Below are 114,623 nucleotides of genomic sequence, written 5' to 3'. Positions count from 1 at the left end.
TTCGCGATCATGCTGCTCCGGCCGTTCGCGCTGGCCATCCCCAACGCGCTCTACGAGGCGGCGGAGCTCGACGGCGCCGGACGCTGGCGCACCTTCCGCTCGCTCACGGTGCCGCTGCTCAGCAACGGCATCCTGACCGTCGTGTGCATCGTCTTCATCTCCGCCTGGGGCGAGTTCGTCTACGCGATCAACTTCCTGCCGCAGGGCGTCGTGCTGCCCGTCAGCGGACTGCTCGCGCAGCAGAACTCGACATATTCGGCGGAGTGGAACAGTCTGATGGCGCTGGCCGTGATCACCTCGCTGCCGCTGCTCCTGCTCTTCGTCGTGTCGCAGCGACGTCTGATCGCCGGGCTGTCGCTCGGTGCTGTGAAATGACAGCGTGAAATGAGAGACCATGCCTGACCTTTCCTCTGAACTCCTCCAGCGTCTGCGCGACGGTGCCGCCGAGCGCGACCGCAACCGCGAGCTTCCCCGCGCCGAGGTGAGGGAGCTGCTGGATGCCGGTTTCGGCAGTGCCCGCGTCCCGACCGAGCACGGCGGAGAGGGCGTCGACCTCGCGACCCTGTTCGCGCGGCTGATCGATCTCGCCGCGGCCGACTCCAACGTGGCGCACGTCTTCCGGGGGCACCTCGCGGTGATCGAGATGCAGAACTTCGAGCCGGATGCCGCGCGGCGCGACGCCTGGTACGCCCGGGCGCTCGCGGGCGACCTGGTGGGCAACGCCCAGTCCGAGCAGTCCGCGACGAGCGACCTGGCGACGACGCTGACAGAGGTGGACGGGGTGCTCCGCCTGAACGGTCGCAAGTACTACACGACCGGCAGCATCTACGCCGACTGGATCGACCTGTCGGCGCGCTACCGCGGCGAGGACCACCAGATCATCGTGTCGACGGCCACGGCGGGAGTCGAGTCGATCGACGACTGGGCCGGCTTCGGCCAGCGGCTCACGGGCAGCGGCACGACGACCTTCACCGACGTGGTCGTCGACCCGGAGCTCGTGCGACCGTACGCCCTCGATGACGACGGTTTCCGGCATCCGTACCTGATGGGGTTCTTCCAGCTCGTGCTGCTCGGCGTCGTCGCCGGCATCGGGCGGGCCGCGGTCGACGATGCGGTCGCGTTCGTGCAGCCGCGGCGACGGATCTTCGGATACGGGGGAGAGGCGTTCCCGCGGGAGGATCCGCTCGTGCAGACCGTCGTCGGCAAGCTGTCGTCAGCGGCGTTCTCGGCGCGCGCGGCCGTGCTCGAGGCGGCGCGTTCGCTGGATGCGGCGCTCGACGGCTACCGCAACGGCACCCCTGACGCCGAGGCGTTCACGCGGGCGCAGCTCGACGTCTACCGTGCGCAGCAGATCGTGCTGCCCACCGTGATCGAGGCGACGGCCGAGCTGTTCGAAGTCGGCGGTGCCTCTTCCGTCGACACGGGGCGAGGGCTCGACCGGCACTGGCGCAATGCGCGTACGATCGCCACGCACAACCCGTCCGTGCAGCGACAGCGCGCGATCGGCGACTGGGAGCTGAACGGAGTGCTCCCCCTGTTCAACCAGCCGCAGCCGAAGGCTTCGCCGGCGGACAACCAGGCGTCCGGGGAGGCCGCGAAGTGACCAAGCAGCTCATCGTCAACCTGTTCGAGATGGCGACACCCGGGCACATCACGCACGGGCTGTGGCGGCAGCCCGACAACCAGCGCGAGCGGTACGCCGACATCTCCTATTGGACCGAGCTCGCGCAGGTCGCCGAGGCTGCCGGGTTCGACGCGATCTTCCTCGCCGATGTCGTGGGTGCCTACGACGTGTACGACGACAGCTTCGAGCCGGCGCTCGAGCGCGGGCTGCAGATCCCGAACATCGACCCGCTGCTGCTCGTGGCCGCGATGGCGGCCGTCACGGAGCACGTCGGATTCGGCGTGACGTTCTCGACGACCTACGAGCCGCCGTTCGCGTTCGCGCGGCGCATGGCGACGCTCGACCACCTGACGAACGGTCGCGTGGGCTGGAACATCGTCACCTCGTACCTGCCCAACGCCGCCCGGAACTTCGGTCTCGCCGACCAGATCCCGCACGACACCCGCTACGAGATGGCCGCCGAGTACATCGAGGTGCTCTACAAGCTGTGGGAGGGCTCGTGGGATGACGACGCGGTCGTCGCCGACAAGGACGGCGGCACCTACAGCCGGCCCGGCGCCGTGCGCGCGATCGATCATGTCGGCACGCACTTCCGTGTCGCGGGTCCGCACCTGTCCGAGCCGTCGCGCCAGCGCGTGCCGCTGCTGTTCCAGGCATCCGCCTCGAAGGCCGGCATCGCGTTCGCCGCGCAGCACGCCGAGGTGCTCTTCACGGCCGACCGTCCGCCGGGAGCGCTGGAGCGCAACATCGCCGCGATCCGCGACGAGAGCGTGCACCACGGCCGGCGACCGGAAGACACCCGCTATGTCGTGATGGCCACCGTGATCGTCGCTCCGACCGAGGAGGAGGCGCGGGCGAAGTACGAGAACTACCGCACGTTCCGCGACCCCGAGGGGGCGTTCATCCACATGAGCGTGCCGTTCCATCCGCTGCAGCATCCATCCGACATCACGGTGCGCGAGGCGCTCGAACACGAAGGACGGCAGGACGTCATCGACGCCGGAGGACTCCCGCTGCACCTGACCGTCAGCCAGTTCGCGAGCGCCGTGGACGAGGCGTGGGATTCGCGCTTCCTCGCGGTCGGCGATCCGTCCCAGGTGGCGGACGTCATCGAGCGCTGGCTCGACGTCGACGGCATCGACGGCATCAACCTACGCCAGTACCACTCGTTCGACACGGCCAAGGACTTCGGCGAGTTCGTGGTGCCGGAGTTGCGTCGGCGCGGTCGGATGCGCGAAGCGTACGTGCCGGGGGAGACCCTGCGGGAGCGGATCTTCGGCGAGGGGCCGCGCCTGCCCGAGCGGCATCCGGCAGCGCGGTACCGCGGGGGCAAGAACCTTTAGCCCGCCGACCGGATGCTGTCGCTCACTATACTCGGCCGCATGCGGCTCCGCGCCATCGACCTGGTCGACGTCTTCGTGTACCTGGTCGTGCTGGCCACGTTCAGTCAGCTGTTCCCGGCGGTGATCTCGGAGTCTTTCCTCCTGAGCCTGCTGACGGCGATCCTGCTGAAGGTCGTGCTCGAGATCGTGGCCTGGGTGAAGAAGAAGGCGATCGTGCGCATCCGTTCGGATGCCGGAACGGCGCGGCGAGCGGTCGGAGTCGTGGTGCTGCTGCTCATCATGCCGGGCAGCAAGTTCCTGGTTCTCGAGCTGGTCGACCTGCTCTTCGGTGACGCCGTGTACCTCGGCGGGTTCTTCCTCGTGACCCTGCTCATCGTCGTGCTGATGCTCGCGCGCGGTGCTGTGCGGCGGGTGCTCGAGCCCGCAGCGCAGGCGTCTGCTCCGGGGTAACGTCGTCGGGTGGACGAAGAGGTTCTGGCGGGCGGGAACGCGAGCGGCACCGTGGTGCGCGTCGGCGACACGGTGCGAAAGCCGTGGACGGATGCGACGGCGAGCGTCGCGGGCTTCGTCAGCGCTCTTCGGGATCGGGGGATCGACGCGCCGGAACCGCGTGGACGCGACGAGCACGGGCGACAGGTCATCGAGTTCGTACCCGGGACACTCGCCATCGCGGGCGATCGACTCACCGGGGACGATCTTCGCCGTGTCGGACGGATGATCCGCGACATCCACGATGCGAGTGCCACGTATACGCCGCCGTCCGACGCGATATGGCGCACGGCGATTCCGGCGCCCGCAGCGGAAGTCGTGTGCCACAACGATCTGGCGCCCTGGAACCTCATCACCGGGGAGCGGTGGGTGTTCATCGACTGGGATGCTGCCGCGCCGAGCACCCGCCTCTGGGATCTGTCGTACGCGGCGCAGGCGTTCACTCTCTCCGACGGCGAGCGCGACCCCGCGCTCGCGGCTGCGGATCTCGCGGCGCTCGTCGACGGGTACGGCGCGGATGAGCGGATGCGCAGTGAGCTCCCTCGCGCGATGGAGGAGCGGACCGCGGCGATGCTGTCTCTTCTGGAGGGCGCTCGATCGACGGGGGTCGAGCCCTGGGCGACGATGCATGCGGACGGTCATGGGGCGCACTGGACGAGGGCGCTGCAATACGTGAGGGCGCATCGATCGCTGTGGGCTCGGGCGCTCGGGGGTGACTGACGCGGCCGCTCCCGTGCGGGTCTCAGAGCCGGCGGCACGGTATTCCGGTGTATCGCTTTTCGGCTTCTGATCTGGGGTTTGAATGTCGGTGGCCCGTGGTTGAGTAAGGGTATGACGGGGTTGGCGAACGCGACGATCGAGCAGGTGGGTGCACTGGGTGCGGTCACCGAGATGCTCGTCGAGGTCGAGCGCACGATCAGCAGCATGCAGGCGGTGCGCGATGGGTTCCTCGCGGTCGGGTCGCGGCTGGCGGTCGAGGTCGCAGGGCAGGCCGATTCGGTCGATGAGGCGGATCTGGCGTTGCGGACGGTGGCGGCGGAATTCGCGGCCGCGTTGCGCGTGTCGGATCGGACGCTGCAGCGACGCATGACCGAAGCTTCCTGGCGGGTGGAGCGTTTCCCGTTGGTGTGGCAGGCGCAGGGCGCCGGGCGGATCAGTGCCGGTCATGCCCGAGTGATCTGCGACGCCGCGGAGCATCTCGAGGATGCGGTGGATCGAGATGCGTATTCGGCGGAGATGGTCGGGTTCGCAGAGACGGAGTCCGCGAACCGGGTCGCACGGCGGGCCCGTCGGGTCGCAGAGCGTTTCCAGGCTCGTCCGATCGAGGAACGTCACAAGGATGCCCGCAAGAAGCGCGGTGTGTGGGTGAAAGACCTCGCCGACGGGATGGCAGAGCTCGGAATGCGCGGCCCGGCCGCGCTGGTCCACGGAGCCTTCGACCGGCTGACTCAGATGGCGGAATCTGTGCAGGAACAGTCGCCTCCGGCTGGGTCCGACACGGATGCTGCAGCTTCGGCACGCGAGAGCGCGTTCGGGCCGGGCGCGGATGCCGCGTGGACCGCAGGAGATGACGCAAGTGGGGCCGGTCCCGCCGAGGGCGGGGACGCCGGGCGCGCCGCTGCCGACGCCGGTGCCACCGCCGCGAAGGACCCTCGCGCCCTCGGTCAGATCCGGGCTGACCTCGCCCTCGACCTCCTTCTCACCGGGGCCCCGGCCGGACATGACACCGCGGGCGGGATGCTCGCCGCGATCACCGCGAACGTCTCGATCACCGTCCCCGCTACCACTCTCATGGGTCGGGGCACGACCCCGGCGGAGCTGAACGGGTGCATCCCGATCGACCCTGATACGGCCCGCCGCCTGGCGGGCGCGGCTTCCGGATGGGATCGCCTCCTCACCCACCCCTTCACCGGGGCACTCCTCGCCGTCGACCGCTACCGGCCGACCGCAGACCTCAGAAGACACCTCAGGGCACGAGACCAACGATGCCGGTTCCCCACCTGCGGGTATCCACCGCAGGACTGCGACATCGACCACCACCACGACGCGGCTCTCGGCGGCGGGACCACCGTCGAGAACCTCGGCCACCTCTGCCGCCGACACCACGTCCTCAAACACCACACCCCCTGGCATGTCGAGCCCCTCGCCGACGGGCTCTACGCCTGGACCAGCCCCACCGGCCAGACCTACATCGACAGACCCCCGCCCCCGAACACCGTCACCTTCACCGAGGACGACACCCCCGCTCCCTTCTGAGCAAACCCGCTTCTGAGGTCGGCGCGCGGCTGAACCGTCCGCGGAATGCGACCGCGTCACTCCTCCGGAGCTTCGACGGCGATGACGTTCTTCGACAGCACCTCCTGCGCGACAGGGCCGACCGGCTCTCCCTCGCATGTCACGATCACCCACACCGAATAGTCGGCCTGGACGAAGGCCCGAGCCGCCATGAAGTATCCGAACTCGTTGACCGTGTAGCTGAACTGACGGTGCTCCACGCTTGAGTCGCTGGATCCGTACCGCACGAACACGCCGTCCGAGAGAAAGTCCGCCCCGAGGAAGTCGTCGCCGGACTGATACGCGATGAGGGCGTCGGTCGCTTCCCGGTCATCCATCCCGTTCGCCTCGCCGAGGACCCCTCCGCGGAACGACGCCGTGCATGTTCCCGCGGTGTTCACATACGACCAGCGACCCGGATGCTGCGAGAGCTGGGCGCGCCACCCCTCGTCGGCGACGAGCCCGTCACCCCAGCTGATGTCCGTGCGCGGATCCAGCGTCGCCCCCTCGGCGAACGTGACGTCGCTCAGGAGGGACCCGGCCTGCGAGGTCGACGTCGGATCCGCTGACGGACGCGCGGCCGCGCTCCCTGCCTCGCGGGCGACCGGCGGGGACGAGCATCCGCTCGAGAAGGTGAGCACGAGAGCGAGCACGGCGGGCATGGTGGCCGATCGGCGGGTACGTGAAGTCATGGTCAGGGAGCCTAGGCATGCGCAGCATCCGCCTGATCCGCCCTGTGGATAACTCTCCGTCGACAAAGTTGAGCCGATTCATATCAACTTTGTTTTGACACCGATGGACCCTCGGGGTACAGTTGAGTCATCGCGACTCAGGTTTCCTGATCGCCGCAGATTTCCCCACCAGAACGAACTTCCAACAAAGGAGAAAACACATGGCACGTGCTGTCGGTATCGACCTCGGAACCACCAACTCCGTCGTCAGCGTCCTCGAGGGCGGCGAGCCCAAGGTCATCGCCAACGCCGAGGGCTTCCGCACCACCCCGTCGGTGGTCGCCTTCACCAAAGACGGCGAGGTGCTGGTCGGCGAGACCGCCAAGCGCCAGGCCGTCACCAACGTCGACCGGACGATCTCTTCCGTCAAGCGCCACATGGGCACCGACTGGAGCTTCGACGTCGACGGCAAGAAGTGGACGCCGCAGGAGATCTCCGCGCGCATCCTCATGAAGCTCAAGCGCGACGCCGAGTCGTACCTCGGCGACACGGTGACCGACGCGGTCATCACGGTCCCCGCGTACTTCAACGACGCCGAGCGCCAGGCCACGAAGGAGGCCGGCGAGATCGCGGGCCTCAACGTCCTGCGCATCATCAACGAGCCGACCGCCGCGGCCCTCGCCTACGGTCTCGACCGTGGCAAGGAAGACGAGCTCATCCTGGTCTTCGACCTCGGTGGCGGAACGTTCGACGTCTCCCTCCTCGAGGTGGGTAAGGACGACGACTTCTCGACCATCCAGGTGCGCTCGACCGCCGGTGACAACCGCCTCGGCGGCGACGACTGGGACCAGCGTCTCGTCGACTTCCTGATCAAGCAGTTCAAGGAGACCACGGGTGTCGACGTCTCGGGCGACAAGATCGCCCTGCAGCGTCTGAAGGAGGCTGCGGAGCAGGCGAAGAAGGAGCTCTCCTCCTCGACGTCGACCAGCATCAACCTGCCGTACCTGTCGCTGACCGACTCGGGCCCGGTGTCGCTGAGCGAGACCATCACGCGCGCGAAGTTCGAGGACCTCACGAAGGACCTCCTCGACCGCACCAAGAAGCCGTTCGAAGACGTCATCCGCGAAGCCGGCATCAAGGTCGCCGACATCGCGCACGTCGTGCTCGTCGGTGGATCGACGCGTATGCCCGCCGTCGCCGAACTCGTCAAGCGCGAGGCCGGCAAGGAAGCCAACAAGGGCGTCAACCCGGATGAGGTCGTCGCCGTCGGCGCCGCCCTGCAGGCCGGTGTCCTCAAGGGTGAGCGCAAGGACGTGCTGCTCATCGACGTCACCCCGCTGAGCCTCGGAATCGAGACCAAGGGCGGCATGATGACCAAGCTCATCGAGCGCAACACGGCCATCCCGACCAAGCGCAGCGAGACCTTCACCACGGCAGACGACAACCAGCCGTCCGTCGCGATCCAGGTCTTCCAGGGCGAGCGCGACTTCACCCGCGACAACAAGCCGCTCGGCACGTTCGAGCTGACCGGCATCGCCCCGGCCCCCCGCGGCATCCCGCAGGTCGAGGTCACCTTCGACATCGACGCCAACGGCATCGTGCACGTCTCCGCCAAGGACAAGGGCACCGGCAAGGAGCAGTCGATGACGATCACGGGCGGCTCGTCGCTGTCCAAGGAAGACATCGACCGCATGGTGCGCGAGGCCGAGGAGAACGCGGCCGAAGACAAGAAGCGCCGTGAGGCCGCCGAGGTCCGCAACCAGGCCGAGACCCTCGCCTACTCGATCGACAAGCTGATCAAGGACAACGAGGACAAGCTGCCGGCCGACGTCAAGGAGTCGGTCCAGGCCGACGTCGACGCCCTCAAGACGGCTCTCGCCGGCGAGGACGACGACGCCGTGAAGACCGCGTTCGACAAGCTGAACGAGTCGCAGGGCAAGCTCGGCGAGGCGATCTACGCGACGTCCCAGGCGGATGCCGCAGCCGGCGCCCCCACCGACGGCGAGGCCCCGACGGCCGATGACACCTCCTCCGACGAGGATGTCATCGACGCCGAGGTCGTCGACGACGAGGAAGACAAGAAGTAATCATGACGGACAAGAACTTCGACGACAACGCCGGGGTTCCGGAAGAGGGGTCGGACGCGAACGCGTCCGGCCCCCAGCCGCAGAACCCCGACTCCACCGAGGCCGCCGCAGCCGAGGGCTCTGACGACGACCTCACGGTCGACGACATCCTCGGTGCCACGCAGACCGGTGAGGCCGCGGCGGAAGACGCCGTGCTCGCCGACCTCGAGTCCACCCTGCTGAACGACCTCAAGCGTCTGCAGGCCGAGTACGCCAACTACCGCCGCCGCACCGAAGAGCAGCGTCAGATCGAGGCCGACCGTGCGAAGGGCGAGGCCGCCAAGGGCCTCATCCCGGTGCTCGACGACCTCGACCGCGCCGCCCAGCACGGCGACCTCGTCGAAGGCACGCCCTTCGCCGTGATCGCCGACAAGGTGCGCGTGGCCGTGGAGCGTCTCGGTGTCGTCTCCTACGGCGAGAAGGGCGAGGAATTCGACCCTCAGCGCCACGAGGCGATCTTCCAGCAGCCCACGCCGGGCGTCACCAAGACCACGGTGCTCGAAGTCGTCGAGGTGGGCTACCGCCTCGGTGACATCGAGCTGCGTCCCGCGAAGGTCGTCGTCGCTGTCCCTGCCGAGTAGGTGATCGATGGCCAGCCAGGATTGGTTCGATAAGGACTTCTACAAGACCCTCGGGGTCTCGAAAGACGTCAGCGACGCCGATCTCAAGAAGACCTATCGCAAGCTGGCACGCAAGTATCACCCGGATTCCAATCAGGGAGATGCTGCGGCCGAGGCGAAGTTCAAGGAGATCAGCGAGGCGTACTCGGTGCTCTCCGACGCCGAGCAGCGCAAGGAATACGACGAGATCCGTGCGATGGGGTCTGGCGCCCGCTTCACTGCGGGCGGCGCGGGCGCCGGCGGTTTCGAAGACGTGTTCAGCCGGTTCGGCCAGCAGGGGCGCGGGCAGTCCGCCGACTTCGAAGACATCTTCGCGATGTTCAATCAAGGTCAGGGCGGCTCGTTCGGCAACGGACGCTTCGGGCAGCCGAGCGGTGGGTACCGCGGCTTCGGCGGCCCACAGCGCGGTGCCGACGTCACGGCGCGAACGACGCTCGACTTCATCACAGCGGTGCAGGGCGAGACGATCTCCCTGCAGGGCGAAGACGGCAAGCCGTTCAAGGTGAAGATCCCCGCGGGAGTCGCCGACGGTCAGAAGATCCGTCTGCGCGGGCGGGGTCGCCCTTCGCCGGACGGCGGCGAGACCGGCGACATCGTCGTGCAGATCGCGGTGCGTCCGCATCCGGTCTTCACCCGCGATGGACTCAACCTGCGCGTCGTCGTGCCGGTGACGTTCACCGAGGCGACCCTCGGCGCGACCATCGAGGTGCCGACACTCGGCGGCGACGTGGTCAAGCTCCGTGTCGCACCCGGCACCCCCTCCGGGCGGGTGCTGCGGGTGAAGGGGCGGGGCGTCGCGACCTCGAAGGGCACCGGCGATCTGCTCGCCGAGCTCCAGGTCGCCGTGCCGACGCACCTCGACGACGCCGCGCGAGAAGCGCTGCTGAAGTTCCAGGAGCTCGAGCCCAAGGAGAACCCGCGGGCCGAGCTGATGGCGAAGGCCCGTCGCTGATCATGATCGCGATGACGAACGCGAACACCGGGGAGGTGGGCATCCGTGGCTGAACGAGGCATCGACGCCGACACCCCGGTGTTCGCGATCGCTGTGGCCGCCGAACTCGCGGGCATGCACCCGCAGACTCTGCGGCAGTACGACCGCATCGGCCTCGTCGTGCCCGGCCGCACCTCCGGTGGCTCACGGCGCTATTCCACCCGTAACATCGAGCAGCTCCGCGAGGTCGCCCAACTCTCGTCCGAAGGTGTGAGCCTCCCGGCGATCGCACGCGTCCTCGACCTCGAAGATGAGAATCGGATGCTGCGCGGCACAGTCGCCCAGCTCGAAGCCGCCCTGCGCGCCGAGCGCGAGAACCGCCCCGGCGTGCGCGTGTTCGCCGCCGGTTCCACGGGCGTCGTTCCGATGCCGTCGGGCCGTCGCATCCGCCGAGCGACCGAGGTCGTGCTGTGGGACCCGCGCGGTAGCGACTGACCTGAGCTCCGGTCTCAGGGGCGCTGGTCAGACCTCCTCGACCGAGAACCGGAACGCCGCACCCTGGCGGAACGGCTCGATGATCTCGAAGTTCTCGTAGGCGGGGCCGCCGGGGATCGGCGACGCGCTCGCCCAGTACGACCAGCGGGCGTTGACCACCGCCTCGAGCTCGGGATGCGGGTCGTCGACGCGCCACGTCTGCACGGCACGACGACCGAGGAAGCGCCAGTGCTCCGCCGTGTCGGCGGCGTACTCGACCGACCACGGATCCTCCTCGTCGCCGGTCGCGCTCACGACTGCCGCATCCCCGTCGCGGGAGAGCTCGGACAGCGGGAAGCGCGCATGCTCGGCGAACGCGGTGCCGGAGAAGTCCGGCCAGAGCTCGCCGGCGGTCACGACGCGATCGGCGAGGTGCAGCCGGCGCAGCCGCGCCCAGTTGCCCATCGTCGCCGTGAGGATCAGGTGCGACAGCGGGGCTGACGTAGCGTTCGCGAACCCGGCAACCTCCACCTCGTGCGGGCGATCGGCGAAGAACCGCACACGCACGCGGACGTCCGCCGCGTTGTCGAAGCGCTCGACGCCGATCCACACGGTCAGGGTCTCCACCCCGTCGACGACCTCCGTCGTGCCGCGGGCCGGGGCATCGCCCGCTCCTCGCTCGGCGGCATCCGCGTCGTCCGCGGACCAGAAGCGCTTGCCGCGCTCACCCGGATCGAGGGTGCTCGGCTCGAGCTCGGAGAATCCGCGCAGGGTCTCGCCCCGCGGGATCGGCTCGACGGCGATGAAGTTGACCAGCCGCTCGCGGGGATGATCGAGATAGGGCGTGAAGACACGGAGCAGGCCGCGAGGGCCGGGGATCGGCGGGATGCCGATCTGGATGCCGTCGACGTGTCCCGAGCGGGGCTCGTCGTTGGGAGCGCCGGATGGCTGAAGCCACCGGTGATCGGAGGAGAGAGGCATGCCGAAGACACTAGTGCTCTGAAATCGATTTCGCTAGATTCGGGATCATGCACCGTCGCAGAGGTCCCCGTCGAGCCCCGTTCCGTCACGCCGCCCTCGCGGCATCCGTCATCCTGGCCGGAGGTCTCGCCGGCTGTGCGGGAGGGGGAGGGGTGAGCGTCGACACGAACCCCGACAAGCCGTTCGTGCTGGAGGGTGTGACCGACCTCACCGAGATCGCGCAGCTCACCGGTCCCGATGCCATGAACGACACGGCATCCGTCTCGGTGGCCGGCACGGACCTCGGGTCGATGGTGAATGTCGGGGACAAGACGTTCTTCCTCTTCGGAGACACCTTCGGCGAGCGGGATCCCGAGTCGATCGGCGGCCAGGGCGGCTTCTGGAGGTCGAACGTCGCCGCCTGGACCACCGACGACGACCCGACCGACGGCATCGACTTCGAGGGGTGGGTGGAGGATGACATCGGTCTCGCCGCCGCGCTCGTCGAGGGCGATCACGACGCGAACGGGGCCGGTGGCGAGGTCACGAAGATCCCGACATACGGCTTCGCGATCGGCGAGACGATCTACGTCTCGTACATGTCCGTGAAGTTCTGGGGCGAGCCCGGCGCCTGGGATGCGAACCGCTCGGCGCTCATCGTCTCGCGGGACGGCGGAAAGACCTGGGATCCCGTCGACGGCGTCGAGTGGCCCGGAGACTCGAACTTCATCCAGTTCGCGACGGCACAGGTCACCGACGGCGGCGAGGACTGGATCTACTTCTGGTCCATCCCCTCGGGCCGGTTCGGCAGCGTGCAGCTGATGCGCGTGCGCGCCACCGAGGCCGCGGTGGAGGACCAGTCGTCGTACTCGTATTTCGCCGGACTGGACGGCCAGGAGCCGCGCTGGAGCGACGACATGGCCGATGCGGAGACGATCGTCGAGGGCACCATCGGGGAGCTCTCGGTGATGTGGTCGACCTACCTCGAGCGCTGGATCATGACGTATTCGGATGCCGGGAGCGCCTACATCCGCGAGGGCATCACGCCCTGGGGGCCGTGGGGAGATCCGCTCGAACTCGTGCCCGGATCGGAGTACCCGGGACTGTACTCGCCGTACCTGAATCCGCGGTACGTCACAGAGGACGGGAGTCGCATCCACTTCACCCTTTCGCTCTGGGATCCGTACAACGTGTTCTGGTTCTCGGCCGACCTGGAACGCGCCGACTGAAATATCGGAGGGCCGATCTCCCTTGCGCATGAAATCGATTTCGCCTACTCTGGCGCATACCCGGTCACTGAGGATCGATCGGCCTGCACAGCAGCGACTCGATGTGGAGTCTGTTCCCTGAGGAGGAACCATGAGAATCACCACCCGCACCCGACGGACAGCGATCGCCGCTCTCGGCGCGCTGACGGTCGGCACCCTGCTCGCCGCGTGCGGCGCAGGCACCCCCGGCGGCACGGCCGGAGGAGACGGCGGCGAAGACGGCGTCACGACCATCCAGTTCTGGCACCGCAGCTTCACGCCGGTGGAGAACGAGTGGTACGCCAACATCGTCAAGGAGTTCAACAAGTCGCAGGACGAGATCAAGGTCGTCGACACCGAGGTCCCTGCCGACGCGTGGGACCAGAAGATGAAGGCCGCGCAGGCCGCGGGCAAGGCGCCCGACGTCTACACGAGCTCCGCCAACCTGCTCGACCTGGTCAACGCCGGTTCGGTGCACGAGCTCGACTCGATCGTCTCGAAAGAGGCCATCGGCGAGATCCTCGACAACGCGACGTCGATCTCCGAGGTCGACGGCACGCACTACGCGTACCCGCTGCTGCTCGAGCCGCAGACCGTGCTGTTCTGGAACACCGACATGCTCGACGCCGCGGGCGTCGACTCCTCCGCCGCTCCCGAGACCTGGGACGACCTCCTCGCCGCCTGCGCGAAGATCCAGCCGACGCTCGCCGACGGCCAGTACTGCATCTCGCCGGCACAGGATGCCGTGACCATGGCCTGGTCCACCGTCGGCCAGCAGTGGAACTTCAGCGGTCACCTCGCCCTCAGCGACGACTGGGCCAAGCCCGACATCGACAACGACGGCTACCGCGCGCTGATGGAGCAGTACAAGGAGCTGTGGGACAAGGGCTACATGCCGAAGCAGCCTCTCGCCGCGTACGTCGGAGGCGAGGACTTCGGCCAGCAGAAGGTCGCCTTCAAGGTCTCCGGCTCGTGGATGATGTCCGAGATCGGCTCCGACTACGCCGACCTGCTGCCCAAGACCGGAGTCGGCGCGTTCCCGAACTCGCCGGATGCCGATGGCCGCACCGCCACCACGATGGGCAACTTCACCTGGGTGGTCGACGCCAAGAGCAAGAACGCGGAGGCCGCCGGAAAGTTCCTCGAGTGGTCGATCGCCGGCGACCCGGAGAACCTCGTGCCGTTCTTCGTCGACACCCAGTTCACCAAGGTTCCCGTGCGCCAGTCGGTGCAGGATGCCGTCGCCGCGAGCCAGGAGGCCGCAGACGCCCCGTGGTCGAGCATCATCGTCGACGACATCGCCCCCGAGGCCATCGCGGGCTCCCTCTACCCGTGGGATGTCAACCTCGCCGTCGGCACCGCGATGGAGTCCGTGATGAAGGGCTCCGCATCGGTGGACGACGCGATCAACACGGCCAACGCCGCGATCCAGACGGTCATCGACCGTGACGGGCTGCCCGACAAGGCGCCCAAGAACTGACATCGCTCGCTGTTCGGGGGCCGGGGCTCCCGGTCCCCGAACAGCGTCGCCCTGAGATCGCGACGAGGTGGATATGGCCAGTCAGGCTGTGCAGGAACGCCGGGAGGCCCGGCAAAGGCAGAACCGGTACAAGTACCGCGACAACAAGACCGCCTACTGGTTCCTGGTGCCGCTGGTGGTGCTGCTGGGGATCTTCGTGATCTGGCCGGCCATCTACGCCGGATTCCTGTCCTTCCAGGACTGGAGCTTCTATAAGGATCCGGAGTTCGTCGGCATCCGCAACTACGCCAACGTGCTGAAGGATCCGCTGTTCATCGCGACCATCGGACGCGGTTTCCTCTTCGTCGTGATGACCGTGCCGCCGATGCTGATCCTGGCCTTCCTGTTCGCCAGCCTCGTGGTCGCGGTGTCGCGCCGGGCCGCGAGCGTGCTCAAGGTCAGCATCTACATCCCGACGATCATCTCCGCCGTCATCACGTCGATCATCTTCGTGCTGATCTACAACTACTCCGGAGGCCTGCTGAACGCCTTCCTCGGCATCTTCGGCATCGACCCGATCGCGTGGATCGGCGATCCCAAGTGGGCGCTGCTCGCGGTCGCCGTCCCCGCCATCTGGCTGGGCATGGGACTCACGTCGCTGATCATGGTCGCGGCCATGGTCGACATCCCCACCGAGTACTACGAGGCCGCCGCGATGGAGGGCGCGAACTGGGGGCAGAAGACGGCGTACATCACGATCCCGCAGATGAAGAACGTGATGCTGTACCTGCTCATCACCGGTTTCGTCGCCGCGATCCAGCAGTTCGAGCTGCCCCTCGTGATGACGCAGGGCGGGCCGCTCGACTCGACGACCCTGCCGAACCTCTTCATCTTCAACCACTTCCGCAACGACGTGAACGTCGGCTACTCGATCGCGGCCGCGCTGCTGCTGTTCGTGGTGCTGGGAACCATCTCGGCTCTCGTGTTCAAGTTCGTCAACTCCGAGAGGCTGGTGGACTGAGATGGCCGTCATGCAGGAGACCACCCGTATCGTCCTCGCCGGCAAGGAGCCCCGCGCACAGCGGAAGGCACCGCGCACCGCGGGCGGCTGGCTCGTTGTCCTCGGCAAGGTGATCCTCGGTGCGATCTTCGTGATCGCCTCGCTGTTCCCCCTCGCCTGGATGGTGATCGCCGGCTTCAAGTCGAAGACCGAGGTCGTCGAGACGCCGTTCCAGTTCTTCCCCGAAGTGTGGCTGTGGCAGAACTACGCGCAGATCCTCGCCGACCCGACGTTCCTGCAGACGCTGGTGTGGACCTTCATGGGCGCCGTGCTGTTCACCGTGGGGAGCCTCGCGGTCAACTCGCTGGCCGCCTACGCCTTCGCGCGTCTCGACTTCCGCTTCAAGGGCACGATCTGGGCGATCGTGATCACGACGATGTTCATCCCGGGCATGACCATCCTGCTCACGAGCTTCATCGTCGTGACGCGCCTGTCCATGCTCGACACCCTCGCCGTGCTGGTGATCCCCGGGCTCGCCAGCGCCGGCATGGTGTTCTTCATCCGGCAGTTCTATCTGAACATCCCGAAGAGCCTCGAAGAGGCGGCGATGCTCGACGGCTGCGGCCGGTTCGGCATCTTCGTGCGCATCTTCCTGCCTCTGTCGAAGCCGCCCTTCGTCGTCATGGGCATCACGGCGTTCCTCGCGTACTGGAACTCGTACGTCTGGCCGATCCTGACGATCACGTCGCCCGAGCGCTTCGTGCTGCAGCAGTACCTGGCGACCTTCCGATCCGAGCGCAGCACCGAGCTCGGGCTGCTGATGGCCGGATCCGTGCTGGCCGCGGCGCCCGTGATCATCCTGTTCCTGATCTTCCAGCGCCAAATCATCGGCAACATCAAGATGGCGGGACTCAAGTAGAGGAGAGGTCGATGGAGACCCAGAACACGCACGGTGGCGGAATCAGTCGTCGAGGAGTGCTGCAAGGAGCCGCCGTGCTCGGCGCCGCGTTCGTCGCGGCGACGGTACCGGCGCCATCGGCATCAGCCGCCGGACTCACCGTCACGAGGATCAAGGTGCTCGCCGGCACCCAGAGCCCGCTGCAGTACGGCGTGGGCGCGACCGATCTCGGCATCCCTGCTCGCACGCCGGACGGGCGGATGCTCTTCCTGTTCGGCGACACCTGGGCCGACCACGTCGGCGGCGCGAACTGGCGCTCGCCGGTGGCGCTGTACTCGTCGACGACGAATCTCAACGCCGGCGTGACTTTCAACGGATGCGGCGGGGCGGGCGCGAACACGCAGGGCGTGGCGCCGCAGCTCTGGTACTACCCGCATGACGCGTACTTCACGACCGTCATCCCGTCCGACGTCATCACGATCGGATCGCGGATGTACCTGCACGCGATCGTGAACGGGCCGGCGTTCGGTGCCGTGCGATGGACCGAGCTGTGGAAGTCGGACGACAACGGCGCGACCTGGCAGCACACCGGGCTGCAGTTCCCCGCCGACATGGCCGGCGGCAAGTTCCAGTGCATCACGTGGGGACTCGGCAGCGACGGCTACGTGTACATCTACGGCACGGGGTTCCAGCGAGACAAGGGCATCGTGCTCTACCGGGTGCCGTCGAACAACATGACCACGCTCTCGGCCTATCAGCCGTGGGGGTTCGCGAACGGGTCCTGGGGCTGGGGCAAGCCGGTGACCGAGGTGCTGTCCGGTGGCTTCGGCGAGATGTGCCTGCGGCCCCTCGGCGGCAAATGGATCCTGACGTGGTTCAACGCCCCGGCGTACCGGATCGACGCGATGGTGCTCAACACGCCGACCGACAACCTCTACACGGCGACGAAGACCACGCTGTTGTACGGCAGCGAGTGGAACGCGGAGGACGCTTCGCACGTCGCACAGCTGTACGGCGGCTACATCATCCCCGGATCGACCCTGTCGGACCTGCATCTCAGCGTCAGCCAGTGGAACACCGGCAACAACAGCGTCTACCACTCCGAGCAGTTCCGGGTGCAAGGCCTGGTCTGACGGCAGCGGTCAGAGTTTCACGAGCCCCGAGATGATCACGTCGGAGCGGCCGCCGACCCAGACGTGATCGGCATCCTGCGTGATGTGGACCCGTCCACGCCGTCCGATCGCGGTGCCCTGCGCCGCCACGTACGGCGCGTGGGCGCGTCCGGTCGCGAGCAGCCACTCCGCCGCGGCCGCGTTCAGGCTTCCCGTCACGGGGTCCTCGCGCAGGGGCCCGTCACCGTCGGTGAAGAAGGCGCGCAGTTCGAACGCGGTCTCCGCGCCGTCGTGGTGCATGCCGATCACGCCGATGTCCCAGCGGCCCGGATGCGCCGACGCGTCGGGACGGAGGCCGAGCACCGTCTCGGCGCCGTCGAGCAGCAGCCCGACCCAGCCGGGGCCGTTGTCGAGCCACTCGGCATCCACGACCTGGTCGCGGTCGATCCCGAGGATCTCGACCAGCTCCGCGACGAGCTCGGGGTCGACGGCCCCCGCCCGGGTCCGGGGCGGCGAGGCGAAGGCGAGGCGGTCGCCCTCGACCCGCACGGGGATCAGGCCGGCAGCGCACTGCTGGATCACCGTGTCAGGATCGGCCGGCACGCCGCCGGCATCCAACCACGCCCTCGCGGTGCCCAACGTCGGATGCCCCGCGAACGGGAGCTCGGTGCTCAGGCTGAAGATGCGGACGCGGTAGTCCGCGGCGGGGTCGGTCGGCGGCAGGACGAACGTGCACTCGGAGAGGTTCGTCCACACCGAGAAGCGGCGCAGCTCGTCGTCGCTCAGCCCCTCCGCATCGAGCACCACGGCGACGGGGTTGCCCGTCCCCGGGGTGTCGCCGAACACATCCACCTGCCGGAATCCACGCTGCATCTCTGGAGGATATCGGGCGGCCGACACTCAGGAGACGGAAAGCTCGTCTTCGTAGCGTCGAAGAAGGGAATGCCCCTGCTCCGCGCCTGGCGCGCGCGTGTCCTGCCACGAAGGAAGAACTCCTCATGACGAACACCACCCGCCCCTCTGCCTCCGCTTCGCTGGGACTCCTCGTCCTTCGCATCGTCGTCGGCGCCGTCTTCGCCGCGCACGGTGGCCAGAAGATCTTCGAGTACACGATCCCCGGCACCATCGGCAGCTTCGCCGGCATGGGAGTGCCGCTCCCCGAGATCGCCGCCCCGGTCGTCGCCTTCATCGAGCTCGTCGGCGGCATCCTGCTGATCGTCGGGTTCTTCACGCGCCCGGTGGGCATCCTGCTCGCCGCCGACATGGTCGTCGCCCTCGTGGCGGTGCACCTTCCGGCAGGACTCTGGGTCGGCGACGGCGGCTACGAGTTCGTCGCCGTTCTCGGAGTCGCGGCGCTCGCGCTCGCCTTCACCGGCGCAGGCAGGTTCTCCCTCGACGGCGCTCTGCTGCGCGGGAGGGTCCCCGCCTGGTTGAGCTGATCCGGGCCCGCGGCCGAGATCAGTCCTGAGGTGCTCTCGGAGGGGTCGCGCCGATGTCAGGAACCGGAGCGGTTCCTAGGTGGACCTCCAGGTCGTCTGCCGTCGGCGTCTTCGGGCGTCGAGCCGTCGGGCGGTCGAGGTAGAACATCGCAGTCGACGCGATGTCGTCGCGCAGCGGCAGGTAGCGCCATCCGCTGCGCCAGCCGAGCGCCTGGATGTCGACCTTCGGGATGCCGGTGGCGAAGTGGATCGGGTCGAGCAGGTGCCACCGGTACATGCCGAAGCGCTGCTGGGAGACGTAGAGCCCGTCGGGACGGATGACCTGCGGCATCCCGAGATACGGGGTGGAGAATGCCGTGTATCCCTGGCCGGGGATGTCGAAGTTCCAGGCGCCGCCGAAGTAGTCCTCGGTGCCGGTGCCCGCGATCGTGGGGTAGTCGGTGTCGTCGTCGAGGTAGAACTTGATCTCGCCCTCGCCCCACCAGCCGTTGGAGTTCACGCCCCAGGCGATGTACGTGCCGACGTACTGCCCCTGGCCTTCGATGCCCTCCAGGATCACATGCGGGGTGCGGTCCTCGAGCGGGTTCGACCGACGCCACTGGGTGTGGAAGTACGCATCGTTCGAGTAGTCGCCGCCGATCTCGTAGGTGACCTGATAGTAGACACGGACGTCGACGACGGAGGTGTTCTCGACCGTGAGGCGAGCGCCGTCCTTGAACGGCATCGGCCAGTACGAGTTGAACCCGCCGTGCGGGTTCGCGGCGATCGTCTGCGAGTTCACCTGAGCGAACACGCCCCATCCGTTGCAGAAGAAGTCCCCGTACGGCACCTCGACCGCCGGCTCCTCGGATCCGTCCCAGTAGGCGCGCAGCAGCAGCGTGCGCCAGTTGTCGGTGTGCGTCGTGATCCAGATGTGCGTGATCTTGCCTGCACCCGGGATGTTCGCGAGCTCGAAGGTCTCGCCGGCCTTGATGTCGATGCTCGGGGAGATCTTCCAGCCGGGCCCGAGGTCACGCGCGTTCGCCGCGCCCGTGCCCTCGGTGGCCCGGCCTCCGCCCCCAGCGGATCCATCGAAGTTCTCCGGCGAGATCGAGCGCGTCTGCACTGAGCGCAACGCCGCGAGAGAGGAAAGGTCAGATGTCGCAGAAGTCATGGGCGCCAATGTAATCGATTTCAGCACAGAACGCCATAGAACGCGGATGTGCGCGATACTGTTGCTTCACGTCCGGCGCGACCGGGCAGGCAGTGAGGGTTCATGTCCACGATCTACGACGTCGCAGAGCTCGCGGGAGTCTCTCCTGCGACGGTTTCACGCGTCTTCAACGGCACGAGCGTGTCGGACGAGAAGGTCGCCGCCGTCCGCGATGCCGCCGAGAAGCTGAGCTTCACACCGAACCGCACCGCGCGGACGCTCCGGCGGCAGAGCTCCGAGGTCATCGCCCTCGTCATCCCCGACATCGAGAACCCGTATTTCACCGAGATGGCCCGCGGTGTCGAGGACGTCGCCTCGGAGGCGGGCTACTCGGTCGTGCTCTGCAACTCCGATGCGCAGGTCGACAAAGAGGCCACGTATCTCCGGATCGCGATCGCCGAGCACATGTCGGGGATCATCATCGCGACGGCCGACGAGAGCACCAATCTCGACACCATCCTCGCCACCGGGCGCCCCGTCGTCGCCGTCGACCGCAGCACGACCTACGACATCGACGGGGTCGTCATGGCCAACCGTGCAGCCGGGACGTCGGCCACGAAAGACCTCATCGACGCGGGTTACCGGCGCATCGCCTACATCGGCGGCCCCGAGCACATCGACACCGCGGCAGAGCGTGCTGCGGGCTGGCGAACCGTGCTCACCGCCGCTCATCCGGATCTCGACCTCGACGGTCTGCAGCGGTTCGAGACCTTCCGCGTCGACGGCGGCCGCGCGGCGATGGAGGAGCTCCTCGCCCTGCCCGAGCCGCCTGACGCGGTGGTCGCCGGAAACAACCTCATCGGCGTCGGCGCGATCCAGGTGCTCACCGAGCACGGGCTCACTCCGCCCGAAGTCGGCGTGGCCGTCATCGGCTCTCTGCCGTTCACCACCCTGTCGCCCAGTGCGGTGACCGTCGTGAGGCTGCCCGCCCGGCACATGGGAGTGACGGCGGCGCGGATGCTGCTCGAGCGCATCAAGGGCGACAAGCAGCCGGCGCGCACGGTGGTGCTGCGCAACGAGGTGCAGCCGGCCAGCAAGCGCAGCTGAAGCCGCCCTCCGTCAGGAGGACTTCCAGAAGCGCGTCGCGAGATTCGCCACCTCTTTGTCGAGATCTTCGAGTCGGCGGTCGATCGAACCCAGTCGGGTGTCGATCTTGTTCTCGAGGGTCTCGAACTTCGTGTCGAACTTGTTCTCGAGGGTCTCGAACTTGGCCTCGAAGTGCATCTGGAAGCCGTCGAAGCGGGCGTTCATCTCATTGCGGAGCGCGGTGATGGCGTTCTCGTTCTGGCGGGAGAGCGAGGTGAGCATGTTCTCGTTCTGCCGGGAGAGCATAGTGAGCGTGTTCTGGTTCTGACCGGAGAGTGCTGTCAGGGTCTTGTCGTTCTGCCGCAGCAGCAGCGAGATCGCGCCGATCATCACGGCAGCGAACACGCCGATCAGAGTCCACACCTGCGGCTCGGTCATCTCCATGGCTCCATTCTGCGAACGAAAGGCCAGATTGTCACGGTATTCCGGTCGAGCAGGCCCGGAATCACGCGAACCGAGGACAACTCTTCTCTCGCCCAAACTGTGCAGCGACAGTCACTCCCGCTTGCTACTTGAAATCGATTTCGCGTACAGTGACGATCAGGTTTCAGATTCCGCAGTTCAGGTTTCAAGGAGGACGCCATGCGCTGCACCCTCGGGGTGGACATCGGCACGTCCAGCAGCAAAGGCGTGCTGGTCGGTGGCGGCGGCGTGATCCTCGCGACCGCGACCAGGGCGCACGACGTCAGCCGCCCGCGCACGGGCTGGGTCGAGATGGACGCAGGCGTCTGGTGGGACGAGTTCGTGGCGATCGCCCGAGAGCTGCTCGCCGCCGCGCCGGATGCCGAGGTCGCCGGGATCGGCGTCAGCGGCATGGGGCCGTGCATCCTCCTCGCCGACGAGGCGGACGAACCGGTGCGTCCCGCGATCCTCTACGGCGTCGACACGCGTTCGACCGCGCAGATCGAGCGGCTGACGGCAGAACTCGGCGTCGACGAGATCGCCCGCGTCGGCGGATCGACGCTCACCTCTCAGGCCGGCGGTCCGAAGATCGTCTGGATCGCCGACGAAGACCCCACGGCCCGCGCCCGGGCCCGTCGGCTCTTCATGCCGGCATCCTGGCTCGTACGCAAGCTCACCGGGGTGTACGTGTTCGACCACCAGTCGGCGAGTCAGGTCTCGCCGCTCTACGACATCGAGAGCGAGTGCTGGTACGAACCGTGGTGGGAGCGGTACGCCGACGGCATCGAGCAGCCCGCGCTCGCGTGGGCGGGCGACGTGGCCGGAGTGGTGACAGCGGAAGCGGCATCCGCCACCGGCATCCCCGCGGGGACCCCCGTCATCACCGGCACGATCGACGCCTGGACCGAGGCGGTGAGCGTCGGCGCGCACGAGGTCGGCGACCTGATGCTGATGTACGGAACGACGATGTTCCTCGTGGCGACCGGCGAGGAGACGCTGCGCACGCCCTCGATGTGGACGACGGCCGGCGCGTTCGCGGGCACCCGCAATCTCGCCGGAGGGCTCTCCACGTCGGGCGCGCTCACCGCCTGGCTGAAGGACCTGACCGGCACCGACTATCCGGAGCTGCTGGCGGATGCCGAGACGTCGGGGCCCGGCGCCCGCGGTCTGCTCGTGCTGCCCTACTTCGCGGGCGAGCGCACGCCGATCCAGGATCCGGATGCCCGCGGTGTCATCGCCGGGCTCACCCTCGAGCACACGCGCGGCGATCTCTACCGCGCCGCCCTCGAGGCGACGGCGCTCGGCGTGCGGCACAACGTCGAGACCATGCGCGCGGCGGGAGCCGACATCCGCCGGATCGTCGCGGTCGGCGGCGGCACGCAGGGGCGCCTCTGGTTGCAGGTGGTCTCCGACATCACGGGACTCGTCCAGGAGGTTCCGGCGACCACGATCGGCGCGAGCTACGGTGCGGCCTTCCTGGCCGCGACGGCGACCGCCGGCACCGGTGCGGCCCCCGTCATCACCGACTGGAACCCCATCGCCGAGACGATCACCCCGGACGCATCCCTCCAGCCCCTCTACGACACGCTGTTCGACCGATACGTCCGGCTGTACGAGGGCTCGAAGGACGTCGTGCACGAGCTCGCCGCGACCCAGCGGGGAGTATCCGCATGAGCCGGCGCGCGCGCGGCATCCCGCACACCTCCGAGGCGACGGCCTTCCCGCTCGGCGGCATCGGCACCGGCAACGTCTCGGTCGGCGCTCGCGGCGAGCTGCGCGACTGGGAGTTCGAGAACCTGCCGGACAAGGGGCGGCGCAATCCGCACTCGTTCTTCGCGATCCACGCGAGGCCCGAGGGCGGCGATCCCGTGACCCGGGTGCTCGAGGCGAAGGTCACCGGGCGGCACGACGCCGACGCCGGCTATGCCTTCGACCAGCTGGCCGGGCTCCCGCGCCTCGACGGCGCGACTCTGCACGGCGAGTATCCCGTGGTCGACGTCGACTTCACCGACGCGGTGCTCCCGGTCGATGTCTCCCTGCACGCGTTCACCCCGCTGGTGCCGCTCGACGCCGATGCGTCCGGGATCCCGGCGGCGGTGCTGCGCTACCGGGTGACCAACCCCGGCGCGGTGCCAGTCGCGGTCACCGTGGTGGGCAGCGTCTCGCACACCGCCGGCCGCGGCACGCCGGGACCCGACGCTCCCTGGGGCATGCGCGCGACGCAGAGCGTGCGATGGCGCGAGGACGGGGACATCCGCGGCCTCGACTTCGGCATCGATCTCCCCGAGGCCGATCCGGGCTACGGCACGCTGAGCCTCACGACGACGGATGCCGAGACCACGGTGAAACCGCAGTGGGTCACGAGCTACTGGCCCGACGGGGCGCGCCTGTTCTGGAACGACCTGACCGACGACGGACTCCTCGCCGCCGAGCCGCGGCTGACGCTCGAGGACCGCCCGCGCGGTCTGTTCGCCGAGCTCGACGTCGACCCGGATGCTGCTCCGCTCACCGAGGAGCAGATGCTGGCGAAGCTGCCGCGCCTGCGCACCGGCTCCCTCGGCATCGTGCACACGCTCGCTCCGGGGGAGTCCCGCGACTTCGAGTTCGTGCTCTCGTGGAGCTTCCCGAACCGGCGCCGCGGCTGGCACGGCCACATCGTGTTCGCGGATCCGCCGGAGGACGGCCCGCTGTCGCCCACGGTCCGCAACCACTACGCGACCATCTGGGCCGACGCCTGGGCGGCCGCGAGCCACCTGCACCGCGAACTGCCCGCGCTCGAGGGGGCGACGGATGCCTTCGTCGAGGCCCTCTACGGCAGCAGCCTCGACCCGGTGCTCGTCGACGCGATCGGCGCGAACGTCGCCGCAGCGCGCTCGACAACCGGCTTCGTGCTGGAGTCTCCGAACCCCGAGCTGGGGGAGGGGCCGGTGTTCGCGGCCTGGGAGGGATCCTTCGACCACGGCGGCTCCTGCGAGGGCACCTGCACGCATGTCTGGTCGTACGCGCAGACCCTCGCCTGGCTCTTCCCCTCGCTGGAGCGCAGCGCCCGACGCGTCGAGTACCTGCTCGAGACCGATGACGAGGGAGCCCAGAAGTTCCGCGGCAACCGCATCTTCGGAGGACCGTCGTGGTTCATGGCCCCGGCCGTCGACGGGCAGCTAGGCACGCTGCTGCGCCTGCACCGGGAGTGGCGCTTCAGCGGCGACGACGGGTTCCTGCGCGAGCTGTGGCCCGCGGCATCCCGCACTCTCGATTACGCGATCCGGGAATGGGATCGAGACGGCGACGGACTGCTCGACGGCGAGATGCACAACACCTACGACATCGAGTTCCACGGTGCGGAGCCGCTCGCGAACGGCGTGTACCTGGCGGCGCTCCGCGCGGGAGCCCGGATGGCAGGGCACCTCGGCGAGACCGAGCGGGCGCGATCCTGGTCGACCCGTGCCGACCATGTCGCCGCCGCGATGGACGCGACCCTCTGGAACGGCGAGTACTACCGCCAGGTGATCGACGACCCCGACGCGCACCGCTATCAGTACGGCGAGGGTGTCCTCAGCGATCAGTTGCTCGGTCAGTTCCACGCCTACGTCAACGGGCTCGGGCACATCCTGCCCGCCGAGCGCGTCGACTCCGCCCTGGCCGCGATCGTCGCGCACAACCACCGCGACGACCTGTCCGCGCACGAGAGCACGCAGCGCGTCTACGCGCTGAACGATGAGGGTGGGCTGCTGCTCGCCTCCTGGCCCCGCGGCGGACGACCCGCCATCCCCTTCGTGTACTCCGATGAGGTGTGGACGGGGATCGAGCATCAGGTCGCGGCATCCCTGCTCTTCGCCGGCCGCTACGACGACGCCCTGCTCGTCGAGCGCACGCTGCGGGCCCGTTACGACGGCGGTCACCGCAGCCCCTGGAACGAGATCGAATGCGGCAACCACTACGCCCGTTCGCTCGCGTCGTGGGCGCTGCTGCTGGGTGCCACCGGCGCGCAGTGGGACGCGCCGACGGGAGTGCTGTCGTTCGCGCCCATCGGTGCGAGCGGGCGGTTCCTGTTCACCACGGGCACGGGCTGGGGGCGCGTCGAGATCGACGACGACGCCCTCACCCTCCACCTCGACGGCGGCGAGCTCGACGTCGCCGACCTGCAGCTGCACGGCCGGAGCATCGGCCGCGGCATCCGACTCCGAGCGGACGAGACCCATCGCGCCCCGCTCACCACGACCCCAACACCGGAGGCATCATGACCACCTACACCCTGCCGACCCCGGCATCCCGTCCGGACTCGGCGCCGAAGACGGCGTACCTCATCGCTTCCGGCGATCTGCGCGAATCCGCCAACACCGGCGGCTGGCCCGTGCAGGTCGAGCTCGAGGCCGGCGTCACCGGGGTGTTCAACGACCTCGGCTGGACCGTCATCCGGGCCAACGAGGTCGACCCCGCGACCGGTCACGGCTTCATCTCGAGCCAGCGCATGGGCCTCGAGGTCTTCAAGAACATCCCGACGGATGCTCCGCTCATCGTCGCCGAGGCCGTGTGGCAGTACTCGCACCACGTGCTCGCCGGCCTCCGCTCCCACGAGGGGCCGATCCTCACCGTCGCGAACTTCGCCGGGGACTGGCCGGGGCTCGTCGGCCTGCTCGGCCTGAACGCAGGCCTCACCAAGATGGACAAGCCCTACGCCTCGATCTGGTCGGTCGACTTCAGCGACGACTGGTTCAAGGCCGGCATCAAGGAGTGGACCGAGACGGGCTCCATCACTCACGACGCCTCGCACGTGCGCGCCCTGCCCGAGCTTCCGGACAGCCCGGAGAAGCAGCTGGGCGAGGCGCTCGCCGCCGAGCTGCTCGCCGAGAAGGCCATCATCGGCGTCTTCGACGAGGGATGCATGGGCATGTACAACGCCATCTTCGACGACGAGCTGCTGAACAAGACCGGCATCTACAAGGAGCGCCTGTCGCAGTCGGCCCTGTACGCCGAGATGCTCAAGGTCTCGGAGGACGAGGCCAACGCCGCCTACGACTGGCTGATCGATGCCGGCATGACCTTCCAGTACGGCGAGGATGCTGCCACCGAACTCACCCGCGAGCAGGTGCAGTGGCAGATGAAGATGTACATCGCCGCCCTGCGCATCGCGGATGACTTCGGCCTCGACGCGGTCGGCATCCAGTACCAGCAGGGTCTGAAGGATCTCGTGCCGGCATCCGACCTGGCGGAAGGCATCCTGAACTCCACCGAGCGTCCGCCGGTCACGTCGCGCGACGGTTCGCGCGTGCTGCACGAGGGTCGCGCGTTCCCGCACTTCAACGAGGCCGACGAAGGCGTCGCGGTCGACGCGCTCGTGACCGACCGGGTCTGGCGCGCGATGGGGCTGGTGCCCGACAACACCCTCCACGACGTGCGCTGGGGCGAGGACTTCGACGGGCAGTTCGTCTGGGTGTACGAGATCTCGGGCTCGGTCCCGGCCTCGCACCTCGGTGGATGGCAGAACGCGGAGGGCTGGCGTCAGGGGCACGTGTTCTTCCCGGCGGGAGGCGCGACGATCAACGGCGTCTCGAAGCCCGGCGAGATCGTGCTGTCGCGGGTATTCATCGCCGACGGCATCCTGCAGGCCGACATCTTCCGCGCGTCGGTCGTCGAGCTGCCGGAAGAGGAGACCCAGCGCCGCAAGGACGCCACGAACCCGGAGTGGCCGATCGCGCACGTCGTGCTGCACGGCATCTCGCGCGACCAGTTCATGGCCCGCCACAAGGCCAACCACGCGCAGCTCGTCTACGCGCCCGACGCCGAGACGGCCGACAAGGCGCTGATCGCCAAGGCGGCGATGTTCGCGGGCATGGGCATCAAGGTCAACCTGGTGGGAGACGTGAGCATCTGACCCGAAGATGCGATCGGGGCTGCTCCGGTCGCACTTTCTGCCGCCTCGCTCGTCGCCGGGCGGCATCAACTGCGACCGGAGGATCCTCCAGCGACGTCAATCGCGACCGGAATCGGACGAAGATGAAGCCGTCGGGCTCTGGCGCCCAAGCGCGGGAAGGGCGACGATGGCCTCATGGCCACCGTCGACGATCTGCGCGAGATCGCGCTCGCGCTTCCCGGCGTGCTCGAGGTGACCGACGGGCACACCGGTACGGTCGCCTGGCGGGTCAAGAGCGGGATGTTCACCGGACTCCGCGGTCCGAGGGCGACCGACCTGCGTCAGCTCGACGAGCTCGGGCGCTCGTGGCCGGACGGCGTGGTGATCGGCGTGCGCACGGCCGGCCTCGAGGAGAAGGAGGCTCTGCTCGCCGCCGAGCCCGACGTGCTCTTCACCATCCCGCACTATGACGGGTATCCGGGGCTGCTCGTGCGACTCGACGTGATCGACCGGGAGCGGCTTGCCGAGCTCGTCACAGACTCCTGGCTGACGCGTGCGCCCGTACGTGTCGGCAAGGAGTGGCTCGCGGAGCACGGACTGGAGTGAACGGGGTCTAGGCGCCGGTCTTCAGCGCCCGGGTGATCTCGTCGACCATCTGCAGCTGCTCGTCGTCGAGACGCTGCACGAACAGCTCGTGGATCGCGCGCAGGTGCGGCACGTTCGAGCGGCGGAAGGCGGTCGACCCCTCCTCGGTGAGGACGATGACCGCACCGCGGTTGTCGGTCGCGCAGTCGTCGCGACGGATCAGGCCGCGGCGTTCCATGCGACCGAGGTGGTGTGACAGCCGGCTGCGCTCCCAGCCGATCGCCAGAGCGAGTTCGCTCGATCGCAGTTCGTGGCCGCTCTCGTCGCTGAGGGCGAGCAGCACCGAGTAGTCCGCGGCGGAGAGCCCGGACTCGTCCTGCAGCCGTCGCCCGAGCTCGCCCTGGATGTCGGCGACGGTCTCGATGAAGTCGCGCCAGATGCGCAGCTGCGGCGCGGTGGGCATGCGGCGTTCAGCCATCGGATCCTCCTTTAGTTGACATGTCCATCATATCGGAGTAGAACGGAACCGCAAGTGATTGACGTATCAACAAATCTGAGAGAGCAGGGCGACACCGTGGACCCGCAGGTATTCGAGATCGGCCTCAACTCGTTCGGCGACACCGCGTCGTCGGGCGGACAGGACCTGAGCGGCGCAGAGACGCTGCGCCTGCTCGTGGACGAGGCCCGCCGCGCCGAGGACGCCGGGATCGATGTGTTCAGCGTCGGCGAGCACTACCGCCCCGGGCACAACGACTCCGCGACGCCCGTGCTGCTCGCCGCCATGGCCACCGCCACGGAGCGCATCGCGCTGGGCACCAGCGTCACCGTGCTCAGCACCAACGACCCGGTCCGGCTCTACCACGAGTTCTCCACGCTGGATGCCGTCTCGAACGGCCGTGCGCAGCTCGTGCTCGGCCGAGCGTCGGCGACGGAGTCGTTCCCGCTCTTCGGCTACGACCTCGCCGACTACGAGGAGCTGTTCGAGGAGAAGCTCGACCTGTTCATGCGACTCCAGCGCGAGGAGGCGGTCACCTGGTCGGGCACCACCCGCGCCCCACTCCGTGAGCATGTGGCCCAGCCGCGGATGCGTGCCGGGGGCATCCCGACCTGGATCGGCGTCGGCGGCAGCCCGAACTCCGTCATCCGCGCCGCGAACTACGGCCTCCCGCTCATGCTCGCGATCATCGGCGGGGTTCCGCAGCGGTTCGCCGGTCACGTCGAGCTGTATCACCGGGCGCTCGCGCAGGCCGGGCACGCGCCGCAGCCCATCGGCATGCACTCGCTCGGTCTCGTCGCCGACACCGACGACGAGGCGAAGGAGACCTGGTGGCGGTACTGGGAACCGGTCGTCACCGACCTCGCGAACGAGCGCGGCTTCTACGCGCCGACCCGCGCCCGGTATGAGCACGAGATCACCGAGGGTGCACTGTTCGTCGGCTCGGCGGAGACCGTCGCCCGGAAGATCGCCCGGTCCGCACGCGAGCTGCAGCTCGATCGGTTCGACCTGAAGTACGACATCATGCACCTCCCGGTCGAGGCTCGGGCCCGCACCATCGAGCTGCTCGGCCGCGAGGTGGCCCCGCGCGTGCGGGAGCTGCTCTCGGTCGAGCGCGCCGCCTGAACGACCTCCACGGAAAGAAAGAAGCCATGACAGACATCGAATTCGGCCTCGACACCTTCGGAGATCTCACCGAAGACGAGAACGGCGAGCTCTCCAGCTACGCCGCGGCAATCCGTCAGACCGTCGACGAGGCGGTGCTCGCCGATCAGCTCGGCGTCGACGTCTTCCTCGTCGGCGAGCACCACCGCCCGGAGTATGCGATCTCGAGCCCTGAGACCGTGTTGGCCGGCATCGCGACCCGCACCTCCCGCATCCGCCTGGGGTCCGGGGTCACGGTCCTCAGTTCCGACGATCCCGTGCGGGTCTTCCAGCGCTTCGCCACGGTCGACGCGCTGTCGAATGGGCGGGCCGAGGTCATCCTGGGTCGCGGATCGTTCACGGAGTCGTTCCCGCTGTTCGGCTACGACCTGGCCGACTACGAGGTGCTGTTCGACGAGAAGATCGACCTGTTCTCCGAGCTCGTGAAAGAGGCGCCGGTCACCTGGTCGGGCACCCAGCGGCCGGCGCTCGTCGACGCGGACGTCTTCCCGAAGACCGAGGGCGGCCTGAGCACCTGGGTCGGGGTCGGCGGCTCGCCGCAGTCGGTGATCCGCACCGCGCACTACGGCTTCCCGCTCATGCTCGCCATCATCGGCGGCGCCCCGGAGCGCTTCGCCGGCTACATCGACCTGTACCGGCGTGCGGCCGCGCAGTTCGGCACGACGGCGCATCCGGTCGGTATGCATTCGCCCGGCTTCATCGCCGACACCGACGAAGAGGCGCGCGAGCTGCTCTGGCCGCGGTACAAGGTGATCCGCGACCGGATCGGTGCGCTGCGCGGCTGGCCGCCCATCCGCCGAGAGGAGTTCGACGACGAGATCGAGCACGGCTCGATGTACGTCGGATCGCCGGAGACCGTCGCCCAGAAGATCGCCCGCACTCTGGGCGCGCTCGATGTCGGCCGCTTCGACCTCATCTACACGATGGGCTCGCTTCCTGCGGCTGCGCGGATGCGGGCGGTCGAGCTCTACGGCTCGGTCGTCATCCCGCGGGTGCGTGAGCTGCTCGCCGCGCAGCGCGCCGAAGACGAGGAAGCGGCATGAAAGACGGGGAAGCGACGCAGACGATCGGGATCCTCGGCGCCGGAAAGGTGGGCACGGTCCTCGCCCGGCTGGCGGTAGCGGCGGGGTATCGGGTTCTGATCGCGGGCTCCGGCGACCCGGCGAAGATCGCGCTGACCGTGGAGGTGCTCGCGCCCGGCGCGGTCGCGACGACGGCGGCGTCCGTGGCGCAGCAGGCCGACATCGTCATCCTCGCGCTGCCGCTCGGCAAGCATCGCGCGCTCCCCGTGGACGAGCTGAGCGGCAAGGTCGTCGTCGACGCCATGAACTACTGGTGGGAGACCGACGGCATCCGCGAGGAGTTCCTCGGGTCCACCAGCGAGATCGTGCAGCGTGCTCTGCCCGATTCTCTCGTCGTGAAGGCGTTCAACCACATGGGGTATCACGACATGGAGGCGGAGGCCCGGCCGGCTGGCTCCCCGGGCCGAAAGGCGATCGCCCTCGCCGGCGACGACGAAGACGCCGTCGTGCGCGTCGCCCGGCTGATCGACGATCTCGGCTTCGATCCTGTCCGCGTCGGCGCGCTGGCCGACGGCATCCGCCTGCAGCCCGGCGCGGGAGCGTTCGGGGCGAACGTCGCCCGCGACGAGCTCGAAGGTGTCATCGGTGCGTTCGATCCGAAACGCGATCGGCTGACGCTCCCCGCGTTCGGCTGAGCGGATGCCGGAGGGGTCACTCCGCGGCGATCAGGAAGAGCCGGGCGGCGCCGAGCATCTCTCAGGCCGGGTCGAGCCTCAGCACCTCGGGCGACTCGCCGCCCTCGAGGTCGTCGGCGATGCGGATGCTGCGCGCCAGATGGTCGAGCGCCCCGGTCAGCGTGCCGAAGCGCTCGCGGTCGCTGCACACCGCGGTCAGGGTGACGAGGTGTGTGCCGGTGTCCCACGTGTAGGTCGCGAACGGCGGGGTCGCCTCCGAGGGGGGCAGCGGGACGAGCAGCTTCTCGCCCACGCCGAGGCGCGTCGGGAACGACTGCGTGTCGTCGTACTCCATCGGCATCGACGCCCGTGCGATGCGCACCTCGGGTGTCAGCGTCTGGGCCGTGGCCATGGCGACGATGAGCTCGGGCTCCGCCTTCCACGTCCACACCAGCACCCGGCCGTCTGCCCGCTTCATCAGCATCGGCGCCGCCTGGCTCATGGCCCAGGCGCCGAAGCGGGATCCCGGACGCTCGGTCGCCCCCGCTGCCGCGTTGACCTGCCCCAGCAGCATCCGGATCGCCGCCTTGCGGTGGCGCCGACCGCGCCAGCCGAGCGAGTCCGTCACGGGAATCCACAGCCGGGGATCGGCGTCGGCAGTCAGTCGCATGGCCCCACGTTAACGGGTGACCCTGAGGGATGCCGGTACGCCTCAGCGACGCGATCAGGCCCCTCGGGTAGAGTGGCCACCGCCCGCTGGGCTCCCTTGGCCACCGTCCCGTAAGGCACAATGACCTCCTCTCCCTCCGATCCCACGAACGCCGCCGAGACCCCGCCCCGTCCGCTGAAGATCCTGATCGGGAGCGACACCTTCGCTCCCGACATCAACGGTGCTGCCCGATTCGCCGAGCGGCTCGCCGCAGGACTCGTGCAGCGCGGCCACGACGTGCACGTCTCGGTGCCGAACCAGGCGTATCGTCGGTCGGCGCCGCACACCGAGGTCATCGAGGGTGAGCCGATGACGATGCACCGCCTGCCGTCGCTGCGCTGGTACCCGCACGACTGGCTGCGATTCGTGTGGCCGTGGCGTTCGAAGCACTACGCACGCATCGTGCTCGACCGCGTGCAGCCCGACGTCGTGCACATCCAGTCGCACGTCATCATCGGTCGCGGTCTGGCGCGGATCGCGCACCAGCGCGGCATTCCCGTCATCGCCACCAACCACCTGATGGCCGACAACATCCTCGACCACACGACGATGCCGAAGTTCATCGACGACCTGGTGGTGAAGCTCGCCTGGGCCGACGCCGAGCGCACCTTCGCCCTGACCCGCGCGATCACGACGCCCACGCGTCGCGCCGCCGACTTCCTCGAGAAGACGATCGATGTGAAGGGCGTCATCCCGGTCAGCTGCGGCATCGACCGCACGCAGTACACCCCGGTGATCGCCCCGCGCGACAAGAACCGGATGGTCTTCGTCGGGCGCCTCACCGCCGAGAAGCAGGTGCAGGTGATCCTGCAGGCGATGACGAAGCTCGATCCCGCGCTGGAGACGACCTTCGACATCGTGGGCGGCGGCGATCAGCGCAAGCAGCTGGAGAATCTCGCCGCACAGCTCGGACTCCGGGACCGCGTCACCTTCCACGGGCGCACCACCGACGAGGAACTGCGTGCACTGCTGTCGCGCGCCAGCGTGTTCGTGATCGCCTCGATCGCCGAACTGCAGTCGATCGCGACCATGGAGGCGATGGCATCCGCTCTGCCGATCGTCGCCGCGGATGCCGTCGCGCTCCCGCATCTCGTGCACGACGGTGAGAACGGCTACCTGTTCGAACCGGGCAACGTCGACGAGCTGGCCGCACGCCTCACCGACGTGCTCACCGCGTCGCCCGCGGAGTACGAGCGGATGCAGCGGGCCTCACTCGACGGCGTCGCGATCCACGACATCAACCGCACCCTCGACACCTTCGAGGCGCTCTACCGCGACGAGCCGCTGCCCGAGTAGGCAGGGCGTCCCGTCATGCACATCGTCTTCTTCGGCGATCAGCACCTCGACTCGCTCGGCGGGGCCCAGGTGTCGATGCGGCTGCAGCGCGAGTTCCTGGAGCGCGCCGGGCACACCGTGACGGTCGTCGCGCCGAAGATGCACGGTCCCCGCGCGGCGGTACCCACGTCGGCGTACGTCGATCTGCCCTCGATGCCCATCACCCTCGACCGCGAGTACTCGATGACCTGGCCGGGGCGGGCCACCGACCGGTTCCTCGATCGGGCGATGACCCGGCGACCGCCCGTCGACCTCGTGCACGTGCAGGCCGACTTCTGGGGTGCCTTCATCGGCCACCGGTTCGCGCAGCGTCACGGGCTCCCGGTCGTGCACACCATGCACAACCGGGTCGACGTGGGCATCGCGGCGGTCACTCCGCTGCACCGCCCGGTGCTCGCCTTCCTCAACGTCTGGCGGCATCGAGCTCTGCGCGGCGTCGGGGATGCGGTCGCCGGCAGAGACGGCTGGGCGTTCCTCCGCGGACTCGCCGCCGGGGCCTCCGCCGTGACGGCACCTTCGACGCACTTCGCGCGACGTCTCGAGCAGCACGGGGTGTTCGAGCCGGTGGACGTCGTCTGGAACGGCATCGACGACGACCTCCGCGATGCGACGATCGCCGCGGCGCCGGCCGAGCGCGAGCCGGGACGCCCGCGTTTCGTGTGGCTGGGAAGGATGAGTCCCGAGAAGCGGCTGCTGCCCTTCCTCGAGGCGTTCGTGGCCTCGGGAGCGGATGCCGAACTGGAGATCATCGGCGGCGGCGGGCAGCGAGCGGCCGCGGAGAGGATCGTCGCAGGGCGCGACGGCGTGCGCTTCGCCGGCCGCCTCACCTACGCGCAGACGCTCGCGCGCATCGCGGCGGCGGATGCGCTCGTGCAGACGTCGATCGGCTTCGAGACCCAGGGGATGACGCCCTTCGAGGCGGCGACCCTCGGCACCCCGTCCGTCATCTGCGACCCCGACATCGCCGCCGAGCTCGGCGGCGGACTGTGGGCGGTTCCGGATGCCGATGCCACCGCGCACGGACGCGAGCAGGAGGCGCAGCGCACAGCGGCGCTGGCCGAGACACTGCGGCGCGCAGCATCCGACATCGCCGCCGGCACGGCGCCCACGCCCGTGCCCGAGGTCGCCGAGGCCTTCCGACAGTCGTCGCGCACTGCGGCGATGATCCGGGTCTACGAGCGGGTGCTGGCCGCGCGTTGAGTGCCGATCCGTTCGCTCAGAAGAAGTAGTAGAAGAGCGAAGAGATCCACGCGAGCACGACGCTGATCAGCTGCACGCCGCCGACGCCGATCGCGATGCCGGCGAGGACCTGCCCGCCGGATCGCCGGACCGCGATCAGGCCGAGCACGAGAGCGGCCGCACTGCCGAGGAAGACGATCACTCCGAACAGGGTGGTGAAGATGCCGAAGTTGCCGGCGTCGTAGCTGAACGAGGCGAGGACGAAGGGCTGCAGCAGGATCTGCAGGGCGCCGACGCCGGCCGCGACGAGAGCGATGATGAACGCCGTGCGAGCCAGCGGGTTTCCCGACCGGGGTGCCGAGGGACGCTGCTGACCGTATGCGGCTTGCTGACCGTAGGGCGGCTGCGGCGCGGTCTGGTACTGCTGCTGCGGAGCCTGCTGCTGCGGCGGAGCCTGCTGCTGCGGCGCCTGGTACTGCGGGCTCTGGGGCGGCTGGGGAGCGGCCGGCTGTTGGGGCGCTCCCGCCGGATACTGCGGCGCCGCGGGGAGGAGCGGCGCGGGCGGAGCGGGAGGGAAGGCCGGATTCGGCTGCGCGGACGGCGGGACAGGGGGCTGCTGCGGCTCGCTCATGAGATCGAGCGTAGCCCCGGCTCGCGGCGTTGTCAGCGGTAGACGTGCCCGGATTCGGCGTGCTGCTGCGCGTCGCGGCCGGCGACGCGGCTCCAGTCGGTGGGGGTGGGGTGGAAACCGTCGCGGCGCAGTTCGATCACGGTGCCGACCACGGCCCAGGCGATGAGGGCGAGGAGAACGATGAGGAGTACCATGGCAGAAACGCTACGCTCGACTGATAACGGACACGAGTGGCAGATGAGACGTGTAGCGTAGGAAAACTGCCAAACAGGGAGAGCTGATGAAGACGGTCGCGTGCGTGATCCAGGACGGGTTCGCCCCCTTCGAGTTCGGAGTGGCGTGCGAGGCGTTCGGCCTCGACCGTTCTGAGGACGGAGTGCCCAACTTCGACTTCCGCATCGTCGCGCCCGTCGCCGGTGTCGTGCAGTCGAAGATCGGCTTCTCGGTCAACGTCGAGCACGACCTCTCCTTCGCGTACGAGGCTGACCTCGTGGTGTTCTGCCCCGTCCCGCGCGCGTACTGGGGGCAGATCGATCCGCTCCTGCTCGACGTCGCCCGCCATGCGGTCGACCGCGGCGCCTGGGTGATGAGCGTCTGCAGCGGGTCGTTCATCCTCGCCGCCGCGGGCGTGCTCGACGGGCGTCGGGCGACCACGCATTGGATGTATTCGCACGTGATGGCCGAGATGTACCCGCAGATCGACATCGACCCCGATGTGCTGTTCGTGCAGGACGGCAAGATCATCACCAGCGCGGGGACGGCCGCCGGCATCGATGCCTGCCTGCACCTGCTTCGTCAGGAGGTCGGCGCCGAGCTCACCAACCGCATCGCCCGGCGGATGGTCGTGCCGCCGCAGCGAGACGGAGGCCAGGCGCAGTTCATCGATCGTCCGATCCCCGTCGTGCCGAGCGATTCGCTGGCCGCCGTCGCCGACTGGGCCGTCGAGCACCTGCGCGATGAGCTCGGCGTGGATCAGCTCGCGGCCAAGGCCCTGATGTCGCCGCGCACGTTCGCCCGGCGGTTCAAGGCCGAGTACGGGGCGACGCCGGCGGCCTGGCTCGCGCGGCAGCGCATCATCCATGCGCAGCGGATGCTGGAGCGCACCGATCTGCCCCTCGAGCACATCGCCGACGAGTGCGGCTTCGGTTCGGCCGCCGTGCTTCGGCAGAACTTCGCGCGGGTGCTCGGCGTCACTCCGACGTCCTACCGTGCGCGCTTCTCCTGCGCCGATGAGGAGGCTCCGGCCGCCTGAACGCCCTCCTTTCCTCTTTCGCATGGTGGAAGAGAGATTCCGAAAGGGTGGACGGATGGCGAATCCGGTGTTACAGTCGTTCCCAGCCCGCACCTCAACAGGGGTCTCCGGGCAGGAAGCAGCACAACCTAGCGGTTCGACGTATATCTCGCGGAACGGCCTGATCAAGGCCTGACCAGATAAGCCGTATCACTGCGACGACAGCAAGGAAGCTCTCCGTCATGACCAGCACCGCTATGCCCGAAACCGGTCTGCGTTCGACTCCGGCCGAGTATCTCGCCCGCGCAGTCGCGATCGCGACCGACAATGTCCGCAACCAGGGTGGCCCGTTCGGCGCCATCGTCGTCACGGCCGACGGCCGCGTCTTCGAAGGCGTGAACCGCGTCACCGCGAACCTCGACCCGTCGGCGCACGCCGAGGTAACCGCCATCCGCGCCGCCTGCCAGGGTCTCGGCACCTTCGACCTCACCGGCGCCGTGCTCTACAGCAGCTGCGAGCCGTGCCCGATGTGCCTCGCGACCTCGCTGTGGGCTCGCATCGACCGCGTCTACTTCGCCGCCGATCGCGACGACGCCGCGGATGCCGGATTCGACGACGCCGTGTTCTACCGGTACTTCGAAGGCGGTGAAGAGGACAGGGCGATCATGCCGGTCGCGCAGGAGCCTCTGCCGCCCACCGCTCGCATCGCTCCGTTCACGGAGTGGAGCACCACGTCCACTCGAGTCGACTACTGACCCGACGACGACTGGAGCCGAAGATGTCTTCATCAGTTTTCCTTCCCGACGAGTCCGAGACCGGAGCCACCCCCGCGGTGGTGCACCCTCCGCTGCCCACCGGCGCGACCACCACGGTCGATGCCGAACCTCGTAACGCGCTCGACCGCTTCTTCGAGATCACCCGACGCGGTTCGACGTTCGGTCGTGAGATCCGAGGCGGGATCGTCACGTTCGTGACGATGGCCTACATCGTCATCCTCAACCCGCTCATCCTCGGCGGCGTCGACGACGTCACCGGGAACGCCCTGCAGGCGGCGCAGATCGGGGCGGCCACCGGCCTCACCGCCGGCGTCATGACCATCCTGTTCGGTCTGATCGCGCGGCTGCCGTTCGCGCTCGCCGCCGGCCTCGGCATCAACTCCTTCCTCGCCGTGTCGGTCGTCGGTCAGGTCACCTGGCCCGAGGCGATGGGACTCGTCGTGATCAACGGCATCCTCATCGTGCTGTTCGGCGCCACCGGCATCCGATCGGCGATCTTCAACGCGGTGCCCGCGCCGCTGAAGGCGGCGATCACCGTCGGCATCGGGCTCTTCATCGCCTTCATCGGCTTCGTCGACTCCGGCTTCGTCACCCGCACTCCGGGCGGACCGCCCGTGCAGCTCGGCGACGGCGGATCGATCACCTCGGTCCCGACCCTGATCTTCCTGCTCGGTCTGCTCGTCATCGGCGTGCTCGTCGCCCGCAGGGTTCCGGGCGGCATCCTGATCGGCATCGTCGCGTCGACCGTCGTGGCGATCATTGCGCAGGCGTTCCTGAAGCTCGGGCCGAGCTTCGAGGACCCGAACGGGTGGCACATGACCATCCCCGAGATCCCGGCGTCCTTCGTCACGATCCCGGACTTCGGGCTCATCGGACAGTTCGACCTGTTCGGATCGTTCAGCCGGGTCGGCGCCCTCGCGGCCACGATGCTCGTGTTCACGCTCGTGTTCTCGAACTTCTTCGACGCGATGGGCACGATGACCGGCCTCGCGAAGAACGCCGGACTCGCCTACAAGGACGGCACCTTCCCGCGCCTCCGCTCGGCCTTCGTCGTCGAGGGCCTCGGTGCCGTCGCCGGCGGTGCCACGTCGACCTCGTCGAACACGGTGTTCGTCGACAGTGCCTCCGGGATCGGCGAGGGTGCCCGCACCGGACTCGCCTCGGTGGTGGTCGGTCTGCTCTTCCTGCTCTCGATGTTCTTCACGCCGCTCACGCTCGTGGTGCCGATCGAGGTCGGATCCGCAGCCCTGGTCGTCGTCGGCGCGATGATGATGGCGCAGATCAAGGAGATCAAGTTCACGAACTTCGCCGTGGCGCTCCCTGCGTTCCTCACCATCGTGACGATGCCGCTCACCTACTCGATCGCGAACGGCATCGGCGTGGGCTTCATCGCCTGGGCCCTGGTGAACGCGCTCTCCGGCCGGGCACGCAAGGTGCACTGGCTCATGTGGATCGTCGCCGTCGGCTTCGCGCTGTACTTCGTGCGCGGCCCGATCGAGGTGCTGCTCGCCGGCTGAGCGGCAGCACCACAGCTGTACTGAGGAGTTCGACCATGAACGAGATCGCCGTCACCGACATCGCCGTCAACGTCAACGGGCGGGTCCGCCCGCTCGACGGCACCGCCGCCCACACCACCGCCCTCGACTGGCTGCGTGACACCGGACTGTCGGGGAGCAAGGAGGGGTGCGCGGAGGGCGAGTGCGGGGCGTGCGCGATGCTGCTCGCGACGCCGACTCCGGATGGCGGCACGGAGTGGACTCCGGTCAACGCCTGTCTCGTGCCGGTCTATGCGCTCAACGGTCAGGAGATCGTGACCGCCGAGGGTCTCGGCTCGCCGGACGCCCTGCATCCGGTCCAGGAGAAGCTCGCCGAGGCCGGCGGGTCGCAGTGCGGCTACTGCACCCCCGGCTTCGCGTGCAGCATGGCGGGGGAGTACTACCGCTCCGCCCGCACTCCCGCCGAGACCACCCCGGACGAAGGGGGCACCGGTCACGACGACGGCATCCCCTCGCACGATGCGGAGCACGGCCCTAACGGGTTCGACCTCCACGCGCTCAGCGGCAACCTCTGCCGCTGCACGGGGTACCGCCCGATCCGCGACGCCGCCTACACGCTGGGCGTCCCGGAGGAGGACGATCCGCTGCAGCAGCGGCTCTCGGCTCCGGCCCCGGTCGCCGTTCCGACGGATGCCGAGGTCGGCGGCTCGCGCTTCCTCCGCCCGGCATCCCTCGCCGAGGCTCTGCGCCTGCTCCGCGATGAGCCGGATGCGCTCCTCGTGGCGGGCTCCACCGACTGGGGCGTCGAGGTGAACATCCGCGGACGCCGGGCACCTCTGGTGATCGCGATCGAGCAGCTCGACGAGCTGCGGACGCTCCGGGTCGACGACGACGTCATCGAGATCGGCGCGGCGCTGCCGCTCTCCGAGGTCGAGAAGCGTCTGGGCGACACGGTGCCGCTGCTCGCGAAGCTGTTCCCGCAGTTCGCGTCGCGTCTGATCCGCAACCGCGCCACGTTCGGGGGCAACCTCGGCACCGGCTCGCCGATCGGCGACACTCCGCCGGCGCTGCTCGCTCTCGGCACCCGGCTCGTCCTGGCATCCGCCGAGGGGGAGAGGGAGGTCGAGCTGTCGGAGTACTTCACCGGCTACCGGCAGACCGTGCGGCGTCCCGACGAGCTGATCCGTGCGGTGCGCATCCCGCGACCGCTCGCTGCGGTGACCGCCTTCCAGAAGATCGCCAAGCGGCGCTTCGACGACATCTCCAGTGTCGCGATCGCCTTCGCGCTCGACATCGAGGACGGGATCGTCACGGCGGCGCGGATCGGGCTCGGCGGCGTCGCCGCCACTCCGCTGCGCGCGACGGCGACCGAGTCGGCGCTGATCGGCCGCCCGTGGAACATCGCCACCGTGCGCGCCGCGTCGGAGGTGCTCGGGGCGGAAGGCACCCCGATGTCGGACCACCGCGCGAGCGCGGGCTACCGTTCGCTCATGCTCAACACCGCGCTGCTCAAGCTGTACAGCACCACGGTCATCAGTTCGAAGGAGGTGTCGGCATGAGTGCTCTCGCCGACCGACCGGCCAACCCGATCGTGGGACACCGGGCCGCGCACGAGAGTGCTGCCCTCCACGTCACCGGTGCGGCCATGTACACCGACGACCTCGCCGCCCACACCGCCGGCGTCCTGACGGCGTGGCCCGTGCAGTCGACGAACGCGCACGCGAAGGTCACCGTCGATGTCTCCGGCGCCTACGAGGTGCCCGGCGTCGTCCGCGTGCTCACCGCCGACGATGTGCCCGGCATCAACGACGCCGGCATCAAGCACGACGAGCCGCTCTTCCCCAGCGAGGCGATGTTCTACGGGCACGCCCTCGTCTGGGTGCTCGGCGAGACGCAGGAGGCCGCGCGCCTCGGCGCCGAGCGCGTGAAGGTCGAGTACGAGCCGCTGCCGTCGCTCATCACCGTGCAGGACGCGATCGACGCGGAGTCCTATCAGGGCATCGCCCGCACCGTGCAGCGCGGCGACGCGGCATCCGCCCTCGCCTCCGCCGCGCACGTCTTCGAAGGCGTCACCGAGTTCGGCGGCCAGGAGCACTTCTACCTCGAGACCCACGCGTCGCTCGCGATCCGGGACTCCGAGGGGCAGTACTTCGTGCAGTGCTCGACGCAGCATCCGTCCGAGACGCAGGAGATCATCGCGCACGTGCTCGGCATCACGTCGAGCGAGGTGACGGTGCAGTCGCTGCGCATGGGCGGCGCCTTCGGTGGCAAGGAGATGCAGCCGCACGGCCTCGCGGCGATCGCCGCGCTCGGCGCGAAGCTGACCGGTCGTCCGGTGCGTCTGCGTCTGAACCGCACGCAGGACATCACGATGACGGGGAAGCGGCATCCGTTCCACATCTCGTGGAAGGTCGGCTTCGACGCCGACGGCATGCTGCAGGGACTGGATGCGGTGCTCACCTGCGACGGCGGATGGAGCCTCGACCTGTCGGAGCCGGTGCTCGGCCGTGCGCTGTGCCACCTCGACAACGCCTACTGGATCCCGAACGTGCACGCCTACGGTCGCATCGCGAAGACCAACAAGGCGTCGAACACCGCGTTCCGCGGATTCGGCGGACCGCAGGGCGTGTTCCTGATCGAGGACATCCTCGGCCGCGTCGCTCCGGCGCTCGGCATCGATCCACTCGAGCTCCGCGAGAAGAACTTCTACCAGGCGGGTCACACGACTCCCTACGGCCAGCTCGTGAAGGATGCGCCGCGCATGGGCGCGATCTGGAGCGAGCTGCGCGATGAGGCCGAGGTCGACGAGCGGCGTGCGGAGATCGCCGCGTTCAACGCGAACAGCCCGCACATCAAGCGCGCTCTGGCGCTCACGCCGATCAAGTTCGGGATCTCGTTCAACTTCGCCGCCTTCAACCAGGCCGGTGCCCTCGTGCACGTCTACAAGGACGGCTCGGTGCTGATCAACCACGGCGGTACCGAGATGGGCCAGGGTCTGCACACGAAGATGATGCAGGTCGCGGCCACCGCCCTCGGGCTGGAGCTGCACCAGGTGCGGCTGGCGCCCACCCGTACCGACAAGGTGCCCAACACCTCCGCCACGGCGGCGTCGTCGGGCACCGACCTGAACGGCGGCGCGGTGAAGAACGCGTGCGAGCAGATCCGTGGGCGGATGGCCGCCGTCGCCGGTCGCCTGCTGAACGCCGACGAGCGCGATGTCGTCTTCGAGGGCGGGTACATCACGGCCTTCGGCAACACCTCCCAGCGGCTCAGCTTCGCCGAGGTGGCGAACGCCGCGTACCTCCAGCGCGTGCAGCTCTTCGCCGCCGGGTACTACCGCACCGAGGGTCTGCACTGGAACCCGGAGATCATGCAGGGCTCCCCGTTCAAGTACTTCTCGTACGGCGCCGCCGCGACCGAGGTCGAGGTCGACGAGTTCACCGGGCTGTACTCCGTGCGCCGGGTCGACATCATCCACGACGTGGGCGACTCGCTGTCGCCGATGCTCGACATCGGCCAGATCGAGGGCGCCTACGTGCAGGGCGTCGGCTGGCTGACCCTGGAGGAACTGCGCTGGGACGAGAGCGACGGACCGAACCGTGGTCGGCTGCAGACGCAGTCGGCATCCACCTACAAGCTCCCGAGCTTCTCGGAGATGCCGGAGCAGTTCCACGTGCGCCTGTTCGAGAACGCCCGCGAAGACGGTGCCGTGTACGGATCGAAGGCCGTCGGCGAGCCGCCGTTCATGCTGGCGTTCAGCGCACGCGAGGCGCTCCGCCAGGCCGTCGGCGAGTTCGGACCGGTGGGACACATGGTCGAGCTGCGGTCGCCGGCGACGCCGGAAGCGGTCTTCTGGGCCGTCCGCAGCGCGCAGCAGGCATCGGAGGCCGTCGGAGTCCCCGAGCCGGAACTCCTCGCCTCGATCTGACCGGGACGCGATATGGACTGGGTCGATGCGCTGCAGGCGTTGCGCGCCTCGCGCACGCCCGCGGTGATCGTGACGCTCGCGCTGGTGCGCGGTCATGCGCCGCGCAACGGCGGGGCGAAGATGGTGGTGTCTCCCGACGCGGTGTTCGGCACCGTCGGAGGCGGCAACCTCGAGGCCACGGCCGTCGAACGCGCCAGGGCGATGCTCCGCGCGGGAACGGCGGAGCCCGAGCTGCTGGTGCTCACGCTGAGCGACAAGGCCGTCACGGAGTACGGCGTGCAGTGCTGCGGAGGAGAGGTCACGATCATGCTCGAACCGGTGCGGGTGATCCCGAGCATCGCGATCTTCGGGATGGGGCACGTGGGGCTCGAGCTGGCGCGCATCCTCGCGCGGCACGAGGTCGACCTCCACCTGATCGACTCACGGCCGGAGATGCTCGCGGTGGAGAGGGTCGGGGTGCCCGGCGAGTCCGGAGTCTTCGCCGACAGCGTCGCGAGAATCCATGTGACGCTCGCACCGGTGCCCGAGTCGGCGCTCGCCGGCTTGCCGCACGGCTCGCACGTCCTGGTGATGACCCATGATCACGTCGAAGACCTGGCGATCGTGGACATGTCGTTGCGGTCGGACGACGTGGCCTCGATCGGCCTCATCGGCTCGTCATCGAAATGGTCCCGCTTCCGGAAGAAGCTCGACGAGCTCGGCCACGGCGAGGACGACCTCGCGCGCGTCATCACGCCGATCGGCGTCCCCGAGGTGCCGGGCAAACAGCCCGCGGTGATCGCCGTCAGCGTCGCGGCGCGGATGCTGCAGATGATCGACGAGGCGGCGCTGGAAGAGGGCGCGGGTTCCTGAAGTCGGACGAGTACCGTCACCGTCCTCATCAACGGCGTCGCCTGAACCCGGACCGAATCCGTGGCTGACCTGACGGCGGGATAAGAACGACGCTCTCTTCCTGTGCCTGCCGGATACGACTATCGAAACCTAGTCTTGGCAGACGTTTCCGGCGGGTTTGTCTTTCGTCATCTGCTCAGACGCGGCGCCGATGATCATGGCTTCAGTGTCTTCGCGTATAGGGATGCGACGACGACTTCCTGCCGGTAGGGCAGGGTGGTCGGGGTTAGTAGTACAGAGCGCCCGCTCTCAGCTGCATACTTCTCCTGGAACTCGTACGCATCATGTTCAACATCGAAGACCCCAATGAACCCCGGCTCGTCTTCCAAGTACACGATCCACACCATCATGTGTGGAAGGTATCACTGTCCCGCTCGATCATCGAGATCGACTATTCCCCTTCGTCCAGGGCGATCCAGGCGCGCTCTCAGGTTCGCTCGTGAGCGTGCCTAGGCAGCAATCCCGACCGATTGTCACACTCATCTCGACGGGCGTCCATCGCCTCGTCAACTGAGACGTTTGAGGCCCGCGGAACATCGGCCGGCACCGTGCGGATGTGGCGCGGCTAGAGCATGAGAATCGATCCTCGAACCCAGGAAGCCGGATCGCTCAGGACGCCTTGGGGAAGAGGATGCGCAGAGCGCGCAGGTAGCTGTTGCCGCGCTCGCCCGGAGCGGGCATGGAGAAGTCCGGATCGATGTGGATGAGCGACGGCTCGGTCGCGACGCGTGTCGGTGCGGATACCTCGACGGCGTTCGGGGTCTTCGACATGGCGTCACCTCACTCGATCTCTTAGATTTCGTATTGTGGAACTAATGTTCTGCTTTACGAAAAGAGTACGACGATCATCGCGCTCCGTCAAGAGAGGGAGGTGGGCCGCGTCAGGACCAGTGGCCGGGGCGGGGGAGGCTACGGTCGTGCGCCTCGATGCCCGCCGGCGTGACGGACGCCGTGGCGTACAGCAGCGACTGCGTCGGGTAGCCGTGGGGGCGGTTGTCGCGGATGATCGCGCGGTCATCCTCCGGAGACAGGCGAGCGGATGCCGCGAGCAATCCGACCCAGGTGTCGACCCAGTCGGCGTCGGCCGCCGCGGGGCCGAGCGCCCGGAACTCCGGCAGCCAGGTCGAGATGCGCGGCGTGGACGGATCGTCGAGGTCGTCGTGCGCGATCATGTGCGTGCCGGGGTCGATCGGAGTCGTCACCAGCGTCGCGCCATCCCAGCTGAGTACGCGCGCGCCCTCGGGCCGCACCTCGAGCAGATTGAAGCCGTGCATCGGGAGGGGTGCGACCGGTGAACGTCCGATCACGGACTCCAGGGCGAGGGTGCCGCGCGAGACCGCGTGCTCGGGAGAGAGCCCGCCCACGTCCTCGCGGTTCAGCAGCACGGCGAGCCGCCGCTCCTCCGGGTTCGTCGCGAGCCAGGCGCCGCCCGCGCGACGATCACGGATGCCGATCACTCCGGGATACTGCTCGGGCCACCACGGACCCAGGGCATCCCAGTCCCGCTCCGGATCCTCATCGCGCACCGCCAGCAGCCGCGCGTTTCCGGCATCCGCCACATCGATCACGACCGTGCACACGGTGGCCAGTCTAGGTCGTGCCCCCGGGGCAGGGATGCTGGGGCAGAATCGGAGGGTGAACATCGTCGTGGCGGTAACCGGCGGCATCGCCGCGTACAAGACCGTGCACCTGGTGCGCCTGCTCGTGAAGGCCGGTCACGATGTGACGGTGGTGCCGACGGAAGACGCTCTGCGCTTCGTCGGCACGCCCACGTGGGAGGCCATCAGCCGGCATCCGGTGACGACGAGCGTGCACGACGACGTCGCGAAGGTGCGCCACGTCGCTCTCGGCCAGGCGGCCGAACTGGTGATCGTCGCACCCGCGACGGCGAACTCGATCGCCAAGATGACGGCGGGCCTCGCCGATGACCTGTTCGGCACCACGCTGCTCGCCACCGAGGCGCCCGTCCTCATCGCGCCCGCGATGCATGCCGAGATGTGGCGGCACCCGGCGACGCGGGCGAACATCGAGACCCTCCGCCACCGTGGCGTCCACGTCGTCGGACCGGCCGACGGTGAACTCGCGGGCGGCGACAGCGGGCCGGGGCGGATGTCGGAGCCGGACGAGATCTTCGCGGCGGCGCAGCAGCTGCTCGCTCCGCGCGACCTCGACGGACTCCGCGTCGTCGTGTCGGCGGGCGGTACCCGTGAGCCGATCGATCCGGTCCGCTTCCTCGGAAACCGCTCCAGCGGCCGGCAGGGGGCGGCGCTGGCCGCCGAGGCCGCCGCACGCGGGGCCGGCGTGGTGCTCGTCGCCGCCAACGTCTCGGGCGATGTGCTCGCCCTCGCGCAGCATCCGTCGATCCGCGTGGTGACCGCCGGTTCCGCCGCCGAGCTCGCCGTCGCGATGAGGGAAGCCGCCGACGAGGCCGATGTCGTGGTGATGGCGGCCGCGGTCGCCGACTATCGCCCGGTGGCGGTCTCCGATCGCAAGCTCACCAAGGAGGGCGGCGGCATCCCGCCGATCGAGCTCGTCGAGAACGAGGACATCGTGGCGTCGCTCGTGGCGGCGCGCACCCCGGGTCAGCTCGTCGTCGGCTTCGCCGCCGAGACGCCGCAGGACCAGGAGGAGCTGTTCGATCGCGCGCGCCGCAAGCAGCAGCGCAAGGGCGTCGACCTGCTCGTCGTCAACGAGGTGGGCTGGGAGCGCGGGTTCGAGAGCGGCGACAACGCCGTGCACATCCTCGGGCCGTCGGGCGTGATCGCGGGTGCTGCAACCGGGTCGAAGCGTGAAGTCTCGGCGGCGATCTGGGACGCCCTTCGCGATACACTCTCGGCATATAGAAAGTGACTTCCGCTATGCGGAATCAGCGAACGGAGAGATCATGACCGAACGACTCGCCATCGGCGACGCCGCCCCTGCCTTCCGTCTCCAGGACGCCGATGGCGCCGAGACCGCGCTCGACGACTACCGCGGCCGGAGCGTCGTCGTGTACTTCTACCCGAAGGCGGCGACCCCCGGCTGCACGACCGAGGCCTGCGACTTCCGCGACAACCTCTCGTCCCTTGCTGCGGCCGGCTACGCCGTGCTCGGCGTCTCGCCTGACGACGTCGCCGACATCCGCGCGTTCGCCGACGCCGAGGGGCTCACCTTCCCCCTCCTCGCTGACACGGATGCCGCCACCGCCCGCGCCTGGGGTGCCTGGGGCGAGAAGACCGTGGGCGACCGCACGTTCGAGGGCGTCATCCGCTCGACCTTCGTGCTGGATGCCGACGGCGTCGTGCAGCGTGCCGAGTACGGCGTCGACCCGACCGGGCACGTCGCTCGCCTTCGTGACGAACTCGGTGTATGAAGAGGGTTGACAACTCGTCGCGCAGTGCGCAGACTGGTTACGCATGCTGAAATAACAGTTCCGGCATACGGAAAGTAGCACCTTCCCTCGGGAAGAGAACCGTATAGTCTTACGCGCCGGATGCCAGCATGCGCTGAGGATCAAAGATGTTGCTCACGGAGTTCAACTCCCGCAGTCGCGACGACGCCATCGGCATCGTGAAGCCCGCATTGGACATTCCCCGCTGGTACGAGGCGATCGTCGACGGCCGGCCCTATGCGTCCGTCGAAGCGTTGACGGAAGCCGCGGCGAACGCCGCCGCCCCGCTCACCGCCGCCGAGCTCGACGCGGCTCTCGCGCACCACCCGCGCATCGGCGAGCGCGCCGAGGGTCAGAGCGCCGAGGCGGCGCTCGCCCGCAACGAGCAGTCCGGCGTCGACGCCACGGCCGCCGAGGCACTGGCCGCGGGCAACCGGGCGTACGAGGCCGCCTTCGACCGCGTCTTCCTCGTCCGCGCCGCCGGCCGGTCGGCGGACGACATCCTCGCCCTGCTGCAGGAGCGGCTCGGCAACACCCCCGAACAGGAACTGGCGGTGGTCGACCAGCAGCTGCGCGAGATCGCGGCGCTGCGCCTCGCCGGGGCCATCGAGACTGAAGGAGCACGCGCATGAGCGTCTCTCACGTGACCACCCACATCCTGGACACATCGATCGGGCGCCCTGCGCCCGGCGTCGCCGTCGTACTCGAGGCCCGAGACGGCGACGGATGGGTCGGGATCGGTACGGGCCTCACCGATGCCGACGGACGGGTGAAAGAACTCGGTCCCGAACGGCTGGAGAGCGGTGCCTACCGCCTCCGGTTCGACACGGCGGCCTACTTCGCCGGCATCGACACGGACACCTTCTTCCCGGAGGTGGTGTTGACCTTCCTGGTCGACAGCGAGCAGGGGCACTACCACGTGCCGTTGCTGCTCAGCCCGTTCGCCTATTCCACTTACCGAGGAAGCTGAGAAGAACATGACCGGAATCATCCTGGGCAAGAACCAGTACGGCAAGGCCGAGGTCCGCGTCGTGCGGGTCACGCGCGACACCGCCCGTCACGAGATCGAGGATCTCAACGTCACGTCGCAGCTGCGCGGCGACTTCGCCGACGCGCACTTCAACGGCGACAACGCCAACGTCGTCGCGACCGACACGCAGAAGAACACCGTGTACGCCTTCGCCAAGGACGGCATCGGCAGCCCGGAGGAGTACCTGCTGCGTCTCGGGCGTCACTTCACGGGCGAGTTCGACTGGGTGACCGGGGGCCGCTGGGAGGCGGACCAGTACACCTGGCAGCGCATCGACGTCGACGGCCAGGGCCACGACCACTCGTTCGTGCGCGGCGGCACCGAGACCCGCACGGGTCTCGTCGAGATCGACGGCGAGCAGACCACGGTCATCGCAGGGCTCACCGACCTGAAGGTCCTCAAGTCGACCGAGAGCGGCTTCGTCGGGTACCCGAAAGACCGGTACACGACTCTGAAGGAGACGACCGACCGCATCCTCGCGACGTCGGTCACCGCCAAGTGGCGGTACAACCGCACCGACATCGACTTCAACGAGGTGTTCGCCGATGTGCGGCGCCTCCTGCTCGAAGGTTTCGCGGCCAACTACTCCTACGCCCTGCAGAACACCCTGCACGACATGGCTGCCGCGGTTCTCGACGCGCACGACGAGATCGACGAGATCCGCTTCTCGACGCCGAACAGCCACCACTTCGTCGTCGACCTGTCGCCGTTCGGCCTGGAGAACCCGAACGAGGTGTTCTACGCGGCCGACCGTCCGTACGGCCTGATCGAGGCGTCGTTCCTCCGTGAAGGAGCGGATGCCGACCACCGCGTGTGGGACAGCGTGCCCGGCTTCTGCTGACTCGCACCTGATCCACCCGACCAGGGGTGAGCCCGTCTCCGACGCACCGGGCTCACCCCGATGTTCACCATGCCCACCAACCGCTACGCCCACCCCGAAGAGCGGGTCCGGACAAGGAGGTCCCCGAATGACTGCATCTCGAAACTCCCAGAAGACCACGGCCGCATCGACCCGGCCCGAAGACGAGCGCCTCGGTGCCGGAACCGCCTTCATGTTCGGGCTCCAGCACGTGCTCACGATGTACGGCGGCATCATCGCGCCGCCGCTCATCATCGGCGCCGCGGCCGGACTCACGTCGGCCGAGGTCGGCGTGCTGGTCGCCGCCTGCCTGTTCATGGGCGGCCTCGCGACGCTGCTGCAGACCCTCGGCATCCCGTTCTTCGGTTCGCAGCTGCCGCTCGTGCAGGGCGTCTCGTTCGCCGGCGTCGCGACCATGCTCGCGATCGTCAATCAGGGCAGCGGCCTCCCCGCCGTGTTCGGCGCGGTGATCGTCGCCTCGCTGATCGGGCTCGTGGTCGCGCCGTTCTTCGCGCACATCGTGCGGTTCTTCCCGCCGGTGGTGACCGGCACGGTCATCACGATGATCGGATTGTCGCTCGTGCCCGTGGCGGCGCGCTGGATCACCGGGGCGGATCCCGAGGCGCCGACCTACGCCGATCCCGTGTTCGTCGGCATCGCGGGATTCACGCTGCTGGTCATCATGGTGCTGAGCAAGCTCGGCAACGCGACCATCTCGCGCCTGTCGATCCTGATCGCCATGGTCGTCGGCACGGTCTTCGCCGCGGTCATCGGCCGGGCGGACTTCTCGAACGTCCTCGACGGTCCGGTCTTCGCGTTCCCGACGCCGTTCGCCTTCGGCGTGCCGACGTTCGACCTGGCCGCGATCGTGTCGATGACGATCGTCGTGCTGGTGATCCTCACCGAGACCACGGCCGACATCATCGCCGTCGCCGAGATCACGGGCTCGAAGGTCGACCGCAAGCGGATCGCCGCGGGCCTGCGCGCCGACATGGTGTCGAGCGCGATCTCGCCGATCTTCAACTCGTTCACGCAGAGCGCGTTCGCGCAGAACGTCGGACTCGTGGCCGTGACGAAGATCAAGAGCCGCTACGCGGTGGCGGCCGGCGGGGTCATCCTCATCATCCTCGGACTGACGCCGATCCTCGGCCGGGTCGTCGCGGCCGTGCCCACCGCCGTCCTCGGTGGCGCGGGCCTCGTGCTGTTCGGCACCGTCACCGCCAGCGGCATCCGCACGCTCTCCAAGGTGAAGTACGACGGCAACATGAACCTCATCATCGTCGCCGCCTCGCTGTCGTTCGGCGTGCTGCCCGAGGTCAACCACGACATCTACATGAACTTCCCGACGTGGTTCCAGGTCATCTTCGGCTCGGGCATCAGCTCGGCCGCGATCATGGCGATCGTGCTGAACCTCGTGTTCAACCACTTCACGAAGGGCACTCCTGAGGACCCCTCGGTGTTCGCGGCGAGCCCCGTGCGAGCCGTGAAGACCGACGTCATCCGAACGCTGCGCGGCGGATCGAGGCGCTGACGGCTGTGTCAGCCCCGGGCCCCGAACGGCATGCCGGATGCCGCGACCGTCAGCGTCGAGACGTTCGCCTCGGCGGGCAGCTGCGCCATGAAGAGCACGGCGCGCGCGGCATCCGCCACGTCGAAGGTCGGCTCCACCCGGCGCGATCCGTCGGGCTGCAGAGCTCCGGAGCCGACGCCCAGATCGGTCATGATCGACGTGCGGGCGTTGCCGATGTCGATCTGGCCGCACGAGATGCCGTGGGCGCGACCGTCGAGGTCGATCGACTTCGTCAGCCCGCTGATCGCGTGCTTGCTCACTGTGTAGGCCACCGAGAGGGGCCGCGGCACGTGCGCCGAGATCGATCCGTTGTTGATGATGCGGCCGCCCGACGGCTGCTGCGCGATCATCGCGCGCATCGCGGCGCCCGCGCACAGCAGCGACCCGGTGACGTTCACGTCGAGCGTCTTCTGCCAGTCGGCGAGCGAGATCTCCGCCGCGGATGCCGTCGGGCCGAAGACGCCGGCGTTGTTGAACAGCACGTCCACGCGGCCCCACTCGGCCACGGTGCGCGCGAACAGCGCCTCGACCTCGGCCTGCACCGTGACGTCGGTGGGCACGACGATCGCGTCGGGGTGGCCGTCGGCCGTCTCGTGCAGGGCGTCCTCCCGACGTCCGGCGAGCGCCACCCGGAAGCCCGCCTCGAGCAGGGCGCGGGCCACCGCGCGGCCGATACCCGAACCTGCACCTGTCACGACGGCTGTGCGTCCGCTCATGCCGACACCTCCCGAATCTGATCCGCTGCCCACTCCGCTTGCCGGTGAGGCAGACCCCTCCATCTAACAAGAAAGGCCGTACCGTGACCGACAATCGCGCCTCCGCCGTCACTTCCGCCGACCTCGACACCACCGACCTCGACACCGACCTCGATCCCGAGGAGACCGCCGAGTGGCTCGAATCCCTCGACGCGCTCATCAGCGAGCGCGGCACCGATCGCGGCGCGCACATCGTGCGGACCCTCGTCGATCGCGCAGGACTGCGCACCGAGGCGATCACGACCGACTACGTGAACACGATCGATGCCGCCGACGAGCCGGAGTACCCCGGTGACGAGGAGCTGGAGCGGCGCTATCGCGCCTGGATGCGCTGGAACGCGGCGGTCATGGTGCACCGCGCTCAGCGTCCGGGCATCGGCGTCGGCGGTCACATCTCGACCTACGCCGGGGCGGCGACGCTGTACGAGGTCGGCTTCAACCACTTCTTCCGCGGCAGGGACCACGAGGGCGGCGGCGACCAGATCTACTTCCAGGGGCACGCCTCTCCCGGGATCTACGCCCGCGCTTTCCTCGAGGGTCGTCTGAGCGAGGAGGTCCTCGACGGCTTCCGCCAGGAGAAGTCGCGCGAGGGGCACGCGCTGTCGTCGTACCCGCATCCGCGGCTGATGCCGGAGTTCTGGGAGTTCCCGACGGTGTCGATGGGCATCGGCCCGATGAACGCGATCTACCAGGCGCAGTCCAACCGCTACCTGCAGGGTCGCGGCCTCAAGGACACCTCGCAGCAGCACGTCTGGGCATTCCTGGGCGACGGCGAGATGGACGAGCCGGAGTCGCGCGGGCTCCTGCAGCTCGCCGCGAACGAGGGCCTCGACAACCTCACCTTCGTCGTCAACTGCAACCTGCAGCGTCTGGACGGACCCGTCCGAGGCAACGGCAAGATCATCCAGGAGCTGGAGGGGTTCTTCCGCGGTGCGGGCTGGAACGTGATCAAGGTGATCTGGGGCCGGGAGTGGGATGGCCTGCTGGCACACGATCAGGACGGCGCGCTCGTCGACATCATGAACACCACGGTCGACGGCGACTACCAGACGTACAAGGCAGAATCCGGCGCCTTCATCCGGGAGAACTTCTTCGGACGCGACCCTCGGGCGCGCGCGCTGGTCGACGGCCTCACCGACGACGACATCTGGCACCTCCGGCGCGGCGGCCACGACTACCGCAAGGTGTTCGCGGCGTACGAGCAGGCGCTCGCGCACAACGGCAAGCCCACGGTGATCCTGGTCAAGACCGTGAAGGGCTACGGGCTGGGGCAGCGCTTCGAGGCCCGCAACGCGACGCACCAGATGAAGAAGCTGACGCTGCAGGACCTCAAGGACTTCCGCGACCACCTCCGGGTGCCGATCTCGGACGCGCAGCTCGAGGCCGACCCGTACCTGCCGCCGTACTACCACCCGGGTGCGGACGCCCCGGAGATCGCGTACCTGCACGAGCGTCGCCGCGCGCTCGGCGGCTTCGTGCCCGAGCGTCGGTCGCAGCACGAGGCGATCACGCTGCCCGACCCGAAGGCGTACGAGGTCGCGGCCCGCGGTTCGGGCAAGCAGCAGGCGGCGACGACGATGGCGTTCGTCCGCGTGCTGAAGGACCTCATGCGCGACCCGGAGTTCGGCAAGCGGATCGTGCCGATCATCCCCGACGAGGCCCGCACGTTCGGCATGGACGCGTTCTTCCCCACGGCGAAGATCTACAACCCGAACGGTCAGAACTACCTCGCGGTCGACCGCGACATCGTGCTGTCGTACAAGGAGTCGACGTCGGGGCAGATCGTGCACGTCGGAATCAACGAGGCCGGATCCATCGCGGCGTTCACGGCTGCGGGTACGGCTTATGCCACGCACGGCGTGCCCCTGATCCCGGTGTACGTCTTCTACTCGATGTTCGGATTCCAGCGCACCGGCGACTCGCTGTGGGCGGCGGCCGACCAGATGACCCGGGGGTTCCTGATCTCGGCCACCGCGGGACGCACCACGCTGACCGGAGAAGGGCTGCAGCACGCCGACGGCCACTCGCCGCTGCTCGCCGCGACCAACCCGGCCGTGGTCACGTACGACCCCGCGTTCGGGTACGAGATCGGCCACATCATGCGCGCCGGCATCGAGCGGATGTACGGACCGGACTCGTCGGACCGCGATCACATCTACAACCTCATGGTCTACAACGAGCCGATCGTGCAGCCGGCCGAGCCCGAAGGAGCCGATGTCGAGGGCATCCTCGGTGGCATCCACCGCATCGCGCCCGCCACGGGGGAGGGACCGCGTGCCCAGCTGCTCGCCTCGGGCATCGGCGTCACGTGGGCGCTCGAGGCACAGGAGCTCCTCGCCGCCGACTGGGGCGTCGCGGCCGACGTGTGGTCGGTCACCTCATGGACCGAGCTGCGCCGCGACGCGGTCGCCGCCGAGGAGGAGGCGTTCCTGCACCCCGAGCGCGGCATCCGCACCCCGTTCGTGCAGAGCCAGCTCGCCGGCGCCGAGGGACCGATCGTCGCCGTCAGCGATTACGCCAAAGATCTGCCCGACCAGATCCGCCAGTTCGTGCCGAACGACTGGGCGACGCTCGGCGCCGACGGCTTCGGGTTCTCGGACACGCGGGCCGCTGCGCGACGCTTCTTCAAGATCGACGGTGCGTCGATCGTGGTGCGGATGCTGCAGCTGCTCGCCGCGCGCGGGGAGGTGGATGCCGCCGCGCCCGCGCAGGCGGCGGAGCGCTACCGGCTGTCCGACGTGAACGCCGGCACCAGCGGATCGGACGCGGAGTAATCGCGGCCGGGTGGGCGGGTGCCGACGTGCTGTCAGACGGAGAGCTCGGCGCTGATGGCCTCGGCCGCCCGGCGCAGCATCGGCACCGCTCGCCCGCCGAAGGCCTCGTCGACGCGGGAGATCGGACCCGACACCGACACGGCGGTCGGGGTCGGCGCGTCGGGCACGGCCATCGAGAAGCAGCGGACGCCGATCTCCTGCTCCTGGTCGTCGATCGCGTAGCCGCGTTCGCGGATGCGATCGAGCTCGGCCAGCAGGTCGTCGATCGTGCCGAGGCTGTACTCGGTGGGCGTCGGCATGCCGGCCCGGCTGACGATGCCGCGCACGGTCTCGTCGGAGAGCTGGGCCAGGATCGCCTTGCCGACGCCGGTGTCGTGCAGGTTCGCGCGGCGGCCGACCTCGGTGAACATGCGCATGGAGTGCAGCGACGGCACCTGTGCGACGTAGACGACCATGTCGCCGTCGAGCACCGCCATGTTGGCGCTCTCGCCGAGGTCATCGACCAGGCGCTTGAGCTGCGGACGCGCGAGGGCGCCGAACTGGCGCGAGGCGCCTTCGCCGATGCGGATGAGCTTCGGTCCGAGCGCGTAGCGGCGGTTGGGCAGCTGTCGCGCGTATCCGAGCGAGACGAGCGTGCGCAGCAGCCGGTGGATCGTGGGCAGCGGCAGATCGGTCGATGCGGCGAGTTCGCTGAGCGTCACGTCGCCGCCGGCGTCGGTCACCAGCTCGATGAGCTCGAAGACGCGTTCCACCGACTGCACGCCGGATCCGGCGCTCTTCGCGGGCTTGGTATCGGTCATCGGATCCTCCGTCGGGGTCTGGTTCATTCCATCATGCGAGAGAGGCATGTCGAAACAGACGCGCACAAACATTACCTGCGCTTGCCACAAAGTTCCATAAAGTAGATAATAGAATCCACGATACGAAAACATAGACGGAGGAAACATGGCGAATCCGGGACCCGGGAACTCCATCACGCTGCGGATCGATGCTCCCTCGAACTTCAGCGTCACCAGCGAGCTCGCTGCGGCGGCGGCCGAAGCGGGGGCGGCGGTCACGGCGCTCGACGTCGTCGAGTCGCACCCGAAGACGATCGTCGTCGACCTGACCTGCAACACCACGGGTGAGGAGCACGCCGAGCGCGTGCGCGAGGCGATCGACGCGCTCGAGGGCGTCACGGTGCGCCTCGTCAGCGACCGCACCTTCCTGATGCACCTCGGCGGCAAGCTCGAGGTCGTCCCGCGGGTTCCGCTGCGCAACCGCGACGACCTGTCCCGTGCGTACACGCCGGGCGTCGCCCGCGTCTGCATGGCGATCGCCGAAGACAAGAGCAAGGCGCGCCAGCTCACGGTCAAGCGCAACGCGATCGCCGTCGTCACCGACGGCACCGCCGTGCTCGGCCTCGGCGACATCGGACCAGAGGCCGCGCTTCCGGTCATGGAGGGCAAGGCCGCACTGTTCAAGCAGTTCGCGAACGTCGACGCCTGGCCGGTCTGCCTCGACACCAAGGACACCGAGGAGATCATCTCGATCGTCAAGGCCATCGCCCCGGTCTACGGCGGCGTGAACCTCGAAGACATCGCGGCGCCGCGCTGCTTCGAGATCGAGGCCCGTCTGCGCGAAGAGCTCGACATCCCCGTCTTCCACGACGACCAGCACGGCACTGCCATCGTGACCCTCGCGGCACTCGGCAACGCCCTCAAGGTCGTGGGCAAGAAGATCGGAGACGTGCGCATCGTCGTCTCCGGCGTCGGCGCCGCCGGCAACGCGATCGTGCAGCTGCTGCTCGCCGAGGGCGCTCGTGACATCGTCGCCTGCGGCCGGGACGGCGCCATCCACTCGGGGGCGGAGTACACCGACGCGCACCGCACCGAGATCGCGGCGACCACCAACCCGCGCGGGTTCCAGGGCACGCTGAAGGAGGCCATGGTCGATGCCGACGTGTTCATCGGGGTGAGCGCTCCGAACATCCTCGGCGAGGACGACATCGCCGCGATGGCGGACGACGCGATCGTGTTCGCGATGGCGAACCCGACCCCCGAGGTCGACCCGATCATCGCGTCGAAGCACGCCGCGGTCGTGGCGACCGGTCGCAGCGACTTCCCGAACCAGATCAACAACGTGCTGGCGTTCCCGGGCGTCTTCCGCGGGCTGCTCGACGCGGGCGTGTCCGACATCACCGCGCCTATGCTGGTCGCAGCCGCCGAGGCGATCGCTTCGCGCGTGGGAGACGACGAACTCAATGCGAGCTTCATCATCCCCAGCGTGTTCGATCCGCTGGTGGCCGGCGCGGTGGCCGAGGCGATCGTCCGCGTCGCCTCATCCGCTTCGTCCGCCTCGAGCAAGGAGTGAGCACCGTGGCCGCCAGTGTCGATCCGCGCACCTCGACCCTGGGCGACGACGACTTCGCCGACATCGACACCCGGCTCTCCGCGACCGACACTCTGCTCGCGACCTCCTATCCGGGCGATGACGGCAGCCGGCAGCCGGTGCACACGCTCTACGTGCCCGCCGACCGGTTCACCCCCGATCTGGCGGCACGTTTCGGCGCGGAGGCGGCAGGGGCCGTCTCCGCGTTCGGCGGCATCGCGGCGCTGGCGGATGCCGTGGGCCTCGGCGACCTCGCCGCCGAACTCGCGCCGCTCGTCAATGCCAAGCTGCAGCGCGAGCCGATCGAAGACCTCCGCCTGGACTTCGAAGACGGCTACGGCGCCCGGCCGGATGCCGAGGAGGATGCCGATGCGATCCTCGCCGCGGAGCGCGTGGCCGAGGCCGTGGCCGCAGGCACCGCGCCGCCGTTCATCGGCATCCGCTTCAAGTGCTTCGAGGCGCCGACGCGTCGCCGCGGCATCCGCACCCTCGATCTGTTCCTGACGGCCCTGGCGGCCGCGGGACCTCTGCCGGCCGGGCTCGTGCTGACGCTGCCCAAGGTGACCACGGTCGCGCAGGTCGAGGCGATGGTCGTGCTCTGCGAGCGTTTCGAGGAGCGGCTGGGTCTCGCGCCCGGACGCCTGCGCTTCGAGGTGCAGATGGAGACGCCGCAGCTGATCATCGCCGCCGACGGTTCGGTGCCGGTCGCGACGCTGCTGCACCGCGCGAAGGGACGGGTCACGGCGCTGCACTACGGCACCTACGACTACAGCGCCTCGCTGCAGATCGCTGCGGCGCACCAGTCGATGGAGCATCCGGCCGCCGACTACGCGAAGCAGGTGATGCAGGTCGCGGTCGCCGAGACCGGCGTGCGTCTGTCCGACGGATCCACCAACGTCATCCCGGTCGGCGACGCCGATCACGTCCGCAGCGCCTGGCAGCTGCACGCCCGTCTGGTGCGGCGCTCGCTCGAGCGCGGCTACTACCAGGGGTGGGATCTGCACGCCGCCCAGCTGCCGACCCGCTACCTCGCCACGTATGCGTTCTACCGCGAGGGCTTCGCGGCCGCCGCGCGCCGTCTCGACAACTACCTGCACGGCAGCGACGCGACGATCATGGACGAGCCGGCCACTGCGCGGGCCCTCGCGCGCTTCGTCGTGCGCGGCCTGGAATGCGGCGCCGTCACCGAGGCGGAGGTGCGGGATGCCGCTGCCGCCGCACCCGCGGAGCTGATCCGGCTCGCGCATCCGAAGCTCGCCGTATCCGAGGAGGAGACCTCATGAGCACCCCCGAACGCACCTACTACACGCCCGCCGGTGGTCTTCCCGGTCAGTCGGCGCTGCTCACCGACCGCGCGGTCGTGAAGCTCGCGTACACCGTCATCCCGAAGGGCGTGCTGCGCGACATCGTCACCAGCACCCTGCCCGGCTTCACGAACACACGCGCCTGGATCATCGCCCGGCCGACGCCGAGCTCGGCCACGACGTTCTCGCAGCTGATCGTCGAGATCGCTCCCGGAGGCGGTGCCCCGAAGCCCGAGGTCGAGGCCGGGGTCGAGGGCGTGGTCTTCGTCACGACAGGGTCGCTCACGCTGAACCTCGAGGGCGAGCGGCACGTGCTCGAGGAGGGCGGCTACGCCTTCCTCGCACCGGGTGCCACCTGGTCGCTCGCCAACGAGGGCGACGAGATCACGAGCTTCCACTGGATCCGCAAGGCGTACGAGTGGCTCGACGGCGTCGACGCCCCGGCATCCTTCGTCACCAGCGACAAGGACATCGAGCCGACGTCCATGCCCGACACCGACGACGTCTGGGCGACCACCCGGTTCTCCGACGCGAGCGACGTCGCGCACGACATGCAGGTGAACATCGTCACGTTCAAGCCCGGCGGCACGATCCCGTTCGCCGAGACCCACGTGATGGAGCACGGTCTGTTCGTGCTGCAGGGCAAGGCGGTCTACCGGCTCAACGACGACTGGGTCGAGGTCGAGGCCGGCGACTACATGCTGCTGCGCGCCTTCTGCCCGCAGGCCTGCTATGCCGGCGGCCCGGAGGACTTCCGCTACCTGCTGTACAAGGACATGAACCGGCAGATCCGGCTCACCTGACGCCGGGCGAACCCCGTGGGGATGCCGTTGACATCCCCGCGGAGTTCGGCGTACTCTTTTCACTAGTAGAAACTTTACTTCCACGATCCGAAATCAAGGATGAACCCATGAGTTACACCGTGAACGCCTCGATCCTGCTGACCGAGCTGCCGACCCTGGAGCGCCCCGCCGCGGCCAAGGCCGCCGGCTTCGACGCCGTGGAGTTCTGGTGGCCGTTCGCCTCGGCCGTCCCCGCGCAGCAGGAGGTCGATGAGTTCGTCTCCGCGATCCAGGACGCCGGCGTGCAGCTGACCGGCCTCAACTTCTTCGCCGGCGACATGCCTGCGGGTGACCGGGGTCTCGTCTCCTGGATCGGTCGCGAGGACGAGTTCCGGGCCAACGTCGACGTCGTCGTCGGCATCGGCGAGCGTCTCGGCACGAAGGCCTTCAACGCCCTCTACGGCAACCGCATCGAGGGTGCAGACGCACAGGCGCAGGACGACCTCGCGGTGCAGAACCTCGCGATCGCCGGGTCTGCCGTGGCGAAGATCGGCGGCATCGTGCTGCTCGAGCCGGTCTCGGGCATGGACGCGTACCCGCTCAAGACCGCCGCCGACGCGCTGGCGATCATCGCCCGCGTGCGCGACGAGCACGGCGTCGACAACATCCGACTGCTGGCCGACTTCTACCACCTGGCCGTCAACGGCGACGACGTCGCGGCGGTCATCGCCGGGCACGCCGGCGAGTTCGGCCACATCCAGATCGCCGACGCCCCCGGTCGCGGCGAGCCCGGCACCGGCGACCTGCCGCTGACCGAGTGGCTCGACGCCGCCCGCGCCGGCGGATACACCGGAGTCATCGGCCTCGAGTACAAGGCCACCCAGGCGGACGCGTTCGCCTGGCTCACCCGCGAAGGAGCGAACTCATGACCAGCATCGCCATCATCGGCCTCGGCATCATGGGCCTCCCCATGGCCAAGAACCTCGTCAAGGCCGGCTACGAGGTGGCCGGGTTCAACCGCAGCCAGGAGCCCATCGACGCCCTCGTCGAGGCCGGAGGCGCGGGAGCGACCAGCATCGCGGATGCCGTGAAGGACGCCGACGTCATCATCACCATGGTCCCGGATTCGCCCGACGTCGAAGGTGTCGTGCGCGGCGACGACGGCGTCTTCGCGAACGCCAAGGCCGGCGCGCTGTGGATCGACAACTCCTCGATCCGCCCCGACGTCGCCAAGACCCTCGCCGAAGAAGCGGTCGCCGCCGGCTTCGGTGCGGTCGACGCCCCGGTCTCCGGCGGCGAGCAGGGCGCGATCGACGGTGCGCTGTCGATCATGGTCGGCGGATCGCCCGAGCACTTCGCGGCCGCCGAACCCGTCCTGAACGCGATCGGCAAGACCATCGTGCACGTCGGACCCGCCGGCGCCGGCCAGACCGTCAAGGCGGCCAACCAGCTCATCGTCGCCGTGAACATCCAGGCGCTCAGTGAGGCCGTCGTCTTCCTCGAGGCGTTCGGCGTCGACACCGACGCGGCGCTCAAGGTGCTCGGCGGCGGACTCGCCGGCTCCAAGGTCCTCGACCAAAAGGGGCAGAAGATGCTCGACCGCGACTTCGCCCCCGGCTTCCGTCTCGCCCTCCACAACAAGGACCTGGGCATCGTCACCTCCGCCGCCCGCTCCGTCGGGGTCACCATCCCGCTCGGTGCCGCCGTCGCACAGCTCGTGAACGCTCTCGTCGCCCGCGGCGACGGTGCGCTCGACCACTCCGGGCTCTTCACCCTCACCAACGAACTCTCCGGCCGCTGACGCGTTCCGCTCGCTCAACGACCGAAAGATTAAGGACACTCTCATGACTCGAATGCGTGCCGTCGACGCGATCGTCCAGATCCTGGTGAAGGAGGGCGCCACCGAGGCGTTCGGCCTCCCGGGTGCCGCGATCAACCCGTTCTACGCCGCGATGCGCTCCCACGGCGGCATCCGGCACACCCTCGCTCGCCACGTCGAGGGCGCCTCGCACATGGCCGACGGCTACAGTCGCACCGGCGACGGCCGCATCGGCATCTGCGTCGGCACGTCCGGCCCCGCCGGCACCGACATGATCACCGGGCTCTACGCGGCGATCGCCGACTCGATCCCGATGCTGTGCATCACCGGGCAGGCGCCGGTGGCGAAGCTCGACAAGGAGGACTTCCAGGCCGTCGACATCGCGTCCATCGCGAAGCCGGTGACGAAGTTCGCCAAGACCGTGCTGGAGGCCGCCCAGGTTCCCGGCGCCTTCCAGGTGGCGTTCCAGATCATGCGCTCCGGCCGCCCCGGCCCGGTGCTGATCGATCTGCCCTTCGACGTGCAGATGGGCGAGATCGAGTTCGACATCGACACCTACGAGCCGCTGCCCGTCGCGAAGCCGACGGCCACCCGCGCGCAGGCCGAGAAGGTGCTCGACATGCTGACGGCATCCGCGCACCCGCTGATCGTCGCCGGTGGCGGCATCGTCAACTCGGGCGCCTCCGAGAAGCTCGTCGAGCTGGCCGAGACGCTGGGTGTGCCCGTGGTCCCGACCCTCATGGGCTGGGGCGCGATCGCCGACGACCACCCGCTCGCCGCGGGTCTCGTCGGCATCCAGACCTCGCAGCGCTACGGCAACGCGAGCTTCCTCGAATCGGACTTCGTGCTCGGCATCGGCAACCGCTGGGCGAACCGCCACACCGGCGGCCTCGACACGTACCGCAAGGGCCGCACCTTCGTGCACGTCGACATCGAGCCCACCCAGATCGGTCGCGTGTTCGCGCCCGATTACGGTGTGGTCTCCGACGCCGGCGCTTTCATCGACGCCCTGCTCGACGCGGCCCGCGATCGCGTCGAGGCCCTGCCCGACTACCTGGGCTGGGCAGAGGACTGCCGAGGCCGCAAGGCGAAGCTGCAGCGCAAGACGAACTTCGACAACGTGCCGATGAAGCCGCACCGCGTCTACCAGGAGATGCTGTCGGCCTTCGGCCACGACACCACCTACGTCACCACCATCGGCCTGTCGCAGATCGCCGGTGCGCAGCTGCTGCACGTCTACGGCCCGCGCCAGTGGATCAACGCCGGCCAGGCCGGACCCCTCGGCTGGACGCTGCCCGCCGCCCTCGGCGTCGTGCGCGGCAAGCCGGATCAGCCGGTCGTGGCGCTGAGCGGCGACTACGACTTCCAGTTCATGATCGAGGAGCTCGCGGTCGGCGCGCAGCACAAGCTGCCGTACATCCACGTCGTCGTGAACAACAGCTACCTCGGGCTCATCCGCCAGTCGCAGCGCCCGTTCGAGATGGACTACGAGGTGTCTCTCGCGTTCGACAACATCAACACTCCGCAGGACTCGTCGAGCGTGGCCGTCGGCTACGGCGTCGATCACGTGAAGGTGGCCGAAGGACTCGGGTGCAAGGCGGTCCGCGTGGAGCGTCCGGAAGATCTCGCCGCCGGCTTCGCCGAGGCGGAGCGTCTGAAGGCCGAGTACCAGGTGCCGGTCGTCGTCGAGGTGATCCTCGAGCGGGTCACGAACATCGCGATGGGCGCCGACCTCGACACGATGAACGAGTTCGAAGACCTCGCGACGTCGCCCGCCGACGCTCCCGAGGCCGTCTACGCACTGCTCGACTGACCCGTCGCATGCGCATCCTCATCGCCTCGGACAAGTTCAAGGGCTCGGCGACCGGGGCCGAGGTGGCGGAAGCGCTCGCTCTCGGCATCCGCGGAGTGATCCCGGATGCCGAGATCGAGGCGGTCCCCGTCGCCGATGGCGGGGAGGGCACGGTCGAGGCCGCTCTCGCGAGCGGTTTCGATGCGGTCGACGCCCGGGTGACCGGGCCGACAGGGGGGATCGTGTCGGCCCGGTTCGCCGCACGCGGCGCCGAGGCGATCATCGAGATGGCCGCGGCGAGCGGTCTCGATCTGCTGCCGGGCGGGGTGAAGGCCCCGCTCACCGCGACGAGCCGAGGGACCGGCGAGCTGATCGCCGCGGCCCTCGATCGCGGGTGCACGACGATCGTGCTGGGCGTGGGAGGAAGCGCCAGCACGGACGCCGGAGCGGGGATGCTGCAGGCGCTGGGCGTCTCGCTGCGCACCGCCGACGGGGTCGTGCCGCCCGGCGGTGCGGCGCTCGCCGACCTGATCTCCGTCGATGTGACGGGCCTCGACCCGCGCATCGCCGACGCCACGATCGTGCTCGCCAGCGACGTCGACAATCCTCTTCTGGGAGACCGGGGGGCCGCTGCGGTGTTCGCACCGCAGAAGGGGGCGAGCGCCGACGATGTCGCCGCCCTCGAGGCGGGCCTCTCCCGCTTCGCCTCACTGCTCGAGGCGCAGGTGAGGGTGCGCCCGTCGGTGGACCTCCCCGGAGCGGGCGCCGCCGGGGGAGTGGGCTACGCTGCGCTGGCCGTGCTCGGCGCGCGCCGGGCTCCCGGTGTCGAGGTCATCCAGGACCTCACCGGACTGGGAGTGCGCATCGCCGCTGCCGACCTCGTCATCACGGGGGAGGGCAGCCTCGACGATCAGAGCCTCGGCGGCAAGACGCCGCTCGGCGTCGCGGCCGCGGCGCGAGCCGCGGGGGTGCCGGTCGTGGCTGTGTGCGGGCGATCGACGCTCGATGACCAGGAGATCTCCGCGGCGGGATTCCTGCGCGTGCACGCCCTGAGCGCGCTCGAACCCGACCCCGCCGTGAGCATGGCGCAGGCCCGCCGGCTGCTGGTGACGGTGGGCGAGCGGATCGCGTCAGAGCTCGTCGCGATCCATTGACAGCGACTTCCCGATGTGATGAACTCTCTCTACATCTGAAATTAAACTTCCACCCTCCGGAATTACCTACCAATCGACGATGTCGTCATGGAAAGGCACCGATGTCCACCGAAGAGTACGTCCACATCCCGAGCCGCGGCTCCGAAGGCCTCGACGAAGCACCGTCCGCCGTCTTCGCCGTGCAGGCCGGCATCAGCCCGCGTCTGTACAACAACGACCTCGCACCGACGACCCGCGAAGGCCGGAAGTGGAGCTCGTACAGCATCTTCGCTCTCTGGGCGAACGACGTGCACAGCCTCGGCAACTACGTGTGGGCGATCGGCCTCTTCTCGCTCGGCATGAGCGGCGGGGCGATCCTCGGCTCCCTCGCCTTCGGCGCCCTCTTCCTCTTCCTCCTGCTGACCCTCTCCGGCTTCATGGGCGAGAAGACCGGCGTGCCCTTCCCGGTGATGAGCCGCATCAGCTTCGGCATCCACGGTGCGCAGATCCCGGCCCTGCTCCGCGGCGGCGTCGCGATCGCCTGGTTCGGCATCCAGACCTACCTCGCCTCGCAGGTGCTGCAGGTCGTCGTGATCGCCCTGATCCCCGGGGCGACCTCCCTGCAGGAGGGATCGTTCCTCGGCCTCTCGGCGCTCGGCTGGATCACCTTCCTCGTCCTCTGGGTGGTGCAGTCGATCATCGTCAGCTACGGCATGGAGATGATCCGCAAGTACGAGGCCTTCGCCGGCCCGGTCATCCTCGCCACCTTCGTCGCCCTCGCCGTGTGGGTGCTCGTGCAGGCCGACTTCCAGATCTCCTGGTCGAACGACGAGCCGCTCACCGGCGGCGACCTGTGGCTGCACATGCTCGGAGGAGCATCCGCCTGGGTCGCGATCTACGGCACCTTCGTGCTGAACTTCTGCGACTTCACCCGCGGTGCGCAGTCGAAGAAGGCGATCATCAAGGGCAACTTCTGGGGCATCCCGATCAACATGCTGTTCTTCGGCTGCATCGTCGTCGTCCTCGCGGGCGGCTCGTTCACCGTCAACGGCCAGGCCATCACGTCGCCTGCCGACGTGGTCGCCGCCATCCCGAACACGCTGCTCCTGGTGCTGGCATCGCTCGCCCTGATCGTGCTGACGATCGCGGTGAACCTGATGGCGAACTTCGTGGCACCGACCTACGCGCTCACGAACCTCTTCCCGAAGCGCCTGAACTTCCGCAAGGCGGCTCTGCTCTCGGCCGTCATCGGACTCGTCATCCTGCCGTGGAACCTGTACAACTCCCCGGTCGTCATCGGGATCTTCCTGAACGGCCTCGGCGCGCTGCTCGGTCCGCTGTTCGGCATCATCATGGTCGACTACTGGCTGCTCCGGAAGCAGCAGGTCAACATCCCCGACCTCTACTCCGAGCACGTCACCGGCGAGTACTACTACCGCCGCGGATTCAACCCGCGGGCGATCATCTCGCTGATCATCTCGGGCGCGATAGCGCTGCTGCTCACCTTCGTGCCCGCGTTCCAGGTGGTGAGCCAGTTCTCCTGGTTCCTCGCCGCGGGCCTCGGAGCCATCGTCTACGCCGTGCTCGCCGACCGGCGCCGCGCATTCCACGACGTGCCGGCCGGCGACATCGCCGTCACCCCGGCCCACTGAGCGGAGGGAACGATCATGCGCATCCTCGTCGCGAACGTCAACACGACGCAGACCATGACCGACGGCATCGCCGAGGCCGCCCGTTCCGTGGCATCGCCCGGTACCAAGATCATCGGCCTCACACCCGACTTCGGCGCGGACTCCTGCGAAGGCAACTTCGAGAGCTATCTCGCCGCGATCGCGGTCATGGACAAGGTGATGCGGTACGAGGGCGAGTACGACGCCGTCATCCAGGCGGGGTACGGCGAGCACGGCCGGGAGGGTCTGCAGGAGCTGCTGACCGTTCCGGTCGTCGACATCACGGATGCCGCAGCCTCCACGGCCATGTACCTCGGGCGGTCCTATTCGGTGGTCACCACGCTCGACCGCACGGTGCCGCTCATCGAGGACCGGCTGATCCTCGCGGGTCTGCACGATCGCTGCGCCTCCGTGCGCTCGTCGGGGCTCGGCGTGCTCGAGCTCGAGTCCGACCCGGAGCGGGCGATCGAGGCCATCGCCGCCGAGGCCAAGCGCGCCGTCGATCAGGACAGGGCCGAGGTCATCGTGCTCGGCTGCGGCGGCATGGCCGAACTGAAGGACCGCGTCGTCGAGCTGTGCGGAGTCCCCGTCGTCGACGGGGTGCAGGCGGCCGTCGCGGTCGCCGAGAGCCTGGTCCGCCTGGGCCTGACGACCTCGAAGGTGCGCACCTACGCGCCGCCGCGGCGGAAGAAGATCACCGGTTTCCCGATCGTGGCGCGCTGAGCGCACACGTTCGGATCCAAAAGAAAGACAATCGAAGACAGCAGTGAACGTCGGCGCATCGCCGGCAGAGGGGCAAGGCGACATGTCGCAGGAGACCGAACAGCACGCCGGAGCATCGTCCGACCCGACGGGCGAGCACTACGACCTCGTCATCCGAGGTCAGCGGGTGCTGACCTCGGCGGGCGTGAGCCCTCGCGAGGTGGGAGTGCGCGGGGGCGTCATCGTCGCGATGCAGCCGCTCGGCAACAACCTCGCAGGTGACGAGATCATCGACCTCGCCGACGACGAGACCCTCATCCCCGGACTCGTCGACACCCACGTGCATGTCAACGAGCCCGGCCGCACGGAGTGGGAGGGCTTCTCGTCCGCGACGAAGGCAGCGGCAGCCGGTGGCGTGACGACGATCGTCGACATGCCGCTGAACAGCATCCCGCCGACCATCGACGTCGATGCCCTCAACATCAAGCGCGATGTCGCGCGTGACCAGGTGCACGTCGACGTGGGCTTCTGGGGCGGAGCGGTTCCCGGCAACACCGAGAGCCTGCGCGCCCTCCACGACGCGGGGGTCTTCGGGTTCAAGTGCTTCCTGCTGCACTCCGGCGTCGACGAGTTCCCGCCGCTCGACGCCGACGAGATGGAGAAGGACATGCGCGAGCTCGCATCCTTCGACTCCGTCATGATCGTGCACGCCGAGGACTCGCGGGCGATCGATCGGGCCCCGTCGCCCGAGGGCGACGACTACGGCAAATTCCTGGCGTCGCGTCCCCGTGGCGCCGAGAACCTCGCGATCGCCGAGGTGATCGAGCGCGCGCGCTGGACGGGCGCCCGCGCGCACATCCTGCACCTGTCGTCGTCGGATGCTCTGGCGATGATCCGCAGCGCGAAGCACGACGGCCTGAAGCTCACGGTCGAGACCTGCCCGCACTACCTCACCCTCACCGCGGAGGAGATCCCGCTCGGCGCGACGCAGTTCAAGTGCTGCCCGCCCATCCGCGAGGCGGGCAACCGGGAGCTGCTCTGGGAGGGGCTCGAAGACGGCACGATCGACTTCATCGTCTCGGATCACTCGCCCTCGACGCTCGATCTCAAGGATCTCGAGAACGGCGATTTCGCGGTGGCGTGGGGCGGTGTCGCGTCGCTGCAGCTCGGCCTCTCGCTGATCTGGACCGAGGCCCGGCAGCGCGGCCTGACGCTCGAGACCGTGGTGTCGTGGATGAGCGAGCGTCCTGCGCAGTTCGCCGGCCTCACCGGCAAGGGGCGCATCGCCCCCGGCTACGACGCCGACTTCTCGATCTTCGCCGCCGACGACGCCTATGTCGTCGACGTGACCAAGCTGCACCACAAGAACCCGCTCACGCCGTACCACGGCAAGCCGCTGGCCGGGGTGGTGCGCAAGACCTGGCTGCACGGCGAGGTGATCGACTTCCAGACGCCGCGCGGGCGGCTGCTGCGTCGCGGCATGACCGATTGACGTGTGATCTTCGCCGGGAGTAAAGTTGAGTCAAGATAACTCAACTTTACTTTCGGAGGGACACGTGGCCACCCCGCAGACCGGCTCGCAGAATCAAGACCAGCAGTCCGCCCTCGAGCAGTTCGGGATCAACCTCACCGATCGCGCACGCCAGGGCAAGCTCGACCCCGTCATCGGGCGCGACAGCGAGATCCGTCGTGTCAGCCAGGTGCTCACGCGTCGCACCAAGAACAACCCGGTGCTGATCGGCGAGCCCGGCGTCGGCAAGACGGCGGTCGTCGAGGGCCTCGCCCAGCGCGTCGTCGCGGGCGACGTCGCCGAGTCGCTGAAGGACAAAGAGCTCATCACGCTCGACATCTCGGCGCTGGTGGCCGGAGCCATGTACCGCGGGCAGTTCGAGGAGCGGCTGAAGCAGGTCCTCAAGGAGATCACCGAGTCCGACGGCAAGGTCATCACGTTCATCGACGAGCTGCACGTGCTCATGGGCGCCGGCGGCGGCGAGGGTTCGGTCGCGGCATCCAACATGCTCAAGCCCATGCTGGCTCGCGGCGAGCTGCGCCTGATCGGCGCGACCACGCTCAACGAGTACCGCGAGTTCATCGAGAAGGATGCCGCGCTCGAGCGCCGTTTCCAGCAGGTCTACGTCGGCGAGCCCACGGTCGAAGACACCATCGCGATCCTGCGCGGCCTCAAGGGCCGGTACGAGGCGCACCACGGAGTGACCATCGCCGACAGCGCCCTGGTGGCCGCGGCGGCGCTGTCGAACCGGTACCTGCCCGCGCGCCAGCTGCCCGACAAGGCGATCGACCTCATCGACGAGGCCATGTCGAGGCTGAAGATGGAGATCGACTCCTCACCGGTCGAGATCGATCAGCTCAAGCGGCAGGTCGATCGCATGAAGCTCGAGGAGCTCGCGCTCAAGAAAGAGAAGGATGCCGCGTCCAAGGAGCGGCTGAGCACCCTTCGGGAGCAGCTCTCCGGACTCGAGAAGCAGCTCGCCGAGCTCGAGGAACGCTGGGCGCGCGAGCGTCAGGGCCTCAACCGCGTCGGCGACCTGAAGAAGCAGCTCGACGACGCCGTCACGCAGCGCGATCTCGCGATGCGCGAGGCCGACTACACGCGGGCCTCCAAGCTCGAGTACGAGACCATCAAGCGGCTGGAGCGCGACATCGCCGAGGCCGAGCAGGCCGAGGCAGCGACCTCGTCCGAGGGCCGCATGGTCAACGAGCAGGTCACCGATGAAGACATCGCCGGGGTGATCGCCGCGTGGACCGGCATCCCGGTCGGCAAGCTGCTGCAGGGCGAGTCGGAGCGTCTCCTGCACCTCGAGACCGAACTGGGCAGGCGCCTGATCGGACAGAAGGATGCCGTGAAGGCGGTGTCGGATGCCGTGCGCCGCTCGCGCGCGGGCATCAGCGATCCCGGGCGCCCGACCGGCTCGTTCCTCTTCCTCGGGCCGACCGGTGTCGGCAAGACCGAGCTCGCGAAGGCCCTCGCGGAATTCCTCTTCGACGACGAGCACGCCATGGTGCGCATCGACATGTCGGAGTACGGCGAGAAGCACTCGGTCTCGCGGCTCGTCGGCGCCCCTCCCGGATACATCGGCTACGAGCAGGGCGGTCAGCTGACCGAGGCCGTGCGGCGTCGTCCGTACAGCGTCATCCTGCTCGACGAGGTCGAGAAGGCGCACCCCGAGGTGTTCGACGTGCTCCTGCAGGTGCTCGACGACGGCCGCCTCACCGACGGTCAGGGGCGCACGGTCGACTTCACGAACGTGATCCTGATCCTCACCTCGAACATCGGGTCGCCCATCCTCATCGATCCCGTGCTGCCGCCCGACGAGAAGCGCGAGCAGGTGATGGCGCTCGTGCGCCAGGCGTTCCGCCCCGAGTTCCTGAACCGCCTCGACGACATCGTGATGTTCGCGGCGCTCACCGAAGACGACCTGGCGCAGATCGTCGAGCTCTCGGTCGATCAGCTGCAGAAGCGGCTGCATGATCGTCGGCTCACGCTCGCGGTCACGCCCGATGCGCGGTCGTGGCTCGCCGAGCGCGGCTACGACCCGATGTTCGGTGCCCGGCCGCTGCGCCGGCTCATCCAGTCCGAGGTGCAGAACAAGCTCGCGACCGCTCTGCTGTCGGGCGGAGTCCACGACGGAGACACCGTCCTGGTCGACGTCGCGGCCGACGGAACGGGTCTTGTGCTGACCAGCGCCGAGAGCTCCTAGCGAGACTCTGTCGCGTCCGTCCGACATCTGTCGGACGGACGTGCGGCGAAACACGGATGACACCGTGCGCGGCCCCGGACATATTTGTCGTGAGCCCGCACGGTCCTTCTTCGACCGGTGATCTCGAAACCTGACTCACCCATGTCGAAGGAGACATCATGAGATTTCGTCGTTCACCGATCGCCGTCGCGGCGGCGGCCGCCCTGCTCCTCACGCTGACCGGTTGTCAAGGCGCCGGCTCCACACCTGCCGCCGACCGGCCGGCGGAGTGCGACGGCGTCTCGCTGACACGGGTGGGCTATTCGCCGTACACGAATTCCGGCGGCTACTTCCCGTTCGTCGAGGAGGGACTGAACACGGTGCTCGAGAAGTGCGGCATCGAAGTCGTCACCTCCGACCCTGACGGCGAGTCCGGCAAGCAGGTCTCCGGGATCGAGAATCTCGTGTCGGCCGGTGCGAAAGCCGTCATCGTCTGCCCGACCGACCCGAAGGCCATCAGCCCCGTCGCCAGCCGCTTGACCGATCAGGATGTGCTGGTGATCGGACTCGCCACCGACATCCCGGAAGCCGATGTCACCTTCAACCTCGATGACCACGCGTTCGGCGAGCTCGAAGGCCAGAGCGCGGGCGACTGGTTGGCCGCGAACCGCGACGGCGAGACGCCGAAGGTCGCCATCCTGCACCAGGATTCCGGAGGTGAACCGTTGATCGCCCGCCACGAGGGCGCTGTCGCCGGTCTCGACGCCGTGCTCGGCGAAGGCAACTGGGAGCTCGTCAGCGAGGTCGAGGCCTATCAGGAGGACACCGGGAACGCGCAGACCTCGACCATCCTCCAGGCGCACCCCGATCTCGACCTCATCATCGGCCTCAACGACGCCAGCGCGCTCGGCGCCGTGTCGGCGATCAAGGCCTCCGGCCGCACGCCCGGCGAAGACGTCGGGGTCGTCACGGGTGGCGAAGACGCGCGCGTCCTGCAATACGTGATCGACGGTCAGGTCGCCTCGACCGTGGGCCTGTTCCCGGTGAAGCAGGGCGAGATCATCGCGAAGGCGATCCTCGAGCTCGCGTCCGGCGCGAAGGTCGAGCGTGAGCAGATCGTCCCCGCGGAACTGGTCACGAAGGAGAACGCGCAGGAGATCCTGGATTCGGTCGAATGAGTTCATCGCCCGCCGTCACCGACGTGGTGCTGAGGGTGCGCGGCGTGAACAAGTCCTTCGGCGGTGTCGCGGCGCTCTCCGGGGTCGATCTGGTGATCCACCGCGGGAGCATCCTCGGACTTGCCGGCGCCAACGGCGCCGGCAAGTCCACCCTCATCAACATCCTCACCGGACAGCTGCAGCCCGACAGCGGCGAACTGAGCGTGGGCGGCGACATCGTCAGCCTCTCGACCCCGCGCGAGGCGCAGCGTCTCGGCATCGGTGTCGTGCGTCAGGAACTCGACCTCGTCCCCGACCTCACGATCGCCGAGAATCTCGCCCTCGGGGAAGAGCGCCCGTTCCAGCGGGGACTTCGACTCGACCGACGCCGGGTGCGGGAGGCCGCGCGAGAGCTCCTGCAGCGCATGGGACTGGAGAACGACGTCGACACTCTGGTCCGCGATCTGTCCATCGGCGACCGTCAGCTCGTGGCCGCCGCCCGGGCACTGCGCAACGCCGCGTCCGTGCTGCTCCTCGACGAGCCGACGTCGTCGCTGACACCGTTCGAGTCCGCCCGCCTCTTCCGGGTGATGCGTGCGCTGAGCGACGAGGGTGTCGGCGTCGTGTTCATCTCGCATCGACTCGACGAGGTCGTGCAGCTGTGCGACCGCATCGTTGTGCTGCGCGACGGGCAGGTGGCGGGAGAGTTCGCCGCGACGGCGGCCGAGCTCCCGCAGGTCGTCGAGGCGATGGTGCCGGGATCTGCCGCCATCTCGAGGTCCGATCGGGTCGCGGTGCTGGGCGAACCGGTCTTCGAAGCGTCGGCGCTCGTCATCAAGGGGCGAACCGCGATCGACATCGCCGTGCGGCGAGGCGAAGTGCTCGGCGTCTTCGGCCTCGTCGGGGCCGGCAAGTCGTCGATCGGCCGCGTGATCGCCGGCATCGACCTGCCGCAGGCGGGCACGATGCGCCTCCACGGTGAGCCGTACCGTCCGCGATCCGCCGCCGCAGGATTCACCCACGGAGTCGCCTACCTCTCGGAAGATCGTCGGTCGGAGGGCATCCTGCCCCATCTGAGCGTGCGCGAGAACATGGTCGTGCGCGCCCCGCGCGGCGTCGCGCGCAGAGGAGTGTTCGACCGCAGGGCGGTCGCAGCGCTCGTCCGCGAGACGATGCAGCGGCTGAACATCAAGGCGGCCAGCGACAGCCTCGACATCCGCTCCCTCTCGGGAGGGAACCAGCAGAAGGTGCTCGTCGGCAGGCTGCTGGCCGAGGATCTCTCGCTGCTCGTCCTCGACGAGCCCACGCACGGGATCGACGTGCGCGCAAAGGCAGACCTCATCGCCACCGTCTGGGACCTCACGCGTGCCGGTCTCGGCGTCGTCCTCATCAGTTCCGAGATCGCCGAGCTCCGTGCCGCGTGCGATCGCATCATCGTCGTGCGCAGCGGCACCATCGTCCGCGAGCTGTCCGCCGTCACCGCCACCGAAGGAGAACTCATGTCCGCAGCAACAGGGGGAGCATCATGACCCGGGGCGACGTGCTCGAGGTCGATTCGGCGCGCAGGCCTCGCCGCGCCGTCACCCCGGAGCTGATCACCACCCTGGTTCTCCCCGTCGCGCTCGTCGCGATGATCATCGTCTTCGCCGTCAGCTCCGCCACGTTCTTCACCATCGACAACCTGTTCGTCGTGCTGCGACAGTCGGCGGTGCTGGGCGTCGCGGCGATCGGCGCGACGATCATCCTGATCTCGGGCCGGCTCGACATCAGCCAGGGCGCTCTCATCGCCGCGTCGGGGATCGTCTGCGTCTCGCTCGCGCAAGCCGGGCTGCATCCGCTCATCGCGATCGCCGGCGCCATCCTGCTCGGCGCCGTCCTGGGCCTCGTGAACGGCGTGCTGACCGAGATCACCCGGATCCCCGGGTTCATCTCGACTCTCGCCGTGGCGCTCATCGTCCGCGGTGCCGCGCAGGTGTGGACGAGCGGACAGTCGATCGCCGCACCCGTGACAGAAGGGTTCGACCTGCTGTCGTGGGTGGGCACGGGATCGATCGGACCGATCCCCGTCGCGGTGATCCTGGTCGCCATCCTCTACGTCGTCGCATGGTTCGTCATGCGGAAGACGACGTGGGGCCTGCGGTCCTACGCGATCGGGTCGTCGGGTCGCGCGTCGCGGGTCGCCGGCCTGCGCGTCAACCTGCACGCGATCCAGGTGTTCGTCGTCGCCGGTGCTCTCTCCGCCGCAGCGGGTGTCCTGCTCGCGGGGCGGCTGGGGTCAGGGGCGGCGAGCAACGGTCAGGGCGCCGAGTTCGACATCTTCGCCGCCGTGGTGCTCGGGGGCACGTCGCTGTTCGGTGGCCGGGGGAGCATTCCCCGCACCGCGCTGGGCATCGTCTTCTTGGCGACATTGAGCAACGGTCTGGTGATTTTGAACGTATCTTCATACTGGCAGGGCATCGCCACGGGTACGGTGCTGCTGCTGGCCTTGGCGATCGACCGGTGGCGCGCCCGTGACGAAGAGTAAGGCGGTGAGCCATGGAAGGTCTGCTGCGGAGCCTCTCCGAAGAGCGAGACGGCAGCGCGGATGCGCTGCGTGTCGTGAACTACTTCGACAAGCTCCTGCAGTTCCGAGCGGGCATCGACGAACTGGTCCGTTCGACCGCGATGCTCATCGGCACGGAGGCGGGATACAACGGCCCGGGCGGTGGCTGCGGATTCAACAGCCTGGGGCGGATGCGGCCTCAGGACCCGCCCGACGAAGCGGTCTCGAGCCTGCTGAGCGGGAGCGACGCCGAATCCGGTCTGGTGTGGGTCGTTCCGAAACCGAACGACGCGGAGATGGCGCAACTGATCCTCGAACGGATGGCGCTGGCAGCGGGAACGATACTCGTCCGGCAGGCGGAAGCGTCGAGACTCGGCGACGGCGAACCTCTGCGGCTGCTCATCGAAGCGCTGCCGTCGATCTCGGAGCTGCGGGAGGAGGCTCTTCGGCGCCTCGGGTTCCGGTCGGACTGGCGAGTGCGGGTCGTCGTCGCCCGAGGTTCGAGGTCGGAGTTGAGCGAGCCCCGGGCGTGGCGCGAGTGGTTCGGTCCGGAGAACAGGTGCACGGCGCCGGTCCTCATCGGCAACGCGCACGTCGTGATGGTGCACAACGGCGACCGGCTCCCGGGTTCGCCGATGGACGGCGCGGACCTGGTGGCTGTCGGTGCTACCGCTTCCGCCCTCGCGCCGCGGGAGTCCTATCTCGCCGCGCTGCGCACTCTGCGGCTCTGTTCGAGCACGCTGGGGCCGCGGATGCTCTTCTACGACGCGCTCGGTTCACTGCGACGGATCGCCGAGATCGAGCCTCCCGCCGCCCGTGGCACCGAACTCGTGCAGAAGATGGACGTCCTGCTGCGTTCCGCGGCGGGATTGGGCGAGATCCTGGCGCTCGACTCCTACTGCCGGCATTCGAACGTCCGCGCTGCGGCGACCGAGCTCTCGTTGCATCACAGTTCCCTGGCGCATCGGCTGAAGAACGTGGGGGCGAAACTCGGGATCGACGTGTTCGATGCCGCACAGCGCAACGACGCATGGCTGGCGTTGCAACTGCTTCGAGTGGCCGGTTCGGAGACCGACGAAGCCTGATCTCAGGGCAGGGAGACTGTCATGGATGCTGAGCTCGCCGCCGCCACCGAATTGATGGTGCGGCCCGACGTCAACGACTACGCGCAGACCCGCCGGCTGATGGCGTCATCCGTCGACATGCCCTCGTCGGCCGAGGCCGAGTTCGGAGCCGTCATCACGACGGAGGTGATCTCGGTGTCGATCGATGGTCATGACGTGGAGCTCCGCCTCTATCGGCCATCCGCATCCGTGGGCTCGGCCATGCTCTTCCTGCACGGCGGGGCGTTCATCGCCGGGGACACCCTCTCCGAGCACGCGCGATGCATGCGCTACGCCGGCGAGGCAGGATGCCTGGTCGTGTCGGTCGGCTACAGCCTCGCGCCGGAGTACGCGTACCCTCACGGCCTGCGCGACTGCTACGCGGTGCTGCACTGGATGATCGACAACGCGCCGGAGCTCGAGATCGATCCGGGCAGGGTCGCGGTCGCGGGGGTCAGCGCCGGCGGGGCGCTCGCCGCAGGTGTCAGCATGCTGGCCCTCGACGAGGGGCAGGTGCTCCCGCGCTCGCAGCTGCTGCTCTTCCCCGTTCTCGACGATCGCATGACCACGGCGTCGATGGAGCTCTTCGATTCCACCCCGGTGTGGGACAACCGCAACAACGAGGCGATGTGGCGGCTGTACCTCGCCGGCGCGGAGGCGGACGACTACGCGGCTCCCGCGCGAAGGCCGCGGTTGCGTGGTCTACCCGATACATACCTGGTCACGGCGGAGCTCGATCCGCTCCGCGACGAGGCGCTCCGATTCGGCGCGCGGCTCTTGGAACAGGGCGTCTCCGTCGATTTCCGACTGTGGGCGGGCGCCTATCACGTCTTCGATCAGCTCGTACCGGATGCCGCGATCTCGCGCGCCAGTCTCGCCGACCAGGTGCGCTTCCTCCGGCGGACCCTTCGGCCGTAGCCGAAGCCCGAGCCGCTCTCGCCGCGGCGGACAGGGGACGGACATCTGTCGGAGCAGATCGCTCCGCTCTGCGGATGACTGGTCGGTCGCCGGTGATGAGCATGGAAGAACACGACGATCTGACGTGTGCAACGACGCACAGGATGGAGTCTCATGTTCAAGAAATCTCGTCGACTGATGGCGATGGGGCTGGCGACACTCGCCGTGGCTGCCGGCTTGACGGCAACCGGAACCGTGGTCACCGCCGAGCCGGCCAGCGCTCACGTGCCCGAAGGATCCTCGCTCGCCCCGCCGATGGGGTGGAACACCTGGTACAACCTGAACACCACGTTCACGGCCAAGGACATCCTCGAGACGGCGGACGCGTTCGTCAGCACCGGACTCCGCGACGTCGGCTACAACATCGTCGGCCTCGACGGCGGGTGGTGGACGAACACCAAGAGTCCCGGTCGCGATGCGAACGGCAACATCATCGTGAACTCCGACTTCTTCAACGGAACATCGTTGACCACGATGAAGCAGGTCGTCGACTATGTCCACGCGCGCGGCCTGAAGTTCGGCATCTACACCGACACGGGCGTGGTCGGATGCGGCAACGTGGTCTGGGGAAGCGGCGGCAAGGAGACGCAGGATGCTGCGCAGTTCGCTGCATGGGGAGTCGACCACGTCAAGGTCGACCACTGCGGCGGAAACGTCAGCGGGCGGACCACCCCGCAGTCCTACGCGGCGTGGCGTGACGCGATCACCGCGTCGGGCCGGGCGATGACCCTCGACGTCTGCATCTGGGGCACGGAGTCGCCGTGGACCTGGGGACCGGCGACCGGGGCGACCTGGCGAAGCGGCCCGGACATCACCTTCGACAATGACCACCCGCAGGAGCCGCGGTCGCACATCACCTGGGATCAGGTGGTGAACAACTTCCGTGACAACAATCACCCCGGCTCTGCCGGACCCGGCGCCTACAACGACCCGGACTACCTCCTGATCGGCGAGGGCTTCGGGCTGACCCTCACCGAAGAGCAGTCGTACTTCGGCATGTGGGCGATCGCCGCCGCTCCGCTGGTGCTCGCCACCGACGTGCGTGAGCTCACTCCGGCGCGGAAGAACATCGTCGCGAACACCGAGGTGATCGCGGTGAACCAGGACTCGGCGTACGCGCAGGCCTCGCTGGTGAGCACCAATGGCACGACCGAGGTCTGGTCCAAGCCGATGGCCGCTGACGGCACGCGTGCCGTCCTCGTGGTTAACAAGGGTGCCTCCGCAGCGAACATCGCGGTGAACTGGTCGGACGTCGGCATCGCCGCGGGCTCGGCATCCGTCCGTGATCTGTACAGCCACCAGGACCTGGGCTCGTTCACGAACGCGTACACCGCGGCCTCGGTGCCTTCGCACGGCTCCGTCATGTACAAGATCAAGGGGTCGGCGGCCCTTCCGATGGCGCAGGCGAGCAGCGAGCACACCGCGGACTACACGGCGAAGAAGAGCATCGACGGCAGCACGGCGACGATGTGGCACTCATCGGGAGGCGACACCAACGCCTTCCCGCAGTTCCTGGGACTCGACCTGGGTGCGACGACGCCGACCAACCGCCTGAGCTACACGCCCCGTCAGGATGCCAGCAGCAACGGCATCGTGACGAGCTTCCGGGTGGAGACGCGCAAGCCGGGAGAGAAGTGGTCGACGGCAGCGGAAGGGACATGGCCGAACGACCGGTCGGTGAAGAACGTGGTCTTCTCGACGAGAGATGCACGATTCGTCCGGCTGGTGGTGCTGTCGGGTGTCGGAGGATACGCGTCCGCGGCCGAGATCTCGGTCGATGCGGCCGGCGCGACGGGGGCATCGGCGCGACCGATCTCCTCCGCGGCGGCGAGCACCCAGTACGCGGGATTCGAGGCGACCCGGTCGTTCGACCGGAACCCCTCGACCATCTGGCACACGGCGACGACCGCGGCGAACCCGACGCTGACCGTCGATCTCGGGCAGCTGGGGAATGTCAACGGCTTCTCGTATCTGCCTCGTCAGGACCAGGTGACCAATCCTTCGGGTGGGACGAACGGCGTGGTGACCTCGTACCAGATCGCGACGAGCACCGACGGGGTGAACTTCACCGACGTCGCGACCGGCACCTGGCCGGTGAACCTGGCGACGAAGCACGTCGGATTCACCACGGTCCAGGCGCGATACGTGCGGCTCACGTCGGTCGCCGGCGTGAACGGCTACGCCTCGGCGGGGGAGGTGTGGATCACACGGTGAGCTGATCTCCTCGGAGACGGGCGGTCACGATCCCTCGTGGCCGCCCGCTTTCCTTCCACTATATGGAATCGATAGTTCGACAGATGAAAAAACTTGTTGACCTTCCTTGGCGACGCTGATAGACCTGAGTACATCCCGATGACGGGTCCTGGATCAGCAGACAGGGCAGAACTGAGCTGACTCCCGGTGGATCGACCGTCGATTCCACCCCTACGGATGGAGTCTCGCTCATGTCTCAACCCACCGCCCGCACGTGGATCAAGAACCCGCTCGGCATCTTCACCGGCGACGACGCCGACGCCTCCGGCGGGATCGTGATCGAAGGCTCCGTCGTCCGCGAGGTCGTCCCCGCGGGCGGCTCACCGACGACCCCGGTCGACGAGGTGTTCGACGCGTCGCGGCACGTCGTCATCCCCGGTCTGATCAACACGCACCACCACTTCTACCAGACCCTCACCCGGGCCTGGCGGCCGGTCGTCAGCGCCGAGCTGTTCCCGTGGCTCAAGGGTCTGTACGGGGTGTGGGCGGGGCTCACGCCCCGCGACCTCGAACTCGCGACGACCGCGGCGCTCGCCGAGCTGCTGCTCTCCGGCTGCACCACCGCCGCCGATCACCACTACCTGTTCCCGAACGGGCTCGAGGACGCGATCGACGTGCAGGTCGACGTCGTGAAGAAACTCGGCATGCGCGCGACCCTGACCCGCGGGTCGATGTCGCTCGGCGAGGACGACGGCGGTCTGCCGCCCCAGAGCACGGTGCAGGATGCCGACACGATCCTCGCCGACAGCGCGCGACTCATCGCGGCGCACCACGAGCGCGGCGACGGCGCCTTCGTGCAGATCGCACTCGCGCCGTGCTCGCCGTTCTCGGTGACGACCGGCGTGATGCGCGACACCGCCGCTCTCGCCGAACAGCTCGACGTGCGGCTGCACACCCACCTCGCCGAGACGCTCGACGAGGAGGACTTCTGCCGCGAGATGTTCGGCCTGCGCACGGTCGACTACCTCGAGAGCGTCGGGTGGCTGTCGGACCGCACGTGGCTCGCCCACGGCATCCACTTCGACGACGCCGAGATCGCGCGGCTGGGAGCTGCCGGCACCGCGGTCTCGCACTGCGCGACCTCCAACATGCGTCTCGCCTCCGGCATCGCCCGCGCCATCGAGCTCGAACAGGCCGGCGCGCCCGTCGGCCTCGGGGTCGACGGCTCGGCGTCGAACGACGGGTCGAACATGATCCAGGAGGTGCGGCAGGCGCTCTACCTGCAGCGCCTGCGCTACGGCGCCGCGGCAGTGACCCCCGAGCGTGCGCTCGGCTGGGCGACCGCGGGATCGGCGCGGGCTCTCGGGCGCTCCGACGTGGGTGTGCTCGCTCCCGGGAAGCAGGCCGACCTGGCGATGTTCACCCTCGACGAGCTGCGCTTCTCCGGCAGCCACGACCCGGTCGCCGCGCTCCTGCTCTGCGGCGCGGAACGTGCCGATCGCGTCATGGTCGGCGGCCGCTGGCGCGTGCTCGAAGGACAGATCACAGGCCTCGACGTGCCCCAGCTCATCGCCCACCACAGCGAGGCGGCCCGCGGCCTCCTCGCCCGACACTCCTGACACTCCTGACACTCGAACCATCTCACCCAGAACCCCGATACGACGAAGAGGTCGACATGAACAAGACGAAGACGGTCGCGGCGCGACCGGAGGATGAGAAGCTGCCCCTCGGCAGCACCATCGCGTACGGCATCCAGCACGTGCTCACGATGTACGGCGGCATCATCGCCCCACCGCTGATCATCGGATCCATGGCCGGACTGAACGGCGCCGAGGTCGGCGTGCTGATCACGGCCTGCCTCTTCATGGGAGGGCTCGCGACGATCCTGCAGACCGTCGGCATCCCGTTCTTCGGATCCCAGCTGCCGCTCGTGCAGGGCGTCTCGTTCGCGGGCGTCGCGACGATGGGCGCGATCGTGACGAGCGGCGGTGGCCTGCCCGCGGTGTTCGGTGCGGTCATCGTGGCGTCGATCATCGGGCTGCTGATCGCTCCGGTCTTCGCGACCATCATCCGGTTCTTCCCGCCGGTCGTCACCGGTGTGGTCATCACGATCATCGGCCTCACGCTGCTGCCGGTGGCGGCGGGCTGGGCGATGGGCGGGAACAGTCAGGCCGACGACTTCGGCGATCCGCAGAACCTGTTGCTCGCGGCGATCACGTTCGTGATCGTGCTGGTGCTCAGCAAGGTCAGGATCGGCGCGATCTCGCGCCTCGCGATCCTGCTCGCGATCGTTCTCGGCACGATCATCGCCGCCATCCTCGGCCGGGTCGACTTCGGCGCCGTCGGCGACGGGCCGATCTTCGCCCTCCCCAGCATCTTCGGGTTCGGCATGCCCACGTTCGAGATCGCGGGCATCATCTCGATGTTCATCGTGATCCTGGTGACGCTCACCGAGACCACGGCCGACATCCTGGCCGTCGGTGAGATCGTCGGCACCAAGGTCGACTCCAAGCGCATCGCCGCAGGCCTGCGCGCCGACATGCTCTCCAGCGCGGTCTCGCCCGTGTTCGGCTCGTTCACGCAGTCGGCCTTCGCGCAGAACGTCGGGCTCGTCGCCATCACCGGCGTGAAGAGCCGGTTCGTGGTGACCGCCGGCGGTGCCGTGCTCGTCGTGCTCGGACTGCTCCCCGTGCTGGGTCGCGTCGTCGCCGCGGTGCCGACCCCGGTGCTGGGCGGCGCGGGCATCGTGCTGTTCGGCAGTGTCGCGGCCAGCGGCATCCGCACCCTCGCCAAGGTCGACTACCGCGGCAACATGAACCTCGTCATCGTGGCCTCGTCGATCGGGATCGGCATGCTGCCGATCGCGGCGCCGACGATCTACGACCAGATGCCCGCGTGGTTCATCACGATCTTCCACTCCGGTATCAGCTCGGCGGCGGTGGCGGCGATCCTGCTGAACCTGCTGTTCAACCACCTCGGCAAGCCCTCGGGCAAGGACGCCTCGGTGCTCGCCGCCGCTCCGACCCGGAGCATCCCGATCGCGTATCTCGACGCATTCGAAGACGGCGACTCCATCGTCGACGGCAAGATCGTCGACCGCGAGGGTAGAGAGGTCGAGGTCCAGCGCCCCGAGCACTGACCGGTCAGCGCGGGCGGGTGCCGCGGCCGGCGACGGCGTCGGCCGCGAGCTCCTGCCCGATGATCGAGTGCCGCCGTGAGTAGGCGAAGTAGATCACGAGCCCGAGCGCGAGCCAGACCGCGAACCGCAGCCAGGTCTCGGAGCTCAGGTTGAGCATCAGCCAGAAGCACGCGATCGCCGAGATCCACGGCAGCCACGGCGAGAACGGCACGGTGAAGGGCCGCTCCAGGTCGGGGCGGCTCTTGCGCAGGATCGGCACCCCGATGCTCACGAGCACGAAGGCCGACAGCGTGCCGATGTTGATCATGTCGCCCAGCACCTGCACGTCGGTGAACCCGGCGATGATCGCGATGACCACGCCGACGATGAGCTGGATGCGGATCGGGGTGCCGCGCTTGGCATCCGTCACGCTCAGGGCGCGCGGGAGCAGGCCGTCGCGGCTCATCGCGAAGACGACGCGGGCGAGGCCCATCAGCAGCACCATCACGACCGTGGTGAGTCCGACCAGGCTGCCGATCGCGATGACCTGGGCAGCCCAGGTCGCTCCGACGAGCTCGAACGCGCTCGCGAGCGACGGCTCCTCGAGCTTCGCGAGCTCGGTGTACGACACCATGCCGGTGATGACGATCGCGACCAGCACGTAGAGGACGGTCACGATGATGAGTCCGAGGATGATGCCGCGGGGCACCGTGCGCTTCGGGTCCTTCGTCTCCTCGGCGCTCGTGGCGACCACGTCGAAGCCGATGAACGCGAAGAACACCAGTGCCGCACCGCTGAGGATGCCGAAGACGCCGTACACCGTCGGGTCGGCGCCGGTCATCAGCGAGAACAGCGACTGGGTCCAGGCGCTCTCGGATGCCGCTCCGGCCTGCTCCGGCGGGACGAACGGGGTGTAGTTGGCGCCGTTGATGAAGAAGAGTCCGACGACGATCACGAACAGCACGATCGCGACCTTGATCACCGTGAAGACGCTGTTCACCCGGCTCGACAGCTGGGTGCCGAGAGCGAGCAGGGTGGTGAAGATCGCGACGATCACCACGGGACCCCAGTCGAACGACAAGGGGCCGATCGCGATCGTCATGGGGATGTCGAGGTCGAACAGCGACACGGCGTCGCCGAGGTAGACGCCCCAGTACTTCGCGATCACGGCCGAGGCCATCAGCATCTCGAGGATGAGGTCCCAGCCGATGATCCAGGCGAGGAACTCGCCGAGCGTCGAGTACGTGAACGTGTAGGCGGAGCCGGCGACCGGGATCGACGAGGCGAACTCGGCGTAGCAGAGGATCGCGAGACCGCAGACGGAGGCCGCGATGATGAACGAGATGATCACCGCGGGGCCGGCGTGACGGGCGGACGCCTCGGCTCCGACCGAGAAGATGCCGGCGCCGACCGCGACGGCGACCCCCATCACGGCCAGATCCCAGACGCCCAGAGACCGCTTCAGCGATCGCTTCTCGTCGTGCGTCTCGGCCATCGACTGCTCGACGGATTTGATCCTTCGCTGAATCGCCATGCCGACGAGTCTAGAAGGACGCGTGTCTCGCTACAGCACCGACTTCGGCAGCCGATGCAGCGTCACCGCGCCGATGGCGGCGAACGGATGCAGCGGGTCGGGCTCGCCGGATCCGGTCGGTCCGCCCAGCTTCGAGTCCACGAGAGCGCTCATGACCGCGAACGCGTCCATCGGCTCCCACCCGTGCGTCGTCACGAGGAAGTCGAACGCGTCTTCGTAGCCGCGCGTGATGCTCTCCTGCACCGGGTCGCCGAGTCCGACGAACACCCACTCGTCCGGTGTCTCGATGCGAGGCGCGCGCAGCGAGAGGTCCGGCACGAGGTCGACGCTCACGATCGCGATGCCCTCGGCCTCGATCGCGACGAAGGAGGATTCGCCCTCGCTCATGATCGCGTGGATGTCGCCGATCGAGAGCAGCGCCCCTTCGACCTCGACCGGCAGGTACACGATCGATCCGGGCCGCGCCTCGGTGACGTCCATGTTGCCGCCGAGCGCGGTCGTGGGCATGACGGTCGAGTTCACGCCGGTTGCCGGGGCGGTGCCGATGCAGCCGATCATGGGCCGCGGCGCGACGACGTGCCGGTCGGTGAGATGCACGCCGTCCTCGTCGATCGGGATGCGCCGCGACGCGACGGTGTCGCCCATCCGATGACGCAGGGCGCCGATGCCGGGGAGGCTCTGCGACCATCCGCAGTCCTTCAGGCGGATCTCGTGGATCGTGACCGCGAGGGTGTCGCCCCGCTGGGCGCCGTCGATCCAGACCGGACCGGTCACCGGGTTGATCGGCGCCGAGAGCGCCGCCAGGTCGCCGTGATCGTGCAGCTCGCGGTAGACCGCGTCGTCGGTCTCGAAGGCGATGCGCTCGCCGGTGCCGGGGCGGATGCGCAGAACCGGTTCGGCGTCCGCGCGGAATCCGGGGCGGCCCAGCTCCTTGCCGAGGAAGTGGTCGATGCCGTTCACTCGGACTCCCCTTCGCTCGTGGCGGCGTGCTCCGAGAGCAGTTCAGGGTTCGCGCCGTTGCGGATGCGGAAGATGACGAACACGATGACCCCGACCGCGAGCCAGACTACTCCGCCGATCTTGGCCAGGACGGAGGCGTTGATCAGCACGAAGCCGATGATGAGGAATCCGCACAGCGGCACGACGAGGTGCAGCAGCCAGTTCCGGGAGCGCTGGCGCACGATGTAGTGCCAGAAGACGGCGACGTGCAGCAGCAGGAACCCGAACAGGGCGCCGAAGTTCACCAGCGACGAGATCAGGTCGATCTGACCCACGAAGAACAGCACGAGCACGGTGCTCAGCGCGCTCACGAAGAGGATCGCGTAGACCGGCACCTGGCGGGCGTTGATCTTCGAGAAGAAGGCCGGCAGGCGCCGGTCCCGGCTCATGGAGTACAGCAGGCGCGAGGTGGCTGCCTGTGCGGCGATCGCGTTCGCGATGCCGACGGCGATGACGTTGACCGCGAGGAAGGCAGTCGCCCAGCCGCTGCCGGCGGCCTGCGCGACGATCGAGAAGAACGCGTTGTTGACCTCGTCGTCGGGGAACGAGACGGTGCCCGCCGCGAGGGCGCTCGCGAGCCAGGTCTGCAGGATGAAGAGCGTCGCGACGATGAACAGCGCGATGATCATGGCACGGCCGGCCGGGTTCTTCTTGCCCGTGGTCTCTTCGGAGAGGGTCGAGATGCCGTCGAAGCCGAGGAAGCTCAGCACGGCGATCGAGAGCGCGGCGGCGATCAGGGCCGGGTCGACCTTCGCGGGATCCCAGAGCTGCGCGAGCGAGAACGAGGAGCCCTCGATCGTCTGCCCGGTGAGGGCGGAGACGGCGATGATGACGAAGATCGCGACGAAGACGAGCTCGATGGCGAGGAAGACGCGGTTCGCGACCTTGATCGAGCCGATGCCGAGCACGTTGATGATCGTGTTGACCGCGACGCACAGGATCGCCCACAGCCATTCGGGGCTGTCGGGGAAGATCCCGCGCATCGACGAGGCGGCGAAGACGTAGAGCAGCGTCGGTACGAGCAGGTAATCCAGGAGGATCGCCCAGCCGGCGAAGAAGCCGGCGATCGGGTGGGTGCCGCGACCGACGTACGAGAACACCGAGCCGGCCAGGGGGAAGGACTTCGCCATCTGCGCATACCCGAGCGCGGTGAAGATCATCGCCACGAGACCCACGAGGTAGACGAGCGGGACCATCCCCTTCGACTCGTTGAACACGACCCCGAAGATCGCCCAGGGTGCGATGGGCACCATGAAGACCAGGCCGTACACGACGAGGTCGAAGGTCGAGCTTCGCCGCCTCGCTCACCCACAGCGGCATCGATGCGGGGGAGTTGCAGATCATCAGCCCGAGAAGGCCGTCGGGTCGTCGCACGGCGAGCTCGGCGCCGAGCATGCCGCCCCAGGACTGCCCGAGCACGTGATAGGCGTCGATGCCGAGATGTGCGCGCAGGGAGTGGAACTCCTCGTCGAAGTAGACAGGAGTCCAGCGCTCGGCAGGCGCCTCCGGGTGGTGGGAGCTGCGCCCGCAGCCGATCTGGTCGTAGTGGATGACCGTTCGGCCGGTGTGGTCGGCCAGGTGGGCGATGTTCTGGACGTAGTCGTGCGCCATGCCGGGACCGCCGTGCAGCACGAAGACGGGAGCGAGGTCGCGGGGTTCATCCGGCGTCGTGACCCGGAACCAGGTGAAGCCGTCGTGGAACGGAACGGTGGACTCGTGAACGCGCATGAACATATGTTGGCCATAAATGGTCCGCGAGTAAACCATTTGTCGGCAAGTTAACGTTGACGTAACACGGGGAGGGACATGACGGAGAACGACGAGAGTGCATCCGACGGCACGCTGATCGATCGCATCACCGACCGACTGATCACCGCCGTGGCGATCGGCGAGTTCCTCCCGGGAACACGTCTACCGGCCGAGCGCGACCTCGCTCGCTCCCTCGGCATCGGCCGCACCACGACGCGAGCCGCCCTGGATCGCCTGGTCAGCCGGGGGATCCTGGAGAAGCAGCGCGGCCGAGCCGGTGGCTCCTTCGTGCGCGAGGAGTGGCCGACCTCGGAAGTGGCCGCGGTCGCGCGGTGGTTCGAAGAGCAGTGGCCGCAGCTCGTCGACGCCGCGGTCGCCGGGACGCACCTTCACGGCGCGGTCGCTCGTCTCGCCGCGAGCAACCGCACCGACGACGACATCGAGCGCCTCGAGAGCTGCCTCGATGACTTCCGGCAGGCGGAGAGCGGCGCCGCCCGCCAGCATGCCGACAGCATCCTGCATCTGGCGATCATCTCCGCCGCGCACAATGAGACGCTCTCGGCGATCGTGCTCGACCACGAGCGTCGGTTCACGATCATCGCGCCCGCCCACCCGTGGGGCGACTCTGCAAGCCGTCCGGCGATGGAGGAGCGCGCCGGACGCGAGCACCGGGAGCTCGTCGCGGCGATCGTCGACGGTCGCGTGGACGATGCCGGGCGGATCGCGCAGCACCACGTCGAGATCGACCTGGAGCTGCTCGACGCCGCCCGTCGCCGCGCCCTCACCCGCTGATCAGCGGGCAGGACGGATGCCGCGGCGTGTGCGCGGAGGCTGTGCTCGCCGCTGCGACGTCGTGACGAGCGCGCTCAGGCGCTGAGGATGACCGTCTCGTCGATCGGGCGGCGCACGCGCGGGGCGACCTCGCGCTGCTGCAGCACCTCGGGAAGGCTCTCGACGTCGCCGAACTCGCCGACGGCGATGACGGTCATCGGCACGAAGCGGGCCTCGAGGTCGGCGAACTCGCGCACGGTCTCGGGGTCGAAGCCGCTCATCTGGTGCACGACGAGACCGTCGTGGTGCGCCTGCACCGAGAAGTGCGCGACGGCCTGGCCGAGGTCGTAGACCGCGTGGGTGATCGGCGTGCCGTCGGCGGTGGCCGTCTCGGCGATCGCGACGACCAGCACGGCGGCGTTGCCCGCCCACGCCTGGTTGAAGCCCATCAGCGCGTTCACGACCTGCGCGTGCAGCGCGGTGCCGCGGCGGGCGACGATGAAGCGCCACGGCTGGGTGTTGTTGGCGGAGGGGCTCCAGCGGGCGGCTTCGAGCGCGGTGGCGAGCTTGGCCTCGTCGATCGCGTTCTGCGTGTCGTAGGCGCGGGGGCTCCAGCGTGCGGCCAGCACGTCGAGGACGGGGTGCTCGGTCGGTGCGGTGCGATCGATGACGGAGGTGCTCACGGTGATGCCTTTCGAAAGGAGTCGATCGGACCCCGTCGTCCGGCTTACAGGGAGCAGAACACATGCATGTGCATGTATATTCCTCAACCCTGGAAGATCGTCGAGGGGCACCCGAGCTTCTCCGCCACGGCGCGCATCGCCGCGGCCGCCTTCGGCACATTCATCAGGGCGTTGCCGGCGACGATGTGCAGCCCGTAGGCGTCTTCGAGAGCGACCATGGTCATCGCGAGCTGCTCGTCGTCGAGCGCCGGCGCGAAGACACCGCTCTCGCGACCGGCGGATATCACGCCGCGGTACGTCGCGAGCTGACGGAGGTAGAGCTTCTGGACGAGCTCGTCGTGCAGCGAGGAGTTGCCGGCGAGCACGTCGAACTCGTAGAGCAGGCTCATCAGCGCGTCATCCGGGCCGTCGGGGAGTCCGGCGTCGATCGCGGCGGCGAGCTGCTCCCGCGGGTCGGCGAGAGCGGCGAGAGCCGCATCGCGTTCGTCGCAGAACCGCTGGATGCCAGCGGCGTGCGCTTCGACCAGGAGGGCGTCGAGGTCCTCGTAGTAATAGAGGATGGCGCCGCGGGTGAGGCCGGCTGTGGCGGCGACATCGGTGAGCGAGAGCGAGCGCAGGCCGTGTTCCTTGCCCGCCGCGTACGTCGCCTCGATGAGTGCCGCGCGTCGCTCTTCCTGCCGTCGTGGTCGCGCCATTCCTTGACACTACCCGAGGGCCGTGTCACACTCGGGTGATTCTTTGACGTTGGAGTCAAAGAATTCCTCGCCTCGGATCACGACGAAGAGAGTCCCGACGATGTCCCACCCGATTCCGCCCTCGAGCGCCCCGGCGCCCGCGCTCGACACCGCAGCCACGACCACCCACGGCGGTCAGCTCTCGCGCTCGCTCGGCGTCGGCGGCAACGTGCTCATCACGCTCTCCGGCATCTCTCCGGCGTCGAGCGTCTTCATCCTCGGCGGCGCCGCGTTCGCCGGGTACGGCACCGGCGTCTTCTGGGGCTTCATCCTCGCCGGCGTCATCAGCCTGCTCATCGCGTTCTGCTACGCCGAGCTCGGATCGCGGCATCCGCTCGCCGGCGGCGACTACACCCTGGTGAGCCGTGTGCTGGGACCGGCGCCGGGAGCTGCGGTGTTCTTCATCAGCCTCATCACGCTGCCGCTGATCATCGCGATCTTCGCCCTCGGCGTCGCCGACTACCTGGGTGTCGCGATCGCCGGGCTCGACCCGCTCTGGACGGCCGTCATCGTCATCGTGCTCGCCACGATCACCGCGTGCTTCAACATCCGCACCAACGCGTGGGTGACCGGAGCCTTCCTCTTCATCGAGATGGCGGCGCTCGTCTATCTCTCGGTCCTCGGCGTCATCCAGATCGAACGCCCGATCACCGACCTGTTCGATCCACAGGCGCTGGATGCCGCCGGCGGCCTCGCTCCGCTGGGGATCGCGGGTCTCGTGCTCGCCGTCACGCAGGGCATCTTCGCCTACAACGGCTACGGGGGCGCCATCTACTTCGCCGAGGAGACGAGGGATGCCCGCCGAACGATCGCCAAGGCGCTGCTGTGGAGCGCGGCGATCACCGTGCTCGCCGAGATCATCCCGCTCACGGCCATCCTGCTCGGCGCCGACTCCCTGGAAGACCTCTTCGGCGCCGACCTGCCGGTGGAGTCGTTCCTCTCGGCGCGCAGCGGTGACACGGTGTCGACGATCATCCTGATCGCGATCGCGCTCGCCATCATCAACGCGATCATCGCGATCGCCCTGCAGGCAGGTCGTCTGCTGTTCGCGGCGGCTCGCGATCAGGCTCTGCCCGCCGTGCTCGCCCGCCCGCTCGCCCGCGTCTCTCCGCGCACCCGGATGCCGGTGGCGGCGACGATCACGATGGGTGTCATCGCGCTGATCGGATGCTTCGTGCCGTTCGACGTGCTGCTCAACGCGACCGGCTCGACCCTCGCGTTCTCCTACGGGTTCATCGCTCTCGCCGCCCTCGTGGTGCGGCGGCAGCAGGATGCCGTTCCCGACACCTATCGCATGCCGCTCTGGCCCGTGCCGCCCGTCGTCGCCCTCGCGGCGATCGCCACGATCTTCATCATCGGCATCCTCGACCCGGCGCAGTGGCTGAGCCTCGGGATCGCCGCCGGCATCGTCGCTGCGGGATTCCTCTACTACGCCCTGTACCTGCGCGCACACCCCGGCGCCATCCACCTGCTCGAGGCGGACGCGTCCTCCGACATGCCTTCAGATCACACCATCGAGGAGCACCCGGCATGACCATCGACACCCTGATCACGGGTGCGCGCGTGCGCACATTCGACCCCGCGCAGCCCTGGGCCGAGACCGTCGGCATCGACGGCGATCGCATCGCCTACGTGGGACCGGCATCCGACGCCCCCACGGCTCGCCGCACCATCGAAGCCGACGGGCGGCTGCTCACACCGGGCATCATCGACAGCCACAACCACCTCCTCCTCGGCTTCGACGAGGATGCGGTGTCGCTGGAGGGGGCGACGACTCTCGCAGAGGTGCGTTCGCGCATCGCGGACTTCGCCGCCCGACGCCCCGATCTCATCTGGATCTGCGCCGAGAACGCCGTGTACTCGATCGTCGAGGGGCGTCGTCCGAACGCCGCCGATCTCGACGGCCTCACCGATCGCCCCGTGTTCGTCACCACCTACGACCAGCACTCGGTCTGGTTGAACGGGGCAGCGCTCCGCATCCTCGGCATCGCCGCCGGAGTGGACATCGCCTGGGGGCGGCCGGAACGCGATGAGCGCCGCGGCGAGCCCACCGGTTGGGTCACCGACTTCTACACCAGCGCGATGACGACGGCCGGGCTCGCCGAGCTGCAGCGCGACATTCCGATGTACTCGCCGGAGCGCCGCTACCGCAAGCTCCTCTCCAGCATGCGCATGGCGACCGCGAGCGGCATCACCACCGCGGTCGAGCCGCAGGTTCCCCTCGCCGAGCTCGGCTTGTTCCAGCGTGCGCTTGCCGCAGGAGAGCTGTCGTCCCGGGTGATCACGGCACTGTTCCACCCGGTCGGGGCCGACGGGGACTTCCGTCAGCGACTGCTCCACGCGGTGCAGGACGCCGAGGCGGACGCCGATGCGGCAGGACTGCTGCGCCTGGGGCCTCTGAAGCTCTACGCCGACGACGTCATCGAGCCGCACACCGCGCTGATGCTCGACGACTACGCGAACCGTCCCGGCGTGCGCGGCAGGCCGAGCTATCCGGGTCGCGAGCTCGTCGAGGTGATCAGCGAACTCGACCGACTCGGATTCCAGACGCACACGCACGCGACCGGGGATGCCGGTATCCGTCTCGCGCTCGACGCGATCGAGCAGGCCGCCCGGCGCAACGGCACGAAGGACCGCCGTCATGGCGTCGTGCACGTCGAGTGCCTGCATCCCGACGATCTGCCGCGGTTCCGTGCGCTCGGGGTCACCGCGGCCATGCAGCCGCGGCACTGCTCACCGGATCTCGTCGCCGGCACCTGGATGGAGAACGTCGGCGAGGATCGCTGGGACAGGGCCTGGCGGTTCCGCAGCCTGCTCGACAGCGGCGCCACGGTCGCCTTCTCCAGCGACTGGCAGGTGGGCGAGATGGATCCGCTGGTCGGGTTGTACTCGGCCGCGACGCGGGCGGGACTGGACGGCGGCGATGCGTGGACCACGCAGGAGCGGGTCGGCATCGATCGGTCGCTGGAGGCGTACACCGTGCACGGAGCGCGGGCCTGGCACGCCGAGGGCGATCGGGGGAGGGTACGGCGCGGAATGCTCGCGGACCTCGTGCTGTGGTCGGACGACTTGTACCGGCACGAGGACGACCCCGCCGGGCTGCTCGATCAGCACGCCGAGGTCACGATGGTCGGGGGGCGGATCGCTCATTCTGCGGGAGGGCTCGCTTCGCCGACCGCTGTCCGCGCGGAGGATCCCGTCGCCGCGGGGACCGGTGAGAAGCACGTGCACGCGCACTGACCGCGGCTCGAGATCAGGGTTCGCGTCACGCCGGCAGGTTGTGCGACGCCGCGTCCGTCAGCGCGCGTCGCACCGCCTTGATCGATGGCGCATCCGCCGACACCCGCCGGGCCGAGGAGAAGATCTCGCGACGCGGCTCGTCGGGGAGCGGCGCCAGGTCGACGGTCGGAGTGTCTCCCGCCCACACGAGCTCGGGAAGAAGTCCGACCGCGAGCCCGGCGTGGATGAGGCGCACGTGCGCGGTGAGGTCGGCGATCTCGAAGCGCACGTCGGGCTCGAAGCCCGCGGTGCGGCACAGCTGCTCGGCCCAGGCACGCGACGCCGTGCCGGCGGGTTCGAGCACCCACGGCTCGTCACGGGTCGACCACAGGGCGGCGACGGCATCCGCCTCTCTCGCGCTTCCCGGCTGCCGCGCCAGGGCGATCGCGTCGTGCGCCAGCACCACCCGGTCGAGGTCGGCGTGGATCGGGCGGGTGCGGCCCGGATACTGCTCGGCCAGGATCAGGTCGAAGTCGCGGCTCGAGACGCCGACGAGTCCCCGCTCGGGGTCGGATTCGGTCACCTGCACGCGCAGAGCCGGATGCCGCTCCTTCAGTGCGTCGAGCGCGCGCGGCAGCAGGGAGTGGGCCGTGGACTGGAAGACGGCGATGTGCACGGTTCCGGTGACCTCGGTGAGCGACTCCGCGACCGCGACCTCGGCATGCTCGAGCTGATCGAGGATGCCGATGGCCTGGGCGACGAGCACGTTCCCCTGCGGGGTGAACTGCACCCCGCGCCCCACGCGTCGCAGGAGCGGGACGCCGACGTCGCGCTCGAGCGCGCTGAGCTGCTGCGATACCGAGGCCTTGCTGTAGGACAGGGCGTCGGCGACGGCGGAGAGGGTGCCGCGGCGGGAGAGCTCCACCAGCATCCGCAGGCGATTGACGTCGAGCACGTCGGATCCGTTCGTTCAGTATGAGTGAACAGAATTCACGCAATTCGGTTGATAGACGGAGCCTACCGAGCAGACGGACAATGATCCAGCCGCACACGTCCCGGGTGTGCGAACTCTCCGGAAGGCACAGCCCATGTCTGTCGACGTCGACACCACCCCGCGCACCGACTCCCCGCGAACCGAGGAGGTCGCCGCTCTCGTGCAGCGCTGGCTCGCCGAGAGCGAGTCCTACCCGGTCGAGCCCGCCGCCCAGCGCCTCTCCGAGGTGCTGAAGGACCCGAACGGCCTCGCCTTCACCGTCGGCTTCGTCGACGGCGTGATGCGCCCGGAGGATCTGCGTGTCGCCGGACGCAAGCTCGCCGAGATCTCGGACATGACCCCGTCCCTGCTGCCCGGCTACCTCCGCGCCGCCATCAAGACGGGCGGATTCTGGGCGCCGAAGCTCCCCGGCATCGTCGTGCCGATCTCCCGGCGCGTGCTGCGGGCGATGGTCGGGCACCTCGTGCTCGACGCCACCCCCTCGAAGCTCGGCCCCGCGATCGCGAAGCTGCGCAAGACCGGCAACCGGCTGAACCTCAACCTGCTCGGCGAGGCCGTGCTCGGCGAGCGCGAGGCGGGTCGCCGCCTGCAGGGCACCAGTGACTTCCTCGCCCGGAACGACGTCGACTACGTCTCGATCAAGGTGTCGAGCGTCGTCAGCCAGCTCTCGATGTGGTCGTTCGACGAGGCCGTGGCGGACGTCGTCACCAAGCTCACCCCGCTGTACCAGCTCGCCGCGCGCTCGGAGGGCACGGGCAAGACCAAGTTCATCAACCTCGACATGGAGGAGTACCGCGACCTCGACCTGACCATCGAGGCGTTCACCAGCATCCTCGACCAGCCGGGACTCGAGAACCTCGAAGCCGGCATCGTGCTCCAGGCCTATCTGCCCGACGCGCTCGGCGCCATGCAGCACCTCCAGGAGTGGGCGGCGGCCCGACGGGCGAAGGGCGGGGCGCCGATCAAGGTGCGCGTCGTCAAGGGTGCGAACCTCGCGATGGAAGAGGTCGACGCCGCGATCCACGACTGGCCGCTCGCGACCTACGGCACGAAGCAGGACTCCGACACCAACTACAAGCGGGTGCTGGACTGGGCGATGACGCCGGAGCGCCTGGATGCCGTGCGCATCGGCGTCGCGGGCCACAACCTGTTCGACATCGCGTACACCTGGCTGCTCGCGAAGTCCCGCGGCGTCACCGACAACGCGGCCCACCTCGTCGAGTACGAGATGCTGCTCGGCATGGCCACGGGCCAGGCGGCCGCGGTGCGCAAGGACGTCGGTCAGCTGTTGCTCTACACACCGGTCGTGAACCCGGCGGAGTTCGACGTCGCCATCGCCTATCTGGTGCGCCGACTCGAAGAGAACGCGAGTCCTGCGAACTTCATGTCGGCCGTGTTCGAGCTCGCCTCGAACCCCGCGCTCCTCACCCGAGAGCGTGAGCGCTTCGAGCGGTCGCTCGCCGGACTCGAGGCCGACCGCTCGGTCCCGGCATCCCACCGGGTGCAGAACCGCGCGACTGAGAACGCGGCGGATGCCGGCACCACCGGCTTCGCGAACCAGCCCGACACCGACCCCGCGATCGACGCGAACCGCACCTGGGGCCGCGACATCCTCGCGCGCTCGGTGAGCTCGACTCTCGGTCTCGACACCATCGCGATCGCCAAGGTCGAGACCGAGGCCGAGCTCGACGACGTCTTCGCCGCGGCCACCGTCGCCGCCGAGAGGTGGGCCGCGCTGCCCGCCGCCGAGCGCGCCGCCGTGCTGCACCGTGCCGGCGACCAGCTCGCCGCCCGCCGCGGTCAGCTGATCGAGATCATGGCCCACGAGGCGGGCAAGACGATCGCCGAGGCCGACCCCGAGATCAGCGAGGCGATCGACTTCGCGCACTACTACGCCGAGCGCGCGCTCGACCTCGAGGCCGTCTCCGGCGCCGAGTTCGTGCCCTCGAAGGTCACGGTCGTCACGCCGCCGTGGAACTTCCCGGTCGCGATCCCCGCCGGCGGAGTGCTCGCAGGCCTGGCATCCGGATCCGGTGTCATCATCAAGCCGGCCAAGCTCACGCAGCGGTGCGGTGCCGTCATGGTCGAGGCGCTCTGGGCCGCCGGCGTGCCGCGCGACCTGCTCGCCCTCGTCGATCTGGCGTCCCGCGACCTCGGCACCCGCCTCGTCGCGAGCCCTGCGGTCGACCGCGTGATCCTCACCGGCGCGTACGAGACGGCGCAGCTGTTCCGCTCGTTCCGCTCGGATCTGCCGCTCCTCGCCGAGACCAGCGGCAAGAACGCCATCGTCGTCACACCCTCCGCCGACCTCGACCTGGCCGCCGCCGACGTCGCCCGCAGCGCGTTCGGGCACGCCGGTCAGAAGTGCTCCGCGGCGTCCCTCGTCATCCTCGTCGGATCCGTCGCCGATTCGAAGCGGTTCGAACGTCAGCTCGTGGATGCCGTGACGTCGATGCGCGTCGGCCTCCCCGAGGATCCCGCCACGCAGATGGGGCCGATCATCGAGCCGGCGAACGGCAAGCTGCTGACCGCGCTCACGAAGCTCGAGAAGGGCGAGCGCTGGCTCGTCAAGCCGCGCAAGCTCGACGCCGACGGCAAGCAGTGGACGCCCGGTGTGAAGACCGGTGTGCGCGAGGGGTCGTACTTCCACCTGACCGAGTTCTTCGGTCCGGTGCTGGGCGTCATGCACGCCAAGGATCTCGACGAGGCCCTGCGCCTGCAGAACGCGGTGGACTACGGCCTCACCGCCGGGCTCCACTCGCTCGACTCCGACGAGGTCGCCACCTGGCTCGACCAGGTCGAGGCGGGCAACCTCTACGTCAACCGCGGCATCACCGGCGCGATCGTGCAGCGTCAGCCGTTCGGCGGCTGGAAGCGCTCCGCCGTGGGCGCCGGTGCGAAGGCGGGCGGCCCGAACTACCTCTTCGGCCTGGGCGAGTGGGCTCCCGCCGCGCTGCCGGCGAGTGCGACGGATGCCGCCGTGCTCCCCGCGATCGAGGCGCTGCTGGGCGCAGCCGGTGCCGAGCTGGACGCGGTGGAGATCGCCTGGCTGCATCAGGCCGCGGCATCCGATGAGCGCGCGTGGGTCGACGAGTTCGGCGCCGTGTCAGACAAGTCCGGGCTCGGAGTCGAGCGCAACCTGTTCCGCTACCGCCCGGTCGCGACCGATGTGCGCATCTCGGAGCATGCGCCTCTCGTCGACGGCATCCGCGTGCTCGCCGCCGCGCTCCGCAGCGGCAGCCCCTTCACGGTTTCGGCACCGGCACTGCCCTCGCGCGTCGAGAAGGCGCTGCGTGCGCACGGGGTGTCCGTGAAGCACGAGAAGGATGCGGCATGGACCAAGCGCTACGCCAAGGAGACCCGCGGCTGGGCGCGTCTGCGGCTCGTCGGCGGCGACGCCTCGGCGCTGTTCGCAGCGCTGGACGGAAGCCCCGACGTCGCCGTCTGGTCGCACGCGGTGACGGGCGCCGGTCGCGTCGAGATGCTGCCCTTCCTGCACGAGCAGGCCGTGTCGATCACGAACCACCGCTTCGGCAATCCGACGACCCTGTCCGACGGCGTGATCTGAGCGGACGAGCCACCGACGACGAACCCCCTGCCGCGATCCGCGGCAGGGGGTTCGTGCATCTCACGCGTCAGCCGCGCAGCGCCTCGACGAGCTTGACCCGCGAACCCATCCGCAGGAGCGAGTTCTCGTAGATCTTCGCGCCGATGGCGATCGCCGCCACGCAGCTCGCGAGCAGCACCACCAGGCTCAGCAGCGGCTCCCACCACTGCGCCTCACCGACGAACAGCCGCATCGGCATCCCGACCGGCGCCGAGAACGGCACATACGACATGATCGTCAGCACCAGCGGGTTGTCGTTGAAGATGATCACCAGCACGTACGGCGCCATCACGAGCATCGTGATCGGGGTCGTGGTCGAGCCGATGTCCTCCTGGCGGGAGACCATGGATGCCGCGGCGGCGAACAGCGCCGCCAGAAGGATGAACCCGAACAGGAAGAACACCGCGAACCAGATGATCGGCGCGCCGAGGGTAGAGAGCACCTCCCGTTGACCCGTGACGATCAGCCCGACCGTCGCGATCGCGGCCAGCGCGAGGATCTGTCCCATCGCGAGCACCGTGTTGCCGATCACCTTGCCGGCGAGAAGGGTGCGCGCCGGGATCGCCGACAGCAGCACCTCGACCACGCGGGTCTGCTTCTCCTCGACCACGCTCTGCGCGATCGTGCCGCCGAAGGTCGCCGCCGCCATCATGAACACCAGACCGAAGCCGATGGCGATGAAATAGCGCAGCAGCGGGTTCGTGGTGGCCGGCTCCAGGATCTGCACCTCGGGCGCCTGCGAGAGACCCGAGACGAGCGATCCGGGGGCGTCCTTCAGCGCGATCACCGTGAAGCCGGTCGGGCCCTCACCGGGAAGCACCGCCGCGTCGACCTTTTCGTCGCGGACGAGCGCCTCGGCCTCGGCCTCATCGGAGACCTCGGTGACGGTCACGTTCGGCAGTGCCGACACGGCCGCCGAGGTCTGGGACGTCACGGCCACCGGCATCGCCTCGGCCGCGGCGTTCTTGCTCGCGAAACCGCCGATGACGATGCCCGCGAGGGCGAGCAGCAGCAGGATGCCGGTGGAGATGAGGAACGCCTTGCTGCGCAGCTTGGAGCCGATCTCCCGCTCGGCGACCAGCCAGATGCCGTTCGCCACGGTCGGCGCGCCCTGAGTCGGAGTGCTCATCGGATGACCTCCTTGAAGATCTGTGCGAGGGAGGGATGCTTGGGGGCGAAGCTCGCGACATCACCGCGTTCCACCGCGGTGCGCAGCACGCGCTGCGCCGTCTCGGGGCCGTCGGCGTCGAAGAGCGCGTAGCCGCCCTCGAAGTCGACCACGGTGACGCCCGGCTCGGTGCGCAGCCATCCGGCGTCGCCGGCCGAGACGAGCTCGTAGCGGTCGCGCGCATGCTCGGCCCGCAGCGCATCGCGCGAGCCGGATGCCCGGACCGTGCCGCCGGCGAGGATCACCAGGTCGTCGCAGAGCCGTTCGACGACGTCGAGCTGGTGCGAGGAGAAGAGGATCGAAGCGCCCTTGGCGGCACTGGACTGCAGCACGCCGGCGACGACGTCGACCGCGAGGGGGTCGAGGCCCGAGAACGGCTCGTCGAGAATCAGCACCTCGGGGTCGTGCACCAGCGACGCCGCGATCTGCGCGCGCTGCTGGTTGCCGAGCGAGAGCGACTCGATCGTGTCGTTCAGCCGCTCGCCCAGGCCCAGCTCGGTGAGCAGCTCGGTCGCGCGTGCCGTCGACTCCGCCTTCCCGTAGCCGTGCAGGCGGGCGAGGTACACGATCTGCTCGAGCACCTTCATCTTCGGGTAGAGGCCGCGCTCCTCCGGCATGTAGCCGAAGCGGCGGCGTTCTGCGGCCGTGAGGGGTGCACCGTCCAACGCGACGTCTCCGCCGTCCGACGAGAGCAGTCCGAGGACGATCCGCATGGTGGTGGTCTTGCCGGCGCCGTTGCCGCCGACGAAGCCGGTCAGCCGCCCCGGCGAGACCGTGAAGGTCACATCGTCGAGGACCCGCCGCGAGCCGTAGCTCTTGGTGATGCCCGTGAGTTCGAGTTTGCCTGTCACTTCGACCACTCCGTTCGCTCAGTACTTCGCATGGCCTTCACGTTACGGAGGAGCGGGTGCCTGCGGCATCCCCCGCATGGCGGATTCCGGGAGTCATCCTCGGAGGTGGGTGCGCGTCAGCGGCGGCCGGCGTGCAGCACGGTGCGCACGACGAGTCCCGCGACGAGTGCCCAGAACGCGGCGCTCACGCCGATCAGCGAGATGCCGGATGCCGCGACGAGAAAGGTGACCACGGCGGGGATCCGTTCGCCCGGGTCGTCGATCGCCTGCTGCACGGCCGAACCGAAGGCGGCGAACAGGGCGAGGCCGGCGACGGCGGGGATCACGGCGGCGGGCGCGAGCGTCACGAGCGCGGCGAAGGCCGCGGAGCATCCGCCGAGCACGAGGGACGACCCGCCGGTCGAGACGCCGGCGACCCACCGGCGTCTCGGATCGGGATCGGCATCCGGAGATGCGGCGAGGGCCGCGCTGATCGCGGCGAGGTTGATCGCATGGCCGCCGGCGGTGGCGCCGAGCGCCGTGCCCAGGCCGGTCACGAGCATCGCCGGACGCCACGGCACCTCGTACCCGAAGCTGCGCATGATCGCGATGCCGGGAACGTTCTGCGAGGCCATGGTCACGATGAACAGGGGGAGCGCGAGTCCGACCAGCGCTCCGAGCGTGAACGTCGGTGCCGTGAGCTCGACCCGCGGCAAGAGGAGGGCAGGATCGAACGATGCCCGCTCCTGGACCAGGGATACGGCCACCACGACGGCCGCTGTCACGAACGCGAGCGGCACGGCCCAGCGCGGTGCGAGGCGTGCGAACACCAGCCAGGTGAGCACCACCGGCACCACGCCCCACGGATTCGCGACGATGCCCGTGATCGGGGCGAGGCACAGCGGCAGGAGGACACCGGCCAGCATCGCCTGGGCGATCGACGGCGGGATGCGGGCGATGAGCGCGCCCAGAGCCGGCCAGAGCGCGGTGAGCAGGATCAGCGCCGCAGTCACGAGGAAGGCGCCGACGGCCGCGGGCCAGCCGCCGTCGACCGCGCCCGTCGCCACGAGCAGAGCCGCACCCGGCGTCGACCAGGCGACCGTGATCGGCATCCGGTACCGCCACGCGAGCACGACGCAGGCGAGCCCCATCGTCAGGCTGGCCGCGAGCAGGCCGCTCGCCGCCTGCGCCGGCGACGCTCCGACCGCATCGAGTCCGGTCAGCACGACCGCGAACGAGCTGGTGAATCCGACCAGCGCGGTCACGACCCCCGCCAGGATCGGGCGGGACAGGCCGGAATCGCGGGGCGGGCCTGAATCGCGGGACGAGGGAGCGGCGCCGGGCATGGCTCCGAGAGTATCGCTAGGCGAGACCCATCCGGAGCGCCAGCACCACCGCCTGCACCCGGTCGCGCGCACCGAGCTTCTGCAGGATGCGCGAGACGTGCGTCTTCACGGTGGCCTCGCCGATGAAGAGGGCGCTCGCGATCTCGGCGTTGCTGCGCGCGTCGGTGAGGAGCGTCAGCACCTCGGCCTCCCGATCGGTGAGCGGCTCGGCCAGCACGGTCGCGTTCACGACCGGGCGGGGCGCGGGAGCGGGAGCGGATGCCGCGGCGAACCGCGTCAGCACCCGGCGGGTGACCTCGGGTGCCAGCATGCCGTCGCCGGCGGCCAGGGCGCGGACGGCCGCGATCAGGTCTTCGGCTCCCGCGTTCTTCAGCAGGAAGCCGCTCGCCCCGGCATCCAGCGCCTGGTAGAGGTAGTCGTCCTGATCGAACGTGGTGACGATGGCGATCGCAGCCTCGATGGAGGGATCGGCGACGATGCGCCGCGTCGCCTCGATGCCGTCCATGTCGGGCATCTGCACGTCCATCGTGATCACGTCGGGGCGGAGGGCGGATGCCTGGGCCACGGCATCCGCTCCCGTCGCCGCCTCGCCGACGACGGTGATGTCGGGCTGGATGTCGAGGATCGTGCGGAACCCCGCGCGGAGCATCGAGTGATCGTCGACCAGGAGGACGCGGATCGGCTGCTCGGTCATCGGGGGCTCCTCGCCTCGGTCTTCGGGGTGAGCGCGGTCATGGGAAGAGGCACGCGGGCGCGCACGCGCAGGCCGCCGAGCGGGCGGGGCGTCACCTCGAGCGTGCCGCCGGATGCTGCGGCGCGCTCGCGCATGCCGAGCTGGCCGAGCCCTGGGCGCAGGTGCGCGACCGCGCGTCCGGTGTTCACGACCTCGACCTCGACGCCGCCGTCCTCGTAGCGCACGCGGACATCTGCGGTGGCGCCGAAGCCGGCATGGCGGCGGGCGTTCGTCAGCGACTCCTGCGCGATGCGGTAGAGGTTCACCGCGATGAGCGAGGGGACGGGCACGGGTTCGCCGATCACCGCATACTGCGTGGGCAGGCCGGCCTCGGTCGACGCCGTCGTGAGTTCGGCGATGTCGCCGAGCTCGAGGGTGGACGCGACATCCGTCGTCTCTCCACCGGGCGTCCGCAGCGTCTCGAGCAGCTGGCGCAGCTCGTGGATGGCGTCGCGCGCCGACCCCTCGATCCCGGTGAGGATGCGGCGGGACTGTTCGGGATCCTGGTCGAGCACGAGGCGCGCAGCGCCTGCCTGCACGCCCATGACCGAGACATGGTGGGCGACGACGTCGTGCAGCTCCCTCGCGATGCGCACCCGGTCGAGGGCGACGGCCTGCGCGGCGGTGACCTCGCGCTCGCGTTCGAGGTCGGCGGTGCGCTGCTCGAGCACGGCCCGCTGCGAGGCGGCGATCCAGGAGCGCTCGCCGAAGTAGTACGCCCCGCCGAAGTAGAGCAGGTTCAGCAGGATCTGCAGGAGCATGAACGCGACGTACGGCGACATCGCCCCGGCCACCACGTCGGCCTTGTCGGCTTCGCTGATCGCGTCGCGGTACATCGTGATGAGGAGCCACGCGAGCATGCCCACGATGATCCCGACGCGCACGATCATCGCTCGACGGCGGTCGTTCATCCAGGCGCCGACCGTGTAGAGGCCGACGAACATCGCGATGTTGCCGACATAGATCTCGGGCACGCGGATGGTCACGGCCGTGAAGTACGCCAGCGCGATCACGACCGCCACGATCCCGGGCCAGCGACGACGGAAGGCCAGCGGGAGAGTGGCGACCGCCGCGTAGACGAGCGCCGTCCAGAGTTCGGCCTGCTCGTCGCCGTAGATCTCCGAGATCGACGAGAGCGCGGCGGAGAGGATCGCCCCCACGAACATGACGGCCGCGAGGATCAGATCGCCGCGGCGCTCGCGGTCGGTCGGCGTGCGGCGGAATTCGGCGGACATCCTTCCACCGTAGGGCGGAGCGGATGCCGCGGCATCCCCCTCATGGCGGATGGCTCGACGAGCTCAGCAGAATATCGGCTTGCTATTGACAAGCACGCTTGTTTTTAACAAGCTAGGTCTCAACAGGCTCCGCGCACCGCAGGGCCGAACCGACAAGGAGTCATCATGACCAAGGTCTTCGTCAACCTGCCCACCACCGACCTCGAGCGTGCCAAGGCTTTCTACACGGCGCTCGGCTGCACGATCAACCCGGCCTTCACCGATGAGAACGCCGCCTGCGTCGTCTGGTCGGACGACATCTACTTCATGGTCCTGAAGCGCGAGTTCTTCGCCACGTTCACCGACAAGCCGATCGCCGACCCGCAGGCGGTGGCGCAGGTCTCGGTCACCTTCAGCCGCGAATCGCGTGAGGACGTCGACGCGATCATCGAGAAGGGTCTCGCCGCCGGCGGCGCCGAGCCGAAGCCGGCGCAGGACTACGGCTTCATGTACTCGCGCGACCTCGACGACCCGGACGGCAACTCGCTCGGCTTCCTGTACATGACCCCGGAGGCCGCCGAGAACGGCCCCGAGCACGTCGCGGGCGACGCCTCCTCGGTCTGATGGCCTCGCGCAGCTACGGCCAGTACTGCGGTGTCACGACGGCCGTCGAGCTGATCGGCGAGCGGTGGGCGCTGCTCATCGTCCGCGATCTGCTCGTCGGGCCGCGTCGTTACACCGACCTCAAGCAGGGCCTGCCGCGCATTCCCACCAACATCCTGTCCACGCGCTTGAAGGAGCTTCAGGAAGGCGGGGTCGTGCGCCGCGTCCCGCTGCTCCGCGGTCTCGCCTACGAGCTCACCCCCTACGGCCAGGCTCTGGAGCCGATCATGCTCGAGCTCGGGCGCTGGGGCTTCCAGACGATGGGCGACCCGGAGGAGGGCGACGTCGTCACCCCCGACTCGCTCACCATGGCGCTGCGCACGGCCTTCCAGGCGGATGCCGCCACCGACGCGGAATACGAGCTGCATGTCGGCGAGGTCGCCCTCCGGGCCTCCGTGCGCGACGGCGAGCTGCGCGTCGCTCAGCTCGCACCGCCGGCACCTCCCGTCGGAGGGCGACTGCCAGACGGCGAAGCGGATGCCGTGATCGTCGCCGGTCCCGGCATCCGTCATCTCATCGGCGGGCGCATCACGCCGGCCGAGGCTCTGGCGCAGGATGTGCTCGCTGTCGTGCGCGGCGAGGAATCCTGGCTCGACTCGTTCGCCCGCACCTTCCACATCGCACCGCTGAACGCTGTATCGAAATCCGAATCGAAAGCTGTACTGACGCAAGGAGCATGACATGAGCAACGAAGCATCGGGTCGCATCCTGATCGACCTCTTCACCACCCTCGACGGCGTCGCCCAGGGCCCGGGCGGCACCGATGAGGACACGTCCGGCGGCTTCCGCTTCAGCGGCTGGCAGGCCGGGCACCCCTCGGACGGCGTCGGCATCGAGGTCGAGAAGGGCATGCGCGGCCTCGACGCGCTGCTGCTCGGCCGTCGCACCTACGACATCTTCGCGGCGTACTGGCCGCATCACACCGACGGCGAGTCCGGCGACATCGGCAAGCTCTTCAACAGCGTGCCGAAGTACGTCGCGACCCGGGATGCCGACTTCCCGCTCGACTGGGAGGGCAGCACGCGCGTCGGCGACGACCTCGCCGCCGAGGTGGCGGCGATGCGGGCGAATCACCGCGAGGTGCATGTGATCGGCAGCATCGACTTCGTGCACACCCTGCTCGCCGAAGGACTCTTCGACGAGCTGAACCTCTGGGTGTACCCGATCCTGCTCGGCGCCGGCAAGAAGGTGTTCGACGACAACGCGCTGCCGTCGGTGCTGACTCTGCTCGAGCCGCCGAAGAGCGACGACGGCGGGGTCACCTTGCTGCGGTTCGGGCGGACGGATAAGACACCGGATGTCGGGACGTACGAGTGAGGTGAGCGATATATCACTCGACTCGACTATTCCCTTTCTGTGTCCGCATCGCTTACATTCGAATGTTGCCGCATTTTCGGCAGAAGTCTGAGGCCGAGCGGGACAGCGTGATCGCTGCGCGCACGACCTCCATCAAGGGGTGGGATGATGACGCGACGACGCGGAATGATGCGAGCTGTGCTCGGCGGGATGGCGGCCTTCGCGCTGGCCCTGGGTGGCGTGACGGCGGCCTCCGCCGACGATGCGGCGGTGCCGGGCACCATCTCTGGAACCGTGACGCGTGCCGACGACGGCGCGCCCGTCGTCGGTGTCACGATCACGGCGTCCGGGCAGGCAGGGGGCTGGGGGTCGACCACCACCGATGCCGCGGGCGGATACACGCTGACCGGACTCGCAGCCGACTCGTACGTCGTGACGTTCATGCCGGACGGCACTGACCTGAAGCGCGAGTACTGGGAGAACACGTTCGACTACTCCCGGGCGACGGCGATCGTGATCGCTGACGGCACGGCGGTCACCGCGGTGGACGCGGCACTCGAAGTCGGAGGTGGCATCAGCGGCGTGGTCACCCGCGAGGACGACGGAACGGCCCTGCCGGACGTGACGGTGTCGGCTCTCGATGCGAACAACGAGATCGTCGGCTCGACCGAGACCGATGCCGCCGGCGAGTACGACCTCGGTGGCCTGCCGGCCGGCTCGTACCGGGTGAGGTTCGGCTCGCCAGATGCTGCACTGCTGTCTCAGTACTGGAAGAACGAGTACAGCTGGTCGTTCGCGACGAGCGTCGACGTCGTGGAGCAGCAGACCGTGGCCGGAGTCGACGCGGCTCTCGTCGTCGCAGGGTTCATCAGCGGCACGGTGACAAGGGCAGTAGACCAACAGCCGCTGTTCTCCATGGTCTCGATCTACGAAGTCGATGGACGGTTCGACATCGAGTTCAACTACACCGACAGCAACGGCCAGTACCGCGTGGGCGTTCCGGCGGGAACGTATAAGGTGCTCTTCCGGTCCACCGGCCTGGCTGAGGAGTACTGGGAGGATGCCGCAGTCTGGGACACGGCTACCGAGTTCACGGTCTCGGCCGGTGAAGAGGTGGACGGCATCGACGCGGTGCTCGACAAGATCGCTGCCGTCAGCGGCACCGTAACCGTGGAGTCCGACAAGCCGGCTGAGGTCTCCGTGCAGGCATGGAGCGATGGCGTGGAGGTGGCGAATAAGCGCGCCGATGCGGGCACGGGGGCATACTCCCTGCTGCTGCAGAAAGGTACCTACACTCTGCAGGCAACCGCCACGTTCAAGGACGGCACGCCGCCGGTGACGCAGTACTTCGACGGTGTCGCGACGGCCACCGAGGCCACGCCCATCTCGCTCTCGCCCGATGAGATCGTTCAGGGGATCGACTTCACGCTCGATCCTGACCCCGAAACCGAACCCGAACCCACGCCCGCGCTCACTCTGTCGACCGGCACGATCGTCGCCGGTGGCGACGTGACCGTCTCCGGCACCGGCTTCGAGCCCGGAGCGAAGATCGCGTTCGAGCTGCACTCCGACCCGATCGCGCTCGGCACGTTGACGGCCGATGGAGGCGGTGTGCTGAAGGGGTCGTTCAAGATCCCGGCCAGCGCTCCGGCAGGCGCCCACACGCTCGTCGCCCTCTCCGGCACGACGGTGGTCGCGACCGCGGCATTGAGCGTCACCGCCGCAGCCAGCACTGGCTCGGGCGGCGCCAACACCGGCAGAACCGGCGGCGCGCTTGCGAGCACCGGGTCGGATGCGCCGGTGGTTGCAGCGATGGCCGGTCTGATGCTGCTGTTCGCGGGGCTGACCCTCGTGCGGCGGCGGCGGCGGGCGCAGGGCTGAGGACGAGCTGCGCGGCTATGCGCGTTCGTGGAGCGTCAGTCCCGATTCCGCATTTCAACTGGTCGGTGTGCATGAATGGCTAATCGTGCGAGGCGGGGCGCGACAGCGGCACTGCTGGCATCGTCTCTTGCGGCGATGCCAGCGCTGATGGCTGGATGCGCTCAAATCGCTCGCAATGACGAACCGCCGAGCCACGTCGGTCAGTGGGCATCGACGGATGGTGCCTCGTTCTTGAAGTTGAACGAAGACCACACCGGGTCGTTCATGCTGTGTGGACCCGACACGGAATATGAAGGCCTCAGGTACAACTTCGACGCGAAGAATTGGCCGGCGACGATTCCGATCACCTGGGAGGAGTCTGTTCCATCCGACCCCGATCCAGCTGGGAGCATCTATCTCTATCAGGATTGGGATTTGCGCCAGGAAACCGGCACTGGATTCGGAACCGTCGATGTCAGTCTCTACTGGCGTGATCCGGCTCTGGAGATGGGTGTGGATCTGGTCGTGAGTTACCTCAAGACTGAGGGAGAAGCGGCTGACTGCTGATGGCGGGAGAGTCCCGTCGGAATGGTGATCCTATGAACGTTTATGGGTCGTGGGCCCCGATTCCGCGAGACAAAGGCGTCAACTGGTCGAGGGAATCCCTCGACCTGGGGTCTCGTTTCTCCAGGCAGGTGGCCGCCCGGTTCGAAGGCGAACAGGTGCGCGCATATGCGATCCTCCCTCGAGATCGGGAGAGCATCGACGTCGCTGACTTCTCGCATTCTGCACAGATCGGCGAGGCGGATCTCCTTCTGGGGAGGTTCCTTCAGAGTCTCGCCGCAGCCTTTGACGGCATCCTCGTGGTCGACGACGATCTTGCACGACGCGGTGATCCGAGACTCGAAGGAGTCTCGTACGTCGATGACAGAGTCATTCGTTGGGTCGACCTGCAGTCGGCTCCCGGCGACCTGACGCGGCTGGTCCGGACCGGAGCCTCAGGTTATCCGTTGAATGCGTTCGTCTGCGCAAATACGGGTGGTCACGCGTTTCACCCGCCGGCTGGTCCGCTATCCGAACCGGATGTGGTGTTGCTCGCCGGCGAGGTGCGAATGGTCATCCACTCGATCTTCGACACGGAATCGTTCCTGCTCCTCGTCATCGACGACGAGGTGAACGCGGTTTTGGAGTCGTTCGCATATGCATCTGAGTAGCGTTCCACCTGGATTCCAGGAGCCCCGGGACGATAAGCAGGATTCGTCGGACTTCGGATGATCATCGTCGGCGTGCTGATCATCGTCCTCGGCTTGGGCGTGATCGTCCTCCGCAAGCAGATTCACCGGGGAATCGCGAGCAGGGCGAAAAAGATCGGCAACTCGTCGATCTCGAGATCGGTGAAGTTCGACACGCCCGCCCGAATCATCGAGGTCGGTGTCGTGATGGTCCTCATCGGACTCAGCGTCGTCTTGTACGCGGTCGGCATCTTCTAGACGAGGCCCGTTCGTCAGCCGAGCATCCGCTCGATGACCCGCGCGACTCCGTCGTCGTCGTTCGACGCGGTCGTCTCGTCCGCAGCATCCTGCACGACATCCTCCGCACCGGCCATGGCGACGCCGTGACCGGCCCAGCGGAGCATCTCGACGTCGTTGAGCGCATCGCCGAAGGCTACGACATCCGTGCGGTCGATGCCGAGGTGCTCGCAGAGGCGGGCGAGACCGGTCGCCTTGGTGACGCCCTCGGCCATGACCTCGACGAACGGGGCGCCCGACAGCGTCGCCTCGAAACCGGTGAGACCCAGCGACTGCAGCGTCTCGAACATGGCGCTCGGCGCGAGTTCGGGATGCCGGATCACGAACTTCACGCTCGGTGCGGACACGACGTCATCGAAAGCGACGCCGCCCATCGTCTCCGGGGCGCGCTTGTGGTCGGCCAGGTCTGCGATCTCGGCATAGCCGTGCTGCGCCACGAACGTCTCCCCGGCATCGCGCACGCTCGCGAACAGCAGGCCGGGGATGCTGGCGCGCAGCGCCTCGGCGAGCGTGCGGATCGTGTCGGCCGGCAGCTCTTCGGCGAACAGCATCCGTCCGTCGGTCAGGTGCACGGCGTACGCGCCGTTGCTGCACAGCGCCCACTCGTCGAACGCCGCATCCGCCGCGATCGCACGCAGGCCGATCGGCTGGCGGGCCGTCACCGGGACGACATGGATGCCGCGATCACGCGCCGCATCCAACGCACCGCGCGTGCGCGGGGAGACCTGCGCCGAAGAGTCGAGCAGCGTGCCGTCGAGATCGGTGGCGATCAGGCGCATTTCGTCATGGCGTTTCGTCTCGCTTCGCTCGCTCAACGACCGGCGGGCGTCAGGAGAAGATCATCGGCATGTCGTCGTCGTCCTCGGTGCCGCCGAGGTCGAGGTCGACGACCACCGGCACGTGGTCGCTGGGCTGCTCGCCCTTGCGCTCGTTGCGGTGGATCGACGCGCCCGTGACGGCATCCGCCAACGTGCGCGAACCGAGCACGAAGTCGATGCGCACGCCCTCGTTGCGCGGGAACTTCAGCCGCTGGTAGTCCCAGTACGTGAAGCCCTCGGGGATCAGCGGACGAACCACGTCGGTCACGCCTGCGTCGGCGAACGCGAAGAACGCGTCACGCTCCGGCGGCGAGACGTGTGTGGAACGGCCGACCACGATGTCGGGGTCGCCGTTGTCCTGGTCGAAGGGGATGATGTTGAAGTCGCCGACCAGGGCGAGCGGCAGCTCGGGGTTCGCCGCGAGCTCGGCCGCCGTGGAGTTCCGCAGCGCCTCGAGCCAGTGCAGCTTGTACGCGAGGTGCGGGTCTTCGAGCGAGCGGCCGTTGGGCACGTACAGGCTCCAGACCCGGACTCCCTCGACCATCACGCCGAGCGCGCGAGCCTCGAGCGGAGCATCCGGCCCCTCATGCCCCTTCGCGAAGCCCGGCATCCCGTCGAACGCGGTGCGCACGTCGGTGATCGGCAGACGGCTCGCGATCGCGACGCCGTTCCACTGATTCAGGCCGTGCACCTCGACGTGGTACCCGGCTTCTTCGAACGGGCCGTACGGGAACTGCTCGGGCTTGCACTTGATCTCCTGCATCGCCAGCACGTCGATGTCTTCGCGCACGGCGAACTCGACGGTGCGGGTGACACGGGTGCGGATGGAGTTGACGTTCCAGGTGGCCAAGCGCATGCGTCCAGCCTAGTTGCGGGCTCCGACAGCGGCCGCCTGCTCCGCCTTCTTCTCGCGCCGGAGACCGTGCAGCAGCGGCTCGGTGTATCCGCTCGGCTGCACCGCGCCCTCGACGATCAGGCGCCGGGCCGCGGTGTAGGCGATCCCGGGCTGCTCACCCTCGGCGAACGCCAGCGGTTCGTAGGCCGCATCGCCGGCGTTCTGCGCGTCGACGACCGGCGCCAGGCGCCGCAGACTGTCGTCGATCTGCTCCTCGGTGATGACGCCGTGCGCGAGCCAGTTGGCCAGCAGCTGGCTCGAGATGCGCAGCGTCGCCCGGTCTTCCATGAGACCGACGCCGTGGATGTCGGGCACCTTCGAGACGCCGATGCCCTGATCGATCCAGCGCACGACGTACCCGAGGATCGACTGCACGTTGTTGTCGATCTCGTCGGCGACGATCTCGGGCGTGAGGTCTCCGTCTCCGGCGAGCGGCGGCGTGAGCAGCAGGTCCAGTGCGCTCTCATCGACCGGGGGGAGCGTCTCCCGCACCGCGAACGCATCGACCTGGTGGTAGTGCAGCGCGTGCAGCGTGGCCGCGGTCGGGGAGGGGACCCACGCGGTGGAGGCCCCGGAGCGGACGTGCGCGATCTTCTTCTCGAGCATGTCGTGCATCAGGTCGGGCTCCGCCCACATGCCCTTGCCGATCTGCGCCCGTCCGTCGAGTCCGGCGGCCAGGCCGATCGCGACGTTGCGTGCCTCGTACGCCGCCATGAACGGGCGCGCCTTGATCTGGGCCTTGGGCAGGAAGGGCCCGGCGTGCAGCGACGTGTGGATCTCGTCTCCGGTGCGATCGAGGAACCCCGTGTTGATGAAGACGACGCGATCGGATGCCGCCGCGATGGCGGCCTTGAGGTTCACCGAGGTGCGGCGCTCCTCGTCCATGATGCCGACCTTCATCGTGCGGGGCGGCAGGCCGAGCAGGGTCTCGACCCGGCCGAACAGTTCAGCGGCGAAGGCGACCTCCTCGGGGCCGTGCATCTTGGGCTTGACGATGTACATCGAACCGGTGCGCGAGTTGCGTCCGCCGTCCGGTCCTTCGAGCTCGGGGATGCTGCCCAGCGCGGTCATGATCGCGTCGAGGATGCCCTCGAACGTCGGCTCGCCGTCGCGGTCGAGCACGGCGTCGGTGCGCATGAGGTGTCCGACGTTGCGCACGAACAGCACGGCGCGGCCGGGGAGGGTCACCTCGCCGCCATCGACCGTGCGGTAAGAGCGGTCGGGGGCGAGCTCCCGCGTGAAGGTGCGTCCGCCCTTGGTGACCGACTCGGTGAGCGTGCCGTCCATGAACCCGCGCCAGTTGCGGTAGCCCAGGGCCTTGTCGTCGGCGTCGACCGCGGCGACGGAGTCCTCCAGATCGAGGATCGCCGTGAGCGCCGACTCGAGCAGGATGTCCTGCACCCCGGCCTCCTCGGTGCGTCCGATCGCGCCGTCGTGATCGATCACGATCTCGGCGTGCAGTCCGTGGTGGCGCAGCAGCACGGCGGTGGGGGCGTCGTCTTCGCCGGTGAAGCCGATGAAACCCTCGGGAGCGGACAGGCGACGGTCGCCGTCGCGCGTGCGGATCCCCAGCCCTTCGCTGTCGACGCGGTAGCCGATCGCCTCGCGGTGCGAGCCCTCGGTGAGCGGGGCGATCTCGTCGAGCAGATCCCGGCCCCGGGCGACGACGGCCGCCGCGCGCAGGGGATTGTGCGTGCTTCCCGGCGCGAGATCCCCGCTCTGATCGATCGCATCGGTGCCGTACAGGGCGTCGTACAGCGAACCCCAGCGGGCGTTCGCCGCGTTGAGGGCGAAGCGGGCGTTCAGCAGCGGCACCACGAGCTGGGGCCCGGCCATCGTCGCGATCTCGGGGTCGACGCCCTCGGTCGTGATCGAGACGGCGCCCGGGTCGGGTGCGAGGTACCCGATCTCGGTGAGCAGCGCCCGGTACGCGTCCCGGTCGGGGGCTCCGGGGTTCGCCCGATGGAAAGCGTCGATGCGCTGCTGCAGCTCGTCGCGCCGCTGCAGGAGCTGCGCGTTGCGGGGGCCGAGATCATGGATGATCGCACTCACGCCGGTCCAGAACGCCTCGGAGTCGCGTCCGGCGTCGGCGAGCGAGGCCTCGGCGAACTCGACGATCGGTGCGGCCACCGAAAGGTCGGCACGGGTGAGATACGACGTCATTTCAGCATTCCTTCTGTTCGGGCGCCGAGGCGCTGCAGGGTCTCCAGTGCGATCTCGGCATCCTGCACGGGCGTTCCCCCGGCCACTCCCAGTCCGCCGACGTGCACGTCGTCGAAGAAGATCGGCACGCCCCCGTCGACGGTCGTGAGCGTGCTGCCGGTGGCGAGGGGCAGGGTGATGCTGAGCGCTTCCGGGATCATCCCGGTGCGGCGACGGGTGGATGCCGAGGTCGCGGCCTTGCGGCGGCTGGTCTCGGCGCTGTGCGGGGTGGCGCCGTCGGTCATCCCGTAGGCGATGAGAGTCATCGAGGGATCGGCGACGGCGATGACGGTCTTCACCCCGTGGCTCTCGCCCACTTCCATGGCGATGGCGACGGCGCGCGCGGCCGTCTCGTAGTTGATCGCGGCGATCTGGCGGTGGGTAGACATGACGTCTCCTCTTCTCGATCTCAACTATTCACAGAGCGAATGCGAACTTCCGCATGACGGAATCATATGACATCGAGCGAAGCAGGTCCAACCGTGCCTTCTACACTGGATGCCGTGACCGCACTCGACGCAGACCGTCAGACCCTTCTCGACCTGATCAAGGACGAGGCGGTGTTCCACGGCGACTTCACCCTCTCCAGTGGCAAGAAGGCGACGTACTACGTCGATATGCGCAAGCTGACACTCGATCACCGGGCCGCTCCCGCGATCGGGCGCATCATGCTCGACCTCATCGGCGACCTCGACATCGTCGCGGTCGGAGGGCTCACCCTCGGTGCCGACCCGATCGCGAACTCGGTGCTGCACGCCTCCGTCGCAGCCGATCGTCCGCTCGACGCGTTCGTCGTGCGCAAGGAGCCGAAGGACCACGGCCGCGGCCGTCAGATCGAGGGCGCCGACGTCAAGGGCAAGCGCGTCGTCGTGCTGGAAGACACCTCCACCACCGGGCAGTCCGCACTCAAGGCCGTCGAGGCCCTGCGTCGCGAGGGGGCCGAGATCGTCGCCGTCGCCGTGATCGTCGACCGCAAGACCGGTGCGCAGGCCGCGATCGAAGCGGAAGGCCTCGAATGGCGCGCGGCCTTCGACCTCGACGACCTCGGGCTCGACCCGCAGTGACGAGCTACGCCCTGGCCGTCGATGTGGGCGGCACCAAGATGGAGGCCGCGCTCGTCGGCGAAGACGGCGCGCTCGTCGCGGGCAGCCGCAGCAGGCAGGCGACCGGGCGTGAGGCGACCTTCGAGTCGCTGACCGCCGCCGTGCAGGCGATCGTCGCGCATGCGCTCGCCGCTCTGCCGGAGGGCGCCGAGATCGTGGGCGCGGGTGCGGGAAGCGCCGGACCGATCGACCGCATCGCCGGCGCGATCATGCCCGTGAACATGCCTCTGGCGCGGGGCTTCGGTCTGGCCGCGGCCGTGCGCGAGGCGGCATCCGCCGGTCTGGGCCGCGAGGTGCCGACCGTGCTCGGCCACGACGGCGGAGCTCTCGCGCTCGCCGAGTCGTGGCTCGGTGCCACGCAGGATGCCGGTGCCTCGCTGTCGATCGTCGTCTCGACGGGTGTCGGCGGCGGCTTCGTCGTGAACGGCGCGTACATCCCCGGCGCCACCGGCAACGCCGGTCACCTGGGCCAGGTGCGCCGTGAGGGCGGCCTGACACTCGAGGAGATCGCCTCCGGCCCCGCGAGTGCCGCCTGGGCGCAGCAGCAGGGCTGGAGCGGCGCGACCGGCGAAGACCTCGCCCGGGACGCCGCCGCGGGAGTCGCCGTCGCGCGCGCCGCGATCGAGCGCTCGGCGAAGGCGGTGGGAGAGGCGCTGGCCGATGCCGCGACCCTCGTCGACCTCGACACGGTCGCCATCGGCGGAGGATTCTCGCGCGTCTCGCCCGACTACATCGACCTCGTGCAGCAGGCACTCACCGCGAACGCCGCGCACGAGTACTCCCGCAAGGCGAGGGTCGTGCGTTCCGGGTTGGGCGATGAGGGTCCACTGATCGGCGCGGCCGCGCTCGTCCTGCGCTAGCGGCGCAGACGTCGGCAACCGTGCCCGGGTCTCAGCGAGACGCGGTCGCGAGCTGACGAGGGGGACCTTCGAGCCGCGCGATCGCGATCTTCACGTCGACGACCTCGACCGCGAGGCTGTCGATGCGCGTGGCGAGCTTCAGATCGACGGCGTCGATGCGTGTGGTGAGTCTCTCTTCGACGGCGTCGATGCGTGTGGTGAGCTTCTCTTCGACGGCGTCGATGCGTGTGGTGAGCTTCTCTTCAACGGCGTCGATGCGTGTCGTGAGCTTCTCTTCGACGGCGTAGATCCGGTCGTCGACGTGACGCACAACCCAGGTGAAGCCGGTGAAGAGGCTCGCGCCGAGGGTCAGCACGATGCCGACCGCGCTGAGCACGATCGTCAGGGTTTCGATGGACACGTACACGGCTCCAGTCTGCGATGCGAACGACGGGTTCGCCAGCGAAACTACGCTGTTTCTCCGCGGCGGAAGCGCTGTATATCGGTATCGGTGAACATCCCGGGGAGATGCGCGATCGTGGAGGAGTAGTCGGGCCGTCAGGGCCGGGTTGGTGCACGTCTCCCCACCCGCGCCGCAACGAGCACCAGCACCGGAACGACGGCGCACAGCGCAGCCGAGATGATCAGCGTCGTGCTCGATGCCGGGTCGCGGCCGACCAGCAGCACGAGGCTCGGGACGAACGTGCCGCCGACGGCCCCGCATGCCACGAGGGCTCCCGTCACGGCGGCGCTCCGGGCAGCGTCGAGTCGATCGAGGGCGAGTCCGACGATCAGGCCGTAGCTCGGTGCGAGGAGAACGACGGATGCCGCGAGCGCGGCGAGCGCGCCCACTGGGAATCCGCCCACCAGCATTCCGGCCGTGGCCATCAGGCAGGCCGCGCCGATCGTGCCGACGGCGAGGATCGTGACCGGCGAGACCGCGCGACGCCGCAGCCCGGCGGCTCCGAATCGACCGACGGCCATCAGCGCCCAGAAGACGGAGGTCCCGAGGGCCGCGGCAGCAGGATCCAGCGCCAGCGCCCGCTCGGGTATGACGGCCGACCATCCGGAGAGCACCGTCTCGACGCCGACGTACAGCGGGAGCGCGACCGCGAACGGCAGGAGCGGGAGCAGTGCCCGCGCGTCACGTCGCACCGGCATGTCGGACGCGGATGCCGATGGCTCGCGCCCTCCGGCGAGGAGGACGATCGTCACGAGCGGGACGACCGCGAGGATGCTGAGCATGGGCAGCGCCTCGGATCCGGCGGCCACGGCGAGCGGCGTGAGTGCGGCGCAGACGGCCACGGTGCCCATGAGCGCACTCAGCATCCCGGTCGCGCTGCCGGTCGCCGCCGCCTTGGCCGCCACCGAACCCGCGGCCTCGACGAGCCCGAACCCGAGTCCGGCTATCGCGGCCGCGCCGAGGAAGACCGCCGGATGCCCCGCCCACGCCGCGGCGACGAGGGCGGCCGCCTGGAGTGCGCTGCCGAGGATCAACGTCACTCTCGGCGGGCGACGCACGAGCAGCGGTCCGGAGAGGAGCACGCCGACGAGCAACCCGGCGAACAGTGCCGGCACGGCGGCGCTGAGCTCGGCCGACAGCATCCGCTCCGCTGAGGGGAGCGCGGCGGGCACGAACGCGGCGGTGACCCCGAGGCTGGCGAAGGCGGCGAAGAGCGCCGTCCGGTTGCGCGTGCGTGTCACGCGCCGCCTGCTCTGACGCGGTGCACGGCCGCATACGTGTCGCGCAGCGCCTCCATCGAGCGGTCGTAGTTGGACTGGGCGACGCCGATGAAGATGCAGTCGACGACCATGAGCTGGGCGATCCGGCTGCCGAGTGCTCCCGAGCGGAAGCCCGTCTCGCGTGCGGCCGTGGTGAGCACGATGTCGGCCTGATCGGCGAGCGCGGCGCCGGCGTGATTGGTGATCGCGATCGTCGTCGCCCCTGCCCGTCGGGCAAGCAGCAGGAACTCGATCGTGTCGGTCGTGGAGCCGCTGTGCGAGACCGCGATCGCGACGTTGCCCGGTCCCAGCGTGGCCGCCGACGTCCACGCCGCGTGCGGATCGGACCAATCCAAGGCCGTGCGGCCGATGCGGGTGAGCTTGCGCTGCAGGTCGAGACCGACGATCGAGCTCGCGCCGACGCCGAAGATGTCGACCCGCGTGGAGGCGTTGATCGCGTCGACGGCGGCGCGCAGCGCGTCGGTGTCGAGCACCTTCGCGGTGTCGGCGAGGGAGAGCGTCTCGGCGAGCGACACCTTCGCGACGATGTCGGTCAGCGTGTCGTTGCGGTCGATGTCACCGGAGACGTCGGGAAGGGCCGCCGTGTCGAACGTCTCGCGCTCCACGTCGCGCAGCACGTGGTTGCGCAGTTCGCGCACGTGGTCGTACCCGAGCCGCTTGCAGAAGCGCACCACCGAGGTCGTCGAGGTGTCGCAGCGCTGGGCGAGCTCGGCGATCGACAGCCCCGCCGTCTCCGCCGGCTGCGCGAGGAAGAGGTCGGCGATCCGCTGCTCGCTGGGGCGCAGCTCGGGACGGATCGCGCGCATGCGCACGAGAACGGGGTGCCCGCCGGCATCGTCGAGGGCGGCGTGATGGGGCATGGAGGTCTCCGATCGATGTTTCATAACACTAGAGGAACTTCTGTTACATCAGAAGTGACTTTCGTGTACTTTTGGTACAACCAAGATCGACGATGTTCGCGGGCGAGCAGGCGAAAGGCCTCCCCGACGCCATGGCGACGCGTCCCAGCCAGCAGGAGGAATCAGCAATGAGCACAGCACGGCGGGCGTCCCTGGGCGCTCTCACCGCGACGGGCGCCGTCCTGGCCCTCGTCCTGTCCGGGTGTTCCGCCCCGGCATCCGAACCGTCCCCGTCCGAGGGCGCCGCCGGCGGCGACCTCGTCATCGGCGTCACCAGCGACCCGGACACGCTCTTCCCCTGGAAGGCGACGCAGTTCCAGGCCGTCAACGTGCTGCAGAACCTCTACGGCACCCTCACCGAGTTCGACGAGAAGCTCGAGGTCGTCCCGGGCCTCGCCGAGTCGTGGGATGTGTCGGAGGACGGGCTCACCGTGACCCTGCACCTCCGCGAGGGCGTCACCTTCGCCGACGGCAGCACGTTCGGCTCGGAAGACGTGAAGTACTCGCTCGACGCGATCGCCCTCGAGGCCACCGCCGCCGTGGCGCGCAGCTCACTCGCGTCGGTCGCGGCCGTCGAGGCCACCGATGAGTCGACCGTGACGCTGACGCTCAGCGCCCCGGATGCCGCGCTCCCCGCCAACCTCGCCGTGATCAACATGGCCATGCTCTCCTCGGACGACACCGAGGAGGCGCTGAACACGACGCCGAACGGCACCGGTCCGTTCGTGCTCGAGGACCGCACGCCGAGCCAGTCGCTCACGCTGGCGAAGAACGACGACTACTGGGGCGATACCGCACTGCTCGACACGGTCGAATTCCGCGTCATCCCCGACGAGTCCTCTATCGTCTCGGCCATGCAGTCCGGCAACGTGCAGCTCGCCGTGTTCGACGACCCGCTCGTCGCGCAGACCGCCGAGGGCGCGAACGTCGAGGTCGCGACCACGCCGCAGCTCAGCTACCACGCGCTGCAGCTCAACGCGACGCGCGGCGACCTCGCCGACGTCAACGTGCGCCTCGCGATCCAGTGCGCGATCGACCGCCAGGAGGTGCTCGACACCGCCGCTCTCGGCGAGGGCGAGGTCACAGGTCCCATCACGTCGCCGGCGTACAAGTCCGACCCCGACGCGCGGCCGTGCCCCGAGCGCGACCTCGACAAGGCCGCCGAGTACCTGAAGAAGGCGG

104 protein-coding genes and 1 pseudogene (2 of these 105 only partly in view) are annotated in these 114,623 nt (G+C 68.7%); 72 read left to right on the top strand and 33 right to left on the bottom strand.

Annotated elements, in window-relative coordinates:
• From LC452_RS04440 to LC452_RS04415, 6 genes are all read left to right on the top strand, one after another.
• Positions 1-375, top strand: partial view of a carbohydrate ABC transporter permease gene (locus LC452_RS04440; RefSeq protein WP_223622819.1) — the 3' end only. Its footprint begins 453 nt before the window's first position; 375 of the gene's 828 nt are visible here — the last part of the coding sequence; its start codon lies off the left edge, out of view; its stop codon occupies positions 373-375.
• Positions 376-394: 19 nt separating this feature from the next.
• A complete protein-coding gene (locus LC452_RS04435; protein ID WP_223622818.1) occupies positions 395-1,603 on the top strand; it encodes an acyl-CoA dehydrogenase family protein in 1,209 nt (402 codons plus the stop codon).
• Positions 1,600-2,967, top strand: coding sequence for an NtaA/DmoA family FMN-dependent monooxygenase (locus LC452_RS04430; RefSeq protein ID WP_223622817.1), 1,368 nt, complete (start codon positions 1,600-1,602; stop codon positions 2,965-2,967). The genes LC452_RS04435 and LC452_RS04430 overlap by 4 nt, the downstream gene beginning before the upstream one ends.
• A gap of 39 nt (positions 2,968-3,006) precedes the next feature.
• Positions 3,007-3,417: a hypothetical protein gene (locus LC452_RS04425; RefSeq protein WP_223622816.1), complete on the top strand. Its 411-nt coding sequence runs from the start codon at positions 3,007-3,009 to the stop codon at positions 3,415-3,417.
• 9 nt (positions 3,418-3,426) lie between these two features.
• Entirely contained in the window at positions 3,427-4,176 is a 750-nt protein-coding gene (locus tag LC452_RS04420) for a phosphotransferase (RefSeq protein ID WP_223622815.1), read from the top strand.
• Positions 4,177-4,287: 111 nt separating this feature from the next.
• Positions 4,288-5,712: an HNH endonuclease signature motif containing protein gene (locus LC452_RS04415; RefSeq protein WP_223622814.1), complete on the top strand. Its 1,425-nt coding sequence runs from the start codon at positions 4,288-4,290 to the stop codon at positions 5,710-5,712.
• 56 nt (positions 5,713-5,768) lie between these two features.
• Here the strand turns inward: LC452_RS04415 and LC452_RS04410 are convergent, their stop codons facing one another.
• Entirely contained in the window at positions 5,769-6,422 is a 654-nt protein-coding gene (locus LC452_RS04410; protein ID WP_223622813.1) for a hypothetical protein, read from the bottom strand.
• A 200-nt stretch (positions 6,423-6,622) separates the two neighbouring features.
• Here LC452_RS04410 and dnaK point away from each other — a divergent pair, with 200 nt between their 5' ends.
• The 4 genes from dnaK to LC452_RS04390 are packed head-to-tail and all read left to right on the top strand — an operon-like array spanning position 6,623 to position 10,573.
• Positions 6,623-8,488 (top strand): molecular chaperone DnaK, encoded by a 1,866-nt coding sequence (gene dnaK / locus LC452_RS04405; RefSeq protein WP_223622812.1) that lies wholly within the window; start codon positions 6,623-6,625, stop codon positions 8,486-8,488.
• Between the two features lie 2 nt (positions 8,489-8,490).
• On the top strand, positions 8,491-9,108 hold the full coding sequence (locus LC452_RS04400; protein ID WP_223622811.1) for a nucleotide exchange factor GrpE: 618 nt from the start codon (positions 8,491-8,493) through the stop codon (positions 9,106-9,108).
• Positions 9,109-9,115: 7 nt separating this feature from the next.
• The gene (locus tag LC452_RS04395) at positions 9,116-10,099 is read left to right on the top strand and encodes a DnaJ C-terminal domain-containing protein (protein ID WP_223622810.1); all 984 of its coding nucleotides are present in this window, start codon (positions 9,116-9,118) and stop codon (positions 10,097-10,099) included.
• A gap of 45 nt (positions 10,100-10,144) precedes the next feature.
• On the top strand, positions 10,145-10,573 hold the full coding sequence (locus LC452_RS04390) for a heat shock protein transcriptional repressor HspR (RefSeq protein ID WP_223622809.1): 429 nt from the start codon (positions 10,145-10,147) through the stop codon (positions 10,571-10,573).
• A 27-nt stretch (positions 10,574-10,600) separates the two neighbouring features.
• On the opposite strand, the gene LC452_RS04385 is transcribed toward LC452_RS04390, so the two are convergent.
• Positions 10,601-11,533, bottom strand: coding sequence for a hypothetical protein (locus LC452_RS04385; protein WP_223622808.1), 933 nt, complete (start codon positions 11,531-11,533; stop codon positions 10,601-10,603).
• 47 nt (positions 11,534-11,580) lie between these two features.
• Here LC452_RS04385 and LC452_RS04380 point away from each other — a divergent pair, with 47 nt between their 5' ends.
• The 5 genes from LC452_RS04380 to LC452_RS04360 all read left to right on the top strand — a co-directional run bounded on the left by LC452_RS04380 (position 11,581) and on the right by LC452_RS04360 (position 17,249).
• Positions 11,581-12,741 (top strand): DUF4185 domain-containing protein, encoded by a 1,161-nt coding sequence (locus LC452_RS04380; protein WP_223622807.1) that lies wholly within the window; start codon positions 11,581-11,583, stop codon positions 12,739-12,741.
• A 130-nt stretch (positions 12,742-12,871) separates the two neighbouring features.
• A complete protein-coding gene (locus LC452_RS04375) occupies positions 12,872-14,239 on the top strand; it encodes an extracellular solute-binding protein (protein ID WP_223622806.1) in 1,368 nt (455 codons plus the stop codon).
• Positions 14,240-14,312: 73 nt separating this feature from the next.
• On the top strand, positions 14,313-15,239 hold the full coding sequence (locus tag LC452_RS04370) for a carbohydrate ABC transporter permease (RefSeq protein ID WP_223622805.1): 927 nt from the start codon (positions 14,313-14,315) through the stop codon (positions 15,237-15,239).
• Position 15,240: 1 nt separating this feature from the next.
• Positions 15,241-16,137 carry a carbohydrate ABC transporter permease gene (locus LC452_RS04365; protein ID WP_223622804.1) on the top strand — a complete coding sequence of 299 codons (897 nt, stop codon included), beginning with the start codon at positions 15,241-15,243 and terminating at the stop codon, positions 16,135-16,137.
• A gap of 11 nt (positions 16,138-16,148) precedes the next feature.
• Positions 16,149-17,249: a DUF4185 domain-containing protein gene (locus LC452_RS04360; RefSeq protein WP_223622803.1), complete on the top strand. Its 1,101-nt coding sequence runs from the start codon at positions 16,149-16,151 to the stop codon at positions 17,247-17,249.
• Positions 17,250-17,258: 9 nt separating this feature from the next.
• Here the strand turns inward: LC452_RS04360 and LC452_RS04355 are convergent, their stop codons facing one another.
• Entirely contained in the window at positions 17,259-18,101 is an 843-nt protein-coding gene (locus LC452_RS04355; protein ID WP_223622802.1) for a PhzF family phenazine biosynthesis protein, read from the bottom strand.
• A gap of 125 nt (positions 18,102-18,226) precedes the next feature.
• Here LC452_RS04355 and LC452_RS04350 point away from each other — a divergent pair, with 125 nt between their 5' ends.
• Complete coding sequence (locus LC452_RS04350) at positions 18,227-18,667, top strand: DoxX family protein (RefSeq protein ID WP_223622801.1); 441 nt, start codon at positions 18,227-18,229, stop codon at positions 18,665-18,667.
• Between the two features lie 19 nt (positions 18,668-18,686).
• On the opposite strand, the gene LC452_RS04345 is transcribed toward LC452_RS04350, so the two are convergent.
• On the bottom strand, positions 18,687-19,820 hold the full coding sequence (locus tag LC452_RS04345; protein ID WP_223622800.1) for a glycoside hydrolase family 172 protein: 1,134 nt from the start codon (positions 19,818-19,820) through the stop codon (positions 18,687-18,689).
• A 102-nt stretch (positions 19,821-19,922) separates the two neighbouring features.
• Between LC452_RS04345 and LC452_RS04340 the strand changes: the two genes are divergently transcribed.
• A complete protein-coding gene (locus tag LC452_RS04340; RefSeq protein WP_223622799.1) occupies positions 19,923-20,906 on the top strand; it encodes a LacI family DNA-binding transcriptional regulator in 984 nt (327 codons plus the stop codon).
• A 12-nt stretch (positions 20,907-20,918) separates the two neighbouring features.
• On the opposite strand, the gene LC452_RS04335 is transcribed toward LC452_RS04340, so the two are convergent.
• Positions 20,919-21,329 (bottom strand): hypothetical protein, encoded by a 411-nt coding sequence (locus LC452_RS04335; RefSeq protein WP_223622798.1) that lies wholly within the window; start codon positions 21,327-21,329, stop codon positions 20,919-20,921.
• Between the two features lie 198 nt (positions 21,330-21,527).
• Between LC452_RS04335 and LC452_RS04330 the strand changes: the two genes are divergently transcribed.
• The 4 genes from LC452_RS04330 to LC452_RS04315 all read left to right on the top strand — a co-directional run bounded on the left by LC452_RS04330 (position 21,528) and on the right by LC452_RS04315 (position 27,804).
• Positions 21,528-23,021: an FGGY-family carbohydrate kinase gene (locus LC452_RS04330; protein WP_223622797.1), complete on the top strand. Its 1,494-nt coding sequence runs from the start codon at positions 21,528-21,530 to the stop codon at positions 23,019-23,021.
• Positions 23,018-25,588, top strand: a complete 2,571-nt coding sequence (locus tag LC452_RS04325; protein WP_223622796.1) for a GH116 family glycosyl-hydrolase — start codon at positions 23,018-23,020, stop codon at positions 25,586-25,588. The genes LC452_RS04330 and LC452_RS04325 overlap by 4 nt, the downstream gene beginning before the upstream one ends.
• Positions 25,585-27,219, top strand: a complete 1,635-nt coding sequence (locus tag LC452_RS04320; RefSeq protein WP_223622795.1) for a fucose isomerase — start codon at positions 25,585-25,587, stop codon at positions 27,217-27,219. Before LC452_RS04325 ends, LC452_RS04320 begins: the two co-directional genes overlap by 4 nt.
• A 174-nt stretch (positions 27,220-27,393) precedes the next feature.
• On the top strand, positions 27,394-27,804 hold the full coding sequence (locus LC452_RS04315; RefSeq protein ID WP_223622794.1) for an MmcQ/YjbR family DNA-binding protein: 411 nt from the start codon (positions 27,394-27,396) through the stop codon (positions 27,802-27,804).
• 7 nt (positions 27,805-27,811) lie between these two features.
• On the opposite strand, the gene LC452_RS04310 is transcribed toward LC452_RS04315, so the two are convergent.
• Positions 27,812-28,261 carry a MarR family winged helix-turn-helix transcriptional regulator gene (locus LC452_RS04310; protein ID WP_223622793.1) on the bottom strand — a complete coding sequence of 150 codons (450 nt, stop codon included), beginning with the start codon at positions 28,259-28,261 and terminating at the stop codon, positions 27,812-27,814.
• Between the two features lie 96 nt (positions 28,262-28,357).
• Between LC452_RS04310 and LC452_RS04305 the strand changes: the two genes are divergently transcribed.
• From LC452_RS04305 to LC452_RS04295, 3 genes are read left to right on the top strand one after another with little or no spacing between them, the layout of a single operon-like run.
• A complete protein-coding gene (locus tag LC452_RS04305) occupies positions 28,358-29,404 on the top strand; it encodes an LLM class flavin-dependent oxidoreductase (protein WP_223622792.1) in 1,047 nt (348 codons plus the stop codon).
• Positions 29,405-29,430: 26 nt separating this feature from the next.
• On the top strand, positions 29,431-30,486 hold the full coding sequence (locus LC452_RS04300) for an LLM class flavin-dependent oxidoreductase (protein ID WP_223622791.1): 1,056 nt from the start codon (positions 29,431-29,433) through the stop codon (positions 30,484-30,486).
• Positions 30,483-31,160, top strand: coding sequence for an NADPH-dependent F420 reductase (locus LC452_RS04295; protein WP_223622790.1), 678 nt, complete (start codon positions 30,483-30,485; stop codon positions 31,158-31,160). The genes LC452_RS04300 and LC452_RS04295 overlap by 4 nt, the downstream gene beginning before the upstream one ends.
• Positions 31,161-31,221: 61 nt before the next feature.
• Here LC452_RS04295 and LC452_RS04290 read toward each other — a convergent pair whose 3' ends face one another.
• Complete coding sequence (locus LC452_RS04290) at positions 31,222-31,809, bottom strand: hypothetical protein (protein WP_223622789.1); 588 nt, start codon at positions 31,807-31,809, stop codon at positions 31,222-31,224.
• Between the two features lie 120 nt (positions 31,810-31,929).
• Between LC452_RS04290 and LC452_RS04285 the strand changes: the two genes are divergently transcribed.
• Positions 31,930-33,144, top strand: coding sequence for a glycosyltransferase (locus tag LC452_RS04285; protein WP_223622788.1), 1,215 nt, complete (start codon positions 31,930-31,932; stop codon positions 33,142-33,144).
• A gap of 15 nt (positions 33,145-33,159) precedes the next feature.
• A complete protein-coding gene (locus LC452_RS04280) occupies positions 33,160-34,383 on the top strand; it encodes a glycosyltransferase (protein WP_223622787.1) in 1,224 nt (407 codons plus the stop codon).
• Between the two features lie 16 nt (positions 34,384-34,399).
• On the opposite strand, the gene LC452_RS04275 is transcribed toward LC452_RS04280, so the two are convergent.
• The gene (locus LC452_RS04275; RefSeq protein WP_223622786.1) at positions 34,400-34,993 is read right to left on the bottom strand and encodes a hypothetical protein; all 594 of its coding nucleotides are present in this window, start codon (positions 34,991-34,993) and stop codon (positions 34,400-34,402) included.
• 32 nt (positions 34,994-35,025) lie between these two features.
• Positions 35,026-35,187: a hypothetical protein gene (locus tag LC452_RS04270; RefSeq protein WP_223622785.1), complete on the bottom strand. Its 162-nt coding sequence runs from the start codon at positions 35,185-35,187 to the stop codon at positions 35,026-35,028.
• Between the two features lie 86 nt (positions 35,188-35,273).
• Between LC452_RS04270 and LC452_RS04265 the strand changes: the two genes are divergently transcribed.
• From LC452_RS04265 to xdhC, 6 genes are all read left to right on the top strand, one after another.
• On the top strand, positions 35,274-36,245 hold the full coding sequence (locus LC452_RS04265; RefSeq protein WP_223622784.1) for a GlxA family transcriptional regulator: 972 nt from the start codon (positions 35,274-35,276) through the stop codon (positions 36,243-36,245).
• Positions 36,246-36,466: 221 nt separating this feature from the next.
• Positions 36,467-36,979: a nucleoside deaminase gene (locus LC452_RS04260; protein WP_223622783.1), complete on the top strand. Its 513-nt coding sequence runs from the start codon at positions 36,467-36,469 to the stop codon at positions 36,977-36,979.
• Positions 36,980-37,002: 23 nt separating this feature from the next.
• Positions 37,003-38,517, top strand: a complete 1,515-nt coding sequence (locus LC452_RS04255; protein WP_223622782.1) for an NCS2 family permease — start codon at positions 37,003-37,005, stop codon at positions 38,515-38,517.
• 35 nt (positions 38,518-38,552) lie between these two features.
• Positions 38,553-40,055, top strand: a complete 1,503-nt coding sequence (locus LC452_RS04250) for a xanthine dehydrogenase small subunit (protein ID WP_223622781.1) — start codon at positions 38,553-38,555, stop codon at positions 40,053-40,055.
• A complete protein-coding gene (xdhB, locus tag LC452_RS04245) occupies positions 40,052-42,424 on the top strand; it encodes a xanthine dehydrogenase molybdopterin binding subunit (RefSeq protein WP_223622780.1) in 2,373 nt (790 codons plus the stop codon). Before LC452_RS04250 ends, xdhB begins: the two co-directional genes overlap by 4 nt.
• Before the next feature lie 12 nt (positions 42,425-42,436).
• A complete protein-coding gene (gene xdhC / locus LC452_RS04240) occupies positions 42,437-43,276 on the top strand; it encodes a xanthine dehydrogenase accessory protein XdhC (protein WP_223622779.1) in 840 nt (279 codons plus the stop codon).
• A 194-nt stretch (positions 43,277-43,470) separates the two neighbouring features.
• Here the strand turns inward: xdhC and LC452_RS04235 are convergent, their stop codons facing one another.
• The 3 genes from LC452_RS04235 to LC452_RS04225 all read right to left on the bottom strand — a co-directional run bounded on the left by LC452_RS04235 (position 43,471) and on the right by LC452_RS04225 (position 44,895).
• Positions 43,471-43,665 carry a hypothetical protein gene (locus LC452_RS04235; protein WP_223622778.1) on the bottom strand — a complete coding sequence of 65 codons (195 nt, stop codon included), beginning with the start codon at positions 43,663-43,665 and terminating at the stop codon, positions 43,471-43,473.
• A 259-nt stretch (positions 43,666-43,924) separates the two neighbouring features.
• Positions 43,925-44,086, bottom strand: a complete 162-nt coding sequence (locus LC452_RS04230) for a hypothetical protein (protein WP_223622777.1) — start codon at positions 44,084-44,086, stop codon at positions 43,925-43,927.
• 110 nt (positions 44,087-44,196) lie between these two features.
• Positions 44,197-44,895, bottom strand: coding sequence for an NRDE family protein (locus tag LC452_RS04225; protein WP_223622776.1), 699 nt, complete (start codon positions 44,893-44,895; stop codon positions 44,197-44,199).
• A gap of 55 nt (positions 44,896-44,950) precedes the next feature.
• Between LC452_RS04225 and coaBC the strand changes: the two genes are divergently transcribed.
• The 6 genes from coaBC (at position 44,951) to LC452_RS04195 (ending at position 50,105) form a co-directional block, all read left to right on the top strand.
• A complete protein-coding gene (coaBC, locus tag LC452_RS04220; RefSeq protein ID WP_223622775.1) occupies positions 44,951-46,165 on the top strand; it encodes a bifunctional phosphopantothenoylcysteine decarboxylase/phosphopantothenate--cysteine ligase CoaBC in 1,215 nt (404 codons plus the stop codon).
• Positions 46,166-46,199: 34 nt separating this feature from the next.
• A complete protein-coding gene (bcp, locus tag LC452_RS04215; RefSeq protein WP_223622774.1) occupies positions 46,200-46,667 on the top strand; it encodes a thioredoxin-dependent thiol peroxidase in 468 nt (155 codons plus the stop codon).
• A 146-nt stretch (positions 46,668-46,813) separates the two neighbouring features.
• Positions 46,814-47,317: a 2-oxo-4-hydroxy-4-carboxy-5-ureidoimidazoline decarboxylase gene (gene uraD, locus LC452_RS04210; RefSeq protein WP_223622773.1), complete on the top strand. Its 504-nt coding sequence runs from the start codon at positions 46,814-46,816 to the stop codon at positions 47,315-47,317.
• Positions 47,314-47,655, top strand: coding sequence for a hydroxyisourate hydrolase (gene uraH, locus LC452_RS04205; protein WP_223622772.1), 342 nt, complete (start codon positions 47,314-47,316; stop codon positions 47,653-47,655). The genes uraD and uraH overlap by 4 nt, the downstream gene beginning before the upstream one ends.
• 7 nt (positions 47,656-47,662) lie before the next feature.
• On the top strand, positions 47,663-48,556 hold the full coding sequence (pucL, locus tag LC452_RS04200) for a factor-independent urate hydroxylase (RefSeq protein WP_223622771.1): 894 nt from the start codon (positions 47,663-47,665) through the stop codon (positions 48,554-48,556).
• Between the two features lie 127 nt (positions 48,557-48,683).
• Positions 48,684-50,105 carry a nucleobase:cation symporter-2 family protein gene (locus LC452_RS04195; protein WP_223622770.1) on the top strand — a complete coding sequence of 474 codons (1,422 nt, stop codon included), beginning with the start codon at positions 48,684-48,686 and terminating at the stop codon, positions 50,103-50,105.
• Between the two features lie 8 nt (positions 50,106-50,113).
• On the opposite strand, the gene LC452_RS04190 is transcribed toward LC452_RS04195, so the two are convergent.
• Positions 50,114-50,860: an SDR family oxidoreductase gene (locus tag LC452_RS04190; RefSeq protein ID WP_223622769.1), complete on the bottom strand. Its 747-nt coding sequence runs from the start codon at positions 50,858-50,860 to the stop codon at positions 50,114-50,116.
• 83 nt (positions 50,861-50,943) lie between these two features.
• Here LC452_RS04190 and aceE point away from each other — a divergent pair, with 83 nt between their 5' ends.
• Entirely contained in the window at positions 50,944-53,673 is a 2,730-nt protein-coding gene (aceE, locus tag LC452_RS04185; protein ID WP_223622768.1) for a pyruvate dehydrogenase (acetyl-transferring), homodimeric type, read from the top strand.
• 32 nt (positions 53,674-53,705) lie between these two features.
• On the opposite strand, the gene LC452_RS04180 is transcribed toward aceE, so the two are convergent.
• Positions 53,706-54,473 carry an IclR family transcriptional regulator gene (locus tag LC452_RS04180; protein ID WP_223622767.1) on the bottom strand — a complete coding sequence of 256 codons (768 nt, stop codon included), beginning with the start codon at positions 54,471-54,473 and terminating at the stop codon, positions 53,706-53,708.
• Between the two features lie 145 nt (positions 54,474-54,618).
• On the opposite strand from LC452_RS04180, the gene LC452_RS04175 reads away from it, so the two are divergent.
• From LC452_RS04175 to LC452_RS04085, 19 genes are all read left to right on the top strand, one after another.
• Positions 54,619-56,025, top strand: a complete 1,407-nt coding sequence (locus LC452_RS04175; protein ID WP_223622766.1) for an NAD-dependent malic enzyme — start codon at positions 54,619-54,621, stop codon at positions 56,023-56,025.
• 5 nt (positions 56,026-56,030) lie between these two features.
• On the top strand, positions 56,031-57,326 hold the full coding sequence (locus tag LC452_RS04170; RefSeq protein WP_223622765.1) for an aldolase/citrate lyase family protein: 1,296 nt from the start codon (positions 56,031-56,033) through the stop codon (positions 57,324-57,326).
• Positions 57,323-58,150, top strand: a complete 828-nt coding sequence (locus tag LC452_RS04165) for a bifunctional allantoicase/(S)-ureidoglycine aminohydrolase (RefSeq protein WP_223622764.1) — start codon at positions 57,323-57,325, stop codon at positions 58,148-58,150. The genes LC452_RS04170 and LC452_RS04165 overlap by 4 nt, the downstream gene beginning before the upstream one ends.
• A gap of 107 nt (positions 58,151-58,257) precedes the next feature.
• The gene (locus LC452_RS04160; RefSeq protein ID WP_223622763.1) at positions 58,258-59,058 is read left to right on the top strand and encodes a hydroxypyruvate isomerase family protein; all 801 of its coding nucleotides are present in this window, start codon (positions 58,258-58,260) and stop codon (positions 59,056-59,058) included.
• Complete coding sequence (locus LC452_RS04155; RefSeq protein ID WP_223622762.1) at positions 59,055-59,930, top strand: 2-hydroxy-3-oxopropionate reductase; 876 nt, start codon at positions 59,055-59,057, stop codon at positions 59,928-59,930. Before LC452_RS04160 ends, LC452_RS04155 begins: the two co-directional genes overlap by 4 nt.
• 43 nt (positions 59,931-59,973) lie before the next feature.
• The gene (gcl, locus tag LC452_RS04150) at positions 59,974-61,761 is read left to right on the top strand and encodes a glyoxylate carboligase (RefSeq protein WP_223622761.1); all 1,788 of its coding nucleotides are present in this window, start codon (positions 59,974-59,976) and stop codon (positions 61,759-61,761) included.
• Positions 61,762-61,769: 8 nt separating this feature from the next.
• Positions 61,770-62,894: a glycerate kinase gene (locus LC452_RS04145; protein WP_223622760.1), complete on the top strand. Its 1,125-nt coding sequence runs from the start codon at positions 61,770-61,772 to the stop codon at positions 62,892-62,894.
• Between the two features lie 101 nt (positions 62,895-62,995).
• Positions 62,996-64,525 carry an NCS1 family nucleobase:cation symporter-1 gene (locus tag LC452_RS04140; protein ID WP_223622759.1) on the top strand — a complete coding sequence of 510 codons (1,530 nt, stop codon included), beginning with the start codon at positions 62,996-62,998 and terminating at the stop codon, positions 64,523-64,525.
• Between the two features lie 15 nt (positions 64,526-64,540).
• Positions 64,541-65,266, top strand: a complete 726-nt coding sequence (locus LC452_RS04135) for an aspartate/glutamate racemase family protein (protein WP_223622758.1) — start codon at positions 64,541-64,543, stop codon at positions 65,264-65,266.
• Between the two features lie 82 nt (positions 65,267-65,348).
• Entirely contained in the window at positions 65,349-66,737 is a 1,389-nt protein-coding gene (gene allB, locus LC452_RS04130) for an allantoinase AllB (RefSeq protein ID WP_223622757.1), read from the top strand.
• Between the two features lie 64 nt (positions 66,738-66,801).
• A complete protein-coding gene (locus LC452_RS04125; RefSeq protein ID WP_223622756.1) occupies positions 66,802-68,964 on the top strand; it encodes an ATP-dependent Clp protease ATP-binding subunit in 2,163 nt (720 codons plus the stop codon).
• Positions 68,965-69,122: 158 nt separating this feature from the next.
• Positions 69,123-70,121 (top strand): sugar ABC transporter substrate-binding protein, encoded by a 999-nt coding sequence (locus tag LC452_RS04120; protein WP_223622755.1) that lies wholly within the window; start codon positions 69,123-69,125, stop codon positions 70,119-70,121.
• Entirely contained in the window at positions 70,118-71,629 is a 1,512-nt protein-coding gene (locus LC452_RS04115; RefSeq protein WP_223622754.1) for a sugar ABC transporter ATP-binding protein, read from the top strand. The genes LC452_RS04120 and LC452_RS04115 overlap by 4 nt, the downstream gene beginning before the upstream one ends.
• The gene (locus tag LC452_RS04110; protein WP_223622753.1) at positions 71,626-72,624 is read left to right on the top strand and encodes an ABC transporter permease; all 999 of its coding nucleotides are present in this window, start codon (positions 71,626-71,628) and stop codon (positions 72,622-72,624) included. Before LC452_RS04115 ends, LC452_RS04110 begins: the two co-directional genes overlap by 4 nt.
• Before the next feature lie 11 nt (positions 72,625-72,635).
• The gene (locus tag LC452_RS04105) at positions 72,636-73,727 is read left to right on the top strand and encodes a helix-turn-helix domain-containing protein (protein ID WP_223622752.1); all 1,092 of its coding nucleotides are present in this window, start codon (positions 72,636-72,638) and stop codon (positions 73,725-73,727) included.
• A gap of 21 nt (positions 73,728-73,748) precedes the next feature.
• On the top strand, positions 73,749-74,663 hold the full coding sequence (locus LC452_RS04100) for an alpha/beta hydrolase (RefSeq protein WP_223622751.1): 915 nt from the start codon (positions 73,749-73,751) through the stop codon (positions 74,661-74,663).
• A gap of 153 nt (positions 74,664-74,816) precedes the next feature.
• Positions 74,817-76,916, top strand: a complete 2,100-nt coding sequence (locus tag LC452_RS04095) for a discoidin domain-containing protein (RefSeq protein WP_223622750.1) — start codon at positions 74,817-74,819, stop codon at positions 76,914-76,916.
• Positions 76,917-77,146: 230 nt separating this feature from the next.
• The gene (locus tag LC452_RS04090) at positions 77,147-78,514 is read left to right on the top strand and encodes an 8-oxoguanine deaminase (RefSeq protein WP_223622749.1); all 1,368 of its coding nucleotides are present in this window, start codon (positions 77,147-77,149) and stop codon (positions 78,512-78,514) included.
• A 56-nt stretch (positions 78,515-78,570) separates the two neighbouring features.
• Positions 78,571-80,034 carry a nucleobase:cation symporter-2 family protein gene (locus tag LC452_RS04085; protein ID WP_223622748.1) on the top strand — a complete coding sequence of 488 codons (1,464 nt, stop codon included), beginning with the start codon at positions 78,571-78,573 and terminating at the stop codon, positions 80,032-80,034.
• A gap of 4 nt (positions 80,035-80,038) precedes the next feature.
• On the opposite strand, the gene LC452_RS04080 is transcribed toward LC452_RS04085, so the two are convergent.
• The 4 genes and pseudogenes from LC452_RS04080 to LC452_RS04065 form a co-directional block, all read right to left on the bottom strand.
• Positions 80,039-81,547 (bottom strand): APC family permease, encoded by a 1,509-nt coding sequence (locus LC452_RS04080; protein ID WP_223622747.1) that lies wholly within the window; start codon positions 81,545-81,547, stop codon positions 80,039-80,041.
• 30 nt (positions 81,548-81,577) lie between these two features.
• Positions 81,578-82,507 (bottom strand): acetamidase/formamidase family protein, encoded by a 930-nt coding sequence (locus tag LC452_RS04075; protein ID WP_223622746.1) that lies wholly within the window; start codon positions 82,505-82,507, stop codon positions 81,578-81,580.
• On the bottom strand, positions 82,504-83,799 hold the full coding sequence (locus LC452_RS04070; RefSeq protein ID WP_374197758.1) for an APC family permease: 1,296 nt from the start codon (positions 83,797-83,799) through the stop codon (positions 82,504-82,506). Before LC452_RS04070 ends, LC452_RS04075 begins: the two co-directional genes overlap by 4 nt.
• Positions 83,800-83,878: 79 nt before the next feature.
• A pseudogene (locus LC452_RS04065) lies at positions 83,879-84,274 on the bottom strand (alpha/beta fold hydrolase); the annotation flags it as partial.
• 78 nt (positions 84,275-84,352) lie between these two features.
• Here LC452_RS04065 and LC452_RS04060 point away from each other — a divergent pair.
• Positions 84,353-85,087 (top strand): FadR/GntR family transcriptional regulator, encoded by a 735-nt coding sequence (locus tag LC452_RS04060; RefSeq protein ID WP_223622744.1) that lies wholly within the window; start codon positions 84,353-84,355, stop codon positions 85,085-85,087.
• 74 nt (positions 85,088-85,161) lie between these two features.
• Here LC452_RS04060 and LC452_RS04055 read toward each other — a convergent pair whose 3' ends face one another.
• On the bottom strand, positions 85,162-85,749 hold the full coding sequence (locus LC452_RS04055) for a nitroreductase family protein (RefSeq protein WP_223622743.1): 588 nt from the start codon (positions 85,747-85,749) through the stop codon (positions 85,162-85,164).
• An 83-nt stretch (positions 85,750-85,832) separates the two neighbouring features.
• A complete protein-coding gene (locus tag LC452_RS04050; RefSeq protein WP_223622742.1) occupies positions 85,833-86,444 on the bottom strand; it encodes a TetR/AcrR family transcriptional regulator in 612 nt (203 codons plus the stop codon).
• A 100-nt stretch (positions 86,445-86,544) separates the two neighbouring features.
• On the opposite strand from LC452_RS04050, the gene LC452_RS04045 reads away from it, so the two are divergent.
• On the top strand, positions 86,545-88,017 hold the full coding sequence (locus LC452_RS04045; RefSeq protein ID WP_223622741.1) for an APC family permease: 1,473 nt from the start codon (positions 86,545-86,547) through the stop codon (positions 88,015-88,017).
• On the top strand, positions 88,014-89,723 hold the full coding sequence (locus tag LC452_RS04040; RefSeq protein WP_223622740.1) for an amidohydrolase: 1,710 nt from the start codon (positions 88,014-88,016) through the stop codon (positions 89,721-89,723). Before LC452_RS04045 ends, LC452_RS04040 begins: the two co-directional genes overlap by 4 nt.
• A 25-nt stretch (positions 89,724-89,748) precedes the next feature.
• Here LC452_RS04040 and LC452_RS04035 read toward each other — a convergent pair whose 3' ends face one another.
• Positions 89,749-90,657 carry a LysR substrate-binding domain-containing protein gene (locus tag LC452_RS04035; RefSeq protein ID WP_223622739.1) on the bottom strand — a complete coding sequence of 303 codons (909 nt, stop codon included), beginning with the start codon at positions 90,655-90,657 and terminating at the stop codon, positions 89,749-89,751.
• 133 nt (positions 90,658-90,790) lie between these two features.
• On the opposite strand from LC452_RS04035, the gene LC452_RS04030 reads away from it, so the two are divergent.
• Positions 90,791-94,264 (top strand): bifunctional proline dehydrogenase/L-glutamate gamma-semialdehyde dehydrogenase, encoded by a 3,474-nt coding sequence (locus LC452_RS04030; RefSeq protein ID WP_223622738.1) that lies wholly within the window; start codon positions 90,791-90,793, stop codon positions 94,262-94,264.
• A 67-nt stretch (positions 94,265-94,331) separates the two neighbouring features.
• On the opposite strand, the gene LC452_RS04025 is transcribed toward LC452_RS04030, so the two are convergent.
• The 5 genes from LC452_RS04025 to LC452_RS04005 form a co-directional block, all read right to left on the bottom strand.
• Entirely contained in the window at positions 94,332-95,432 is a 1,101-nt protein-coding gene (locus LC452_RS04025; protein WP_223622737.1) for an ABC transporter permease, read from the bottom strand.
• Positions 95,429-96,322, bottom strand: coding sequence for an ABC transporter ATP-binding protein (locus LC452_RS04020; protein WP_223622736.1), 894 nt, complete (start codon positions 96,320-96,322; stop codon positions 95,429-95,431). The genes LC452_RS04025 and LC452_RS04020 overlap by 4 nt, the downstream gene beginning before the upstream one ends.
• A gap of 116 nt (positions 96,323-96,438) precedes the next feature.
• Positions 96,439-97,647: a benzoate/H(+) symporter BenE family transporter gene (locus LC452_RS04015; protein WP_223622735.1), complete on the bottom strand. Its 1,209-nt coding sequence runs from the start codon at positions 97,645-97,647 to the stop codon at positions 96,439-96,441.
• 16 nt (positions 97,648-97,663) lie between these two features.
• Positions 97,664-98,341 carry a response regulator transcription factor gene (locus LC452_RS04010; RefSeq protein WP_223622734.1) on the bottom strand — a complete coding sequence of 226 codons (678 nt, stop codon included), beginning with the start codon at positions 98,339-98,341 and terminating at the stop codon, positions 97,664-97,666.
• Positions 98,338-99,615 (bottom strand): sensor histidine kinase, encoded by a 1,278-nt coding sequence (locus tag LC452_RS04005; protein ID WP_223622733.1) that lies wholly within the window; start codon positions 99,613-99,615, stop codon positions 98,338-98,340. Before LC452_RS04005 ends, LC452_RS04010 begins: the two co-directional genes overlap by 4 nt.
• 165 nt (positions 99,616-99,780) lie before the next feature.
• Between LC452_RS04005 and LC452_RS04000 the strand changes: the two genes are divergently transcribed.
• The 7 genes from LC452_RS04000 (at position 99,781) to LC452_RS03970 (ending at position 104,903) form a co-directional block, all read left to right on the top strand.
• Entirely contained in the window at positions 99,781-100,218 is a 438-nt protein-coding gene (locus tag LC452_RS04000; protein WP_223622732.1) for a VOC family protein, read from the top strand.
• Positions 100,218-100,937, top strand: coding sequence for a helix-turn-helix domain-containing protein (locus LC452_RS03995; protein WP_223622731.1), 720 nt, complete (start codon positions 100,218-100,220; stop codon positions 100,935-100,937). The genes LC452_RS04000 and LC452_RS03995 overlap by 1 nt, the downstream gene beginning before the upstream one ends.
• 1 nt (position 100,938) lies before the next feature.
• The gene (locus LC452_RS03990) at positions 100,939-101,574 is read left to right on the top strand and encodes a dihydrofolate reductase family protein (protein ID WP_223622730.1); all 636 of its coding nucleotides are present in this window, start codon (positions 100,939-100,941) and stop codon (positions 101,572-101,574) included.
• Positions 101,575-101,739: 165 nt separating this feature from the next.
• On the top strand, positions 101,740-103,434 hold the full coding sequence (locus LC452_RS03985) for a collagen binding domain-containing protein (RefSeq protein WP_223622729.1): 1,695 nt from the start codon (positions 101,740-101,742) through the stop codon (positions 103,432-103,434).
• A gap of 135 nt (positions 103,435-103,569) precedes the next feature.
• Entirely contained in the window at positions 103,570-103,980 is a 411-nt protein-coding gene (locus LC452_RS03980; protein ID WP_223622728.1) for a hypothetical protein, read from the top strand.
• 32 nt (positions 103,981-104,012) lie between these two features.
• Positions 104,013-104,627: a hypothetical protein gene (locus LC452_RS03975; protein ID WP_223622727.1), complete on the top strand. Its 615-nt coding sequence runs from the start codon at positions 104,013-104,015 to the stop codon at positions 104,625-104,627.
• 57 nt (positions 104,628-104,684) lie between these two features.
• Entirely contained in the window at positions 104,685-104,903 is a 219-nt protein-coding gene (locus LC452_RS03970) for a hypothetical protein (protein WP_223622726.1), read from the top strand.
• Between the two features lie 14 nt (positions 104,904-104,917).
• On the opposite strand, the gene LC452_RS03965 is transcribed toward LC452_RS03970, so the two are convergent.
• From LC452_RS03965 to LC452_RS03950, 4 genes are read right to left on the bottom strand one after another with little or no spacing between them, the layout of a single operon-like run.
• The gene (locus LC452_RS03965) at positions 104,918-105,721 is read right to left on the bottom strand and encodes a Cof-type HAD-IIB family hydrolase (RefSeq protein WP_223622725.1); all 804 of its coding nucleotides are present in this window, start codon (positions 105,719-105,721) and stop codon (positions 104,918-104,920) included.
• Between the two features lie 49 nt (positions 105,722-105,770).
• A complete protein-coding gene (locus LC452_RS03960) occupies positions 105,771-106,616 on the bottom strand; it encodes an exodeoxyribonuclease III (RefSeq protein ID WP_223622724.1) in 846 nt (281 codons plus the stop codon).
• Positions 106,617-106,625: 9 nt separating this feature from the next.
• The gene (locus LC452_RS03955) at positions 106,626-108,818 is read right to left on the bottom strand and encodes a malate synthase G (RefSeq protein WP_223622723.1); all 2,193 of its coding nucleotides are present in this window, start codon (positions 108,816-108,818) and stop codon (positions 106,626-106,628) included.
• Positions 108,815-109,246: a heme-binding protein gene (locus LC452_RS03950; RefSeq protein WP_223622722.1), complete on the bottom strand. Its 432-nt coding sequence runs from the start codon at positions 109,244-109,246 to the stop codon at positions 108,815-108,817. Before LC452_RS03950 ends, LC452_RS03955 begins: the two co-directional genes overlap by 4 nt.
• A 66-nt stretch (positions 109,247-109,312) precedes the next feature.
• On the opposite strand from LC452_RS03950, the gene pyrE reads away from it, so the two are divergent.
• Complete coding sequence (gene pyrE, locus LC452_RS03945; RefSeq protein ID WP_223622721.1) at positions 109,313-109,921, top strand: orotate phosphoribosyltransferase; 609 nt, start codon at positions 109,313-109,315, stop codon at positions 109,919-109,921.
• Complete coding sequence (locus LC452_RS03940; RefSeq protein WP_223622720.1) at positions 109,918-110,820, top strand: ROK family protein; 903 nt, start codon at positions 109,918-109,920, stop codon at positions 110,818-110,820. Before pyrE ends, LC452_RS03940 begins: the two co-directional genes overlap by 4 nt.
• A gap of 31 nt (positions 110,821-110,851) precedes the next feature.
• Here the strand turns inward: LC452_RS03940 and LC452_RS03935 are convergent, their stop codons facing one another.
• From LC452_RS03935 to LC452_RS03925, 3 genes are all read right to left on the bottom strand, one after another.
• Entirely contained in the window at positions 110,852-111,220 is a 369-nt protein-coding gene (locus tag LC452_RS03935) for an apolipoprotein A1/A4/E family protein (RefSeq protein WP_223622719.1), read from the bottom strand.
• 137 nt (positions 111,221-111,357) lie between these two features.
• Complete coding sequence (locus LC452_RS03930) at positions 111,358-112,503, bottom strand: sugar MFS transporter (RefSeq protein WP_223622718.1); 1,146 nt, start codon at positions 112,501-112,503, stop codon at positions 111,358-111,360.
• Positions 112,500-113,402, bottom strand: coding sequence for a MurR/RpiR family transcriptional regulator (locus LC452_RS03925; protein WP_223622717.1), 903 nt, complete (start codon positions 113,400-113,402; stop codon positions 112,500-112,502). The genes LC452_RS03930 and LC452_RS03925 overlap by 4 nt, the downstream gene beginning before the upstream one ends.
• Positions 113,403-113,569: 167 nt before the next feature.
• Between LC452_RS03925 and LC452_RS03920 the strand changes: the two genes are divergently transcribed.
• A protein-coding gene (locus tag LC452_RS03920; RefSeq protein WP_223622716.1) for an ABC transporter substrate-binding protein crosses the window boundary here: on the top strand, positions 113,570-114,623 show its 5' portion. The gene runs 494 nt beyond the window's last position; the window shows 1,054 of its 1,548 coding nt (coding positions 1-1,054); the start codon lies at positions 113,570-113,572; the stop codon falls past the right edge of the window.

This window comes from Microbacterium sp. EST19A (genome assembly GCF_019969685.1).
In the GTDB taxonomy this organism is placed as follows: Bacteria; Actinomycetota; Actinomycetes; order Actinomycetales; family Microbacteriaceae; genus Microbacterium.
Note: the sequence above shows the minus strand (reverse complement) of the source record. Positions and strands in the feature narration are given on the sequence as shown.

What these genes read in the sequence shown, in the direction of transcription:
- LC452_RS04120 (WP_223622755.1), top strand. Translation starts at nt 69,123, where the DNA reads ATGAGATTTCGTCGTTCACCGATCGCCGTCGCGGCGGCGGCCGCCCTG.
- LC452_RS04380 (WP_223622807.1), top strand. Translation starts at nt 11,581, where the DNA reads ATGCACCGTCGCAGAGGTCCCCGTCGAGCCCCGTTCCGTCACGCCGCC.
- LC452_RS04140 (WP_223622759.1), top strand. Translation starts at nt 62,996, where the DNA reads ATGTCCACCGAAGAGTACGTCCACATCCCGAGCCGCGGCTCCGAAGGC.
- LC452_RS04180 (WP_223622767.1), bottom strand. Translation starts at nt 54,473, where the DNA reads ATGACCGATACCAAGCCCGCGAAGAGCGCCGGATCCGGCGTGCAGTCG.
- LC452_RS04105 (WP_223622752.1), top strand. Translation starts at nt 72,636, where the DNA reads ATGGAAGGTCTGCTGCGGAGCCTCTCCGAAGAGCGAGACGGCAGCGCG.
- LC452_RS03975 (WP_223622727.1), top strand. Translation starts at nt 104,013, where the DNA reads ATGAACGTTTATGGGTCGTGGGCCCCGATTCCGCGAGACAAAGGCGTC.
- LC452_RS04080 (WP_223622747.1), bottom strand. Translation starts at nt 81,547, where the DNA reads ATGGCGATTCAGCGAAGGATCAAATCCGTCGAGCAGTCGATGGCCGAG.
- LC452_RS04110 (WP_223622753.1), top strand. Translation starts at nt 71,626, where the DNA reads ATGACCCGGGGCGACGTGCTCGAGGTCGATTCGGCGCGCAGGCCTCGC.
- LC452_RS04320 (WP_223622795.1), top strand. Translation starts at nt 25,585, where the DNA reads ATGACCACCTACACCCTGCCGACCCCGGCATCCCGTCCGGACTCGGCG.
- LC452_RS03980 (WP_223622728.1), top strand. Translation starts at nt 103,570, where the DNA reads ATGCCAGCGCTGATGGCTGGATGCGCTCAAATCGCTCGCAATGACGAA.
- LC452_RS04040 (WP_223622740.1), top strand. Translation starts at nt 88,014, where the DNA reads ATGACCATCGACACCCTGATCACGGGTGCGCGCGTGCGCACATTCGAC.
- LC452_RS04350 (WP_223622801.1), top strand. Translation starts at nt 18,227, where the DNA reads ATGACGAACACCACCCGCCCCTCTGCCTCCGCTTCGCTGGGACTCCTC.
- LC452_RS04050 (WP_223622742.1), bottom strand. Translation starts at nt 86,444, where the DNA reads ATGGCGCGACCACGACGGCAGGAAGAGCGACGCGCGGCACTCATCGAG.
- uraH (WP_223622772.1), top strand. Translation starts at nt 47,314, where the DNA reads ATGAGCGTCTCTCACGTGACCACCCACATCCTGGACACATCGATCGGG.
- LC452_RS04370 (WP_223622805.1), top strand. Translation starts at nt 14,313, where the DNA reads ATGGCCAGTCAGGCTGTGCAGGAACGCCGGGAGGCCCGGCAAAGGCAG.
- xdhC (WP_223622779.1), top strand. Translation starts at nt 42,437, where the DNA reads ATGGACTGGGTCGATGCGCTGCAGGCGTTGCGCGCCTCGCGCACGCCC.
- LC452_RS03950 (WP_223622722.1), bottom strand. Translation starts at nt 109,246, where the DNA reads ATGTCTACCCACCGCCAGATCGCCGCGATCAACTACGAGACGGCCGCG.
- LC452_RS03990 (WP_223622730.1), top strand. Translation starts at nt 100,939, where the DNA reads ATGAGCAACGAAGCATCGGGTCGCATCCTGATCGACCTCTTCACCACC.
- LC452_RS03970 (WP_223622726.1), top strand. Translation starts at nt 104,685, where the DNA reads ATGATCATCGTCGGCGTGCTGATCATCGTCCTCGGCTTGGGCGTGATC.
- dnaK (WP_223622812.1), top strand. Translation starts at nt 6,623, where the DNA reads ATGGCACGTGCTGTCGGTATCGACCTCGGAACCACCAACTCCGTCGTC.
- uraD (WP_223622773.1), top strand. Translation starts at nt 46,814, where the DNA reads ATGTTGCTCACGGAGTTCAACTCCCGCAGTCGCGACGACGCCATCGGC.
- LC452_RS04060 (WP_223622744.1), top strand. Translation starts at nt 84,353, where the DNA reads ATGACGGAGAACGACGAGAGTGCATCCGACGGCACGCTGATCGATCGC.
- LC452_RS04275 (WP_223622786.1), bottom strand. Translation starts at nt 34,993, where the DNA reads ATGAGCGAGCCGCAGCAGCCCCCTGTCCCGCCGTCCGCGCAGCCGAAT.
- LC452_RS03985 (WP_223622729.1), top strand. Translation starts at nt 101,740, where the DNA reads ATGATGCGAGCTGTGCTCGGCGGGATGGCGGCCTTCGCGCTGGCCCTG.
- LC452_RS04415 (WP_223622814.1), top strand. Translation starts at nt 4,288, where the DNA reads ATGACGGGGTTGGCGAACGCGACGATCGAGCAGGTGGGTGCACTGGGT.
- LC452_RS04095 (WP_223622750.1), top strand. Translation starts at nt 74,817, where the DNA reads ATGTTCAAGAAATCTCGTCGACTGATGGCGATGGGGCTGGCGACACTC.
- LC452_RS04375 (WP_223622806.1), top strand. Translation starts at nt 12,872, where the DNA reads ATGAGAATCACCACCCGCACCCGACGGACAGCGATCGCCGCTCTCGGC.
- LC452_RS04325 (WP_223622796.1), top strand. Translation starts at nt 23,018, where the DNA reads ATGAGCCGGCGCGCGCGCGGCATCCCGCACACCTCCGAGGCGACGGCC.
- LC452_RS04090 (WP_223622749.1), top strand. Translation starts at nt 77,147, where the DNA reads ATGTCTCAACCCACCGCCCGCACGTGGATCAAGAACCCGCTCGGCATC.
- LC452_RS04115 (WP_223622754.1), top strand. Translation starts at nt 70,118, where the DNA reads ATGAGTTCATCGCCCGCCGTCACCGACGTGGTGCTGAGGGTGCGCGGC.
- LC452_RS04295 (WP_223622790.1), top strand. Translation starts at nt 30,483, where the DNA reads ATGAAAGACGGGGAAGCGACGCAGACGATCGGGATCCTCGGCGCCGGA.
- LC452_RS04135 (WP_223622758.1), top strand. Translation starts at nt 64,541, where the DNA reads ATGCGCATCCTCGTCGCGAACGTCAACACGACGCAGACCATGACCGAC.
- LC452_RS04255 (WP_223622782.1), top strand. Translation starts at nt 37,003, where the DNA reads ATGTCTTCATCAGTTTTCCTTCCCGACGAGTCCGAGACCGGAGCCACC.
- LC452_RS03960 (WP_223622724.1), bottom strand. Translation starts at nt 106,616, where the DNA reads ATGCGCTTGGCCACCTGGAACGTCAACTCCATCCGCACCCGTGTCACC.
- LC452_RS04070 (WP_374197758.1), bottom strand. Translation starts at nt 83,799, where the DNA reads ATGGTGCCCATCGCACCCTGGGCGATCTTCGGGGTCGTGTTCAACGAG.
- LC452_RS04360 (WP_223622803.1), top strand. Translation starts at nt 16,149, where the DNA reads ATGGAGACCCAGAACACGCACGGTGGCGGAATCAGTCGTCGAGGAGTG.
- LC452_RS04310 (WP_223622793.1), bottom strand. Translation starts at nt 28,261, where the DNA reads ATGGCTGAACGCCGCATGCCCACCGCGCCGCAGCTGCGCATCTGGCGC.
- LC452_RS03995 (WP_223622731.1), top strand. Translation starts at nt 100,218, where the DNA reads ATGGCCTCGCGCAGCTACGGCCAGTACTGCGGTGTCACGACGGCCGTC.
- LC452_RS04270 (WP_223622785.1), bottom strand. Translation starts at nt 35,187, where the DNA reads ATGGTACTCCTCATCGTTCTCCTCGCCCTCATCGCCTGGGCCGTGGTC.
- LC452_RS04030 (WP_223622738.1), top strand. Translation starts at nt 90,791, where the DNA reads ATGTCTGTCGACGTCGACACCACCCCGCGCACCGACTCCCCGCGAACC.
- LC452_RS04025 (WP_223622737.1), bottom strand. Translation starts at nt 95,432, where the DNA reads ATGAGCACTCCGACTCAGGGCGCGCCGACCGTGGCGAACGGCATCTGG.
- LC452_RS04010 (WP_223622734.1), bottom strand. Translation starts at nt 98,341, where the DNA reads ATGACCGAGCAGCCGATCCGCGTCCTCCTGGTCGACGATCACTCGATG.
- LC452_RS04410 (WP_223622813.1), bottom strand. Translation starts at nt 6,422, where the DNA reads ATGACTTCACGTACCCGCCGATCGGCCACCATGCCCGCCGTGCTCGCT.
- LC452_RS04315 (WP_223622794.1), top strand. Translation starts at nt 27,394, where the DNA reads ATGGCCACCGTCGACGATCTGCGCGAGATCGCGCTCGCGCTTCCCGGC.
- LC452_RS04230 (WP_223622777.1), bottom strand. Translation starts at nt 44,086, where the DNA reads ATGTCGAAGACCCCGAACGCCGTCGAGGTATCCGCACCGACACGCGTC.
- LC452_RS03965 (WP_223622725.1), bottom strand. Translation starts at nt 105,721, where the DNA reads ATGCGCCTGATCGCCACCGATCTCGACGGCACGCTGCTCGACTCTTCG.
- LC452_RS04260 (WP_223622783.1), top strand. Translation starts at nt 36,467, where the DNA reads ATGACCAGCACCGCTATGCCCGAAACCGGTCTGCGTTCGACTCCGGCC.
- LC452_RS04045 (WP_223622741.1), top strand. Translation starts at nt 86,545, where the DNA reads ATGTCCCACCCGATTCCGCCCTCGAGCGCCCCGGCGCCCGCGCTCGAC.
- LC452_RS04330 (WP_223622797.1), top strand. Translation starts at nt 21,528, where the DNA reads ATGCGCTGCACCCTCGGGGTGGACATCGGCACGTCCAGCAGCAAAGGC.
- LC452_RS04195 (WP_223622770.1), top strand. Translation starts at nt 48,684, where the DNA reads ATGACTGCATCTCGAAACTCCCAGAAGACCACGGCCGCATCGACCCGG.
- LC452_RS04345 (WP_223622800.1), bottom strand. Translation starts at nt 19,820, where the DNA reads ATGACTTCTGCGACATCTGACCTTTCCTCTCTCGCGGCGTTGCGCTCA.
- LC452_RS04285 (WP_223622788.1), top strand. Translation starts at nt 31,930, where the DNA reads ATGACCTCCTCTCCCTCCGATCCCACGAACGCCGCCGAGACCCCGCCC.
- LC452_RS04175 (WP_223622766.1), top strand. Translation starts at nt 54,619, where the DNA reads ATGGCGAATCCGGGACCCGGGAACTCCATCACGCTGCGGATCGATGCT.
- LC452_RS04190 (WP_223622769.1), bottom strand. Translation starts at nt 50,860, where the DNA reads ATGAGCGGACGCACAGCCGTCGTGACAGGTGCAGGTTCGGGTATCGGC.
- LC452_RS04165 (WP_223622764.1), top strand. Translation starts at nt 57,323, where the DNA reads ATGAGCACCCCCGAACGCACCTACTACACGCCCGCCGGTGGTCTTCCC.
- LC452_RS04235 (WP_223622778.1), bottom strand. Translation starts at nt 43,665, where the DNA reads ATGATGGTGTGGATCGTGTACTTGGAAGACGAGCCGGGGTTCATTGGG.
- LC452_RS04005 (WP_223622733.1), bottom strand. Translation starts at nt 99,615, where the DNA reads ATGTCCGCCGAATTCCGCCGCACGCCGACCGACCGCGAGCGCCGCGGC.
- bcp (WP_223622774.1), top strand. Translation starts at nt 46,200, where the DNA reads ATGACCGAACGACTCGCCATCGGCGACGCCGCCCCTGCCTTCCGTCTC.
- LC452_RS04160 (WP_223622763.1), top strand. Translation starts at nt 58,258, where the DNA reads ATGAGTTACACCGTGAACGCCTCGATCCTGCTGACCGAGCTGCCGACC.
- LC452_RS04335 (WP_223622798.1), bottom strand. Translation starts at nt 21,329, where the DNA reads ATGGAGATGACCGAGCCGCAGGTGTGGACTCTGATCGGCGTGTTCGCT.
- LC452_RS04100 (WP_223622751.1), top strand. Translation starts at nt 73,749, where the DNA reads ATGGATGCTGAGCTCGCCGCCGCCACCGAATTGATGGTGCGGCCCGAC.
- LC452_RS04265 (WP_223622784.1), top strand. Translation starts at nt 35,274, where the DNA reads ATGAAGACGGTCGCGTGCGTGATCCAGGACGGGTTCGCCCCCTTCGAG.
- LC452_RS04280 (WP_223622787.1), top strand. Translation starts at nt 33,160, where the DNA reads ATGCACATCGTCTTCTTCGGCGATCAGCACCTCGACTCGCTCGGCGGG.
- LC452_RS04000 (WP_223622732.1), top strand. Translation starts at nt 99,781, where the DNA reads ATGACCAAGGTCTTCGTCAACCTGCCCACCACCGACCTCGAGCGTGCC.
- LC452_RS03925 (WP_223622717.1), bottom strand. Translation starts at nt 113,402, where the DNA reads ATGCCCCATCACGCCGCCCTCGACGATGCCGGCGGGCACCCCGTTCTC.
- LC452_RS04290 (WP_223622789.1), bottom strand. Translation starts at nt 31,809, where the DNA reads ATGCGACTGACTGCCGACGCCGATCCCCGGCTGTGGATTCCCGTGACG.
- LC452_RS04145 (WP_223622760.1), top strand. Translation starts at nt 61,770, where the DNA reads ATGCGCATCCTCATCGCCTCGGACAAGTTCAAGGGCTCGGCGACCGGG.
- LC452_RS04015 (WP_223622735.1), bottom strand. Translation starts at nt 97,647, where the DNA reads ATGCCCGGCGCCGCTCCCTCGTCCCGCGATTCAGGCCCGCCCCGCGAT.
- pyrE (WP_223622721.1), top strand. Translation starts at nt 109,313, where the DNA reads ATGACATCGAGCGAAGCAGGTCCAACCGTGCCTTCTACACTGGATGCC.
- LC452_RS03955 (WP_223622723.1), bottom strand. Translation starts at nt 108,818, where the DNA reads ATGACGTCGTATCTCACCCGTGCCGACCTTTCGGTGGCCGCACCGATC.
- pucL (WP_223622771.1), top strand. Translation starts at nt 47,663, where the DNA reads ATGACCGGAATCATCCTGGGCAAGAACCAGTACGGCAAGGCCGAGGTC.
- LC452_RS04355 (WP_223622802.1), bottom strand. Translation starts at nt 18,101, where the DNA reads ATGCAGCGTGGATTCCGGCAGGTGGATGTGTTCGGCGACACCCCGGGG.
- allB (WP_223622757.1), top strand. Translation starts at nt 65,349, where the DNA reads ATGTCGCAGGAGACCGAACAGCACGCCGGAGCATCGTCCGACCCGACG.
- LC452_RS04395 (WP_223622810.1), top strand. Translation starts at nt 9,116, where the DNA reads ATGGCCAGCCAGGATTGGTTCGATAAGGACTTCTACAAGACCCTCGGG.
- gcl (WP_223622761.1), top strand. Translation starts at nt 59,974, where the DNA reads ATGACTCGAATGCGTGCCGTCGACGCGATCGTCCAGATCCTGGTGAAG.
- LC452_RS04385 (WP_223622808.1), bottom strand. Translation starts at nt 11,533, where the DNA reads ATGCCTCTCTCCTCCGATCACCGGTGGCTTCAGCCATCCGGCGCTCCC.
- LC452_RS04085 (WP_223622748.1), top strand. Translation starts at nt 78,571, where the DNA reads ATGAACAAGACGAAGACGGTCGCGGCGCGACCGGAGGATGAGAAGCTG.
- xdhB (WP_223622780.1), top strand. Translation starts at nt 40,052, where the DNA reads ATGAGTGCTCTCGCCGACCGACCGGCCAACCCGATCGTGGGACACCGG.
- LC452_RS04250 (WP_223622781.1), top strand. Translation starts at nt 38,553, where the DNA reads ATGAACGAGATCGCCGTCACCGACATCGCCGTCAACGTCAACGGGCGG.
- LC452_RS04425 (WP_223622816.1), top strand. Translation starts at nt 3,007, where the DNA reads ATGCGGCTCCGCGCCATCGACCTGGTCGACGTCTTCGTGTACCTGGTC.
- LC452_RS04435 (WP_223622818.1), top strand. Translation starts at nt 395, where the DNA reads ATGCCTGACCTTTCCTCTGAACTCCTCCAGCGTCTGCGCGACGGTGCC.
- LC452_RS04400 (WP_223622811.1), top strand. Translation starts at nt 8,491, where the DNA reads ATGACGGACAAGAACTTCGACGACAACGCCGGGGTTCCGGAAGAGGGG.
- LC452_RS04155 (WP_223622762.1), top strand. Translation starts at nt 59,055, where the DNA reads ATGACCAGCATCGCCATCATCGGCCTCGGCATCATGGGCCTCCCCATG.
- LC452_RS04340 (WP_223622799.1), top strand. Translation starts at nt 19,923, where the DNA reads ATGTCCACGATCTACGACGTCGCAGAGCTCGCGGGAGTCTCTCCTGCG.
- LC452_RS04300 (WP_223622791.1), top strand. Translation starts at nt 29,431, where the DNA reads ATGACAGACATCGAATTCGGCCTCGACACCTTCGGAGATCTCACCGAA.
- LC452_RS04365 (WP_223622804.1), top strand. Translation starts at nt 15,241, where the DNA reads ATGGCCGTCATGCAGGAGACCACCCGTATCGTCCTCGCCGGCAAGGAG.